Origin of the sequence: Paenibacillus sp. GCM10027627 (assembly GCF_042675505.1) — a bacterium.
GTDB lineage: Bacteria > Bacillota > Bacilli > Paenibacillales > Paenibacillaceae > Pristimantibacillus.
In genome coordinates this window covers 423,535-538,877 of record NZ_JBHTHB010000002.1, presented here as the reverse complement: position 1 = coordinate 538,877, position 115,343 = coordinate 423,535, and the positions used below count along the sequence as shown (strand labels likewise).

The 115,343-nt window shown below is 49.4% G+C and carries 89 protein-coding genes, 1 pseudogene and 1 riboswitch (1 of these 91 running past the window's edge); of the genes and pseudogenes, 61 read left to right on the top strand and 29 right to left on the bottom strand.

The features are described 5' to 3' along the window. The 4 genes in view from ACFQZE_RS10405 to ACFQZE_RS10390 are tightly spaced (at most 3 nt apart) and all read left to right on the top strand, a layout consistent with a single transcriptional unit that may run on beyond the window. On the top strand, positions 1-339 hold the 3' portion of the coding sequence (locus ACFQZE_RS10405; protein WP_379356475.1) for a glycosyltransferase. 858 nt of this gene lie to the left of the window's left edge; the window shows 339 of its 1,197 coding nt (coding positions 859-1,197); the start codon falls outside the window, past its left edge; its stop codon occupies positions 337-339. 3 nt (positions 340-342) lie between these two features. Beyond that, entirely contained in the window at positions 343-1,575 is a 1,233-nt protein-coding gene (locus ACFQZE_RS10400; protein ID WP_379356473.1) for a glycosyltransferase, read from the top strand. Between the two features lies 1 nt (position 1,576). Continuing rightward, complete coding sequence (locus ACFQZE_RS10395; RefSeq protein ID WP_379356471.1) at positions 1,577-2,833, top strand: glycoside hydrolase family 88 protein; 1,257 nt, start codon at positions 1,577-1,579, stop codon at positions 2,831-2,833. Further along, the gene (locus ACFQZE_RS10390; RefSeq protein WP_379356469.1) at positions 2,830-4,392 is read left to right on the top strand and encodes a lipopolysaccharide biosynthesis protein; all 1,563 of its coding nucleotides are present in this window, start codon (positions 2,830-2,832) and stop codon (positions 4,390-4,392) included. Before ACFQZE_RS10395 ends, ACFQZE_RS10390 begins: the two co-directional genes overlap by 4 nt. 54 nt (positions 4,393-4,446) lie before the next feature. Here the strand turns inward: ACFQZE_RS10390 and ACFQZE_RS10385 are convergent, their stop codons facing one another. Continuing rightward, positions 4,447-7,914 carry a right-handed parallel beta-helix repeat-containing protein gene (locus ACFQZE_RS10385; RefSeq protein WP_379356467.1) on the bottom strand — a complete coding sequence of 1,156 codons (3,468 nt, stop codon included), beginning with the start codon at positions 7,912-7,914 and terminating at the stop codon, positions 4,447-4,449. Between the two features lie 197 nt (positions 7,915-8,111). On the opposite strand from ACFQZE_RS10385, the gene galE reads away from it, so the two are divergent. From galE to ACFQZE_RS10370, 3 genes are all read left to right on the top strand, one after another. Continuing rightward, positions 8,112-9,149, top strand: a complete 1,038-nt coding sequence (gene galE, locus ACFQZE_RS10380) for a UDP-glucose 4-epimerase GalE (RefSeq protein ID WP_379356465.1) — start codon at positions 8,112-8,114, stop codon at positions 9,147-9,149. Positions 9,150-9,183: 34 nt separating this feature from the next. Continuing rightward, positions 9,184-10,242: a glycosyltransferase family 2 protein gene (locus ACFQZE_RS10375; RefSeq protein ID WP_379356463.1), complete on the top strand. Its 1,059-nt coding sequence runs from the start codon at positions 9,184-9,186 to the stop codon at positions 10,240-10,242. 101 nt (positions 10,243-10,343) lie between these two features. After that, positions 10,344-10,425: riboswitch (cyclic di-GMP riboswitch) on the top strand. A 16-nt stretch (positions 10,426-10,441) separates the two neighbouring features. Beyond that, positions 10,442-10,603 carry a hypothetical protein gene (locus tag ACFQZE_RS10370; RefSeq protein ID WP_379356461.1) on the top strand — a complete coding sequence of 54 codons (162 nt, stop codon included), beginning with the start codon at positions 10,442-10,444 and terminating at the stop codon, positions 10,601-10,603. 11 nt (positions 10,604-10,614) lie between these two features. Here ACFQZE_RS10370 and ACFQZE_RS10365 read toward each other — a convergent pair whose 3' ends face one another. From ACFQZE_RS10365 to ACFQZE_RS10335, 7 genes are all read right to left on the bottom strand, one after another. After that, the gene (locus ACFQZE_RS10365) at positions 10,615-10,944 is read right to left on the bottom strand and encodes a helix-turn-helix domain-containing protein (protein WP_379356459.1); all 330 of its coding nucleotides are present in this window, start codon (positions 10,942-10,944) and stop codon (positions 10,615-10,617) included. Positions 10,945-11,053: 109 nt separating this feature from the next. Then, on the bottom strand, positions 11,054-12,859 hold the full coding sequence (locus ACFQZE_RS10360; RefSeq protein ID WP_379356457.1) for an ABC transporter ATP-binding protein: 1,806 nt from the start codon (positions 12,857-12,859) through the stop codon (positions 11,054-11,056). A gap of 30 nt (positions 12,860-12,889) precedes the next feature. Continuing rightward, a complete protein-coding gene (locus ACFQZE_RS10355) occupies positions 12,890-13,327 on the bottom strand; it encodes a lasso peptide biosynthesis B2 protein (RefSeq protein WP_379357030.1) in 438 nt (145 codons plus the stop codon). Beyond that, positions 13,305-13,628, bottom strand: coding sequence for a lasso peptide biosynthesis PqqD family chaperone (locus ACFQZE_RS10350; RefSeq protein ID WP_379356454.1), 324 nt, complete (start codon positions 13,626-13,628; stop codon positions 13,305-13,307). Before ACFQZE_RS10350 ends, ACFQZE_RS10355 begins: the two co-directional genes overlap by 23 nt. Continuing rightward, positions 13,622-14,557 carry an aldolase gene (locus tag ACFQZE_RS10345; RefSeq protein ID WP_379357028.1) on the bottom strand — a complete coding sequence of 312 codons (936 nt, stop codon included), beginning with the start codon at positions 14,555-14,557 and terminating at the stop codon, positions 13,622-13,624. Before ACFQZE_RS10345 ends, ACFQZE_RS10350 begins: the two co-directional genes overlap by 7 nt. A gap of 124 nt (positions 14,558-14,681) precedes the next feature. Continuing rightward, on the bottom strand, positions 14,682-14,819 hold the full coding sequence (locus ACFQZE_RS10340; protein WP_379356452.1) for a paeninodin family lasso peptide: 138 nt from the start codon (positions 14,817-14,819) through the stop codon (positions 14,682-14,684). A gap of 16 nt (positions 14,820-14,835) precedes the next feature. After that, on the bottom strand, positions 14,836-16,779 hold the full coding sequence (locus tag ACFQZE_RS10335; RefSeq protein WP_379356450.1) for an asparagine synthase-related protein: 1,944 nt from the start codon (positions 16,777-16,779) through the stop codon (positions 14,836-14,838). Between the two features lie 400 nt (positions 16,780-17,179). Here ACFQZE_RS10335 and ACFQZE_RS10330 point away from each other — a divergent pair, with 400 nt between their 5' ends. The 4 genes from ACFQZE_RS10330 to ACFQZE_RS10315 all read left to right on the top strand — a co-directional run bounded on the left by ACFQZE_RS10330 (position 17,180) and on the right by ACFQZE_RS10315 (position 20,334). Then, entirely contained in the window at positions 17,180-17,572 is a 393-nt protein-coding gene (locus ACFQZE_RS10330; protein ID WP_379356448.1) for a hypothetical protein, read from the top strand. Between the two features lie 18 nt (positions 17,573-17,590). Further along, a complete protein-coding gene (locus ACFQZE_RS10325) occupies positions 17,591-17,917 on the top strand; it encodes a PqqD family peptide modification chaperone (RefSeq protein ID WP_379356446.1) in 327 nt (108 codons plus the stop codon). Between the two features lie 106 nt (positions 17,918-18,023). Next, complete coding sequence (locus tag ACFQZE_RS10320) at positions 18,024-18,803, top strand: metallophosphoesterase (RefSeq protein WP_379356444.1); 780 nt, start codon at positions 18,024-18,026, stop codon at positions 18,801-18,803. Between the two features lie 172 nt (positions 18,804-18,975). Then, on the top strand, positions 18,976-20,334 hold the full coding sequence (locus tag ACFQZE_RS10315) for a dicarboxylate/amino acid:cation symporter (RefSeq protein ID WP_379356442.1): 1,359 nt from the start codon (positions 18,976-18,978) through the stop codon (positions 20,332-20,334). An 80-nt stretch (positions 20,335-20,414) separates the two neighbouring features. Here ACFQZE_RS10315 and ACFQZE_RS10310 read toward each other — a convergent pair whose 3' ends face one another. Together ACFQZE_RS10310 and ACFQZE_RS10305 are read right to left on the bottom strand one after the other, a co-directional pair. Further along, a complete protein-coding gene (locus ACFQZE_RS10310; protein WP_379356440.1) occupies positions 20,415-20,693 on the bottom strand; it encodes a hypothetical protein in 279 nt (92 codons plus the stop codon). A 54-nt stretch (positions 20,694-20,747) separates the two neighbouring features. Then, on the bottom strand, positions 20,748-21,044 hold the full coding sequence (locus tag ACFQZE_RS10305) for a DUF3055 domain-containing protein (protein ID WP_379357026.1): 297 nt from the start codon (positions 21,042-21,044) through the stop codon (positions 20,748-20,750). A gap of 242 nt (positions 21,045-21,286) precedes the next feature. On the opposite strand from ACFQZE_RS10305, the gene ACFQZE_RS10300 reads away from it, so the two are divergent. From ACFQZE_RS10300 to ACFQZE_RS10270, 7 genes are all read left to right on the top strand, one after another. After that, positions 21,287-22,294, top strand: coding sequence for an HRDC domain-containing protein (locus ACFQZE_RS10300; protein ID WP_379356438.1), 1,008 nt, complete (start codon positions 21,287-21,289; stop codon positions 22,292-22,294). A 142-nt stretch (positions 22,295-22,436) separates the two neighbouring features. Next, entirely contained in the window at positions 22,437-22,898 is a 462-nt protein-coding gene (locus ACFQZE_RS10295) for a chemotaxis protein CheX (protein WP_379356436.1), read from the top strand. Positions 22,899-22,999: 101 nt separating this feature from the next. Next, positions 23,000-23,773: an SDR family NAD(P)-dependent oxidoreductase gene (locus ACFQZE_RS10290; RefSeq protein ID WP_379356434.1), complete on the top strand. Its 774-nt coding sequence runs from the start codon at positions 23,000-23,002 to the stop codon at positions 23,771-23,773. Between the two features lie 24 nt (positions 23,774-23,797). Then, positions 23,798-25,693 carry a DEAD/DEAH box helicase gene (locus tag ACFQZE_RS10285; protein WP_379356432.1) on the top strand — a complete coding sequence of 632 codons (1,896 nt, stop codon included), beginning with the start codon at positions 23,798-23,800 and terminating at the stop codon, positions 25,691-25,693. Positions 25,694-25,799: 106 nt separating this feature from the next. Continuing rightward, entirely contained in the window at positions 25,800-27,071 is a 1,272-nt protein-coding gene (locus tag ACFQZE_RS10280; protein WP_379356430.1) for an S-layer homology domain-containing protein, read from the top strand. A gap of 135 nt (positions 27,072-27,206) precedes the next feature. Next, positions 27,207-27,962, top strand: a complete 756-nt coding sequence (locus ACFQZE_RS10275; RefSeq protein WP_379357024.1) for an ABC transporter ATP-binding protein — start codon at positions 27,207-27,209, stop codon at positions 27,960-27,962. After that, positions 27,962-29,203 (top strand): ABC transporter permease, encoded by a 1,242-nt coding sequence (locus ACFQZE_RS10270; RefSeq protein WP_379356428.1) that lies wholly within the window; start codon positions 27,962-27,964, stop codon positions 29,201-29,203. Before ACFQZE_RS10275 ends, ACFQZE_RS10270 begins: the two co-directional genes overlap by 1 nt. Positions 29,204-29,388: 185 nt before the next feature. Here the strand turns inward: ACFQZE_RS10270 and ACFQZE_RS10265 are convergent, their stop codons facing one another. Continuing rightward, the gene (locus ACFQZE_RS10265; protein WP_379356426.1) at positions 29,389-30,696 is read right to left on the bottom strand and encodes an aminotransferase class I/II-fold pyridoxal phosphate-dependent enzyme; all 1,308 of its coding nucleotides are present in this window, start codon (positions 30,694-30,696) and stop codon (positions 29,389-29,391) included. A 248-nt stretch (positions 30,697-30,944) separates the two neighbouring features. On the opposite strand from ACFQZE_RS10265, the gene ACFQZE_RS10260 reads away from it, so the two are divergent. The 14 genes and pseudogenes from ACFQZE_RS10260 to ACFQZE_RS10190 all read left to right on the top strand — a co-directional run bounded on the left by ACFQZE_RS10260 (position 30,945) and on the right by ACFQZE_RS10190 (position 62,877). Next, positions 30,945-31,730, top strand: a complete 786-nt coding sequence (locus tag ACFQZE_RS10260; RefSeq protein WP_379356424.1) for a helix-turn-helix domain-containing protein — start codon at positions 30,945-30,947, stop codon at positions 31,728-31,730. Positions 31,731-32,380: 650 nt separating this feature from the next. Next, complete coding sequence (locus ACFQZE_RS10255) at positions 32,381-39,640, top strand: RCC1 domain-containing protein (RefSeq protein WP_379356421.1); 7,260 nt, start codon at positions 32,381-32,383, stop codon at positions 39,638-39,640. A 39-nt stretch (positions 39,641-39,679) separates the two neighbouring features. Beyond that, the gene (locus ACFQZE_RS10250) at positions 39,680-47,581 is read left to right on the top strand and encodes a S8 family serine peptidase (protein WP_379356419.1); all 7,902 of its coding nucleotides are present in this window, start codon (positions 39,680-39,682) and stop codon (positions 47,579-47,581) included. A 4-nt stretch (positions 47,582-47,585) separates the two neighbouring features. Beyond that, positions 47,586-48,074 carry a hypothetical protein gene (locus ACFQZE_RS10245; RefSeq protein ID WP_379356417.1) on the top strand — a complete coding sequence of 163 codons (489 nt, stop codon included), beginning with the start codon at positions 47,586-47,588 and terminating at the stop codon, positions 48,072-48,074. Between the two features lie 729 nt (positions 48,075-48,803). Then, entirely contained in the window at positions 48,804-49,553 is a 750-nt protein-coding gene (locus tag ACFQZE_RS10235) for an RHS repeat-associated core domain-containing protein (RefSeq protein ID WP_446786230.1), read from the top strand. A 256-nt stretch (positions 49,554-49,809) separates the two neighbouring features. Next, a complete protein-coding gene (locus ACFQZE_RS10230; protein WP_379356415.1) occupies positions 49,810-50,130 on the top strand; it encodes a DUF6572 domain-containing protein in 321 nt (106 codons plus the stop codon). A 439-nt stretch (positions 50,131-50,569) separates the two neighbouring features. After that, a complete protein-coding gene (locus ACFQZE_RS10225) occupies positions 50,570-51,031 on the top strand; it encodes a type IV secretion protein Rhs (RefSeq protein ID WP_379356413.1) in 462 nt (153 codons plus the stop codon). A gap of 4 nt (positions 51,032-51,035) precedes the next feature. After that, positions 51,036-51,524: a hypothetical protein gene (locus tag ACFQZE_RS10220; RefSeq protein ID WP_379356411.1), complete on the top strand. Its 489-nt coding sequence runs from the start codon at positions 51,036-51,038 to the stop codon at positions 51,522-51,524. Between the two features lie 283 nt (positions 51,525-51,807). Continuing rightward, positions 51,808-51,999, top strand: coding sequence for a hypothetical protein (locus ACFQZE_RS10215; protein ID WP_379356409.1), 192 nt, complete (start codon positions 51,808-51,810; stop codon positions 51,997-51,999). Between the two features lie 203 nt (positions 52,000-52,202). Next, entirely contained in the window at positions 52,203-52,757 is a 555-nt protein-coding gene (locus ACFQZE_RS10210) for an rRNA methylase (RefSeq protein ID WP_446786227.1), read from the top strand. A gap of 301 nt (positions 52,758-53,058) precedes the next feature. Then, on the top strand, positions 53,059-53,280 hold the full coding sequence (locus ACFQZE_RS10205; RefSeq protein ID WP_379356407.1) for a hypothetical protein: 222 nt from the start codon (positions 53,059-53,061) through the stop codon (positions 53,278-53,280). A gap of 12 nt (positions 53,281-53,292) precedes the next feature. Next, a pseudogene (locus ACFQZE_RS10200) lies at positions 53,293-54,117 on the top strand (RHS repeat-associated core domain-containing protein); the annotation flags it as partial. Between the two features lie 9 nt (positions 54,118-54,126). Then, positions 54,127-54,381, top strand: coding sequence for a DUF7660 family protein (locus tag ACFQZE_RS10195; protein WP_379356405.1), 255 nt, complete (start codon positions 54,127-54,129; stop codon positions 54,379-54,381). A gap of 1,689 nt (positions 54,382-56,070) precedes the next feature. Next, complete coding sequence (locus tag ACFQZE_RS10190; protein ID WP_379356403.1) at positions 56,071-62,877, top strand: amino acid adenylation domain-containing protein; 6,807 nt, start codon at positions 56,071-56,073, stop codon at positions 62,875-62,877. Between the two features lie 159 nt (positions 62,878-63,036). Here the strand turns inward: ACFQZE_RS10190 and asd are convergent, their stop codons facing one another. Then, positions 63,037-63,831, bottom strand: coding sequence for an archaetidylserine decarboxylase (asd, locus tag ACFQZE_RS10185; protein ID WP_379356401.1), 795 nt, complete (start codon positions 63,829-63,831; stop codon positions 63,037-63,039). A 227-nt stretch (positions 63,832-64,058) separates the two neighbouring features. On the opposite strand from asd, the gene ACFQZE_RS10180 reads away from it, so the two are divergent. From ACFQZE_RS10180 to ACFQZE_RS10170, 3 genes are all read left to right on the top strand, one after another. Next, complete coding sequence (locus ACFQZE_RS10180) at positions 64,059-64,352, top strand: hypothetical protein (protein ID WP_379356399.1); 294 nt, start codon at positions 64,059-64,061, stop codon at positions 64,350-64,352. A gap of 68 nt (positions 64,353-64,420) precedes the next feature. Further along, complete coding sequence (locus tag ACFQZE_RS10175) at positions 64,421-65,098, top strand: HAD family hydrolase (protein WP_379356397.1); 678 nt, start codon at positions 64,421-64,423, stop codon at positions 65,096-65,098. Between the two features lie 295 nt (positions 65,099-65,393). Then, positions 65,394-66,653, top strand: a complete 1,260-nt coding sequence (locus ACFQZE_RS10170; RefSeq protein ID WP_379356395.1) for a chitinase — start codon at positions 65,394-65,396, stop codon at positions 66,651-66,653. Between the two features lie 27 nt (positions 66,654-66,680). Here ACFQZE_RS10170 and ACFQZE_RS10165 read toward each other — a convergent pair whose 3' ends face one another. From ACFQZE_RS10165 to ACFQZE_RS10140, 6 genes are read right to left on the bottom strand one after another with little or no spacing between them, the layout of a single operon-like run. Continuing rightward, positions 66,681-67,835, bottom strand: coding sequence for a YheC/YheD family endospore coat-associated protein (locus ACFQZE_RS10165; RefSeq protein ID WP_379356393.1), 1,155 nt, complete (start codon positions 67,833-67,835; stop codon positions 66,681-66,683). Then, positions 67,792-68,289 carry a GNAT family N-acetyltransferase gene (locus ACFQZE_RS10160; protein WP_379356391.1) on the bottom strand — a complete coding sequence of 166 codons (498 nt, stop codon included), beginning with the start codon at positions 68,287-68,289 and terminating at the stop codon, positions 67,792-67,794. The genes ACFQZE_RS10165 and ACFQZE_RS10160 overlap by 44 nt, the downstream gene beginning before the upstream one ends. A gap of 1 nt (position 68,290) precedes the next feature. Then, on the bottom strand, positions 68,291-69,445 hold the full coding sequence (locus tag ACFQZE_RS10155) for a YheC/YheD family endospore coat-associated protein (protein ID WP_379356389.1): 1,155 nt from the start codon (positions 69,443-69,445) through the stop codon (positions 68,291-68,293). Continuing rightward, the gene (locus ACFQZE_RS10150) at positions 69,442-70,818 is read right to left on the bottom strand and encodes a YheC/YheD family endospore coat-associated protein (protein ID WP_379356387.1); all 1,377 of its coding nucleotides are present in this window, start codon (positions 70,816-70,818) and stop codon (positions 69,442-69,444) included. The genes ACFQZE_RS10155 and ACFQZE_RS10150 overlap by 4 nt, the downstream gene beginning before the upstream one ends. Further along, complete coding sequence (locus ACFQZE_RS10145) at positions 70,815-72,041, bottom strand: YheC/YheD family endospore coat-associated protein (protein WP_379356385.1); 1,227 nt, start codon at positions 72,039-72,041, stop codon at positions 70,815-70,817. The genes ACFQZE_RS10150 and ACFQZE_RS10145 overlap by 4 nt, the downstream gene beginning before the upstream one ends. A gap of 15 nt (positions 72,042-72,056) precedes the next feature. Continuing rightward, positions 72,057-73,439 carry a YheC/YheD family endospore coat-associated protein gene (locus ACFQZE_RS10140; protein ID WP_379356383.1) on the bottom strand — a complete coding sequence of 461 codons (1,383 nt, stop codon included), beginning with the start codon at positions 73,437-73,439 and terminating at the stop codon, positions 72,057-72,059. A gap of 223 nt (positions 73,440-73,662) precedes the next feature. On the opposite strand from ACFQZE_RS10140, the gene ACFQZE_RS10135 reads away from it, so the two are divergent. After that, positions 73,663-73,983, top strand: coding sequence for a hypothetical protein (locus ACFQZE_RS10135; protein WP_379356381.1), 321 nt, complete (start codon positions 73,663-73,665; stop codon positions 73,981-73,983). Between the two features lie 349 nt (positions 73,984-74,332). Here ACFQZE_RS10135 and ACFQZE_RS10130 read toward each other — a convergent pair whose 3' ends face one another. After that, on the bottom strand, positions 74,333-74,686 hold the full coding sequence (locus tag ACFQZE_RS10130; RefSeq protein ID WP_379356379.1) for a helix-turn-helix domain-containing protein: 354 nt from the start codon (positions 74,684-74,686) through the stop codon (positions 74,333-74,335). Between the two features lie 154 nt (positions 74,687-74,840). Here ACFQZE_RS10130 and ACFQZE_RS10125 point away from each other — a divergent pair, with 154 nt between their 5' ends. Together ACFQZE_RS10125 and ACFQZE_RS10120 are read left to right on the top strand one after the other, a co-directional pair. Beyond that, positions 74,841-75,338 (top strand): hypothetical protein, encoded by a 498-nt coding sequence (locus ACFQZE_RS10125; protein WP_379356377.1) that lies wholly within the window; start codon positions 74,841-74,843, stop codon positions 75,336-75,338. Between the two features lie 53 nt (positions 75,339-75,391). Further along, positions 75,392-76,747: a DRTGG domain-containing protein gene (locus ACFQZE_RS10120; protein WP_379356375.1), complete on the top strand. Its 1,356-nt coding sequence runs from the start codon at positions 75,392-75,394 to the stop codon at positions 76,745-76,747. Positions 76,748-76,815: 68 nt separating this feature from the next. Here the strand turns inward: ACFQZE_RS10120 and ACFQZE_RS10115 are convergent, their stop codons facing one another. The 3 genes from ACFQZE_RS10115 to ACFQZE_RS10105 all read right to left on the bottom strand — a co-directional run bounded on the left by ACFQZE_RS10115 (position 76,816) and on the right by ACFQZE_RS10105 (position 78,076). After that, positions 76,816-77,130 (bottom strand): YtpI family protein, encoded by a 315-nt coding sequence (locus tag ACFQZE_RS10115; RefSeq protein ID WP_379356373.1) that lies wholly within the window; start codon positions 77,128-77,130, stop codon positions 76,816-76,818. 100 nt (positions 77,131-77,230) lie between these two features. Further along, the gene (locus ACFQZE_RS10110; RefSeq protein WP_379356371.1) at positions 77,231-77,746 is read right to left on the bottom strand and encodes a sporulation membrane protein YtrI; all 516 of its coding nucleotides are present in this window, start codon (positions 77,744-77,746) and stop codon (positions 77,231-77,233) included. A gap of 3 nt (positions 77,747-77,749) precedes the next feature. Further along, a complete protein-coding gene (locus ACFQZE_RS10105) occupies positions 77,750-78,076 on the bottom strand; it encodes a YtrH family sporulation protein (protein ID WP_379356369.1) in 327 nt (108 codons plus the stop codon). A gap of 120 nt (positions 78,077-78,196) precedes the next feature. On the opposite strand from ACFQZE_RS10105, the gene ACFQZE_RS10100 reads away from it, so the two are divergent. The 9 genes from ACFQZE_RS10100 (at position 78,197) to ACFQZE_RS10060 (ending at position 89,866) form a co-directional block, all read left to right on the top strand. After that, complete coding sequence (locus ACFQZE_RS10100; protein WP_379356367.1) at positions 78,197-81,883, top strand: DNA polymerase III subunit alpha; 3,687 nt, start codon at positions 78,197-78,199, stop codon at positions 81,881-81,883. A 112-nt stretch (positions 81,884-81,995) separates the two neighbouring features. Next, positions 81,996-82,493, top strand: coding sequence for a phosphatidylglycerophosphatase A family protein (locus ACFQZE_RS10095; RefSeq protein ID WP_379357018.1), 498 nt, complete (start codon positions 81,996-81,998; stop codon positions 82,491-82,493). A 136-nt stretch (positions 82,494-82,629) separates the two neighbouring features. After that, a complete protein-coding gene (locus ACFQZE_RS10090) occupies positions 82,630-82,818 on the top strand; it encodes a glutamate decarboxylase (protein ID WP_379357016.1) in 189 nt (62 codons plus the stop codon). Positions 82,819-82,859: 41 nt separating this feature from the next. Continuing rightward, positions 82,860-83,735, top strand: a complete 876-nt coding sequence (accD, locus tag ACFQZE_RS10085; RefSeq protein ID WP_379356365.1) for an acetyl-CoA carboxylase, carboxyltransferase subunit beta — start codon at positions 82,860-82,862, stop codon at positions 83,733-83,735. After that, positions 83,725-84,795 carry an acetyl-CoA carboxylase carboxyltransferase subunit alpha gene (locus tag ACFQZE_RS10080; protein WP_379356363.1) on the top strand — a complete coding sequence of 357 codons (1,071 nt, stop codon included), beginning with the start codon at positions 83,725-83,727 and terminating at the stop codon, positions 84,793-84,795. The genes accD and ACFQZE_RS10080 overlap by 11 nt, the downstream gene beginning before the upstream one ends. 98 nt (positions 84,796-84,893) lie before the next feature. Next, positions 84,894-86,648, top strand: coding sequence for a pyruvate kinase (gene pyk / locus ACFQZE_RS10075; protein ID WP_379356361.1), 1,755 nt, complete (start codon positions 84,894-84,896; stop codon positions 86,646-86,648). Between the two features lie 83 nt (positions 86,649-86,731). After that, positions 86,732-87,199 (top strand): acyl-CoA thioesterase, encoded by a 468-nt coding sequence (locus tag ACFQZE_RS10070; protein WP_379356359.1) that lies wholly within the window; start codon positions 86,732-86,734, stop codon positions 87,197-87,199. 54 nt (positions 87,200-87,253) lie between these two features. Beyond that, positions 87,254-87,649: an FxsA family protein gene (locus ACFQZE_RS10065; RefSeq protein ID WP_379356357.1), complete on the top strand. Its 396-nt coding sequence runs from the start codon at positions 87,254-87,256 to the stop codon at positions 87,647-87,649. A gap of 153 nt (positions 87,650-87,802) precedes the next feature. Further along, the gene (locus ACFQZE_RS10060) at positions 87,803-89,866 is read left to right on the top strand and encodes an RNA degradosome polyphosphate kinase (RefSeq protein WP_379356355.1); all 2,064 of its coding nucleotides are present in this window, start codon (positions 87,803-87,805) and stop codon (positions 89,864-89,866) included. Here the strand turns inward: ACFQZE_RS10060 and ACFQZE_RS10055 are convergent. Continuing rightward, complete coding sequence (locus ACFQZE_RS10055) at positions 89,863-91,395, bottom strand: Ppx/GppA phosphatase family protein (protein WP_379356353.1); 1,533 nt, start codon at positions 91,393-91,395, stop codon at positions 89,863-89,865. The genes ACFQZE_RS10060 and ACFQZE_RS10055 overlap by 4 nt on opposite strands. 306 nt (positions 91,396-91,701) lie before the next feature. Here ACFQZE_RS10055 and citZ point away from each other — a divergent pair, with 306 nt between their 5' ends. The 9 genes from citZ to ACFQZE_RS10010 all read left to right on the top strand — a co-directional run bounded on the left by citZ (position 91,702) and on the right by ACFQZE_RS10010 (position 102,344). Beyond that, positions 91,702-92,814 (top strand): citrate synthase, encoded by a 1,113-nt coding sequence (citZ, locus tag ACFQZE_RS10050; RefSeq protein ID WP_379356351.1) that lies wholly within the window; start codon positions 91,702-91,704, stop codon positions 92,812-92,814. A 172-nt stretch (positions 92,815-92,986) separates the two neighbouring features. Continuing rightward, entirely contained in the window at positions 92,987-94,282 is a 1,296-nt protein-coding gene (gene icd / locus ACFQZE_RS10045) for an NADP-dependent isocitrate dehydrogenase (RefSeq protein ID WP_379356349.1), read from the top strand. A gap of 425 nt (positions 94,283-94,707) precedes the next feature. Further along, the gene (gene mdh / locus ACFQZE_RS10040) at positions 94,708-95,652 is read left to right on the top strand and encodes a malate dehydrogenase (RefSeq protein WP_379356347.1); all 945 of its coding nucleotides are present in this window, start codon (positions 94,708-94,710) and stop codon (positions 95,650-95,652) included. A 99-nt stretch (positions 95,653-95,751) separates the two neighbouring features. Next, positions 95,752-97,914, top strand: coding sequence for a DNA helicase RecQ (gene recQ / locus ACFQZE_RS10035; RefSeq protein WP_379356345.1), 2,163 nt, complete (start codon positions 95,752-95,754; stop codon positions 97,912-97,914). 218 nt (positions 97,915-98,132) lie between these two features. Beyond that, complete coding sequence (locus tag ACFQZE_RS10030) at positions 98,133-99,035, top strand: helix-turn-helix transcriptional regulator (RefSeq protein ID WP_379356343.1); 903 nt, start codon at positions 98,133-98,135, stop codon at positions 99,033-99,035. 12 nt (positions 99,036-99,047) lie between these two features. Continuing rightward, complete coding sequence (locus ACFQZE_RS10025; RefSeq protein WP_379356341.1) at positions 99,048-99,869, top strand: NAD(P)H-binding protein; 822 nt, start codon at positions 99,048-99,050, stop codon at positions 99,867-99,869. A 276-nt stretch (positions 99,870-100,145) separates the two neighbouring features. After that, the gene (locus ACFQZE_RS10020; RefSeq protein ID WP_379356339.1) at positions 100,146-100,571 is read left to right on the top strand and encodes a hypothetical protein; all 426 of its coding nucleotides are present in this window, start codon (positions 100,146-100,148) and stop codon (positions 100,569-100,571) included. 31 nt (positions 100,572-100,602) lie between these two features. Then, positions 100,603-101,559, top strand: a complete 957-nt coding sequence (locus tag ACFQZE_RS10015; protein ID WP_379356337.1) for a sugar kinase — start codon at positions 100,603-100,605, stop codon at positions 101,557-101,559. A gap of 2 nt (positions 101,560-101,561) precedes the next feature. Continuing rightward, a complete protein-coding gene (locus ACFQZE_RS10010) occupies positions 101,562-102,344 on the top strand; it encodes a DeoR/GlpR family DNA-binding transcription regulator (RefSeq protein ID WP_379357014.1) in 783 nt (260 codons plus the stop codon). 377 nt (positions 102,345-102,721) lie between these two features. Here ACFQZE_RS10010 and ACFQZE_RS10005 read toward each other — a convergent pair whose 3' ends face one another. The 3 genes from ACFQZE_RS10005 to nagB form a co-directional block, all read right to left on the bottom strand. Then, complete coding sequence (locus tag ACFQZE_RS10005; protein ID WP_379356335.1) at positions 102,722-103,159, bottom strand: hypothetical protein; 438 nt, start codon at positions 103,157-103,159, stop codon at positions 102,722-102,724. 351 nt (positions 103,160-103,510) lie between these two features. Continuing rightward, positions 103,511-104,704, bottom strand: a complete 1,194-nt coding sequence (gene nagA, locus ACFQZE_RS10000; RefSeq protein ID WP_379356333.1) for an N-acetylglucosamine-6-phosphate deacetylase — start codon at positions 104,702-104,704, stop codon at positions 103,511-103,513. After that, the gene (gene nagB, locus ACFQZE_RS09995; RefSeq protein ID WP_379356330.1) at positions 104,705-105,430 is read right to left on the bottom strand and encodes a glucosamine-6-phosphate deaminase; all 726 of its coding nucleotides are present in this window, start codon (positions 105,428-105,430) and stop codon (positions 104,705-104,707) included. 279 nt (positions 105,431-105,709) lie between these two features. Between nagB and fni the strand changes: the two genes are divergently transcribed. Next, a complete protein-coding gene (fni, locus tag ACFQZE_RS09990; RefSeq protein ID WP_379356328.1) occupies positions 105,710-106,777 on the top strand; it encodes a type 2 isopentenyl-diphosphate Delta-isomerase in 1,068 nt (355 codons plus the stop codon). 108 nt (positions 106,778-106,885) lie between these two features. On the opposite strand, the gene ACFQZE_RS09985 is transcribed toward fni, so the two are convergent. The 3 genes from ACFQZE_RS09985 to ACFQZE_RS09975 are packed head-to-tail and all read right to left on the bottom strand — an operon-like array spanning position 106,886 to position 110,402. Next, positions 106,886-107,977, bottom strand: coding sequence for a Ger(x)C family spore germination protein (locus ACFQZE_RS09985; protein WP_379356326.1), 1,092 nt, complete (start codon positions 107,975-107,977; stop codon positions 106,886-106,888). Next, the gene (locus ACFQZE_RS09980) at positions 107,974-109,074 is read right to left on the bottom strand and encodes a hypothetical protein (RefSeq protein WP_379356324.1); all 1,101 of its coding nucleotides are present in this window, start codon (positions 109,072-109,074) and stop codon (positions 107,974-107,976) included. The genes ACFQZE_RS09985 and ACFQZE_RS09980 overlap by 4 nt, the downstream gene beginning before the upstream one ends. Next, the gene (locus tag ACFQZE_RS09975; protein ID WP_379356322.1) at positions 109,071-110,402 is read right to left on the bottom strand and encodes a spore germination protein; all 1,332 of its coding nucleotides are present in this window, start codon (positions 110,400-110,402) and stop codon (positions 109,071-109,073) included. The genes ACFQZE_RS09980 and ACFQZE_RS09975 overlap by 4 nt, the downstream gene beginning before the upstream one ends. Positions 110,403-110,596: 194 nt before the next feature. Here ACFQZE_RS09975 and ACFQZE_RS09970 point away from each other — a divergent pair, with 194 nt between their 5' ends. The 4 genes from ACFQZE_RS09970 to ACFQZE_RS09955 all read left to right on the top strand — a co-directional run bounded on the left by ACFQZE_RS09970 (position 110,597) and on the right by ACFQZE_RS09955 (position 114,721). Beyond that, on the top strand, positions 110,597-111,334 hold the full coding sequence (locus ACFQZE_RS09970) for a class I SAM-dependent methyltransferase (RefSeq protein WP_379357012.1): 738 nt from the start codon (positions 110,597-110,599) through the stop codon (positions 111,332-111,334). Beyond that, positions 111,331-112,365 (top strand): MBL fold metallo-hydrolase, encoded by a 1,035-nt coding sequence (locus ACFQZE_RS09965; RefSeq protein ID WP_379356320.1) that lies wholly within the window; start codon positions 111,331-111,333, stop codon positions 112,363-112,365. Before ACFQZE_RS09970 ends, ACFQZE_RS09965 begins: the two co-directional genes overlap by 4 nt. 210 nt (positions 112,366-112,575) lie before the next feature. Further along, entirely contained in the window at positions 112,576-113,550 is a 975-nt protein-coding gene (gene glpX, locus ACFQZE_RS09960; RefSeq protein WP_379356318.1) for a class II fructose-bisphosphatase, read from the top strand. Between the two features lie 130 nt (positions 113,551-113,680). Next, positions 113,681-114,721: a serine hydrolase domain-containing protein gene (locus ACFQZE_RS09955; RefSeq protein ID WP_379356316.1), complete on the top strand. Its 1,041-nt coding sequence runs from the start codon at positions 113,681-113,683 to the stop codon at positions 114,719-114,721. Positions 114,722-115,343 lie beyond the last annotated feature (622 nt).

The window sequence follows — 115,343 nt, the reverse complement described above, 5'->3', positions numbered from 1 at the left end:
TTTGAGCTGATTGGCCTAAAGGAGAATCCGTATCCTTATATCGAGCAATGCGATATTTATGTGCAGCCCTCAAAGTTTGAAGGGAAGTCGATCGCTATTGACGAGGCCAAAATATTGGCGAAGCCGATTATTGTCACGAATTTCAGCACGGCCAGAGATCAGATTCGCGATGGAATCAACGGATTGATTGCGCCCATGGATGCCGATTCACTCGCCAAGACGATTGCGGGGCTGATCGACCAGCCTGAGCTTGGTAGCCGCCTAAGCCGCGAGCTGTCGCTGGAGAAGCTCGGGACGGAAGAAGAAATGGACAAGCTGTACGAACTTGTGGGAGGGTGAGTCATGAAGCTGAAATTGTTGTTCGTCATGAATCATCTGGATTGCGGCGGCGCGGAAAAAGCGCTGGTCTCCTTGCTGCAAGTGATTGACTATGAGCGTTATGAAGTGGATTTGCTTCTGTTTAAGCAGGAGGGGTTGTTTCTGGGCCATGTGCCAAAGCAAGTTCGCGTGCTTGTGCCGCCAGCGGATTATCGCTATTACGATATGCCGCTGAAGGAGGCCGCCTTGCAGCTATTGAAAAAGGGAGCTGTCCGGGGGCTGCTTGCCCGCTTGTATTTGGGGCTGGTTATGCGGACGGAAGGCAATGCGGCCAAGCGGGAGCAGCTCGCCTGGAGACATATTGTGCGGACGTTCGAGGGGCTGGAGGGCAGCTACGATGCGGCCGTTGGCTTTTTGGAGAAAACGCCGATTTATTACATTGTCGACAAGGTGGAGGCCAAAACAAAGATCGGCTGGATTCATACCGATTACGTCAGAATGGGGATGGACGCCCGGCTGGATGAGCCGTATTTCCGCCGATTGGACCATATCGTTACCGTGTCGGAGGAATGCGGCGGGACGCTGCGGCGCGAATTTGCGAACTATACCGGCAAAATCAAGGTCATTCAAAATATCGTTTCTCCCGCCGTTATTCGGCGGATGTCGGAAGGGAAGAGCTCCGCTTTGTCCGTTGGTTCGGCTTTGACCGGGGGCTCTATTCGCATCTTGACCATTGCCCGGCTTCATCATGCAAAAGGAATTGATTTGGCGATTGAAGCCGCGAGCCTACTTGTCGACAGAGGTTATCCCATCCACTGGACCGTGCTTGGAGAGGGGGGCGAGGAGGAACGCGCACAGCTGGAGGCGCTCATTCAAAAGCGGGGATTGGAGTCCCGATTTAAGCTGCCGGGAGCGGTAGACAATCCTTATCCTTATTTGAAGGCGGCGGATATCGTCGTGCAGCCGTCCCGCTTCGAGGGCAAGTCGATCGCAATCGATGAGGCGAAAATATTAGGCAAGCCGATTGTGACGACCAATTACAGTACGGTGACGGATCAAATCCATCATGGAAGCAACGGGTGGATTGTGGAAATGCAGCCTCGCGCCATTGCCGAAGGGATCGGCCGGCTAATCGAGGAGCCGGAGCTGAGGGCGGAGCTGGCAAGCCGCTTGGCCGATGAGAGGCTCGGGACGGAGGAAGAAGTGGTCAAGCTGTACGAGCTTGTGCATGAACAAAGGTTAGGGGCGGTGGGATAACATGGGCATCGAAGTTGCGGGAGCTGCCGCGGCGGTTCTATTGATCATTGTTGTGGGGGCCGTACTGCTGCTGGATTTTATGCCGATCGCGGGCACTTGGCTTGGCCGCATCCATATCGGCAGACATCCCGAAGAGGGGAAATGGCATGTTTCCGTTGCCCGGAGGAGCCTGAAATGGTTGAACGACACGCCCATTGCAAAAGTAACCGACAATACCCGGCTTACCGTAATCGACCGGATCAAAGGGCAATATTCGGCGTCGGCCTTGCAGGATTGGCAGCAGGCGGCTTTGCTGCTGGGGCTCGCGGAAGGGCTGGAGCGAGAGGAACAGTCAGCCGTTCGGGCGGAGATCGATGCTTTTTTGGCTTCGAAGTTTGATGCCGGGGGCAACTGGAAAAAAGCGCCTCTTCATGTCGACTCGGCCATTTTGGCCTATGCCGTTATGAAGGTTCCAGGCCTAAAGATTGAAGCCTATAAGCCGGCGATGGATAACATTCATAAGCTGCTTCTCGATCATGTTGGCGACGATGAAACGGTTCGGTACCGGAAGTCGATGAGCCATTATCGTTATGTCGATACGATCGGGTTTGTATGCCCGTTTTTGGTAGCCTATGGGATGAAGTTTGGCGATCCCTCCTCTCTGGAGCTGGCGATGAAGCAAATCCGCGCTTATGTGAGGTTTGGCTTTCATGAGCAGACGGGGCTGCCGTTCCATGCTTATGACGCCAGAAGCCACAGTCCGCTAGGGCTTGTCGGCTGGGGACGCGGGCTCGGCTGGTTTGCGATTGGGCTGATTGACATGTGGGATGAGCTGCCCCGCAATCATGCGTTCAGGGCAGAGCTGCGGCCGATAATCGTCTCCTTTGCGAAAGCCGTCTTGAACGGCCAGCAGCCGCATGGCGCGTGGAACTGGACGGTAACAAGGAGCGAATGCCGGGCGGACTCGTCGGCCACGGCTATGCTGGGCTGGTATTTGGCCAGGGCAGCGGAAATAGCAGAAATAGAAGAATCCGCCGCAAACGGGGCACTCCGCTCGCTGGCGTTTTTGAGGAGCGCGACGCGCAGAGACGGCGCGGTCGACTTTTCGCAAGGGGATACAAAAGATATCGGCGTTTATTCCACACAGTTCGGCTTGCTGCCGTTTGCTCAAGGATTTGCTTCGAGGCTCGGGCAAAGAGCGCTTCGCGAGAGCCATGACCGGGGGCAGGGGCAGGCGGGCTCCGCAAACGGGAAACGCCATGAATGGGCTTCTCCATGAGAATCAAAAATACACTGCTCAACGTCTCGGCCGGTTTGCTGAATCAGCTCATTATTACTGTGCTCAGCTTTGTTTCGCGAACCGTCTTTATTAACAGCCTTGGCGTCGATTACCTTGGCGTCAATGCGTTGTTTACAAGCCTGCTTGCTATGCTGACGCTTACGGAAGCGGGAATCGGGTCCAGCATCGTTTACAATTTGTACAAGCCTGTAGCGGAGCGGAACCGGCTTAAAGTGCTCGCTTTGATGAAGCTGTACCGCAATACGTACCGGATTATTTTTATTGTGGTGATGGCGCTTGGCCTTGCCGCGCTGCCGTTTTTGGATCTCATTGCCGGAGAAGCCGGAGTGGAGCATTTGGAGTGGGTTTATCTTCTTTTTTTGGCCAACACGGCCGTTCCGTATTTGTTTGTGTACAAACATTCTTATTTGAACGTCAACCAAAAAAATTATATCGTGACATTGGCATATTCTTTGGCCTCGATACTGTCCACATCCGTTCGGATCGCGATTCTTTTTTATACGGAAAATTATTTGCTCTATTTGCTGGTGGACACCGTCATTACGATTGCGACCTCCATTGTGCTCGCCCGAATGGTCGACCGGAAATATCCTTATCTCCGGTTTGGCGCAGCCGATACGCTCGATACCGAAACGAAAGCCAGCTTTATTAAAAACATGAAGGCGATCTTTTTGCAAAATGTCGGTGCGTATTTCATTTTCGGCGTCGAAAGCATTCTCATTTCCACGTTTATCAGCATTACCGCAGTCGGCATCTATGCCAATTACAAAATGCTGATCGATATTAGCCGAACCTTCTTGAACCAGGTGTTCAGCAGCATGTATCACAGCGTAGGCAATTTAGTGGCTAAAGAAAGCAAGGATAAAATATTCCAAGTGTACAAAGTGATGCTGCTGTTGAACTTTTGGTTGTACTCCTTGCTCGCCATCGGCATGTATTTGCTCATACAGCCTCTTATTTCGGTATGGCTTGGGCCAAAATTTCTAATGGAACAATGGATTCTCGTTGTGCTGATCGCCATGTTTTATGAACGCGGGATGCGCAATACGATTACGACGGTGAAGACGACAGCGGGCATTTTTCACGAGGACCGGTACGCTCCAATCTTTCAGGCGGTTTTGAATTTGGCGCTCTCCTATTTCTTCTTGCAATCGTACGGGCTGATCGGAGTGTTTATGGGAGGTTTTGCGAGCGCGCTGGCCGTTCCTTTTTGGACGACGCCTATGCTTGTATACAAAAAGGTGTTTCATAAGCCGCTTCGCCTCTATTATATGACTTACTTTTTATATGGCTTGGCGGGACTTGCCGCTTTGTTTGCGTCCAGAGCGCTCATCGGCTTATTGCCGGGCACAAGCTTTTTGACTTTGGCGGCGCAAGGGGTAATGGTTGTTTTGACCGTCAATACGATCTATCTTCTTCTTTTTTTCAGAACGTCCGAGTTTGCCTATTTGCTGTCGATCGCTCTATCGTTTGCGTCCAAGTTTGCGCCTTTGCGGAACCGCTTGCCAGTCCGTCTGCTGCAAACGCTCAAAAAATAAGAGGCCATTCCCGGTGACTTTCGTTCCCGCAGAATGAGCCTCTATTTTATTCGTTTAAGCGATAACGCCGTATGGCCGAAATACGGCCTGGCTCGCGACCTTTTGCCATGTGACGCTTCCGTCCGAGATTAAGGCTCCCATCGCGCTTGGCCATACGGGTGTGGAGGTTCCGGTCTGCCCGTTCAGCATCGCTTCAAAAACAAACCCGCCCGCTTGAATCCGGTCGCCTTTCATTTTGGCGGTGGAAGCGGCCCAAGCCGTTCCGGAGGCAATGCCTGTCGTTACGCAAACCCAGCCGACATACGCCCCGGCAGCGGGAGCCGCATTCCCGTACAGATCGCCTTTAAACCAATGCCCGGAATCGGGAGGAGCAGGTCCTCGTACAGCGGGATCATAGTCGATATAGACGCCGGTTTCCGGCGCGGGTAAATTGATTTGCTTAAATACATTGCGTGCGCTCGCAAACGTTTTGACGGCTTTTTTGTTGACGCTGTTGTAGTACTGGAGCGCGAGCGGCGTAGTTCCGGTGTACGTGAAATGAGAGTTTTTGATCAGCAGACTGATGGTAGCGGTAATGTTGAATACATTGGTCAGCAGGAAAGCGAACCCGGCGTTTTCAATGCGGAATCTGCAGCCATCGGCTTCTATCCAGCCGTAGCCGGTATTAAATTCCCCTTGGAAGCAGTAGGTGCTGGCGGTTGCAATCAAGTCGCAGTCTGCAAGCTTAGTGATAGGCGATTCGCCTGGCGTGTTGATGTTTCCGACTTTGACGACGGAATCGGACAGCTTGCAGCCCGTAAGCAAAGCGATGCGTTGCTTAGCGCCAAAAATGTGGTTGTTCAGCAAGCTTTTTCGAAAGCGGCAATCCGTGTACGAAACCGTCTCTGGAGAGGTCGCTTGATTTCTTGTCTCCATTCGCAAATGAAGGTTTGTAAAGATGGAGCCCACCGTTTTGTTGACCCGGAAATAAACCTCCCTTTGGATGACGGCGCTTTCGAAGGTGCTGTTTTCCACTCGATTGGCCATAATGATCGGCGAGCCCGTAAAATATTCCGTCCATAAAAACCGGTTGTTGCGGCATATAAATTTGTCGTCGTCTTGCAAAGTAAAGTTGGAAGTGTCGATAAGCGTATTGCCGTGATAATAAACGTCGTATCCCGAGCCGCTCAAGCTTGCGTTGGCGGTATTGACAAGCGTATTGCTTTCGATATTGGCATAGGCGTTAGGCAAATGGGCGGTCATAAGCCCGATCCCGTTTTGACAGCGGTACAGGAAGTTTTCTTTCACCTGAGCCACTTGAAGCGAGTACAAATTAATGCCGACGCCGCCAAGGTTGTAGAAATGATTGTTATGAATTTCAATCGACCAGCATCCGATAAGAATGCCGTGGAACAGATTAAAAAATACATTGTTGCGAATGACGCAGTTTTCCCCGTAGGAGTCTTCCTGATTAATGCCATAGCGAGTCGGATCGGTAAAAATAGGCTTGTGGTCGAGCAGCCCGGTGCCGTCGTGAATGACATTGTTTTGGACAGTGTTGTAATTGCCGCCGAGTGTAATGCCGCCTCTGTGCAAGTTATAGATTTCATTGCTTTCAATAAGGATATGATGCGGCGTGAGGCCGTATTTGAGTGTGATTTGCATATTTTTTGTCGTGAGCGTTTCCTGATTGAAGACGAACCTGAACTTTTTGGCATCGGGCGGGATGGAGATGGGGGCGTATATTTTTTTGTTGTCATAGCGGCTTAAATAAGAGTTGTCCGCAGCGTAATAGGCGATATCGACTTCTTTAATGTTGATGGCAGTCTGCCTAGCGTAGCCCGATCCCGCAATGAGGAAAAAGTTGTACGGGTCGGCCGGCAAATTGATCATTTGCGACACGAGCGTTTTTCCCGTTGCGGCGATAACGGCGCCCGTTTGGCGATCCAGTTCGCCCACCGCAAGCCCGAGAGCAAATTCGGCGTAATCGTAAGGGGAGACGTTGTTGATCGACACTCCGTCGCCCATAAAACTGCTGATTTTACAGTTGCGGACAGAGCAGTAGGAGGAGCCTTTTGTAATCAAAATGCCGTAAGTGCCCTCTAGCGTTGCTTCCTGTGGCGAGGCGAAGCTCCGATCAGCTTTGCAGCCAATTAAAACTAAATTTTTGACATGGGAGTTGTAAGCGCCTTGTATTTTGATACAAAAGCCGTTGTTAGCAGCGGTAGGGAAGTTGAAAAAATCAGTAGCGCCTGGCCTTGTGTCAAACGGCGATTTCAGCTCGGAATCGTAGATGACTTTCAGCGTGGAGCCGTTAAAATCAACGGTTAAATTGCTTTGTGTAATCATGATGCTGTTAGGGTAACAAATCGCATATTCGTCCGGCGGCAGCACCAAGTTGTTATATCCGTTTTCCGCCGCCCATTCAATAGCGTTGTTCAGCCCTTGAATATTAGAGTCTGCCTGCACGTAATTTTGAATGGTATAAGGCTTGCTCGGAAGTCCCGGAACGATGCCCCATCTCTCTGTCTCTATAAAATAAGTGATGGCGGCCCCATCGCCATTGGTTCCCGGTACGCCTTGCGGCCCCTGCGGCCCAGTGGCGCCAGTCGGCCCGGCGACGCCTTGTGCTCCGGCAGGTCCTGTTGCTCCCGTAGCCCCTTTTGCCCCGGCAGCGCCCTGTGCTCCAACGAGTCCTTGCGCCCCGGCGACGCCAGTTGGCCCCGTGAAGCCCGTCGGTCCCGTTGCTCCGGTTGCTCCTTTCAAACCAGAAGGCCCTTGCGCCCCTGTCGGACCAATGAGTCCGGCGGTGCCCGTCGTTCCAGTGGCCCCTGTTGGCCCGGTGGAACCTGTCAGTCCAGTGGCCCCTGTTGCCCCGGTGGAGCCCGTCAGACCAGTGGCCCCTGTTGGCCCGGTGGAACCTGTCAGTCCAGTGGCTCCCGTTGGCCCGGTGGAACCCGTCGTTCCAGTAGCGCCAGTTGGCCCGGTGAAACCCGTAAGCCCCGTCGCGCCAGTTGCCCCCGTCGCTCCTTTTGCTCCAGCAGTTCCTTGCGCTCCGGCTGCCCCTTGAGGCCCTGTCGGCCCAGCAGGCCCAACCGCTCCCGTCGCGCCCGCGAGTCCTTGCGCTCCGGCTAGCCCTTGAAGCCCTGTCGGCCCAGCGGGTCCAACCGCTCCCGTCGCGCCCGCGACGCCTTGCGCTCCGGCTGCCCCTTGAGGCCCTATCGGCCCAGCGGGTCCAACCGCTCCCGTCGCGCCCACGAGTCCTTGCGCTCCGGCTGCCCCTTGAGGCCCTGTCGGCCCAGCGGGTCCAACCGCTCCCGTCGCGCCCGCGACGCCTTGCGCTCCGGCCGACCCTTGCGGTCCCGTCGCCCCCGTTGGACCCGTCGGCCCTTGCTGGCCGTATCCGGCTGGAAATGCGGAAGGTTTAAGCTTGCCCGTCGTCGTATCAAGGATAGAGTTCATATCGGCTTGCAATTGCGTATCATCATAAACGAGAAAAGGTTGTCCGTTCACGTCAAGGTAACCGTTTTGATTTGCGGCCATGGGCTCACCTCTCATTTGGGCGGAAAATAGTTGCTCTTGACACTATATGAAAGAAGATAGAGCGGTGTACATTCATATTCGCTATTAGGAAAACTTGCCCAAAGTTGTTCGTTATTAGAGACAAAAACGCAGCTATCTGCTACAATGTTCTTTATAAAGAACGAAAGTTCTTATTACAGAATGCGGAGGAGATCACATTGGCTATACTCGTTACGGGCGGAGCAGGTTATATTGGAAGCCACACATGCGTTGAACTGCTGAACGCGGGCTTTGACATTGTTGTCGTCGATAATTTGTCTAACAGCCATCCAGAAGCATTAAAGCGTGTTGGGGAAATAACAAACCGGTCGTTTCCGTCTTATTTTATCGATTTGAAGGATCGTGAGTCGCTGGACCATGTGTTTAAAGAACATGGAATCGATGCCGTCATTCATTTTGCAGGGCTGAAGGCGGTAGGGGAGTCGGTGCAATCTCCGCTCAAGTATTATCATGACAATTTAATGAGCGCGACAACGCTATGCGAAGTAATGGAAGCAAACGGTGTACGAAAGCTCATATTCAGCTCGTCCGCAACCGTATACGGAGCCCCGGAAACGGTGCCGATCGACGAGAACGCTCCGCTTGGCGCTATTAATCCTTATGGACAAACGAAACAAATGATTGAGCAGATATTAATGGATTTATGCCAAGCGAGACCGGAGTGGAGCGTGGCGATACTGCGCTATTTTAATCCGGTTGGAGCGCATAGCAGCGGGAGAATCGGGGAAGATCCAAGCGGCATCCCCAACAATTTGGTCCCTTACATCGCGCAAGTGGCCGTCGGCAAGCTGGCCGAGGTGGCCGTTTACGGAGATGACTATGAGACGGTGGACGGCACAGGTATAAGAGACTACATTCATGTGACGGATTTGGCGATTGGACATCTTAAGGCACTTTTGAAAATTGAACAAGGCTCTGGCTTATACACTTACAATTTGGGAACAGGCAGAGGCTATAGCGTTCTGGAGATGATTGCCGCGTTTCAGAGAGCGTCCGGACGTCCTATTCCGTATCGCGTGACGGCAAGAAGGTCTGGCGATATAGCCGCTTGTTATGCAAGCACGCAAAAGGCGAACGAGGAGCTGGGCTGGCGGGCGGAGCGGGATTTGGAAGCTATGTGCGCTGACACGTGGCGCTGGCAGTCGATGAATCCCGGCGGCTATAAGGAGCTGGTCTCGCTAGCACAGAAGGGATAAGAGCTACTAATTCCGCAAGGTCGAGGTGCTGTCCGTGAGCGAAGTTTGTATTATCGTACCGGTTTACAACGCCGGGCAAAAGCTGCATCGCTGCATTCGCTCCATTTTAAGCCAAAGCTTCGTATTCTGGACCTTGCTGCTCATCGATGACGGCTCCAGTGACGACAGCTCCCGCATATGCCAGGATTACGAAAGGCTGGACATTCGGATTCGGCATTATTCCCAAAGCCATTCCGGCAGCGTAGCCGCCAGACGCAGAGGGCTTGAACTGTCGGCATCGCCCTATATTATGTTTGTTGATGCGGACGACTGGATTGATGCCGCGATGCTGGACAAATTGGTGTCGGCAGCCAGACGCGACAACGCGGACATCGCGGTATGCAATACGTACAAGGTGCTCTCCGAAACGGCCTGGCCCAAAAGGATGAATAGAAGCTCTTACTTTCAAACGGAGAAGCTGTATGGGGAACAGGAGGTTCGGAGCGAGCTTGTGCCCGCTTTTTTGCATGGACATCCCTTCCCGCCGCAGCTTCACGGCAAGCTGTACAAACGGGATTTGCTTGCCGCAAGCGGCAATTACGCATCCCGCATCGCTTTTTTCGGAGATGACTTGTTTTTTAATTTGGAAACGTTCCTTCATGCCAAATCCGTAAAGGTCATTCCGGACGCCCTCTATTACTACAGAGCGGGAGGGCTGACGAGCCGCTACATGCCGGATCTTTTTCAAGATATCGTCAGCGGCTATGGGATTCAGAAGGAAGTGGTGGAAGCCTTTTACCCCGACCGTTTGCACGACTACTATACCGGTATTCGCCTCATGTTGCTCAATACGCTGCTTGCCTGCCTGCAAAACTTGTTTCAAGGGAGCTTGTCGGGACAAGAGCGGTTGTCTGCCATTTCGGGCTATTGCGCCCACCCCGTTGTAAAAGAATGCGTGAGCGACGATTCCGCCGCCCGCCGGTGCCCGCCGGATTATATTCGCGCTATTCGATTCCAGGACAGCACCTATTTGTATAAGCTCGGAAGAGGCCACTACCGAACGGGACTTCCGAAAAAATGGATGATGAATGCGATTTCGAAAATGACTTTCTAACATTTTCGACAAATTGAGAAACAATCTATCAAATTTTGGAGACACGAACCGACAGTATATGCAAGACGAATCAGTTATGATGGATATCGTGGACCAATCTTAAGGAGATGGGAGACGGAGAAATGCGTTTAGTATCTGGGCACCTTAAACGCATGGAGTCAGTGGTGCAACCGGCCCCGACGAAATGGGGGATATGAGGATGATACGATTTAAGTCGGACAACCAGCAGGAACTGGATGCGGAGTGGGTAGAGCTGATGTTATATGCCCGCGCAAAAGGGCTCACTGTCGAAGAAGTGAGCAAAGTTCTGCGTATCCTTCAAGAGGAAGGGCATTCCTTTATACAAGAAAGCGCTGTATAAAATATACAGCGCTATTCGCGTGCGGATTTCCATTTATTAAATTCCAAAAATTCTTTGAACTGCTCCTTGCTGACTCCGGAGGCCATCGCTTCCCGGACCAGCTCTTCCCAGTCCCGATCGAGCGAAGCGCCGGCTCGTTCGGGTTGTTCGCTGTTCACGAACTCCTCTACAGGCACATGCAGTACCTCGCCTATCTTCTCCAAAAATTGTATCGAAGGATTTTGCTGGAGGCCCCGCTCTATAGAGCTTAAGTACGACTTGGCAACTCCTGCACGCTGGGACAGCTCCGTTAATGAGAGGCCCTTGCGTTTCCGTAGCGTTTGAATGCGTTGTCCGATCATACAGACCCCTCCGTTATTGCTCGTTGCGTTATTTTTTCTATTATAACGAATTTATAATAAATACGAAAGTCAAAATGACGCAATTAAGCCTTTCTGAAAACGGGGCCTGTCAAAAAGAGACAACGCCTGACTCGGTTTGCAATTGAAGCGACCGCCCGAAGTAGCTGTTTTGATCCCTCGCCAGTGTGGCAAAGCCGCCTTCTTCCACGATCCGTCCGTTTTGAAGAACAAAAACGCGATCCGCCGCGCGCAGCGTTGACAGCCGATGAGCGACGATAATAATCGTCATGGAACCTTTAAGCCGTTCAATGGCTTCTTGAATATTGCGTTCGTTTTCCGCGTCGAGAGAGCTTGTTGCCTCATCCAGCACAAGAATGGACGGTTTGCGAATAATCGCTCTGGCGAGCACGAGCCTCTGTCTTTCCCCGCCTGAAAGTCTTACCCCTCTATCTCCAATGACCGTATGAATTCCGTCAGGCAATCCGCGGACAAATTTCTCGCATGAGGCGAAAGCGAGCGCTTCCCAAATGTCCTCTTCGCTTACTCCGGGAGCGATAAGCTCCATATTTTCTTTAATCGACGCATGAAATAAGAACGGATCTTGCGGAACGTAACTGATCGATTCGCGATAAGCTCTCAAATTTTCCGTCGTAATCGGGCTGCCGTCCACTAAGATTTGTCCTGCGTCAGGAGCTATCAAGCCCATGATAATATCGATCAAGGTGCTTTTTCCGGCGCCGGAAGCTCCGGCAATTGCGGTCGTCGTATGAACGTTCAGCCGCAAATTAATATTTTTCAATTGATAGTCGGACTCGGATTTGTTGTATTTGAAGCCGATGTTCAGGCATTCGATCTGGCGGTTAATGTTCATCCGCTCATGCGGCGCAAGCGTTCCCGCGAGTTGTTCTGCGGCTTTCCTGCATTCCGTTTGCAGAGTCAGCAGCGTCGTGCATGCCGGCACAAGCGAGGAGAGAGCTTCCACATTCGATTGAATCGCCGTAAATCTTGGCCAAAGCCTCGCAAAGATGATCGTAATCGTCAGCAGCTGCATTCCTTGCGCTTGAAACAGTATAAAGCATACCAAAATAAAAACCGCGATAAGCAGCGTTGAGACCGTTTTGTAAAGGAATTGCGAGTTCATCCGCAGCTTAATGTAGGCCGATTGCTCCCGGAACATCTTTGTCGTGACTCCATCCAACCAGTCCAGCCGGGCACGCTCCATCCCATTGCTTTTGATATCCTTCATTCCGTTGATTTGATCCGTAATGCCAGCCAAGTAGTCCTGCGCATTTTGCGAGGTTTGGCCCCCGAGCTGCTTGGCGCTTTTGATGAAACGTCTGGAAGCCAGTGCAAGCAGCGCGCCGCTGATTAGTACAAACAGGGTAAGCATCGGCGACAGCCAAAAGGCGATGGCGATTTGAATGATGGTAAAAATGACCGATGCCAATAGCTGCAAAAAGGTATGCGTAGCTCCCAGCACGCGGGCCAGCTCCGTCGTCAGCACATTGACGAGATCGGAGCCCCTTTTGTCCAGAAAAAAAGGCCAGTTCGCCTGCAGCAGCTCGCGGTATGTTTCCATCCGGAGATATTTGGCGAATTGGCCCTGCAGCTCAACATTTCGAATCATGACGTAGCGATGGATAAGGTTGTGGAGAGTGGTCGCGGCCGCATATATGCCAAGCACGATGCAAAGTCCGGTTACAGGCGAAAATCCGCTTAGAAGCTCCGATATCCATAAAAAATAGCCTCCGCCCATATCCAGGCTGACGAGCCCGATGAGGCCGAGGAGAGGAACGAGCAGCAGCACGCCTACGCTTTCGAGAAAGCTGCTGGCTACCATGCCGAAAACATTGCGATAAAGTGCGGCCCCCGAATAATCATGCAGTCTTTTAATATAATGAAGGACAACTTTCATAAAGCCAGCTCCTCTTTGGTTCAGTAGAGTTCAAACGGCCCGGTTGGCAAAAGTTTCGACGACAACAAAGTTTTTCATCTCGCTGGCGCCGCTTAAATAAATGGGCCCGCTTCTCAGCCAGGCGTGAGCGATTAGCTTGCCTTGCTTGTCTTTGCCTGTGCCTAAATAAAGCGTGCTCGAAATGCCGCGTTTCTCCAGCATTTTCATGCCCGCGATCGCGCGAACCAAACATTTGCTTTCCCAAAACGTATATCGGCTCATCACATCAAGCGCAGTCGAAATCGCCTTCAGCTCACGGCGCAGAACAGTGTCTTCGCAATGCTCTCCCGTCACGTCCGCCCGAATGCCGAGCGAGGGGGCGAGTTTCGCAAAAGGGCGAAGCAGCTTCAGTCTAGCTGCTCCCAGATAAAGGAACGCCTCCAGATACAAATAGACGGCGCGCCGGTTAAGCCCGAGCAGCGCTCTCATTTTGCTCAACAACAAGGATCAACCCTTCTTTCTTCAGGTTGGTTAAAAAGGAGAATACATGACTCTCGCATTCCTCGCGGCCGACCTCAAACTGCTCCAGTAGCGATTCAATCAGTTCCTCAATGGACACCGGCTCAGCAATGGCATCCCAAATTTGTCCGCCAACTTGACCCAAGTTGTAATAGTTTCCGTTTTTTACGCTTAGCATCACTTTTTCCCCGCCCATATCGCTAACGATATTTTCTTTGCAGGATGTGACAATGTCGGTTTTGACAAGCCCTTCCGAATGCGCCATTACCATGACGATCGCTCCTTTTGAATAGTTTGAAGCATCAGTTCGTGCAAACGATGGAGACTGTTGCCTCCTTGCGGCCTATGGAGCCTATGCATGTCAATCCGGTTCGCAAATTGCGCGAGCGTGCTGAAATGCCATTCCATTAGTCCAAGCCGCTTGAGGAGAAAGCCGCGGAATGTATGTTGAAGCAGCGTATGAAAGCGTTCCAGCCCGTCGATAGGGGAAATCGCAGCTGCGTCGTGGTCGCTTTTTACAAGTTCAATAATGCCTGCTAGGGGCAAAGGTTCGCTGCAAAAACGGGCCTGAACGGGGACGGCAAACTTCGTTTCCCGCTCGAATAGAGGTTTAAGCTCCGCAGCGTCCATGCCGAGCATATCGATCGTCTCTTGCCAAATTTTTTGTTGGGGATAGGCAGGCAAAACAAATGGCGTACCCCTCTTATCCAGCGTAAGGGCAATTAAATCGTCGCTTAACAAAGCATAGTTTTGGTTCAGCAATGAAGAAGTTAATGTAGATTTGCCGGCTCCGGAATGGCCGACGATGGCGTAAGCTTTGCCGTCAATGGCGACGGCGCTGCCGTGAAGCGGCAATAGACGGTTTTGCATCAAAATGACGCCCATGCATGTGCCAAGCACATAAAGCCTAATTTTATCCAAGTTTCCTTCCTTAGAAGGGGAGATGAGAATGTCATTGCCTTGTCTCATGGCGAAGATCGCAGTATCCGGTACCCGGATATAGACCGTTTCTCCATCGAGCGCAATGTAATCGCTGATCGGGGAAGCGGCGCTCCAAGCGGGCCCGAGATCGCAGAAGGATACGTTTAATGCGGGGGAGGGCAGAGGTTCCTCCGGCTCCATGAGCGGCAGCTCCGGCAGCGGAAGCTCGCTTTCGATTCGAAGGCCAAACGAGCGGTACACAACTTTGCGGCCAACCATTGGCACTGGGATCACCTCGTAATTGATGTCAAATGCTAGTTTTTGGGGGAGATGCCCCTGTACGATGTCATACAAAGGCATCCGGTCATGATAAAATGCGAGGAGACGATTGCTGTGGAATAAATTAGCTGTAGTTAACGACATCGTGCTCAGTCGCGTCCGGATCCGGTTGGTACGCGTCCGGTCTAGCTATGCCAGGACCCGCCATAGTCAGGTTGACGTTCAGTACTTCCAGTTGAGGCTGTTGCCATTCTTTTTTCATTCGAAATCACCTCCCTTCATGCGTGTTTTTGAATAAATCGGCGGAAAATGAGACTGCGCATCAACATCCGAAATTCGGTGTCAAAGACGATTTCGGGTTTTGGCGAATGTTCAATCGCCGACAGCGCCCTCGTAAGCTCCGGCACATTCAAATAGCCGGCAATGGCGGGATCCCCAATAACTCCCCGCAGCTCGCTCAAAAGCTCGTTCCAAGCAGGCATCATCCGGTAAAGGCCGTCCGCGCCTTGGATGCCCCGTACTTTTTGGTTAAGCCGGATGCTGTCGGGCAAGTAGCCGCTTGTTGAACGGCGGATCAATGAACGCCCGTAGCCGTCCTGGACAAATTGATCATGCGGCAGCGACAAGCAAAAACGGACGACGCGCAGGTCGTTTGTTGCATCGCGCTCCCAAAGCTTATGGCGCAAGGACTGCTTGCATCCAACGGTGCCCGTGATGGTCCAATAATAGAGCTGCTCGAACTGCTTTTGCCTAACGTCGAACACATCATGCGAAGCTTGGCCCCAAAAGTCGTAGCCATGCGATTCCAGACGGTCATACACCTTTGTCCGCTTCGCGAATTCGGGGTTGATTAGGTCAAAAGACGGCTGCTTCGGCTCCGGTCCCTTTTTAAGCAGTCGGACGAGTCCGGGAAAAGCTTTTTTGCCCACTATAGGGTACAGGCGCGATTTTGGAACGCTCAAGTTGCCGCTGTATAAAGTCATTTCCCGATAAAGCTTAAACAGCTTCATGCGGCGCAGCAGCGATGCTTGATAATCGAGGACGGTTCCCCAAGAAATCGTCCAGTTTCCGCGGCTTCCCGTCAGCAGCACGCCAGCATTTGCACTTTGGGCCTGCTCGTAAATGCCTTTGGTCCAAAATGAATTTTCATAAAATTTATAGGGCGTTTCCATCAGTTCCAGCCAGTCGTCCACTTCGGTCAGCGGATTTTTTTGCGGAAAATCGAAATATTGATCGTGAATGTTGCCGACATGGTTTACCGTTTGCCGTATATTGTCGCGTTCGTTGGCGACCCGGCTTCTCGGCGTCCAATCGTTGAAATGGTCAAGCGGCACATAACTGAACGTGTGCAGCTTTTTGTTCTGCTCCCGCAGCTCCCGCGCGGCAAAGCTGACAACGGAGCCTGAATCGAGGCCGCCGCTTAAGTTGGCGCCCACTTCCCGGAAGGTGCGGAGCTTGGAAGATACGGCCGTTTGAAAAACGTCCCGGAATGCTTCCTCATACTCCTCATTGGAGCGAAGCTTAAGCGGTTTTTGCGGCGTGATCGTACAATATCGCTGAAAGGACAGCTTCTGCCCCCGTAAAACAAAGCTATGGGAAGGGGGGAGCTGTTCGACTTGCTTGTAAACGGTGGCGAATAAATCGACCGCTTCCGTCGTGATCGGAATGGCAAGAAACTCCGAAATCCAGCTTTCGCTTAAGGACCGCTCTACGCCGGGCAGCTCGAAGAGCGGCCGAATGGTGGTGCTGAAGGCGATTAACCCTTCGCTTTTGGCAAAATACAGCGTTCGCGTGCCTGAAAAATCGCGGGCGCCGAATAGCGACGAATCGCTGCCGTCCCATATGATGAAGGCAAAGTCACCAACCAAATGAGCGGGGGCTTCCTGTCCCCATTTTTTGTACGCCAGCAAAATAAGCAAACTGTCAGTCATCGCGCTCCGCTCGGCGGCTGGAATATGCAGCTTGTCGAACAATTCGGCGCGATTGTCCAATATAGCGTCTGCCGTTATAGCCAAATTGAGATCCGAACGGTAATAAGGTAGAGCGTCCATACGGGATTCCGGCGTAATCCACTGGCTGTGGCAGCCTAAAAAGATACCGTCGCCCTGCCAAAAATCGACGGCGTCCGCCGGATACTGATTGAAATGCCTCATGAGCAGGGGACCCAGCTCAGGCGATAGGGATTGACGGTCAAGATGATAAATGCAGCTGATGGCGCTCATGGGTTCCTCCTGGATGATGGTTGCTTAAATGACGTCGAAGCGACTGCCTGGCTGTGCAATCATTCCGTTTTGTTCTTGGTATAGAACAATTTTGGATGGACGGGCTTTCCTCTGAAAAAGGTATAGGGATGCGGCAAACGGCCGCCTTTATTTTGTTCTAGAGAATTCTTCATTCGTTTTTGTTCTTTATTAAGAACTAGTTCTAAGGTTACCATCTCATATAGCCCTTGTCAACAAAATAATGCGCCTAAAATCAAGCTTTACCGTTTCGAAATATTGGAAAAATATGGAGAGAAGCAGAGTTGCTTCAACGAACGTTGACAGTCATTTAATAGAAGTGATAGAATCCGATTATGTTCTTTATAAAGAACGATTATCAATCAATATCCGAGGTGAAAGCATGAACCCGCAATCATGTATTTGGTATAGAGTCAACGGCTTCATTATTGCCAGCGAACTGCCTCTGCCCGTTTCCTTGAGAGCGGCGATGGGCAGCGATGAGCCGGATATTTTTATTGCTATAGATCCCTTTTTGAAAAATGGAGTCGACACCGGATCGTTTAGTATGGAGCCGGAGCCGCAGCAAACGACGATTTGCTTGCCGGAAGCCGGAGTGCTGCGCATTGTACGAGGGTCCCGAATTGTAGTGTCCCCTTATGCGGGTGCAGACGAAGAACGGTTGCAAAACTACATTTTATATTACGGAATGGATGAGATTTTGCGGCAGAGGGGCGACCTGTCCTGGAGCGATAGCCGATTGTCGCTCATTAGCGCGGCTATGACCGCCACTTAAATGGAGGGAATTTGGAGCATGAATCTCAATGCGGAGCTTTTTATGCCGACCGAAGTTACGGTTTCTTTATCCGCGTATTTGCGCGTAGAGATCAGCCGGGATTTGATCGTAGACTCGGAGTATGCGGGTGGAACTACCTTGCTAAGTCCTTCCAGCGGTAAATATTATTTGCTTGGTGAAACGGCTTCCCGCATTTGGGAGCTGCTTGTTCATTCCCTCTCGGTAGGATGCGTTGTCGACGCGCTGCTGGAGGAATACAACGTAGATCGGATGACCTGCGAAGCCGACGTGTTTTCCTTTTTGGCGACGCTGTCGGAAGAGCGCCTTATTCGTTTCAGCATGTAAGCCAATCGGAAGCCTTCATCGGTTTGGCTTTTTGTTCCACTCTCCTCTATACTAAATTGAAGCAGTTCGAAGCTTCAGTTTGCAAAAGAGAGGGGTGCTGCGACGGATGGACATAGCGCTGCTTGTTATGGCAATAGGGGCGATTGGGGCGCTCATTTATGCGGCTTTCATTTTTCCGACGCAGTGGCTGAAGGTGGAGCATGTCCGTTATTCGGCGGGCATCGGGGCGCGCATTTTGCAAATCAGCGATCTGCATGTCGAAATGAACAGAATTTCCGCTCGCAGGCTGCAGGCTGAAATAAACCGTATCCGGCCCGATTATATTTTTTTGACGGGGGATTTTACATCGAGGCCGAGGCATTTGCCTAAGCTTGAGCATTATTTAAGCCCGATTGCGGCAAGCGGAGTCCCCCTATTTGCGGTGCTTGGCAACCATGACCATAAGTTTTCCCGTCCTTCGCTTGGGAGAATGATAGCGATGATGAACCGCCTTGGCATTGTCGTTCTGCGCAACGAATCGGTTTCCTTGCCCGGCTTTGATTTGGTTGGCATAGACAATTACAGCACAGGGCATAGCCGCATCGGGAAAGCGTTTCGGGATGTGACAGGGGCCAAGCCTATACTCGTCATCACTCACGATCCCAATCTGGTGCTTGATTTGCGGAGGCCGTTTACTTATTTAATGGCTGGACATCTTCATGGCAAGCAGTTGAACATTCCATATTTCTATGCGCTTAGGCCAAAAGGGCCTCTGCCCGCTAGCGGCGTGTACAAAGGTTTTCATCAAAGCGCAAACGGCGCTTTTTATATATCCAAAGGAATCGGGCAAGTCGGTCTGAATGCAAGATTTATGGTAAGAAGCGAAATAACGGTTCACGAGCTTTAACAATAGCGAGCACGCCCCCTCTTTAAATTGAGCGCAAGTCCGTTCAATTTAGTCGTTGACAAACGGAGGGGGCGTTGCTATTATCGTTTTATATCCGAGTAAACATATATGATATATTGGTATTCATTCCCATTTATAGGATGGGTCAAAGTAGAAGGGGTGTTCAATCATCATGGAAAACAACTTAGTGTCGGCGTTTGAAACGAATGGAATTTCGCTGCTCGTTTCGCTGGTCCTGTTAGGCGTTCTTTATTTTCTAGCCAAAAAACGCGTCGGCTTCGGAACCCGCGTACTTATTGCGCTAGGTCTTGGGCTTGGAGCGGGCTTGCTGTTCAATTACTTCAAGCTGGAGACGGAAGGGGTCGGCACAATCGGCTCCATCTATATCAACTTTATTCGCATGATCGTTATTCCGCTAGTGTTCGTTCTTGTCATCAACAGTATCATTTCCATTACCAATCTAAGTTATCTTCGTAAGCTTAGCGTGAAGACGATCGGCTGGTTTCTAGGCACAACAGGCGTTGCAGCCATTATCGGCTTGCTTGTGGCAACGGCGCTGAATCCGGGTGCGGGCTTCTCCGCGGCTCCTCCGGCAGATTTCGAGGCGAGAGAAGTTCCGAGCTTTTTCCAAGTCATTTTGGAACAAATTCCGTCCAATCCCATCAATGACGCCGCTCAAGGAAAAGTAGTGCCTGTCCTTATTTTTGCGCTCTTTATTGCCGTCGCTATCGTCAAAGTAGGGAGCAAAAAGCCGGATGCGGTTCAGCCGGTCAAAGCGTTTATTGGGTCCGCTACCGAAATTTTGCACCAAGTCGTCAAATATGTGCTTCGTTTTACGCCGTATGGCGTCTATGCTCTAATCGCGGTTATGGCCGCCCGCTACGGATGGGAGACGCTTGAGCCGCTCGCTATGCTGATTTTGGTCAGCTACGTAGCCCTTTTATTGCATTTTGTGTTTGTATTCGGCGGACTGGTTGCGTTTGTTGCAAGGGTTAATCCGTTCAAGTTTTTCAAAAAGGCATATCCTACCGTTGCAGTTGCCTTTACGACCCGCAGCAGCTTTGCAACATTGCCTGTGAATCTTGAAGTGATTACGAAGCGACTGCGCGTTTCCCCTAAAATCGCCAGCTTCGTCGCTCCACTCGGTTCATCCATGAACTTCAACGGATGCGGAGGCGTATGGCCGGCTGTCGTAGCGGTATTTGTCGCGGAAGCGTTCAATGTATCTTTAAGCCTTACCGATTATGTATTGATCGTGCTTGTCAGCGTCATTTCGTCGATCGGCGTCGCGGGAGTGCCGGGACCGGCCTCCATCTCGACGACAGTTGTTTTGACTGCAGTTGGCCTGCCGCTTGAAGGGATTGCGCTAGTCGTAGCGGTAGAGGCTCTAATCGATATGGGCCGTACCGCAGTAAATGCGACAGGCACGACCGTTACGGCGCTTCTTGTTGCCGATTCCGAAGGCGAATTCGACCGTGAGGCGTTTAATCGCGGCGAGGAAGACGAACTGGAGCTTAACCCGGCTTCATAAAGGCATAGTATTCATCAAAAAAACGCCCTCGCGCGCCGCATCCATTGCATGATGCAGCCGTCCGGGCGTTTTTCTTTTGGTTAGGGTTCGTCCTGCACTTCCGGTATGGAAGACGGCTCATCATCTTCGCCGGGATAATTCCGAGGAAGGCCGGCGTGAAGGGAGTGGTTTTCATAACTGAACGGCTTCGCAGCTTTAGCGTCTATGCGCCAAGGGGAGCTTTTGCCGAGCGACTCGCTGGGGAGATCGGATCCGTATGATCCTTCGGGAAATTCCTCGGAAGCAAGGTCGTTTCGCTGCGATTGTACAGTCGATACATCCGTATAGCGCTGCCGATCTTCATCTGCAATCCGGTTCAAGGGCAAGCTCCTTCCGTTTCACTCTAGTTAGCTGCCCTCTTAGGTTTGCCGACTTCAATCTGTAAAATTCACTGTTCCTACCACAAAATAAAGAAATTGGGCGAGCTCCGCCGCTTCTTCTTCCGATAATTTGAACGTATGCTCCAAATAGCCTTCTTCCTCCAGATCATCCGATCCGATAATCGCCGTTTTGCCGGCTTGCAAATCCGTAACGAGCTTTTTCCCGTAGAAGCGGCTGGTCGAGGTGACGGCAAGATCGAAACGTTTCATGCTGGGGCTTATAAAAGTAACAAATCTCGTTGACGTTTCTTCGGTTGTGTCTGACATAAAGTCATAATCGGGCAGATGCATCCGGCTCGCCTCCTGTATCATTTTGTTGGTTTTCATTATACCGCATTCCTTGCCGGGAGGCGACTTAATTGGTGCTTGTCAACGCTCCTTTGTTATGATAGCATGTAGTCAATCGAATCAATGAACGTATGGGGAAGCACCTCTTTCGCGCAAGCGGAAGGGGTGCTTTTTTTTTGTTGCAGCCAAGAGGAATCGTTCATCGACTTCGAACATTTAACTAGGGAGAGGCGAGTGAAGAAGAGATGCAAATCGTATTTTTAAACACGTTCGAGAAAGCGGCCGAGATCGGAGGGATAGAAGGGGCTCAGTTGTCCATTTGCGAAGAGAGCGGGTTGTGGTCCGTGCTTTGGCTGGAAGATAGGGACGGTCAGAAAGGCAAGGCGTCTCCCGAACGTTGGTTCGAAGGCACATCCTGGGAGGAGATGATGGCGGCTTTCCGGCATGGCATCGCCCGTATGATGGGCAAGGGCTATTTCCCAGTCGTCGACGGCATGCTGGAGAGAGAACGAAATGCCGGCGGCAGCTTCTATTCCATGCTCCAATGTTATGGCGAGCAGCACGCGAACGAGGAACTATTCCAAGCTTTGAGAGAATGGCGCCGTAAGGTGGCCGCTGCGGAGAAGAAATCCGCTTACTTGATCGCCACTAACCGCATGTTATGGATGATCAGCGCATTTGTCCCATGGAACGAGGAGGAGCTGCGGCAAATTCCCGGCTGGGGCGCCGCCAGACACGAAGCTTACGGGAGCGACATCTTAACTGTTACGCAAGGAGTGGAGAGAGCCGCCGCTTTTCCGCTCGATTGGGTGCCGGAGAAGCTGGACCCGAGCTTCTATAGAGCTTGGCTGTATAAGCAGAAGGAAAACAAATATAAGAGTTTAATGGAAAGCCAGCAGGAGAAGAAGAAAATTTTGTCCATCTTGCATGAGGAAGGGGGGCTTGACCGGATTCAAGCGGAGCTTTCCCTCTCGCGTAGGGAGCTGTTGCTGCGCATTGAGCAGTTGGAGCAGGAGGGCTATGATCTGGACCCTCTAATAGAAAGGGAGCTTAGCGCCGTTCCCGATGAGGAGCGCAAACAAATTTGGACAGCGCTGGAGGCGGTAGGCGACCGCTATTTGAAACCAGTGTTGCAACAGGTATATGGGGAGGCGGCATTGGACGAGGCTGACCGCTCTGTGGAGCAGTTGTATGAGCGTTTGCGCTTGATGAGAATGAGCTACCGCAGAAGCGGTCAAGGAAAAGCAGTTTAATCAAGGAATGGATATATCATCCACATAGGTCTAAAGATCGATATCCTTTATTTCTAGTATACTTGTCCTATCTATTCGAGTATAATAGTTGCAAAATAGACAAATTGCGAATTTTGTCGAAAAAAGGAGCGCATCCCTCTTTATGAAGGCAGAATATATAAACCCGTTTCTTGAATCAGCAAAAATCGTAATCGAGCAAGTCGTGCAAATTAAGCCATCTGCGGGGCAGCTCGGAGTCAAGGACATTCAGTTTGTTGAAAACCATATTTGGATCCAAATCGGAATCAACGGACAAATGAACGGTGATATAGTATTCGGACTAAGTGAACAGGTCGCGCTCAAAATGGTCTCGGCGATGATGGGCGGCTATGCTCTATCCGAGATAGACGAAATTGTTCGAAGCGCCATTTCCGAATTGGGCAATATGATAAGCGGCAATGCAAGCACCATTCTTTTTAATCAAGGCATCAAGGTAGATATTACGCCGCCTAAGATCATTCATTCGGAGCAAGCGGCAAGCTTTAACGCTACGCGGGCTTTAACGATTCCGCTTATGCTGGAAGGGATCGGAGAACTGGATATTCAAGTGCTGGTTGCATCATAAGGCGAAGAAGCTCCTACACGGAGCTTTTTTTGCTGAAAGATGGAGCTTTTTTTTGCTTAAAGGGCTTGTCATGGAGTACACTTGTGAGTGGGTGATGTAGAATGCTGAGCGGGAAAATTGTACTCATTTCCGGCGCTTCCAGCGGGATCGGTGCGCTGACCGCGTCGATGCTGGCGGAGCGCGGCGCCATACCGATTTTGACGGGGCGCAATGAGGATAGGTTGAAGAAACAGGCGTCGGCTATAAAGAGCGAATGCGCCTACTATGTAATGGATGTAACGAATATGGATGACGTGCAGAAGACGGTAGATTCTATTATCGCGAAGTACGGCCGCATTGATATTTTGCTGAACAATGCCGGATACGGCCAGTTCGAAACGATTGACAACATGCCTGTCGGCGGCTACGAGGCCATGATGGATACGAACTATTTGGGAATTGTGCGCTGTGTAAAAGCGGTGCTGCCATATATGAAAAGGCAAGGAGACGGTCAGATCGTCAATATTGCGTCAATGGCCGGTAAGATCGGATCGGCGAAGTCAACCAGCTATACGGCAACCAAACATGCGGTGCTCGGCTTTACGAATGCGCTCCGAATGGAGCTTAGGCCGGAAGGCATCGACGTTTCGGCGGTTAATCCAGGCCCGATCGATACAGAGTTTTTTGCAATTGCGGATCCTGCGGGAACCTACGTCAAAAATGTGCGCTGGTTTATGATGAAGCCGGAGTATGTGGCAAAAAAGATCATTCGGGTGATGGAAAAGCGCAAGTCGGAGCTTGATTTGCCGTATGCCGCTTCTGCGGGCATTAAGCTGTACGGGTTGTTTCCGCGGTGGATTGACCGGATGTTCGGCGGTTTGTTTAATCGAAAATAGTGAAAGACAAGAGAGGGAATGGCAATGAGTAAGTTGACATGGAATGATTTAGGGATAGACGGCAGGCTGATCGACGTTTTAAAAGAGAACGGCATCATCGAACCGACCTCCGTGCAGGCGGAAACGATTCCGCTTTTGCTTGCGGGCAATGACGTATCGGCACGCTCGCAGACGGGAACGGGCAAGACGCTTGCCTTTTTGCTGCCGCTTCTTCAGCGCATACTAGTAAAATCCGATGCGATCCAGGCCGTTATTGTTGCTCCGACGCAGGAGCTCGCTATGCAAATTGTGCGCGTCGCGCAAATTTATGCGGAGCCGCTAGGTGTACGCGTGCAGCAGTTGATAGGCGGCGCCGCTTTGAAGCGGCAGGTCGAGAAGCTGAAGCTGCGTCCGCATCTCGTTATTGGTACGCCGGGACGTTTGCATGAGCTGCTTAAGCTGCGGAAGCTTAAGCTTCACGATGTAAGATATGCGGTCATTGACGAGGCGGATCAAGTGTTTCAGCTTGGCTCGACCAAGGAAGTGGAAGCGGTGCTGTTCGCAATGGGCAAAGAGAGGCAAATGGCCTTTTTCTCCGCCACATATCCCGATCAGATGGCTCGGTTTGAAGGACGCTGGATGAGATCGACCAACCGGGTGCAACTGCGACCGGAGCAGCGGGTTTCTTCGACGATTACAAACTATTATATTTTGAGCGACAAAAGGGACAAGACGGATACGGCAAGACGGATCATCCGGCTGCTGGAACCGAAGTCCGCTTTGTTGTTCCTGAACGATACAAATGAAATAGCAAATTGGCAATACAAGCTGGCTTATGAAGGCTTTACCGTGGAAATGCTGTACGGCGATTCCGACAAGCAGCGCAGAGCCGCCACGCTGGAAAGATTCCGCGACGGCCGCTGCCAATTGCTTCTGGCCACGGATGTAGCCGCGCGCGGGCTTGATATTGAAGGACTGCCGCTCGTGCTGCAGCTCGATCCGGCCGTTGACGCGGATCATTATGTGCATCGCGCCGGCAGAACGGGCCGTATGGGACGCCCCGGCACGGTCATTACGATTGTGACCCCTCAAGAGCTGTTCATTATGGAGAAATTCCGTAAACAGCTAGGCATCGACCTAAGCGAGAGGGCGATGTACCGGGGAGAGCTTCTATCGGAGGAGCAATTGCGCGAGGCGACTAGACCGAAGATGGAGCGAATTGCCCGCGAGAAGGGGTTAAGTACCAGCGCTTCGCCAACCGGAAGGAAGGTTTCGCCGGGAACGGATCGAAACGCGGCTTCGTCAACGGGAAGAGAGGCTTCGCCGAGAGCGGACAGAAGCGGATCCCCATCAGCAGGAAGAGAGGCTTCGCCGAGAGCGGATAGAAGCGGATCCCCATCAGCGGGAAGAGAGGCTTCGCCGAGAGCGGATAGAAGCGGATCCCCATCAGCGGGAAGAGAGACTTCGCCGAGAGCGGATAGAAGCGGATCTCCATCAGCGGGAAGAGAAGCTTCGCCGAGAGTGGATAGAAGCTCATCTTCGTTCGTGAACAGGAATGCTTCACAAGGAAGAGATGTTTCTTCATCAGAAGGCAGAAAAGCATCGTCTGGAACTGGTAGAGGAGCATCCCAGACTGCAAGCAGAGGTTCCGCTCATGGAACTGGCAGCCGAGTGTCCGCAGAGAGAAGCGCAGGTTCCGGCGCAAGAGTATCTTCTGCAGGTCCAGGCGGAAAAACTTCCACAAGCCGTGGAGGAGCAGGCTTTGCAGAGTCGCGCTCGGCCAGCTCGAAGCCGCAAGCGAAAAAGGCGTCCGCCGCGGACAAAAAAGGACGGGACAAGTCCTCCGTCAAGCCTAAAGTAGAAAAGAAAAAAGAAGGAAAAAACAAGGGCGCTCCTAAATGGCTCAAGGAAAAACGAGCTTCCAACAAACCTAAAGTTTAAAAAATTTTAAGCCACCCCCCCTTAAAACGGTTCCTTGCCCTCGAAAGTTATTGGCGAAGGTAAAAAGCGGAATATCCGCAATCGTAAATAAGGGAGAGTGGCTTTTTTGACTAAACAAACGTTGTGGAAAAAAACAGCAATCTCGGCTATGGCTTTGATTATGCTGGCAACAGGAGCAACATCCGCATTTGCGGACGGCAAGAGCTATCATAAAGGTGAATATAAAGGCGATCATGGCAAAGGCAAGGACTGGAAGGACAAGAAAGACAAAGACGATGATGACGACGATGATGATGAAGACGACGATGACGATGATGGTAAAATCGTTTGGAAGTTTGAAGACGAGGAAGATTTGGAGTGGGCGCTGGAATACATTATGCGTCTGGCTGCCAAAGGCGTGTTTACCGGATATGAGGACGGCACGTTTAAGCCTAAAGATAAAATTACCCGGATTGAAACGTTAACGGCTGCCGTTCGTTTGATGGGCCTGCGCGACCAAGCGGAATCCGCTGCGGAAATGGGCACGGAGCTTCATTTCAAAGATGCGGACAAGCTTAAGAAAAAATATCCGTGGGCGGTCGGTTATGTAGCGGTAGCGCTTGAAAACGACTTGTTCTCCGAAACGGATACGGAAATTAAGCCGGAGCAGCACGCTACTCGCCTTTGGTCGACGATTTTGCTAATCAAATCGCTGAAGCTGGAAGACGAAGCCAAAAAGCTGAACAATACGAAGCTGGACTTTAAGGATGCTAAAGATATTCCTGCGGGTGCCGTTGGTTATGTCGCATTGGCTCTGCAAAAAGGAATTATTACCGGTTATGAAGACAAACACGGCAACAAAACGTTCCGTCCGTACCAGCCGGTTACACGCGCCGAGCTTGCCGCGCTTCTCGACCGCACGGACAGCGAAACTCCGGATCATGACAACCGCGCCATTTACGGCCAGTTGAAAGCAGCTCCGGCAAATGGAAAGCTGACAGTTGTGCAAGAGGGCAATAAAGAATTGACGCTTGATATCGATCCTTCCGTCTTTATTTTCAAAGATGACAAAAAGGCTTCGGTTAGCGCGCTGCAAGCGGGAGACAAGCTGTTCCTACGGACTTATAAGAACAAAGTTGTCTTTATCGAAGTGACAGAAAAAGCGCCTGTATCCACTGCATTCACGGAGCTGGGCATCGTCAACACGCTGAACTTCAATTCTCAGGCTAAGCTGTCGACGATTTCTATTAACCGTATCTCAAATGGACAAACAACAGTTGCGATCTACAATGTTGATCCGAATGTTGCGATTATCGGCGACGCTTCCAAGCTAAAAGCCGGTCAAGTGGTTGAGGTAAAAGGCGACAACGCGATCGTCAAATCGATTGAAATAAAATAAGAATGGTGGGAACCATGATGGAAGGAAGCGTCTTGAAGCTGCATTAGCGGCGTCAAGATGCTTCTTTTTTTGATATTGCGGCCCGAATTCGGTATGCTGGAGGTAGCAAGGTTATTTTTGGCAGGCAGAAGGTGAATCGAAGTGGAATCGATATTGCAAGTGGATGGATTAACCGGGGGCTACAGTCCCCGCAGACCGGTGCTGCACGATCTTAATTTTGAGCTGAAAGCTGGAGAGATGGTCGGTCTCATTGGACTCAACGGCGCAGGAAAAAGCACGACGATCAAACATATTCTTGGCTTAATGAGCCCTCATCAAGGAGAGGTCAAAGTGGCGGGGGCTACGCTGCAAGAAGGGACGCAGGCTTACCGATCGGCTTTTGCATATGTGCCTGAAACTCCGGTGCTATTCGATGAGCTGACGGTGGAGGATCATTTGCGGCTAAGCGGCATGGCTTACGGCGTACCCGAGGCCGATTATGAGCGGAAAGTGGCGGGGCTGCTGGATCGGTATCAAATGACGCCGAAACGAAAAGCGTTTGCTTCCCATCTTTCTAAAGGGATGAAGCAGAAAGTAATGATTATGAGCGCGCTGCTCGCTTCGCCTTCCCTCTACATTATTGACGAGCCTTTTCTAGGACTTGATCCGCTCGGCATTCGCTCTTTGCTGGATCAATTGGTAGAAGTGAAAAAAGAAGGCGCGGCTATTTTAATGAGCTCGCATATTTTGTCCACAGTCGAGGCGTATTGCGATCGGTTTATCGTGATGCATCAAGGCCGCATCAGTGCGCAAGGGAATTTGGACGCGATTCGTGAGGCCGCAGGGATGGAGTCAAGAAACGGCACATTGGAGGATGCTTTCTATCGGCTGGTTGCCGGAGGGGAAAGCTGATGGGTACGGGGCTGGATGTTTTGTGGGGCGACCGGGCGAAGGCGTTCCGCAAGGAAACGATGCCTTATTTTCGCTATATGTTCCAAAGCGGCTTTCCGTCCTTTTTATCGCTGATCGTCATTGCGTCAGTCATTGGTTATTTTAAGCTCATTCACAATCTTCCTCCCGATTTTCCTATTGTTTGGACGGGCATATTGGCGCTTACGCCTCTCATTTGCTGGAGCCCGCTGCGTACCTATCTGTCTCCCGCAGATGTTGTCTATTTGATGCCCCGAGAATATGACATGGGACCCTATTTGAAACGGGCTTATTGGAGTATCGTTCCAAAGAACGTAGTGCTTGGCTCGATTGTTTTTTTGCTGTATATGCCTATTTATGTCCAAGGGGAAGCGATGAGCGGTCCATGGTTATTGGCGTTTGCTGCCGCAGCGCTGAAAGTCGGCAATAAAGGGGCAGCATGGCAGGAAAGAAGGATGGCCTGGCCCGGTATTAGGCGGCTATTTCGAACAGCCCGCTGGGTGATGACGGGGGCGGCTTTAGCAAGCTGGCTGACCGTACCGGTTTGGCAGGCAGCGGTATTCACCGTTCTATGCGGACTTCTGCTCTGGATAGGGTATCGATTGCCGAAGCGCCATCGTTTGCCTTGGGAGAGGTTAATTGAAGAGGAAGGTACGACGAGGAAGAGGTATTACGCCTTTTTCAGCTTGTTTATCGACGTTCCGATTTTATCCATTAAAGTGGTTCGCAGACCCTACTTAAGCTGGGTGCTGCCGCGTATCCCATTTGCGCACCGACATACTTTTGTATTTTTATTTTCCGCTTCCTTGACTCGTACCGAAATTGGAGGCATACTCGTCCGTTTGCTTCTACTCGGCGGACTCGTCGGTTATTGGACGGCGGATGCCGCCGGACTTGCGGGATGGGGAGCGTTTATGGTCTATTTGCTCTTTGTCGTCATCTACGGTTTGCAGCTAGGTGCGCTTAGAAGCGTTCACCGCCATTCCGTATGGAAGCATGTTTATCCGCTCCCGGACGACGAGCAGACGGAGCAGCTTCTTAAAGTGGACAAGACGGCTTTTACCGCAGGTTTGCTGCTGCTTTGGCTGCCAAGCGCGATTCCGCTGTTGATCGGCGGCATTGTCGTCCCGCCGCTTGCAGCGTTAGCCCTCGCAGCCGCTTATGCTTTTATAAGGCCGGCTCGACTCCGTAAAAAGATTTTGAAAGAAGCCGAGGACGAATAGTTGAACGATAGGAAAAGAGGCTGTCCGCGCATGAGCGGTTTCCTTTTTTGCAGTGGGATGGCGGGCAAAGCCCGCTTCTGCAGGGGAAACGTTTCATAGGAGGACAGCCTCTTTTTTATCGTGGTGGGTGATTAGCCGTTATGGGATCGAGTTACTTATTGAATAGATCTACTTATTAGATCTATCTATTTGTTGGAAACCGCAACCACTTCATTGACGGCTTTGTAGATCGTATCAAACAATTCTTCCAAATAGGGCTCTTCAATGCACGAGAAGGCGACGCGCAGGTCGGTCTCCCCAAGTGCGATGGTGCCGATGCCGTATTGGTTCAGCAAGTGCTGGCGGACAGCTTCCGCAGTTACTCTTGTAATCTTAAGGCACATAAAGTAACCGGAGTTGAACGGGTAGTATTCCCAAGTATCGCCGTAGCGCCCGCTGTCGAGCAGCGATTTGACTTTATTGGCGCGGCGCTTCATAATTTCGAACTTCTCGGCCTTCTGTGTTTCGAAGTCCGGCGATTGCAGCGCGTGCAGCACGAAGGTTTGCGACGGATGCGGTCCGCTGGAAATCGTGGCGCGAATAATGCCGAGCGTCTTTTGCTCCAGAGCGGCAAGCGTTTCTTGCGACTGCGAGGCATAGGTGATAAAACCAACGCGGAAGCCCCATACGTATTCTTCTTTCGTCGCTCCGTCTACTTTAACGGCCAGAACGCGCGGATGAAGCTGCGCAAATTTGGAGAAAAGCGATTCCTGAAGCGAATTTTCGAAAAATAAGCCGAAGTAAGCGTCGTCCGTCACCACGACAACGTTGATGCCCGCTTCTGCGGCGTCGCGGACGGCGGCTAAAATTTCTTCGCCTTCTTCATGGCTTGGCGTGTAGCCGGTCGGGTTGTTCGGGAAATTAAGCACAACGATCGCTTTTCCTTTGTCCTTCTGTGCGAGCAAAGCTTCGCGGAAGGCAGAGCTGTTGAAGCGAAGGCTATCGTTGTAAAGCGGATATTCTACCATCTCGGCGCCGCGGCGGACGCCAAAGGTTAATTCGTAGTTTTCCCAGTTTTTGTCCGGTATGACAACGGCGTCTCCCGCATCCGCAAACAGGTCGGCTACGATGCTCAAGCCGTGCGTGAGCGCGTTTGTGACGATGGGATTGCCGAAGCTTACGCCTTCGAGGGAAGGGTTGTCTTTTATCATTTTTGCGCGCCATGCGGTGCGAAGCTCGGGCTTGCCCGCAGGCGGCGCATATTCATATATATCTTTTGGCTGATAAGCGCTTAGCGTATCCTGAATGAGCTTGAGGTGCATCGGCTGACCGCCTTCGGTTGCGATGCCGATTGTAGCGTTAAATTTGGAAGCCTTTGTTTTCGCTTCGGCAGACTGGCTGAGAATGCCTACTTTCGGGAAATAAATCGCTTTTCCTAGGTTTGACAACATGGCGTAGACGTTTGGGTTTTCCCGTTGTAACGTCTCGTTTAATTGCTGTGCCAGTGGGTTCATGGACTTCATTCCATCCTTCCGAAAATCATTCATTTGAATACAATTAATGTCCGTGATAGTATAACATTTTTAGGGGATTCAAACCATTCTCATTTTGAGTTTTTTTCAATGATTTTCATTCTCGTGCAAGCGTGATGTACGCTGTTGAATGCTCGTCGGAATGCACTATAATAAAGGTAACAAAAGGCAGGGACAGGCATAGCGCCAAATGATGCCGCACAACGCAAAAATGCGAAGGAGGATTTATTATGCTTCATATTTCGCCCGATTCGCTTGGCCTTCTTCCGGCATTTGCTAAAATCGTGTGCGAACCCGGCTGGAGATGGGCTAGACGCGAGCTGCCGATGGCGAATTTCGACCTCTTCTATGTATGGAGCGGCGAAGGTGAGGTCGAGGTCAACGGGCAGGTTTACCAGGTGGGCACAGGAAGCTGCTTCTTATTCCGACCTGGAGATTATACAAGCGCGACCCATAATCCGCAGCGGCCGCTGGTGCTGACGTACATCCATTTTGCCGTGAACGAAGAGGCAGAGGCGATCCCGGAAAGATACCGCATGCTGACCGATACGGTTGATTTTGAATATATGCTTACCCGTTACGTAAGGCTTTTCCTTGTTCAAACGTACGCTGCGGAGGAAGAGGCCAGACTGGTGCTGAAGTCGCTGCTTATTCAGCTGCTCAGATCCGACAATCAAGCGCCGGTGGAGAAGAAGGGGAGCAATCAGCTTACGGAAGCGATCCATGAGGTCGCCAACTACATCCGGCAAAATCCGAGCATCCCGCATCGCGTAGAAGATTTGGCGACAAGGGCGCAGCTCTCTCCGCGCTACTTTTCTATGAAGTTTAAGGAAATGATCGGGATGTCTGTGCAGACGTATATGATTCGGACAAGGATTGATCGAGCTCAGCATCTTCTGATGCAGGCGGGGATGAACGTGACTGAGGTGGCCGATGCGCTGGGGTATCGGGATATTTTCTTTTTTAGCCGGCAGTTTAAGCAGTATACGGGGCGGAGCCCTTCGGAGATGCGGTAGCGGGTTTTGGTTTTGTAAGAAGTGTTGATAAGAAGTTTTGAGTTATTCTCAGTGTAATGCACTCTTGAATAGACATTGATATGACATTAACTACAGGGTCATTCAATGGAATTCTAAGGGTGCATTTTTATTTTGGCAAAGAGCAAAAAATAGAAAATAAATTGAAAGATAGGAACTAGAGTGGAATGGGCTACAAACTGCTAATCATTTGAAGTTTATAAAGGAATATAGGATCTTTGGATAGAAGAAATCATCTATTTTTATTTATTAAATTGCGATCTGAACGTCTACAGCTTAAAGAAGGTTTCCATCTAGAAATTATTTTTGTGTTTTGTTTTTTGAATTTTTATACTCAATAAATTAATTAAACGTAGTATGCTATTATATTTTTATATATTTTGTAATTACATATAATTCAATAAACGAAATTGGTTTGAAATGAGATATCAATGAAATTGACTGAAAAAGCGCTAAATATATCTCTATATAAGCATCTTTTGATCTAAAAGTAAATAATTATAAGATTTCGAAAAACATTTATTTATATATTAAACGACATTATTCGACAAAATATCTTATGGAAATTTATATCTCCCCATATTATGATCTATGCATTCGTGCAAATTTTCAGAGTAGGGGAGTTAAAAAGAATGAGAGGTCGAATGACCAAGATTGTAAAGCTTGTCCTGTTGTTCTCGCTTACGATTCAACTGTTTTTTACAGGCTGGGGACCTAAGTCTGAGATGATCTCGGCAAATAGTGGGCCGGGCATTGTACCGAACCGCATTGCGAGTACAAGTTTGTTTACCGTATTCCTGCAAACGAATGGAACGGTTAAGGTTGCGGGGGTCGGGGCTCATGTGTTGGGCCTTGGACATATTAGCCAGGCTACGTATTCTACTGCAAAGGATATACCTGGCTTAACAAATGTAAAAGAAGTTACAGCGAACAGTTCTAGCGTGTTTGCTCTATTGCATGACGGTACAGTTAAAGGATGGGGATCCAGTGCTGCTAATCTGCCACAGTTTGGCTCGTCTGCGACGCCTGCGTCCATTCCTTTCTTATCCAATATTGCTAAAATTGCTGCAGGCGATAATTTCGTTGCGGCATTAAGCGCGGACGGCTTGGTATACACATGGGGAGACAACACCAATTACCAGCTTGGCCGCTTCAATACCGCAACACCAATTCAAGCCATTCCCGGTCTTACGAATGTGAAGGACATAGCAGTTGGTTCCTCATTTATGTTAGCGCTTATGGAGGATGGCACAGTGAAGTCATGGGGCAACAACGCTTCCGGGCAACTGGGAATTGGTCATACAACGAGCCAATTAACACCTGTAACAATCCCGACTCTTTCTAATGTCACGGCACTTGCGGCTGGGGCGAACTCTGCCCTCGCTCTGCTAGGCAATGGTAATGTCATGAGTTGGGGACTTAATGAAAACGGCCAGCTTGGAATCGGGGATAATTCCCCTAAGTATGTTCCGACGACGATTTCTGGCCTTAGCAGCATTACGCACATTGAGGCTGGTTCCAATCATTTCTGGGCGTCTGCAAGGGATGGCAAGGTCTATGGGTGGGGCTATAACAGTCGCTACCAACTAGGGAACAAATCAACTACGGCACAATTTACTCCGATGCTTTACAAGCCCTTTGAATACGTCACCACAGTTTATGCTGGCCACAGTACCAGTTACTTTATCGATGTAAACAATCAGGTATGGGCGCTGGGCTTCAATGGGAATTTTCAACTAGGGTTGGGCGACAGCACTGACCGTGACAAGGCTACCCAAGTGGCCGGAATTAACATTTCAAGCACTCCGCTGATGCTGGAGATTGAAAAGCAGTCTTATTCCTTTGAATCCAATCCATTTTCGTCTAACACTGTAATGTGGGACAATGGCAAGCTGCATGTAACGGGAAAAAACAGCGTTCCGAAACTGGATCCAGACCTTACAGAAAGAGACTTGCAGGGAATGCGCTATGTTCCTCATTTAGAAGAATTTAAGCAGTTGTCGATCAGCGCCGGTCATGCACTCGGCCTTACTGCTGACGGCAGAGTTAAAGCTTGGGGGTATAGCAGCAGCGGTCAGTTAGGGCTTGGAGACGGGGGTTCAGATCCCGTGACAGAGCCGACCTTAATTCCTTCCCTGCAAGGTGTACAAAAAGTGTTCGCAGCGAATGGATTCAGTATGGCGCTGCTTCAGAGCGGCAAGGTTGCTGTGTGGGGAACGAACTCTTTATCCCAACTAGGCTTAAATGACAAAACAAAGAGAACGGTACCGGTCGAAATCCCCAATCTTCAGGATGTCCGGGATATTCAGGCGGGTTCTGATTTCATGGTTGCACTACTGAACAACGGTAAGCTTAAGGTTTGGGGGGCGAATACTTATGGCCAGCTCGCCACTGGGGATACCACTTCCAAAACAACCCCTCATGATGTGGCGGGCATTGAAAACGTAAAAGAAATCGCCGTCGGTTACTCTTATGTGCTTGCGCTTCATAATGACGGAACGATAAAAAGCTGGGGCCATAATGGTAAAGGTCAGCTCGGAACTGGGAACACAACGGATTCACGGCTTCCTGTTTCATTAAACGCGTTAACTAAAGTGAAAAAAATCGCGGCGGGAAGCAACTCTTCATACGCTATCGATGAAGCGGGAGCTTTTTTCTCATGGGGGGATAACGCTACTGGCGAGCTTGGATTGGGTGACAACTCCAATCGGACAATTCCAACGCAAGTTAATCCAACGGATACTTTTTCGAATGTTTGGGCGGGCGAAAACCATGTTGTCGCCATTACGAAGGATAATACGGTTAAAGTTTCCGGTTATAACATTTATGGTCAGCTAGGGCTAGGAGACACCACAGACCGAAATAAAATGACCGTGCTTTACGGCAATACCAGAAAGGTTCTGGATGTCGTTTCCAACGATTCAAACACTTACGTCTTGCTTGAAGACGGAACTGTCTGGACTGCCGGAAATAACGGTAGCATGATGGGTCTGGGGGATACGGCTCCCGGTGGCACATTCACAAGGATATCCGACTTGAGCGGAGTGAAAAAAATTGCCGTGGGTGGGGATTATGTACTAGCTCTGCTTACAAACGGGACGGTCATGTCTTGGGGGACGAACACCTACGGTCAATTGGGCAATGGCACGACGAGCAGCCGTAACCGCCCGGCTGTTATTGCCGGTCTCAATAACGTCAAAGAAATTTTTGCACAAATCAATTTTGCGTTTGCTTTGTCAAATGATGGGACGTTAAAAGCGTGGGGGTTCAACGGGGGCGGACATCTTGGATTAGGTGATACGGCGAACCGTCTTTCCCCAGTTCAAATTCCGTCGCTCACCGGTGTAAGCAGCCTGGCCGCCGCTAATAATCATGTGCTGGTGTTAACAACAGGCGGTACCGTTAAGTCTTGGGGAGCTAACGAAGCTGGCCAATTGGGATTGGGCAATACAACCTCCAGGACTGTTCCGACGGATATACCAGGTTTGACTGGCGTAAGCGCTGTGTATGCGAAAGGGCAATCCAGCTACGCGCTTCTTTCAAACGGAACTGTAAGCGTGTGGGGGAATAATCTGTACGGAAAATTGGGGACAGGTGATACTTCTACCAGACTTTCCCCAGCCTCAATTTCAACGGTGAGTTTGCCTCCTGTAAAGTCGCTTGTAATACAAGACTATACGGTAATTGCAATTTTGAGGGACGGTATGTTAAGGGCATGGGGCAATAATAGCACCGGTCAGTTAGGTAATGGCACAGCTTCTGACAGCAGCAATGCGTTTCCGCCGACGACCATTACGGGCTTAAGCGGCATTGTGGGGGCTTCTATTTCCGGCACGCATGTACTGGCATGGAATAAGCAAGGTTCTATTTTCGCTTGGGGGTCCAACGTAAACGGCAGCCTAGGCCTAGGCCATAATACGAATACGTATATCCCTACTAGGATTAACGGCATCATGGCAACCAATGCTGTTACGGGCTCTAACCAATCTTTTGCAATCAGTGACGGTCGCCTAGCCGTGTGGGGGCTCTATTCTAACAATCAAGGACTTGCATCCAGCGGCTCTACCGCCAACCGATCCTTTCCAGAAACGATCAGTTACCTGGACGAATTCAAAGCATTTCCGCAGGAAGAATACCAGCTTAAAGTACAGTACAAACAAGGTCTGCCTGTTACGGTTCGCTATTACATCGACAATGAAACGAAGCCGGCTGAGTCGACTACATTCGAGATGCCGGCAGATGTGCATACGGTCACATTGCCTGTTAACCTGAAAAATTTGGCAAACGGCGAGCATTCGCTTCGTTTTGAGGTAACGGATGGTCTCTCGACCTGGCAGCGCATTGTGAAAATTAATATACAGGCCCGGACGCTTCCGCCAGAACTAATCACGGAAACGACGTCGGGTTCCATTAAAACATCTATAAAATTAGAGGGCAATAACAGGGATCTTGGAGCAAATCCGATTCGATTCACTGCTACTGCGAGTTGGGGTACCAGTTGGTCAAGCAATTGGATATCCGGCCGTTCAGTATTGACCGATAGGACAGTTCTATCTTCCAACGTGGCTGATTTGGGCGGTGCAGGTACACGGAAAATTACGGTGACCGCGAATGGGAAGTGGATTATTCCGGTCTACACGACCGGTACGAATATCATTCAGTTTATGGTTTCTGATGATCAAGGCTATACCTGGGCCGTATTGTGCACGCTCATTGGTCCAGGTATTTCATCTAATGCAGCGATTACGGCTGTTGGGAACACAATCTTTGGAGTTGTCCGCAATGGTCCCAAAGATATCTCTGGCTTCGTGTTTGACAGCGCAAAGCAGACTAATGAGAATATCGCTTCATTGCTGAAACCTGTAGATACGAATCAGACGGATATACCGACGTCCGGTAATGTCGCGATTACGTCGGCAGACAACAGTGTGCAAGCCGTCTGGGTTAGTAAAAACGCTCAATATCCTTCCACCTACAACATTCGTTATGCCAGTATTGCAGAAGATGGATCGGCTCTGAGCGTACCTGAGCAAGTTACGGCAAATAACGGCCTAAATCATACTAATCCGATTATTGTACTAGATAGATACAGGAATCCGAGGGTGTTATTCGAACAAAAGCAAACCATATATCCTCCTAGCTCGTTCAGAATTGCATATGCGGTCAAAACAAATGGAACATGGCAGAAGACGGAGTTCGATAGCTCAGGTTTAGTTGCTGCTGATCCTGCCGCAGTAATAGATAAAAATAATACTATGCATGTTGCATGGTCGCATATTGGTCCGGATGGATACAATAAAATTTACTATAAACGCCTACCAGAAACGGGCAGTTGGTCAAATACGGAAATTTTGACCGCTAGTAATTTTAACTATAATCAGATTCAACCAGCATTGACTGTTGGTCAGAGCAATGATGTCCATTTGTATTATTCCGGTATTGATCCGCTCGTCAGCGCTACTAAGTATAATCTGCGAACTCAAACGCTGGTGGACGGCAAATGGTCAAACGCGAAGACCTTGACTAACGCAACAACCAGCGACATTACAACCCCTGCGCTTGCCGTGGGAGGTGCTTTGACTTATCAAGACAATCCTTTGGTGGCATACAGAGATTCTAGCAAAGGGATTGTAGTAACCGGCAGCGTTCAGAACGAGGTTTCCTATACGTTTACCGGGTTTTCTCCGAACACCAAGTTCAAAGTGAAGATGGACATTAAACATACGGACGGTCAAGTGACGACAGTATCTAAGGATGTCTATACATTGGCGGAAACGCCTCGCCTAATATTGGAAAATCAGAAAAATGGTATCTATGAATTTTATGTAGCAACCAATAATAGAGAGGGCACAAGATATCAACTCAAGGCAGGCAACCGATTTGTGAATGCCGAAGGCAACCTGACAGCTAACCCTTCATGGATAATGCCAAAAAACGGGTTGCTTAAAGTAAAAGGATTGACAGCAGGCAAATCGTACAGCTTCCAGATTCGGGCCGTCAATGAAGAAGGGGTGGAGACGCCATTTTCGAGCGTCCTTCAAATTGGGCCTCCTCCAAAAGCGCCAAATGCGCCTACTGGCTTGAAGGTGCTGCCATCCAGCACGGAAGCGACTATTAGCTGGAATGCCGTATCGGGAGCAACTGGCTACCAAGTCGAAGTCAACGGCGAGACGATCGCAGCGGGCAATGTTCTGCGGTATACAAAGCAGTCACTCGTGCCGAATACGGTGTATACGTTCCGCGTCCGCGCAGAAAAGGACGGTCTGCTTGGAGCATGGAGCTCTGTGCTTAGCGTCCGTACGCTTATGGTCGCACCGAGTCAGCCAGCATCGCCGAGCGCCGTTGCGACGAGTAAGACGGTCACTGTGTCGTGGGGAGCCGTTAGCAGCGTTATCCAATATGAACTGTTGTGGGATGGTCAACTCATCGCCGTTGGGAAGCAAACTAATTACCAAATAACGGAGCTAATACCGGGTACCCAGCATACGTATCAAGTGCGTGCAGTCAGCACGGGCGGCACGAGCGGCTGGACCCCTATGCAGCGGATAACCACTTCACTGACCGTACCTAATGATGCACTGACGTTAACAGTTTCGGCGCAAGCTCGTTCGGTACAGTTGAATTGGGGAGCTTCGCTGGATGCAAGCGGTTATGAGATTGAAGCGGACGGTCTGATCTTGAGCGCCAGGGAGTTGAACTACCTAGAGATCAAGGGGCTGACTCCTTCATCCAATCATACCTATAAAGTGAGAGCGTTTAACGAAATGGGCTACGGTAGTTGGAGCGCTCCAGTAACGGTACAAACCTTCTTGCTTGAGACGCCGGTCAATATTCAAGAAAAAATAACAGAATCAGAGATTGAGTTGACGTGGGATTCGGTACCGGATGCAACGGGATATCAGGTAGAAGCCGATCAAGTCGTGCAAGCGGCTGTGAATGGGAAATACATCCATAACGAACTTGCTGCAGAATCCAACCATCTGTATCGGGTGCGGGCTACAAATGCTTCTGGTACAAGCGCGTGGTCGGAGCCGCTGAGCATTCAGACACTGCCAGTGCGCCCGGCTATACCGTCGAACATCAGCGTTGTTCCGGGTAAAAACGAAGTCTATATTACATGGGGATCGGTACAAGGCAGCATGGGCTACGACATTGAAATTGACGGCAAAGTTGTCGTTGATGCGTTTAACGAAACGAAATATACCGATACGGATCTGGATACGTTCAGCGATCACTCCTATCGTATTCGAGCTCGCAATGCATCTATTGCAGGCGAGTGGAGCCCGCTTGTGAAAGTGCGGACACTTCCGGACAAGCCTGGGCTAGTACAGGGCATCAACATTACATCAACGAATACGATGGCAAATGTAGCCTGGAAGGCAGATCCGACGGCGATCGGTTATGACATCGAGGTGAACGGGCAAATCGTGGACGCGGGTCTGAAGACGGCATACACTCATCGCAAAGTTATGGCGGGTACAGAACATAAGTATCGTCTGCGCATGCGCAATTTGGCTGGTGTAGGCGAGTGGTCGGATCTAATCGTCAACAATACGTTAACGGCGCGTTTGAACAAAGGTGTTGCCGTTGACCTTGGACTAACGGCCTCGAATGTAACGGACTTCAGCAAATATACGCTTGTGGTGAACTATGATCCAAATGCGATAGAGGTACTGGATCTCTCGACGTTGACCGGCAAAGCGGAGCTTACCGCAGGTCCTATCGAAGGTACAGACATTTCGATCGTTCAGTTTACGCCGGGTACGATTACATTCGTTTGCGGCAAATCGGTACTCCCTGGCCAGGCGTGGAGCGGAGTTATCAACAGCATCAAAATGAAGGCGAAGGTTAACGGAGGATCATCCGTAACCTATACGGTTTTTGTGAAATAGACATTGCAATCATTGCTATTAATCGAGCGGGAGGTTCCTATGAACCGTTTAAATCGTGTTATCAGCTATATGCTGTTGTTGGCTTTAGCCTTCTCCAGCTTATTCTATGACTTTGGCACCAGTTATGCGGCCGGCTTGCAAGCCGGCCCGCAACCGGAAGAGCAAGTGGCTTTCCTGGTCAAATACAAAAACAAGAACATCGAAGCGCTTGAGCATTCGATATCGCGAGTCAAAAGCGAACTTGAGCTGAATAAGCTGCAATCTTTTAGAGACTTGAACCGGTCTAATGTCGCGATAGTCGCGGCCGCTTCCAAGAAAGAACAAAAGAAAGCGATGACTGCTTTAAAGCAGGACCCCGCTGTAGACTTTGTTCAGCCCGACTTTACGCTTCAGCCATTGGCGGTAGTGGAAGTAAAAGGGACAAATCAAGGAAATCATTCTCCATCCGGTCCAACCGGTTCCGATGCTTTTGCGAAGGCATCGCTTATGCAAGAGTGGCAGACAACCAAGGGAGAAGGCGTTGTCATCGGGGTGATCGATACCGGAATCGATATCGTTCATCCGGCTCTTCAACCCAGTATCTTTGTCAACTCCAATGAAATACCGGGAAATGGAATCGACGATGACGGCAACGGCTATATCGATGACATTAACGGATGGGATTTTGCCAATCACGATGCAACAGTATACGACGATCCGAAATCGGATCAGCACGGCACTCATGTAGCGGGGATCATCGCTGCGCAGACGCAAGCCAAAGAAAACAGCGGTATTGCGCCTAAAGCAAAGCTTTTGCCGCTGAAAGTGGTACAAAACGGCGACGGCTATACGTCCAGCATTATTGAAGCTATTGAATACGCTTCTGCGCTCGGCGTGAAAATCATTAATATGAGCCTTGGAAGCAAGGATTATAATCCCGCGCTAGAAGAGGCCATGCGCGCAAGCGGAATGTTGTTTGTCACAAGTGCAGGCAATAACGGTGAGGATCTAGCGGAAGCTCCGATCTATCCGGCAGCCTTTGCATTGAGCAACAATGTGGCCGTTACGGCGCTAAACCAAGAAGGATCCTTGCTGCGAGGTTCCAATTATGGTCTTACGACGGGACTTGCTGCGCCTGGCGAAGCCATCCTCAGTACAATGCCAGGGAATAAATACAAAGCAAAATCCGGTACCTCCGCAGCAGCGGCTTATGTAACGGGAGTTGCGGCACTCATTCAATCCTCTTTCCCGGATTTAGGCATAGATGAACTTGTCGCCCGTTTGAAAGCAAGCGGTGTGATGACAGAAACGTTGCAAGGAAAGGTAGCCTTCGGAGCTGTCGACGCCAGCCGAGCGTTGGTGAAAGAATACGAGCAGCCGAAAGAAACGCCGGTCCTTACGGAACGAACAATTGTTCCAAGCATAGAGGCTGGCAGCTACAAGACGATGGCGGCAGTCATCAGTCCGCAACTGCAGGAAATGATTCATTATGGCGAAGAAGGAGTCAGCCCTTCAACGGGCAACTACTCCAAAACGTTTGTGGATTTGAGCTACAAATTTGCTGGTTTTGAGGTTAACTTTAGCCGGACGTATAACTCCAAGGAGCAGGCTGGCGGACGCTTCGGTTCCGGCTGGACATTTGGCTTTGAGGGCAGCATCACAGATAACGGCTCTGTCCTAGTCGTCAAGCTGCCAAACGGCGGCGCTCAAATGTTTCAAAAGAACGGTGACGGCACTTTTGAGGCAAACGACTCGTACAGCACGCTTGTTAAACAAGCGGATGGAACTTACATCCTGACGACCAAAGATCAGTACACGTATGGCTTCAACAAAAACAATTGGATTTCTTGGATGGCGGATGAGGACGGCAATAAAATTACGATCGATGTTGACGGCTTAGGGCGTGTCCGCAAAGTAACCGATGCGGTCGGTCGGGCCACAACGATTGCCTACAATGCGAATGATCGAATCGTATCTATTACTGACCCGATGAATCGGATCGTCCGATATGAATACAATTCGTTGCACCAACTGTCCAAAGTTATTGACCCCTCCGGTCATGTCATTGGCTCTTATCAATATGATCTGAACAGCTTGCTAGTCAAGATAAGCAACAGCAAGCAGGAGCAATTGGAATCCATCGCTTATGACCCGAATAAAAAGGTTATCCGTTATGTGAACGCATTTGGAAATATTTACAACTATGTCTACGAGCCTTCCAAAACGACGATTACGGATACGGAGGGCAATGTAACGGAGAAATGGTTCGATAACGCCTTCTACGTTACGAAATCGAAGGACCCTGAAGGTGGAATCACAACCGTTACCTATCAATTAAATGAGTCCGGCTTCAACCAGTTCGGTCAAGAGAGTACGGTTACTGACCGGTTTGGAAACAAGTGGACCTATACCCGCGATGAGCGAGGAAATATTACAGTTATTGAGAACCCGGACGGCTCCAAATCGGAGTATACCTACAACGAGAAAAACAACCTCGTTTCGGAGAAAGACGAATCCGGCGATTTGACGATGTACGTTTATGACAGCAGCGACAATAAACTTATAAGAAAAATGCAGGCGCTGGATAGCGAGAAAGCTGCTTCACCGGGCGATTTTGCCATCACGCAATATCTCTACTATGGATCGGGCGAGCTTGCTGCACTCGGATACAAAGTAAAGGGGCTGCTTAAGTCCGAGATTAACCCGGAAGGAAATGCAGTCACATATACGTACGACAAAAACGGGTATCAGTCGTCTATCACAGATGCCGAAGGCAACAAAACAGTCAAAACCAATAACCTGCTAGGCTGGAATGTGACCACCATTTCCCCGCAGGGACATCGAACCGACCATGATTACGATATTAACGGCCGTCTGATCCGCACGACTGGTGCGCTAGAGGATACGACGCGTTATGTGTACGACGGCGATGGCCGTAAGGTGCAGGAAATTTCTCCAGTTCTTTATACCAGTGAAAGCGATGGATTAAACGACGCCACGCCATCGAATGTTTACCGAGATGGTCAAAGCGGTATGCGTTTCACATATGAGCCGGATGGCAAAGTGAAGACCGAAACCGACGCAGAAGGCTATACGACTACGTATACTTACGACAGCAGCGGTAATGTTCTAACTAAAACGATGCCAAGCGGCGCGGTTTACAGCTATACGTATGATGGTCTGAAGCGCGTGTTAAGCGAATCATTTAGTGCGAACAAAGACGGGGTTTCCGTTACTCTGAAAACGCACAGCTATCCAAATGCGGTCAATGGCAAGCGGGTCGAAGTGCTTACGGAATTTTTGAACGAAAAGGACAAAGCGGTCACGACGACGACTTCGGATTATGACGACCGGGAAATAGAGAAAGTAGAGCCGGACGGCGGGATTACGACTACGGAATATTATCCGGATGGTCAAATCGAATCGGTGACGGACCCTATGGGCTTCATCACTTATCACCAATATGACGGATTGGGCCGTGAAACGGGCAAATGGCAGGCTGTCGAAGCCGGAAAATATATGTATACAGGCAAATCCTACGATTTGGCTGGACGCCTTATCGAGGAGCGTATCGGCAAAGATCAGGTCAGCCAGTACAAGATTCCGGCGGATGATCGGCTAGCTAAGAAGAAATATGGATATGACGGCAACGGCAAGCTGGTTTTGGAAACCGACAGCAGTGGTCTTAAGAAAGTGACCACGTACAATAAGGACGGCTTTAAAGCTTCGGAAAGTATTTACACTTCAGACAAAAGTGCCGATTTGACGGAATACTTCAACAATCCAAGCGGCAAAGTGTTAAAACAATCCGTTAGCGTTCAAGCGTCTGATTTGCAAGGCTACTCGCCTACAGACATGCGCAAAATCAAGCTGGTAACTGTCTACGACTATGATCTGAACGGAAACCTCATTGAAGAGGTGACCGCTGACGGCCGACTAACGCAGTATCAGTACGATCGGATGAATCGTCAAACGAAGACGACCGAACAAGGCATCGACGAGACGGGCCAGCCGATTATGATTACTACCTCCAAGCAGTACAATTGGGAGGGGGATGTCGTATCGGCTACCGATGAGCGAGGCGGTATCTCGACTAACACGTATAACGAACGGGGCTTTTTGGTTAAGGAAGTTGATCCGGCGGGATATGCGCAACTGTTCGACTACGACCGGGGCGGTCGAATGATCACAAAGGTTTTGCCGAATAATGTGGTGGCCAATCGGAACATCTCAGAGATGGCGAGAACCGAGTTTGTATACGATCATGCCGATCGCGTTAAGCTTCAAATCGAGATTTTCCCGGAGAAGGCATTGAAACGCGGCGGCGCGATTATCACCGAATCCGTGACGCGCGTCGTTAAAGCATTCCTTTATGACTTGAACGGTCAAGTCATAAAGGAACTGAAAGCAGACGGATACGCTGCTGGTGTTGGTACTTCGCCAGATGAGAAAATCCGCAATGGCTACGGAACTCTTTACAAATACAATGGCCTGGACAAAAAAAGCTGGATACTGGATCCAGTCGGGCAGTTAAACAACAATAAATACACAACTAAATATGAGTATGACGGAATGGGCCGGCTGATTCGTGAGTCGGATGTTGACGGTATTATCCATTCGACTTATTACGATGACGGAGGTCGCGCTACATCCAAGACGGTTCGTAAAGCGGTCGACGATCTGGAACAGTTAATAGAGTCCCATACGTACGACAAAGCAGGCCGTGTGTCCTCCAAGACGGATGGCAATGGCAACGTTGAGCGGTATACGTACAATGCTTTTGATAAAGTTCGTCAGATTATCTATCCGTCCGATAGCACGGTTGGCGAATGGAAAGTCGATCATCAGTATGATGTCATGGAAAATCTGGTCAAAAAGTCGGACAATGCAGGACGCATTGATCTGTATACTTACGACCAAGAAGGGCGCGAATTGACTCGTACGACAAAGTCCAGCACGACGGGCGTTTCAATTACAACAAGCACCGCCTATGACGTGGCCGGTAACAAACGTTTTGAGAAGGATGCCAACGGGAAGCTTACCGAGAATACGTATGACGAGCTCGAGCGACTTCTCACTGTTAGCTTCACAGTATCCTCTTTGAAGAAGACGACCCGTTACGCCTATGACAAAAATGATAATAAAATTCAGGAAACGGATTGGCTCGGGAACAGCACTTATTTCGATTATGACGCAATCAATCGTTTGTACCAGAAACGAGATGCTTATGGTCATGTAATTGAGAAATTAGGCTACAATGCAGACAGCTTGCAAGTCTTGTCGATGGATGCCTTGGATCAGGAGATCCAATTTGAGTATGATCGCAATCATCGTAAAATTGCTACAATCGATGAAGAAGGATCAACGGATCAAGAAGAGTTTAACGATGCGGGGCTCTTGATCGCCAAAATTGACGGCAAAGGCAATCGAACGGAATACGAATATGATGCATTCGATCGACTTACCCAGGTGACCAACTCCCTTGGCGAAACGACTGTGTACACGTATGACCTGGCCGGCAATATGATCACGCAGACGGATGGTCTCGGCAATGTATCTACGTTTGAGTACAATGTCCGAAACAAGATGTCTCGCCGCATTGATCCGGGCGGTGTGAAGCAGGATGACAAAGGTGTCCTTGTCTACACCGAGGACAAGTTGGAGAGATACACCTATGGTCCTAATGGTCTTATGAAGACGAAGAAGGATCGTAGTGGAAATACGACGCATTACGAACATGATTATCGCGGCTTGCTCCTGTCGGAGAAGATTTTGAGACCGAGCGAGCAGAAACCTGCCAAAGAAAATGCGATTACGTACACATATGACGGCAACGGCAACGAGCTGTCGATGGTGGACGTCTCTGGACGCACCTCCTGTACCTATGACGAGCAAGGTCGGGTTACAAGTAAATTTGTATTGGGCCTTGGTACTTCGGTCTATACGTATGACAATGTGACGGGACTCACTGCGGGACATATGGCCGAGACGACAACCGACGTCAAAGGAAATGTAACGGAACGGCAATTTGACCGTGTCGGACGTCTGGTGAATGTACTCTCGAACGGATCGAGCGTTGTACAATATACGTATCTCAAAAACGGAAGCCGCAGCCAACTGACCAGCCCGGGAGGGTTGACGACACAGTATACCTACTTCAAGAACAACTTGCTCAAAAAGCTGGTGAACTTGAAGGGCGGCATCATCCAGGACAGCTTCGATTATACGTATGACGAAGCAAAAAATCAGACGAGCAAAACCGAAACGCTGCATGGCGCTCTGAAAGGCGTCACGCAATTCAGCTACGATCCGTTGAATCGCTTAAGCAAAGTGCAAGAGCCGAACGGACAAACGACGGATTATACGTTTGATGAATCCGGCAATCGGAAGACCGAAACCGTAGTCCGTGGTAGCGTACGCTCTGTAACTACCTATAAGTATGATGAACAGAACCTTCTGACGAGCACGAACATGGCTCACGACTCAGGCAAGGTGGACATTGTCCGTTATAGCCATGACAGCAATGGCAATATGGTGAAGAAGTCAACGGAATCTCTGACGTTAGTTGATCCGGCTAATCCCCAAGATCCAACGTTTGGCATCTTTATCCCTGGACAAGAGAATCCGAATGAGCGAATCGATGAAATTGTTGCGGGTACATCCAGCTTTGTTTTTAACGATTGGAATCAGCTTGTCACGTCTTTAGGTAAAGAAACCGTTAAATACAAGTACAACGGCGATGGCTACCGCGTAGAGAAGACGACGAGCAGCGGCACAACCCGTTATCTCTACGAAGGAGATAAGGTCGTTCTGGAGCTGAACGAGCGCTCCGAGGCCAAAGCGCAAAATATTTACGGCAAACAATTGGTTACTCGCAAGAACGGAGCCGATCAAGTATACTATGCGTATAACGGTCACGGCGACGTCATTAGCTTGCGCGATTCCAGTGGACAACTCCGTACGACTTATGATTATGATGCTTTCGGCAACCCGATTGACACGGCGACGAAGTTCTATAATGCATCAGGCCAATTGACGACGGGTACAGGCAAGATTGACAGCCCTATTCGTTATGCAGGCTATCAGTATGACAACGAAACGGGCTTGTACTACTTGAATGCCCGTTACTATGACGCTGACATCGCTCGCTTTATCAGCGAGGACACTTACCGTGGCGATCCGAAAGATCCGCTCAGCTTGAACTTGTACACATACGTGAACAACGAGCCGATGATGTACGACGATCCGACGGGGCATATGCCTAAGTGGCTCAAAAAGGCAGCTAAAGTTACTTTCAAAGTGGCAAAATTTGCCGTTCTAGATGATATTATGACGTTGGCTAATCCGAAAGCTACCCTTGGCCAAAAAATAATGGCAGGCGTTAGTTTGTTGCCAGCAGGTAAAATCATAAAAGTAGCCCAAGTCGCGATAAAGGTAACGAAGACGGTCAAAGCAACGAATGCCGTTAGCAAAAATGTTAGCCTGGTCAGATTGACTTCGAGCAAGTCGGGACCTACTTTTGCTAGTCGGAAGTCAACTAAAAATGTCGTAGATGAATACGGTACGCTAAGTAAAAATAAAAATATCCCAGGTCAGGCTCACCATCTAAATCAAGATGCCGCATATAAGAAAGTGATTCCAACTAAGAAAGGTGTTTCCTCAAAATTAAAAGGGAATGCTTTTAAAGAGATAGACTCGCCTCATTATAACGCTCATGAGAATATGGAGTCGTTCTGGAACCAGTACAGAAAAGGCGGAGATAAATTTAATGACTTCCCAACTAACCTACAGTATTCTAAAGCTCTGGTAACTTCTCTGAAAGCGGCAGGTAAAACTAAAGATGAAGCTATGCAATTGGCTAGAGCTGCGAGTAAGCAGAGAATCCAGTACGGACTATTAGGTGGAGCAAAAGTTCCGAGGGTACCTGGAAAAGTTAATCAAGTAAAACGATCGAAGGAATGATTAAATGAAAATAAATAAGCCTACTTTAGAAAGAATTGAAAAGATACCTTGGTTTGTTAATTGCGGAAAGCCTTTAGACATACAGATTAATCTGCCTGTAAAATATGTTGGATCTTGGGTGGAAGCGAAAAAAAAATATAACTTATTGATTTGGGAGAATACAAGCTTAGAGGCCAGGAATGAGTTGACGGATTATTTACAGGAAAAAGCCTATAAACAGTTTGACTGTTGGAATGATCTGATGAAAGAAATTAGACCATTCATTGAAATTCATGTTGAGCCACATCTTCAAGAACCAAAAGAAAGGTTTAATTTAGATAAGGGATTTATTGATAATGTCAAATGGGATATTGCAAATGCAATTATGGAAGATACCTATTCCCGCTTTTACAAGAAAAAATTTTTTCTTGATTTACTTTCCATTTACGAAGCAGGTAGTTTTCCCTGTGGATGGGAAGGAAAATGGCCTAAGGGAACATTGTTGGTTTATTAATCAACTTAATAATCAATATATTCTTCGAAGCAGTACTGTGCGGGGAGCATGAACTGTGACCCAAAAGAAGGACACTTGAAAAAGTGACCCTCTTTTGGGTCATTTGTGTTCTAATCAAGGTATAGTTTGGGGGCGGACCGAATGGTACAGTTGTAGCGAGTACCTTACACTAGATAATATTTGGACGTTGAGCAGTTCGAAGACATCATGAGGGCAAAAGGAAATTGTATCCACTAGTTGATTGCAAGTGGGTAAATTATTAATTAAGACCACTAGCGTTGACGTAACTGCGGCAAAAAAAATAGCTTATAGTACAAGGAATTCTACGAGTATTGTTAAATAAATGCTGTTTCTAAGAAAGCTGTTCCTCTCAGTCTGAATTGCAATTGTTTGATGACAGGACGGTTACTAAGAAGCCGATGGTAACTATAACAGAGAAACGAAGAAAATGTAACAAAATCTCGTGCTTAAATCAATTCTTGTTGGTGTGTTCCAGTACGTTAATATCATCATCCAAAAAAAGGTGGAAAAATGATTGCATTAACATTTAGGGATTGTATTTTTAAAATTTTAATGGTTACCGGGAACAGAACTGAGAGTGTTTTATGGTTCAGGTGATGAACGGAATTTTAAAGAAATATTAATTAGTTTTAAACACTAGGTATTAAAAAAATAAATGATTCTGGATGAAGCCACTATGCGTATAACGGTCACGGCGACGTTATTAGCTTGCGCGATTCGAGTGGACAACTCCGGACGACTTATGATTATGATGCATTCGGCAACCCGATTGACACGGCGACGAAGTTCTATAATGCATCAGGCCAATTGACGACGGGTACAGGCAAGATTGATAGTCCTATTCGTTATGCAGGTTATCAGTACGATAACGAAACGGGCTTGTACTACTTGAATGCTCGTTACTATGACGCTGACATCGCTCGCTTTATCAGCGAGGACACTTACCGTGGCGATCCGAAAGATCCGCTCAGCTTGAACTTGTACACCTATGTGAACAACGAGCCGATGATGTACGACGATCCGACGGGGCACATGCCTAAGTGGCTCAAAAAGGCAGCGAAAGTTACTTTCAAAGTGGCGAAGTTTGCCGTTCTAGATGACATAATGACGTTGGCTAACCCGAAAGCTACCCTTGGCCAGAAAATATTGGCAGGCGTTAGCTTGTTGCCAGTAGGTAAAATCATAAAAGTAGCCCAAGTCGCGATAAAGGTAACGAAGACGGTCAAAGCAACGAATGCCGTCAGTAAAAATGTTAGCCTGGTCAGATTGTCTTCGAGCAAATCGGGACCTACTATGGCTAGTCGGGTGTCCACTAAGAAACAATCGAGTGTAACAAGTTCAAATAAGGGCAAGGGTAGTTTTCAATTAAAAAAGAATAAAGATGATGGTGAAGCATACGAAAGACAGGAACTAAGCAATATGCAATACTCACATAGCGCGAAGTTAGACAACAAATAACTCTTAAAACGCAAAGTGGAACAAGAACGAGGATCGATATCATTGGTAAGAATAATAAAACAGGAAAGTTAGAATGTGTCGAATGTAAGGCTTCACCTTCTGCACCATTAACCAAAAATCAAAAGAAAGCATTTCCTGAATTAGAACAATCAGGGGCTACGGTTGTAGGTAAAGGAAAAGCGCCATATAAGGGTGGTACAAAAATCCCACCTACTAAAATTGAAATTCGACGTAAACAATAGATTTGGGGTGCTAAATGGCATTACAAAAAACTAATGAACTTGACGCAATAGGTGTAGATAATATTACAGGATTTGTTACTCTGGCAATATTTGATAGCTTAGAGTGGGCTAATGAAGAAGAGCACTTATTTTTGATACAAGAAAAAATAAATGCATATTTGGAGTTTTTAGAGAGTGGGGAGATATATTCTGTATATGAACATGCTGAGGGAAGAAACATTGAAATTAAAATTTATTTTAAATATGATATCCCTCAAAACTGTATGGAATTTCTAGAAAAAGCCGCCGAAATTGTTGCTGTGGCGGGTTTTAGATTGAATTACAAGGTCGGTTAACCACTGATAGCGGTAAGAAGTTTTATTGGTATTTACATTGGTTGGTTTTATGCCATTCAAGGTTTCTTTTTTAGTCAGTATCAGTGCAACGTTAACGGTTACCGTTGTACTGGTAGTGACAAGGTAGCATTGAAAAGGATTGAATACTCCGAGGCTACGGGCAATTCAAACTATACGTAAACAACGAGCTGATGATGTACGACGATCCGACGGGGCATATGCCTAAGTGGCTCAAAAAGGCAGCGAAAGTTACTTTCAAAGTGGCGAAGTTTGCCGTTCTAGATGATATTATGACGTTGGCTAACCCGAAAGCGTCTCTTGGCCAGAAAATATTGGCAGGCGTTAGCTTGTTGCCAGCTAGTAAAATCATAAAAGTAGCCCAAGTCGCGATAAAGGTAACGAAGACGGTCAAAGCAACGAATGCCGTAGCCTGGTCAGATTGTCTTCGAGCAAGTCGGGACCTACTTTTGCTAGTCGGAAGTCAACTAAAAATGTTGTAGATGAATACGGTGCGCTAAGTAAAAATAAAAATATCCCAGGTCAGGCTCACCATCTAAATCAAGATGCCGCATATAAGAAAGTGATTCCAACTAAGAAAGGTGTTTCCTCAAAATTAAAAGGGAATGCTTTTAAAGAGATAGACTCGCCTCATTATAACGCTCATGAGAATATGGAGTCGTTCTGGAACCAGTACAGACGAGGTGGATCCAACTTTGGTAAAACTCCAACAAATTTACAGTATTCAAAAGCACTGGTGACCTCTCTGAAGGCGGCAGGAAAATCAAAAGACGAGGCAATGGTTTTGGCACGTGCGGCCTCAAAGCAAAGAATAAAATATGGTTTACTTGGTGGTCAGGAAGTGCCTAGAATACCTGGTAGAGTAAATCAAAGTAAGAGGTGATTAGGTGAAGCTTAACGAAAACTTATTGAATAGAATAAAAGAGATCCGCTGGTTTGAGAACTGCGGTCATTCTTTCTTGACTGAAGAGGGCTCAACCATTAAATTTGTTGATTCTTGGGAATTGGCAATGAAAAATTGCTCTCATATTAATTGGGAAAATACATCTCTAGATGCAAGAGGGGAGTTAACGGTTTTCTTGCATAATAAATACCAAACTCAATATATGCAGTGGAATAATTTGGTTGACTTAGCTAAATGTTTCATGGAACTGGAAGTTTACCCGTATATTGAAAAAACGAAGGAGAGTTTTGGTTTAGACGAGGGATTCTGTCATTCAGTTAAATGGGATATTTTGCATGTAATTTTAGAAGATGCATACTCAAAGTACTATCGTAAAACCTTTTTTAGGGATTTGCTTGAGGTATATGAAAAAGGCAATTTTCCTTGCGGTTGGGAGGGCAAATGGCCTAAAGGAAATCTAATAGTTTATTAATTATTAGTCAGCAGTCTTATTATTTGATAATGAAGCTTCAAGGAATAAGCTCAGAAAGAAATCAAGGCATACTTGAGTTAGATTGAATAGGTTTTAGATTAATAAAATTTCCTAATTTGGTTTAGTTGGCTAATTACAAAGTGGATTCGGGATTATATTGTCCGGATCCATTTTGTTTTTTGATTGTCTTTATAGCAATTTGCATTTCAAAAGCCGATGATGTGGCCGTTGTGAAATTCATCGAGTTATCTGTTGTCCTCTTAGTAATGAAGATATTTCTTACGTGTATGATGGAGGATTAGCCATTTATTTTGACTACAATGATTTCAATCAATTATTGCATGAGGTAGCCGAGTGCATCGGAAAATCAATTGCTGGTTTGGGGGATATATCAAAAAGTGGCTGGTATCCAGATTTGATTCAAAATATTAATTCTAACAAAGGGGGAAAAAAGCTAATGCGACCTAATAAATAAAACATTCCATTGCCTACCGTTTCGGTAAAACATGAAATTACTGGATGATATTAAAAATATTTAATAGATGGTACGATAAGCATTTAAAAATTAAGCGATTTTTTTCGAAATGATATCGGAAATAGATCGTCTTTTTGTTGTTTTTACTTATGGTCTTCTATGCGATTACGTACACATATGACGGCAACGGCAACGAGCTGTCGATGGTGGACGTCTCTGGACGCACCTCCCGTACCTATGACGAGCAAGGTCGGGTTACAAGTAAATTTGTATTGGGCCTTGGTACTTCGGTCTATACGTATGACAATGTGACGGGACTCACTGCGGGTCAAGTGTTTAAACTTGATACGGCATCTAATACAGTGACAATTGTAAAGCAGTTTGATAAGGAACATTGGATTCTTGAAGAAGAAGATAGATTTCCTTATCCGCTACCTTTATCTACTATGACTTTACAAGAATTAAAGAATTTCGATACTCCAATTAATGAAAATGATAATGACCGTGCTTTTGCGGCCTTTGGTTCAGAGTACGTGTGTAGAATTCTAGGCAATCCACTTTTTGCTTTAAAAACTATTGATAAAAAATGTGAATGTTGTAGTCAAGAAATGAAGTATCTTGCTACTATTTGTAGTGAAGACTACGACTCAACTAGTTTAATTCATGAGAACTTCTCATTTTTCTTCGGAGAATCATATATCTATTTTCATTTTTGTAGTAGTTGTGATTTGTTGGAAACAGAGTCGCAAAGTACATGATCAGTTTTAATCTGAACCTTGATTGGCCTACCGCCTTTCAAGGTTTCTTCGTATTATTTGATTAATCAGGATTTAATATTGGTTTTTATTAGTACGGTTTACTTGGTCGTCAGAAAGTTCCAAGGCTTGTTACTTCTTTGGGCAAGGAACCATTAAATATAAATACAACGGCGGCGAAGGCTGCCGCGTCGAGAAGACGACGAGCAGCGGCACAACCCGTTATCTCTACGAAGGAGATAAGGTCGTTCTGGAGCTGAATGAGCGTTCCGAGGCCAAAGCTCCCAATATTTACGGCAAGCAATTGGTTACTCGCAAGCACGGAGCCGACCAAGTATACTATGCGTATAACGGTCACGGCGATGTCATTAGCTTGCGCGATTCCAGTGGACAACTCCGTACGACTTATGATTATGATGCTTTCGGCAACCCGATTCACACGGCGACGAAGTTCTATAATGCATCAGGCCAATTGACGACGGGTACAGGCAAGATTGACAGTCCTATTCGTTACGCGGGTTATTAGTATGATAACGAAACGGGCTTGTACTACTTGAATGCCCGTTACTATGACGCTGACATCGCTCGCTTTATCAGCGAAGACACGTACCGTGGCGACCCGAAAGATCCGTTCAGCTTGAACTTGTACACCTATGTGAACAACGAGCCGATGATGTACGACGATCCGACGGGGCATATGCCTAAGTGGCTCAAAAAGGCAGCGAAAGTTACTTTCAAAGTGGCGAAGTTTGCCGTTCTAGATGACATTATGACATTGGCTAATCCGAAAGCTACCCTTGGCCAAAGAATAATGGCAGGCGTTAGTTTGTTGCCAGCAGGTAAAATCATAAAAGTAGCCCAAGTCGCGATAAAGGTAACGAAGACGGTCAAAGCAACGAATGCCGTCAGCAAAAATGTTAGCCTGGTCAGGTTGACTTCGAGCAAATCGGGACCTACTATGGCTAGCCGGGTGTCCACTAAGAAATCACCGAGTTTTGTAAAAAGTTCTAATAGGGGTACGGGTAATTCTTTGAACCCGAAGAACATTCATTTTATGCAAAGTTCTATAAAAAACAAAACTGGTGACCACACTGTATTAGGAAATGCTGACGCACTTAAATCAGGAAAACTTTCACCACGTGATTTAAAACCTATTAATGTTTGGAAAGATGATGCAGGAAAGACTTGGACGTTGGATCATCGAAGACTAGCCGCATTTAGAATTGCAGGTACTGAAAAGATTCCAGTACAATGGGCTACTAAACAAATGGTTAATAGTCAAATGTGGAAAATGACAACGAAAAATGGTGGAAATTCAATTAAATTAAAACTAGGGGATGGAAACAATCTCACGATAAAGTAGGAGGAGAACATGGAATTATATAAAGAAATAAAAAAAGTCAGTGAAAAAGATCAATTTACAGAATTTATTGGTTTGTTAGTTAAGGATTTTAAATCAAACCCTGATGATTGGGAAAATAGAGACATTGAGAGTTTTCTTGAAGGAATAAAGTCTTGGGTTGAGGATATGGAAGGTTATTATGAAAATAACAATGTACCAATACCTCAAAATATAGATTGGAACTTTCTTGCGAATTTATTTTATGTTGGGAAGTTGTATGAATAATAAATGATCCTTTTAACCTTGATTGGCACATAGCCTTTCAAGGTTTCTTTTTTTGGTGGGGGCTACCCAGTGCCGAATAAACCGATCATTCAAACAATGTCATACTTAACCCAAGTAATACCGCTACAAGAATTTTTTGATTTCCTTTGTACGCACGTAAATGTTTGATGAGTATAACTTAATTAACACTAAAGCGTTACATGAAACAGGTCAATTATGGTCAAATACCACCATGATTAACCTGTTTTTTGTTATCTTCGCTTTCTTGCGTTTTTTCAAATAAATATATTATGAATTTCACCTATTTATAAAAGGACATTAGTGGCTTGCTATTTGTTGGGAGCAAATTTAATTTCGGGCTATGTATTGATAGACAGGAGTAAAACAGCCTTTTTGTTCGCTGGAACGAGCCTGATTAATAAATAGTACATCCTATTTTCTAAAGCAAACCCAGGAGGATGCAAAATGAGTATTTCCCCTAGAAGTTTAGTGAGTAAAGACGAATTAAAATAAATATTGAAGGAGTTACTGAAACAAATTAATCTTTTGACATTGAGCTATGGGGAAATATAAAAAATTGGCCACGAGTGGATAATCAACTATACAAAACGGATGTGTTTTCATCTGAAAAGGAGTACTACTTATTTTATAAGCATCCAATGTATGACTACAAAGATAAGTTGTTTTTAACGAATAAGGGGGATGTAATTGTATCTCTTAAAGAGGGGCAGTCCGGAAAGAGAGGAAGGATTGGATTTAACAGTTGCAACTCAAAACTACTAAAGAGTTATTGTTTGTAACCTTGATAGCCAGATTTTTTTGGTAAAGTAATCGTATAAGCGAATAAAAGCGGCTGGTATCCAGTATTAATTCAAGATATTAATATTAACGATTCGGAAGATAGGCTAAAATGATATCTAATAAATAAAACACTTTCATTGCCTAGGGCTGAAACATTCGAAGTTCCTGGAGGAGGATAATGAAAAGACTTAATGGGTAAAGCGATAAATATTTAATAATGAATCGATTTTCACCGAAATCTTTTTGGAAGAGGTCAGCTTTTTGTTGTTTTTACTTATTGTTGACTATCCGTCATAAGCTCCTCAAGCCGTTCACCCATCCTCACGTCGTCCTTAATTTAGCCCACCCTAGCAAAAGGTGAAAAATGTAACGCTTATAATAAGAGAAATTCCTCCCTAAACCCCCTTAACTCCTATATATTTTTAGACATAAATCAGCACAAAACCACATTTCTTGCGACGATTTTAAAATTAATCCTTAAATTATATGCTATAAACTTTCTCTATATTAAATGTTGTTAAATAGGGAAATATGTGGTACTTTATGCATGTCATAACCATACGAATTGTAGAAGGGGTGTAAATAATGTTACTGGCCCAGAAGATTTTTGTTATCTGAGGATCGAGAGAATAAGAAGTCCTCAGGAATCTATTTTATATTCATCACTCAGATGTTCCTTCGAAATTCATCTCTTATGTGCCGCAGGAAATGATGAATTCTTTTGCGATACGCGCTATTCCTCATGTCTACCATTCCAATCTCGCTGCAATAGAGTTCCTCTAAGAGGGAAAACGAATCATATCCCTAAAAGATAACCGCAAATGAATGGTTCATCCTTGTCCTTCTCAGCAATCCCATTTTGTCTATTATCGAAAAAGGAGAAATGAAATGCCAAGTCACGCCAATTTAGTTGAACTTTTTAAACAAATTGCGTCCAAAGACTCCAGAGGCATTACTTTTATTACGGATGACAACACGGAAGACTTTATGTCTTACGGTGAGCTTTATGATCAAGCAATATCTTTATTAGGCCAACTTCAGGCTGCCGGAATCGAACCGGGCGCTGTACTCGTTTTTCAAATCGAGCGAAACGAACACTTTGTTCCTTTATTTTGGGCTTGCATTCTCGGTGGGGTTGTTCCCGTACCTATTGCCGTCGGAAGCAACGATGAGCACCGATTGAAGTTGCTTCAAATCTGGAAATTGCTTCGCTCTCCTTATTTGGCCATTGACCGCCAAACGTGGAGTGTATTGACTCAAGGAATCGACAATGGGGCCAGATTCCATTCCGTTGCCGAAGAAATGCAGAAAAAAACGGTTTTTACAGACGATCTAATATGGAACAATCATTCCATTTCAGGCGTTGTCCATAATCCAGATATAGATGATCTTGCGCTTATCCAATTCTCCTCAAGTTCTACAGGCGATCCTAAAGGCATTATGCTCTCCCATCGCAATCTGATAGCGAACATCGATCGTTTAGTTAGTCTAGAGCAGTATAGCTCCGAACAGGATTCCTGCATCAGTTGGCTTCCATTAACCCATCATTTCGGAAACATTGCTTTTCATATGGTTCCTTTGGCTGCCGCTGTAAACCTCTATTTAATGCCTACTCCTTTGTTTATTCGCTCCCCGATCCTCTGGATGAAAAAAGCGAGCGAACACAAGATCACATACTTGTCGTCACCCAATTTTGGCTTTAAGCATTTCCTTGATTTTTACAGGCCTGAATTTGCAAAAGGCTGGGATTTGTCCCATGTCCGCAAGGTGAGCAATGGCGCTGAGCCGACTTCTTCGCTCCCATGTCTGCGATTTATGATAGAGCTGGAAAAGCATGGGCTGCGTTTCGAAACGATGAAACCTACTTACGGTATGGCTGAGGCATGCGTGGGAACAACGGCACCGCTCGATGTGTACGAGCCGTTCTCCGCTTTTACACTGGATCAGAGAGATTTGAAATCTAGCAGCAGCTTACAATCCATCGAAAACGAAGATAAGGTATGTGTTATACCGGCGGACTTTAACGCCACGGAAGCGAGCTATCCGCAGGAGAAGACGGTGCACGCCTTGTTCGAGGAGCAGGCGGAGCGAACGCCAGAACGCGAAGCGCTTGCCAGTGCCAAGGAGAGCTGGACGTACCGCGAGCTCAATGAACGGGCCAACAGGCTGGCGCATCAGTTGAGGGACATAGGCGTAGGCCGAGGCCAGCCAGTCGGCATCATGGCGGAACGATCAGTGGAGATGGTGGCCGGCATTTTCGCGATTTTGAAGGCGGGAGGCGCGTATGTGCCGCTAGACCCGTCGTACCCGTCAGAACGACTGGCTTATATGGCGGCAGACAGCGGAATGTCCGTCCTGTTGACCCAGCGTCATCTGGGGGAGAAGCTGGCATTCGGCGGGCTCGTAGTGGATTTGGAAGACGAAGCGCTGAAGCATGGCGGTCGAACGAATAATCCAGAACCTCTAAGCGAAGCGACGGATTTGGCCTATATGATCTACACATCCGGGACAACGGGAAACCCGAAAGGGGTCATGATCCAGCATCGGAGCGTCGTGAACCGGCTGTGGTGGATGCAGGAGAAGTATCCTCTAGAGGAAAGCGATGTCATTATGCAAAAGACGCCGGTCAGCTTTGACGTATCGGTGTGGGAACTGTTCTGGTGGTCCTGGTTTGGAGGTAAGCTGTTTCTGCTTGGACCGGGTGAAGAGAAGGACCCGCGGGCCATCGCGGAAACGGTTCAGCGGGAGCGGGTGACGGTCATGCATTTTGTCCCGTCGATGCTAAGCGCATTTACCGGTTATTTGAATTCTGCGGGGGAACGCTTCAAGCTGACGAGTCTTAAGCAGGTTTTTACGAGCGGAGAAGCGCTGAAGACAGAGCAGGTGTCGGCGTTCTACCGCCATGTTCCAGAGGCAAAGCTTAGCAATTTGTATGGACCGACTGAAGCGACGGTAGACGTCACTTTTTATGATTGCCGTCCAGGAGAAGAGCGAACAGCCGTACCGATTGGCAAGCCGATTGCCAATACGGGGATGTATGTGGTGGACGCAGAGCGGAGAATGCAGCCGATCGGGGTTGCAGGAGAGCTGTGCATAAGCGGAGTCGGTCTTGCGAGAGGGTATTACAACCGTGAGGAGCTAACGGCGGAGAAGTTTGTAGATTGTCCGTTTATTCTAGAGGGGAAAATGTACCGAACGGGGGATCTCGCCAGATGGCTGCCGGATGGGAACCTTGAATACCTGGGCAGGATGGACCAGCAAGTGAAAATCCGGGGCTTTCGAATCGAGCTTGGAGAAATCGAGTCGGCGATGCTGCGGCACGCTGGGGTTAAGGAAGCGGCAGCGGCGGTAGTCGGAGATGATGATCAAACGTTGTGCGGCTACTACACGTCGGATCACCCAATTCGCCCGGAAGAGCTCAAAGAACTGCTCGCTCTAACGTTGCCGGAGCATATGATTCCGCCTTATTTTATGCGACTTGAACAAATGCCATTGTCGCCTAGCGGCAAGCTGAATCGAAAAGCGCTGCCGGAGCCGGCGGGGGACATCAGGTCGACTGGCGAAGGCGAGGTTTCGTCTACTCCGCAAAGTGAAATTGAACGCAAACTAGCTTCCATTTGGGAAGAAGTCTTGCGCGTGGAGAAGGTAGGGCTTGACGACAACTTCTTCGAGCTTGGGGGCCATTCGCTGAAAGCGGTTGCGGTCGTATCGCGGATATACAAGGAGCTGCAAGTGGAACTGGAGCTGAACGCGGTGTTCCGCTATCCGACCGTGCGTGGGCTGGCGGAGCTGGCGGCGGGAGCCAATCGGTCGGTGTATGCGAATATACAGCCGGTAGCAAAACGAGCGTATTATCCGGTGTCATCGGCGCAGAAGCGGCTCCTTATTTTGCAGCAATTGGAGGAGGGAAGCACGAGCTACAACATGCCGGGAGTCATCCGGATTGAAGGAGAGCTTGAGGCGGAGTGGCTGGAGACGGCATTCCAGCGATTAATTGAGCGGCATGAATCGCTGCGTACTTCTTTTGCTTGGAAAGAGGGAGAGCCGATACAGCGGGTCGAGGATTCGGTCGCATTTCAATTGGAACGGGCAGAGACGGCAGATGCGCAAGTACAAGTGGAGCTGGGCAAATTTGTGAAGCCCTTTAACATCGGCCGGGCTCCGCTCATTCGGGCAAAGCTGGTGAAGAGCGGAGAGCAAAGCTACCTGCTGCTCTACGATATGCATCATTTGATCAGCGACGGCATGTCCATGCTTTTGCTGGAGCGGGAGTTTCTAGCTCTGTACGAAGGAAATGCGCTGCCGCCGCTGCGCATCCATTATAAAGATTATTCGGCGTGGCAGCAGGAGTTGTTCGCATCGGAGGCGATGAAGCGTCAGGGAAATTATTGGCGGGAACGCTTTGCCGAAGAAGTCCCGGTGCTTGCGCTGCCGACGGATTATCCGAGGCCCCCGGTGTTCGACCGGCAGGGCGACTGGGTTCGGTTTACAGCCGGAGAACAATTGACCGAGCGATTAAATCGTCTGGCGGGCGAGCAGGGCGCGACGATGTTTATGGTATTGCTGGCGGGGTATCATGTGCTGCTGTCTAAGTATACGGGGCAGCAGGACATCGTCATCGGAAGCCCGACGGCGGGTCGCCGGCATGATGATCTCGAACGGTTAATCGGGATGTTTGTCCATACGCTGGCACTGCGGAACCGAACGGAGCCGTGGCACAGCTTTGCCGATATTGTGGGTATCGTGAAGGAAAACGCTTTGCAGGCGTTTGAGAATCAGGATTATCCGTTTGAAGAGCTGGTGGATCAGGTGGAAGTGAAGCGGGACTTCAGCCGGAATCCTCTGTTTGACACGATGTTTGTGCTGCAAAGCATGATGCTGGAAGAGCCAATTGCGAAGCAGGAGTCCGCGGCGGAGAAGTCGGCAGAGAAATGGCCCTCATCTGATGTCTCGTTCCATCCGGAGCAGCTTGAAGGGACGTCGGCGAAGTTCGATCTGCTATTGGCGGCCACGGAAAGTGGGGGCAAGATTCACTTCCAGTTGAACTACTGGACTCGGTTGTTTACGAGAGCAAGCGTGGAGCGGATGGGCCAGCATCTGCTGCGCATTTTGGAGCAGGCGGTGATGTACCCCGAGAGGAAATTTTCCGAGATGACGCTGCTGGATGAAAGAGAGCGGCTAGCGGTAACGGATATTCATTCGACTGAAGCGAGTTATCCGCGGGAGAAGACGGTGCACGTCCTGTTTGAAGAGCAGGCGGAGCGAACGCCGGAGAGCGAAGCGCTGGTCAGCGCCAAGGAGAGCTTGACGTACCGCAAGCTCAATGAACGGGCTAACAGGCTAGCGCATCAGTTGAGGGAGATGGGCGTAGGCCGTGGTCAGCCAGTCGGCATCATGGCGGAGCGGTCAACGGAGATGGTGGCCGGCATTATCGCTATTTTGAAGGCCGGAGGCGCGTACGTGCCGCTTGATCCGTCGTATCCGGCAGAGCGTCTGGCCTACATGGCGGGTGACAGCGGGATGTCTATCCTGTTGACCCAGCGTCATCTTAGGGAGAAGCTGGCATTCGGCGGGCTCGTAGTGGAACTGGAACTGGAACTGGAACTGGAAGACGAAGCGCTGCAGCATGGCGGCAGAACGGATAACCCAGAACCTCTAAGCGAAGCGACGGATTTAGCCTACATCATCTACACATCCGGGACAACGGGAAATCCGAAAGGGGTCATGATTGAGCATCGGAGCGTCGTTAATTTAGTCCATGGCTTGTATGGTTCGGTATACGCAGCTAACGAATCGAAATTGAATATCGCGCTTTTGGCTCCTATATCGTTTGACGCTTCTGTCCAGCAGTTGTTCCCGGCTCTGCTAGGGGGGCATGCGCTCCATATCGTGCCGGATGATACTCGAAGAGACGGCATAGCACTCCTCCGCTTTTATAATCAATACCAGATAGATGTGTCTGACGGAACGCCGTCTCATTTGAAATTGCTCGTTGCCAGTCACCAGCCTGGACTTGTTTTAAGAGCCAGACAGTTCATCATCGGCGGTGAGGCGCTGACCACCAGCACCTATGAGCAGTTTAAAAGCTGTTATCCAAATGCGTCCGTTACCAATGTATATGGGCCTACAGAATGTTGCGTCGATGCAACCTTTTACCCCGTTCATGATCATGGTTTTTCATCGAGCACGATACCCATTGGCCGGCCTTTAGCGAATACCCGCATATTTATTGTAGACGCGAATGGAGCGCTTCTTCCTCCACATCTGCCGGGAGAGCTATGCATAAGCGGTGACGGCGTTGCGAGAGGGTATTACAACCGCGAAGAGCTGACGGCGGAGAAGTTTGTGGACTGCTCATTTATTCCTGAAGGAAAAATGTACCGAACGGGGGATCTGGCCAGATGGCTGCCGGATGGAAACCTCGAATACTTGGGCAGGATGGACCAGCAAGTGAAAATCCGGGGCTTTCGAATCGAGCTTGGAGAAATCGAGTCAGCGATGCTGTGGCACGATGAGGTCAAGGAAGCGGCAGCGGCGGTAGTCGGAGGGGAAGATGGGGCGCTGTGCGGCTATTATACGTCGGAGCAGCCGATTCGTTCGGAAGAGCTAAAGGAACTGCTCGCTCGAAAGCTGCCGGAGCATATGATCCCGCCCTATTTTGTGCAGCTCGAAAAAATGCCATTGACGCCAAACGGCAAGCTGGATCGCAAAGCATTAGAGAAAGAAGAAATAAAACTCATCAGAGCCGCAGTTCCGCCAAGCAATGAGGAAGAAGCGCTTATGGCTGACATTTGGATGGAAGTGCTTAATCTTCATGAGATCGGCGTAACGGATGATTTCTTTGAGCTTGGCGGTCAATCAATTAAAGCGATGTCCATCATTGCTAAAATTCAACAGGAGTATGGAATTATGCTTCCGATATCCTTCGTGTTTCAGTATAAGACGATTAAGGAACTGGTCGCCAAAATGAAGGGGTTCGAGCAATATCGGATGCAGCACGAGGATGGGACTCCAATTCTATTGAATGAAGATCAAGGTTCTGCAGTGTTTTGTTTTCCTTCCATCTTCGGTTTCGGGTTTGAGTTTAAAGGGTTATCCCGCATGTTGAACGGTTATTCTGTTTATGCATTTGATTTTATAGAAGACGAAATGCGAATTCAGCGTTATGCAAACCATATCATGCGAATCCAGCCGAATAGTCCGTACGTTTTGATAGGTTATTCTGCAGGAGGCAATTTGGCGTTTGAGACGGCTAAAGAGCTTGAACGGAGAGGCGCAGCCGTCTCCAACATCATCCTCCTTGATTCCTATCGAAAAGAGGAAATCCATTTCATGGATCCAAACGAAGCTGCTGCGCAGGTAGAGGAGTGGTCGCAAAAAATAGAGGGTGAACGATATTCGGAATATATGAACGTTCCTCTTTTAAAACATGATATTTTTAAAAAAGTGACCAGTTATCTAATGTATTATAATGAGCTCATCAATGAAGGAACCGTTTCCTGCACCATTCATCATATTAGGGCGATTCGCAAGCACTATGAGGAAACATGGAGCGAAGCGACAAGCGGCAGGCTGATCGAATATCAAGGATCGGGCTTTCATTTGGAGATGCTGCAAGGAGAAGGGTCCGCGCAAAATTCAGTTCTGGTTCAACACATTTTGGAACAGATTATTCCAGTCGCTTCATTGCGTTGATGTTACATTGGACAGACCTCAAAGAAACCTTGATGGGCCTAAGCCTATCAAGGTTTTTTTACCGGGGCTTTTCAAATGGATCCCCTAAGCTGTTCTCCAAAATAAAGCGACCGCTCTTCGATTCAAGTTCGAAAAGGGCCGCCGCTTAAGTTTTTATTTCTAATCCTTGATTGCCGCAAGCTCCCCAAGCCGCTCGCCCATTTTTACCTTCAGGCCGGGCTGCAAATCCTCACGCGGCACAAACGTGTCATCTTCCAGCAGCAAAACGACGGTGGAGCCAAATTCGAAATAGGCCAGCTCATCGCCCTTCACCACATTTTTTTGCAGCGGCAACACATACTGAATGCTGCTCACATTCATAGCGCCGACTTTGACGACAGCGGCTTCTCCGCCGGAATGGCTGATGTACGTAATGAGCCGCTCGTTTCGGCTAAGCACCCGTTTCATATGCTTAAGTCCAAAATCGTTGACGGGATACACTTTCCCCCTCAAATGTTCCCGTTCGACGATTTGGCCGGAGACGGGCACATGAATCCGGTGGTAGTCTGTCGGACTTAAATAGAGCACCATGTAATAGCCGTTTAAATAGTTGGCTGTTCGTGGCGATCCATTAAGCAGCTCCGTAATAGTATAATCTTGCCCTTTTACATTTACGATCGTGCCGGACTGGATCGTTCCTGCGCCCGTTACAAGCGCATCCACGGGACTAACGAGAGATTGATGGCCGATATGTATGTCTCTCATGCCAGGCTTCAGCCGCCTGGTGAAAAATTCGTTTAACGTTTTGTACTCCCGCAGCTCTTTTTCCGCCTCGTGCACGGCGATGCCATACATTTTCGCGAAGCGGGGAATGATAGGACGGCTTGCGGAAGATTGAGCGAACTTGCCTGTTAGTTGTGAAATCCATTTGCGTGAGCTTAGCTCGGTCATGGCGCGCAGCAGCCAGTTGGTCATAGCGACACCGTCACGTCCTTTCTTTCTGTAAGCGGAGGCAGTGCCTCTTATCCATCAAACAGTTTGACATATTCAACTTATTTTATCAATAGCGGGCTCTAAACGTTTGCCGGACAAGATAGCATGATTACGTATATGAACGAATGGAATAACCTATGCTGACGAGTAGTAGCAAATATGATTTTACGAGTATAAATGAAAGTCACCTTAAGGGAGAAATGATGATCATGTTATTGAAGCTTGGAATCGGATGCGGCTTGTTGCTGACCTCTTTGCTTGCGGTTGTTGCCATTCGGCGGTCCAAAACGGCTGAACGGCTTTTCGCCTGGCTGTCCTCCGCAGCTTTGTTTCTGTTTTTGATTTTGGCGGGAGATGCAGTAACGGGGACACTGCTTCACGGCACCGTTTTTATGACGGAAGTGCATCGCGTATTGCTTAACCCTTTATTTCAGCTCAGCGCCGTCTATGTCGCTATTTATGCTATGGCCCTGTCGATCCTGCATGCATGGGGGGAGAAATAAGGCGGGGTTGCGGCTCGGAGCACCATTCGATATGATAGGTACATCTTCTTGAAAGGGATGACCGCAACATGACTACGGGGAAGATCGGACGGCCGAAGGCTGTTATTTTCGACATGGACGGTACTTTGTTCGAGACGGACACTTTGTTGGTAAACGTTCATGAAAGAGTGTTCAAGACGCTGAGGGAAGAAGGGCTCTACTTGGCGGAAACTCCGCCGGTAGATAAGATGCTTGCAAGTTTAGGCATGATTTTGGATGATCTTTGGAAACAAGTGATGCCGGGCGCTTCCGAAGCAGCTCGCCAGCGGGCGGACGTGCTGCTTCTGCAATACGAACTGGAAGGTTTGGTGGCGGGAGAAGGCCAACTATACCCGCATGTAAAAGAGACGCTAGAAGCTCTCCACGCGGACGGAATTAAGCTGTTTGTAGCAAGCAACGGGCTTGAAGATTACGTTAAAGGCGTTGCTCTGCATAAAGAGATAGCTCCACTGTTTGAAGGCTTGTACAGTGCAGGGGAATTTGAAACGGCAAGCAAAGTAGATTTGGTTGCAAAGCTGATGAACGATCACGGCTTGCAAGCCGGAGACGCTTGGATGGTCGGTGACCGCTCATCCGATGTGGAAGCGGGCAAATCGAACGGGCTTAAAGCCATTGCTTGCGCATATGCCCAATACGGACGGGACTCGGAGCTTGAAGGCGCGGATGTTCACATTCACGATTTCAAGTCTTTGCTGAACTTGTACTAAAAATAATTTGAATATAACTGTCGAGAACGGTTCGACAGTTATTTTTTTTGCCCCGAATGTGGAAAAGTGGATGAAGAAGCTTTAGTTCCTTCGAAAGGGGGGAATTCGGCGAAAGGCCATCGATTCGACAGCACCGCCCAAAAAGGAGGCCATTAAGGCTTAGTACACCGTTTGAAAAATAAATCGGTTCGAAGCGGCTAATTCCTTTTGAGCAGGGAATTCGTTCTATATACAAAGGAAAATTGTATACATATATTGGTGAGGTAATCCAAATCGGTACAAAGGAGAATGGTTCATGACAGAATGGAATAAGCTGTTATCCCGCAAGATGCTGTATCGCGCCGTTAGCGTTTCGCTAGGTGCGGCGCTGCTTATTACGCCGCTTAGCGCGTCGGCGGGCAATGCGGCAAGTGTTGGCGCGGGTGGAAATGCAAGCGCTTCCGCGGTTAAGGAAAGCAAAGCGACGCCTGTGTATGAAGGAAGCAAGCTGACGGTCGGGGAAAATCGGTTTCTGACCCGGAAGGAAATAGGGCGGGAGTGGGATGGCATCGACCCGGAATACAAGCCGGACAAAGCGGTTGAAGCGGTGAAGAGCCTGCTCACCGAAAAGGATTTTGCAGAGCTGTTCCCGTATCGCCTTGGTTCCCCCCAGTGGTATGCGGTAGCCAAAGGAAAAGAGTATTTCAAAGAAAATCAAAAGGACTATTTCTCGTATCAAAATTTGATCGATGCCGTTACGGAAGCGGCCAACATCAAGCTTAAAGTAAGCTCTCGCAAAGGCAGTCCCAACGTGCAAGAGGTGTACAGACTGGATAAAGACGCCAGAATTGAAACGCTTGTGAGCCGCACGGATGATTTTAATTCGGCAGAAAATAAGAAAAAGGAAATTGTAAACGTTATCATTGATTTCGGCACCTTCTTGAAAGAAGGTTTTAAAAAGGATCGCAAGCGTGAGCTGGCGGCATTTCTGGCGAATCTGGCGCATGAAACCGGCGGAGGCTGGTCAACCGCACCGGGCGGCGAGCTGAAATGGGGATTGTTCTGGAACGAAAACATAGCAGGCCGAACCGGAGCCAACAAATCGACTTTTGTGGACGAGAACAGCGCGGCGCTTTATCCGGGAGTAGAGGGCAAGCGGTATTACGGCAGAGGCCCCATTATGATGAGCTGGAATTTCAACTACGGCTTGTTCAGCTCCATTATTTACGGGGACAAAAGCGTGCTGCTCGCCAAACCGGAAATATTGGCCGAAGACGGAAAGATCGGATACATGACCGCTATTTTGTTCTGGATGACGCCGCAAAATCCGAAACCGTCCGCCCACGACGTTATGATCAACAAATGGAAGCCGACTAAAGAGCAAATCGGTAAAGGTCTCCGTAAGCCAGGATTTGGCGTTTCTATTCTCGTGCTTAATGGTCTTGAGGCGAATCTGGGCTTTGTTGACGGCAGTCCCGTCAAGCGTCGCGCCGGCCATTACCTCGACATTACCCAAAGAATGGGTGTAGATGTAACGGGAGAAAAAATAGATACGCTCGCCATGGATCCGTTTTAAGTCGTCCATAAAAAAGGGGAGCGGATATCAATCCGTTCCCCTTCTTCCTTTTACTTTTTTAAGCGGCGGCTTCTGAACCTTTTTTTGCAGTTGCTCCTTATAGGTCCAAAGCGCATATTCCAGCGGTCTTACGATCGCATTGCGGTACACAGCCGGCTCGCCGGCCCGGTTAAACACTTCTCTTGCAGGCTTCGGATTCACTTCAATCATCCATATTTTTCCCTTTTTATCGATGGCGATATCGATGGCAAGCTCGCATAAGGCGTCATAACAAAGCTCTAAATATCGCGCGACATTGACGCCGAACCGTTCGACGTCTTCTTTAATATACGCGATTTTGTCCTCATCGCCGATCCATTCCCTCAGCAGCGCATCCATTTTCACGGCGCGCCCGCCCCCGTGCAAATTGGCTGTAATGCTTTTTGGCGCGCCTATTCTTCCGGCACATCCCGTCACTTGCCACTGGCCGCTCCCGTCCTTTTGCACCAGAAGCCGATAATCATGGACTCTTCCGCTGCGCAGCTTAAGCTGAATGCCTTGCTGGGCGATATATCGTTTTTCCTTCAAAGCCCAACTGGACAAATAAACGCCTAGCCGCTGCTCGCTGATCCGTTTTGGCTTCACGATTCGCCGCAATTGGTCCCGCCCTTCGACAAGCAGCGTTCCGTCCTCATTTCTTTCAATACGCAAAATGCCGCGGCCCCCTGTGCCGTTAATCGGCTTCAAATAAAGCAGAGAGTGAGAGCGGAGCATCTCCTTGATGTCGTCCGTACTTTCGATATACCGCGTTTTGGGCAAATAGGGGCTAAATCTATCGTCTTTTGACAAAATGGAGTGGATGGCCCATTTGTTGCGGAGCGGGCGGTTTAAGTAGGTTTGGTCGCTATAGCGGGATCTGAATTTCAGCAGTTGTTCGTACCGTCTGGACTGCTGGATTCGGCATCGATCGAAAATGAGATGGGGAAACGACGTCCACTTGCGTTTCCATTGTCTGGATTCGGCATCGTAATAAAGCGCATATATCCGATTTTGTTTATAGTTGACGTCTTGAGGTGTAAAAACGATGACGTTCAGCCCCAGCTTTTCGCCTTCCTCCGTCATTCTTCTATAGTAATCCCGCTCTTCGAGCAGGCCGGCGTCATTGAGATAAAGCGTCAAGATGCCCAGCACGGGCTGCGTCATGCTGAATTCCCCTTTCAAAACGGAGCGTCGACTTGCCCGTTGGCCCTTTATGAATCGACACGGCTTTCATCCCAAGGCCGAAGCAAAGCGCCATGCTTGGAATGTTGTCGGCTGCGACATGGCATGCGAGCTTGCCGAGCGCATTCATCATCGCTTTCATAATGGCGCTGCCCGTTCCGTTCCGTCTCTCGCCGGGATGCACGACGATCAGGCAGCCCCCGTCGCCGCCGTCGGCGGCAAAGCCAAGTCCGACGACTCGGCCGCCCCGTTTTGCAATGACGACGGTCGCTTTGCTAAAGCCGCTTTCATCTACAGCCAGCCATGCCGGGTCCAGCGTGCGAAGCGCATGGAGGGAGGCTATCGTAATTCGCTTTTCCCCGAACCGGATTACAAAGCCGAGAAGCCTCCGTCGCTCCTTCAACCATATTTCAGGTGTATGCAGCAGCAGCTCCACATTAAGCGCCTCCCGCCTGATTCATTTTTTTTCTTGCCAGATACGCGCCGTAATGGAAAATTCGCTCCAAAGATTTTTGACGGATATGAGGCTCATCAAATTTCATCGGTTTGGAATTAGCTTCAAAAAACCACAGATTCCCATTATGATCAACGCCAAGATCCATGGACATTTCACCGAGCCGCTGGCGGGACGCCCGCTCGATTTGTTTGGCGATCAGCACGGCGGTCAGCCTCGCTTTTTGCAGCAATTTCCCCGCTTGATCGGGGCCGAAGGAGTAGGTCAGCAGCTTCTCTGGGTCCTCGATACGGCCGCCTCGCGGCACATGGGTCGTAATGCTGGTAGCTCCAGCCAGGCGCGCCCCAAGTCCCGTTACTTCCCAGACGCCTCTTTTGTTTTTTTGCACAAGCGCCCTCAGATCGAAACGTCTTTCGTTAATGGCTGCGAGCTGAATGCCTTGTTGCGCGATATATGCAGCTCCGCCGCTTTGCTTCTGGATGCGGGTCCACAGCTTTTGCAAGGAAGCGCAGCTATAAGTGGAGCTCGTTTTTTTTTCTTGAATTTTTAGCCGGTAGGGGAGCGTTTTTTCTCCATGCACTTTGACGGTCATAATGCCTTTCCCGGCTTTTCCGCTTTCCGGCTTTAAATAGAGATAGGTGTGCTTGCGCATAAGTCGTTCAAGCCCGCTCACCGTCATAAGCTTTCTGGTCGTCGGAATAAAAGGTCTTGTCGTACTGGAGCTTCTGAGCCACTCAAACAGATTCCATTTGTTGAAGAAGGAAGGGTTGAACAAAGTGACGCGCGGATTTTTACGGCAAGCGTTAATTTTTTGCCGCACATGCGGTTGTATTTCGTCTTCGCGCAGCGGAATCCGGTTGTAAATAATGTCGGGAAAGGGGAACAGCTCTTGCTGCCAGCTGCTCGTTTCCTTCTGGTAGACATATCCTTTAAGCCTTTTGCGAGAGATCTGCAAATGGTTGACGGTCAGCACATAGACGAGAAACCCCATCGATTGCCCCGTGCGGATCAGGTCCGCAAAATTGGTTCGGTTGCCGCGGAAGTCGCCGCCGGGATCGTCGACGGTCAATATGGCCAGCACCGTCTTTGCCGAAGTCGACGTCGTTGCCCGAGGCTTCTCATCAGGAACAAGGCTCATATGCTGTTCCCCTCCTTAAAGCGGCTTAAATATAAGCAATGTTCGAAAATATACGAAACGGACGCTTTGCCTTCAGACCGGAGCGATGGATGTTTAAAGATGGAGCGCCCAGGTTTGGCGTTGGCCTCGAACATCCAAATATCCCCGGATGTATCGATGCCGATATCGAGACCCAGCTCTCCGAGCCGATGGGGATAGTTTCTTTCGATCGCTTCGGACAGCTTGACGGCCACCCGCTTCGCCTTCTCCAATATGGCGCCGGCTTCGCTTCCAAACGTGCGGCTAAGCGCTTGCTCCGGCGTCATGAGGGAACCGCCGCTTTTGACATGGGTCGTGACGCTGCCTTTTCCTGCTTTTTTGGCTCCGATGCCAGCCGCAATCCATTGGTTGCTGCCGTTTTTGTGCATATGGAAGCGGAAGTCAAGCTGGCATTTGTCGATTTCGACGAGCCGAATGCCTTGTTGAATGACATATTGGCTTAGACGGCTGCCGTGTCTAGCTTGCAGCATTCTCATCATGTTTTGGAAATTGCTATAACGGACGAGTACGTTTTGGTTGCCTTTGCGGTACCGAACGAAGTAGCCTCGGCTCGGATGATGGGTAAGGCGGTAAATGCCGATGCCAAGACTTCCTCCGCCTGGCTTGAAATAAACGAATTTATGCTTTTCCAGCATTTCCTTTATTTTGGCCGGGGACGGATTTGGGACGGATTCGGGCAGATGCGCCAGCGCCTCGGGATCGTTGTCGAGCAGCTTGTAGACATCGGCTTTGTTTAAGAAGCTCCAGTTGAACAGCGGAATATGCTTTTTGACAAAACGTTCTCTGACTGAGCTGATAAACGGGGACGTTTCCGCTTTGCGGTTGGGGAGCCGGTTGTATACGACGTCTGGTAGCGGTACGACTTTCCGGTACCAAGCGCCTTGAGCGTTCAAAAAGTAGCCGTTGACCGTTTCCTGCTGCCAATTGATGTCGGTTGGGGTAAATCCAAACATATACGCCTTCCGGTCGCCCGTTCGGATCACTTGTTTGATAAAGCCGGATCTGGAGCCAAAAGGATAGCTCTCGGCGGGACGAATCGTATCGGTCAAAATGCCGACCAGCGGACCCAGCTTAAATTCGTTTTCCCCGGTGCTAAGCAAATAGACGTTGCCCGATTTCGGCACTTTAATTAAATGGCGAATGCCTGCGGACAAATACAGATGGTTGCCGGTGCGTCTCAGCGGCCTAACGGCTGCGGTAATGGCTTCGTTGCCCAGCTTGAGGTGAATCGACCTTTTGCCGGAAAGCTTGAGCTGCTTGTAGAGCGGTCTGGACAAATATACGATTTTATCGGACTGCTGTGAGAAGTGTACGTTACAAGTTGTCAAACTCATCGATGAACCTCCTGAACGTTTAAAGACCTCGGCCGATTCGGGATCGTTTCCCTTTTCGGCCCTTTGGGGCCTGTTGCAGAATCTCGGGCGATAAAGGTCGGTAATATTCGGTTCGTTAAATAAACGGAGTAGCGCAGTGGCCTCTCAATGGAAAGAAGCTGTGCATGATGATCGCAGGTTAGCCGGAACACCTCTCTGCCCGGCTTGGCGTTTGCTTCCAGCAGCCAGAATCGGCCATCCGGCTCAACGCCGAAGTCGAATGCCAGCTCGCCGAATCGGCCAAAGCCTTGTTCAAGCCGTACGGCGGCACGTTCGCTTACGGCATAAATGTGTTCAAGCAAGCGACCCGCTTCCGTTTTGCCAAAATGATTGGCGAGCAGCTCATTAGCCCTAAGCGCGCTGCCGCCGCCGTGAAGATTGGAAGTGAGCGATCCGCTCGGACCGATGCGTGCGGCGCTTCCTGTACGCTGCCATTTGCCGCTGTCGTCTTTTTGCAGCAAAACTCGTATATCGTAAGGCCGATGATCGGCCGTACCTAAATCTAGATAAGGCTGGAGGAGGAAGGGCGAGCCGTTTATAAAGGCGCTAAGCCATGCTTGCAGCTCCGATTCGGACTCCAGATTGCGGGCGAAGCAGCGATTTTGCCTGGTGCGGCCTTTAACGGAAACGGAGCGGTCCCAAGGACTTCTCTCGATTTGAACAATGCCTCTCCCCTGCATGCCGGAAGCTGGCTTGAGAATCCATTTGGCGCTAGACTCCCGTAGCTTCTTCTTCAACGTTTCAAACGTGTAACGGGATGTGGGCGGCAAAAACGGCGATAGAGCATGGTCTTCCAAAAGATGCTCGTAAACGGCGATTTTGGAGGGGAGCGTGCTATTTAAAAATTGATGTGCTTTGCGTGCATAAATGGAAGATAGAGTGGCGGCTGCTTCTCTTCGGTCGCTAATGGTATGAAAAAAGCACCGATTGTACACCACATCCGGCAGCGGCACCGCTTGCCGATGCCAGTGTCCAAGATGGAGACGCCAGCCTAGCAGCTCGCCGCTTTGCGGATTATAGTCTTTTGGCGTGAACACATAGGCGTCAACGGCTAACGACTCCGCTTTTTGAAGAAGACTGCGGCACAAGCGGGGCTCCGGAGGGATAGCCGCACCGCCCTCGCCTGTAGCGGGCAAGCGGAGAGGGCCGGTCATGATTCCGAATTTGGCGGCATATAACGGCATCGCTCACCCTCCTTTTTAGAAGCCCGACAGAAAGCGGGCATATTGAATCATCATGCGGACGGACGGCCTAATTTTCCCTTCATTTAAAGGAGTGTTGTCGTTCTTGGATGGCTTGGAATTGACTTCAAGCAGCCATACTTTTCCGCTTGTATCCAGCGCAAGATCAATGCCAAGCTCGCCAAAGTGGGCGGGAATATGCGTGTCTATGCCTTTAGCAATATTCAGTGCGGCGTTGCGGAGGCGTCCGGCAGTGTCTAGCCTGCTTATGCCGCCGCTCATGTTGCTTTTGGCGACGGCCGCGCTAACCGTACTGAGCGTGCCGCCCCTTGCCAAATTGGATACAAAATGCTGGCTGCCCGCCGTACGGGCGACAATGGAGGTGATCACCCATTCCCCTGCTCCGTTTTTTTGAACAAGCGCCCGGAAATCGACGGGCCTTTTTTGAATTTCGATGAGCTGAAGCCCTTGCTGAATTTGGTAGCGGACGGATTTCATTTTGACAGAAAGCGTAGTGTAGAGCCTCGTTAGATTGGGATACGTCTGCTTTCTCGTTCCGGCTGGCGTCGCATACAGCGCTTGATAGCTCTCGCCCTCCAAATTGGAGATGCGGATAATGCCTTTGCCAAGGCTGCCTCTGATTGGCTTTAAAAACACGTTGCTGTACCTGGTGCACATGTTTCGAAGCGTCGCGAAGTTGCGCAAGGAATGAGATTCCGGCAAATAACGCTCAAGGCTGGCATCTTTTTTTAGAGCTTCAAACACTTCCGCCTTATCCAAAAACTTTTCGTTAAAGGCGATGGTGGCGTACTTTAGCTTCGTTTCTTTCAAAAAGTGCTGGACTCTCGGGCTGTTTTCCAACTTTCGCGTCGTCAGCCGATTGTTCACGATATCCGGTGCGGGCATCAAGCTTTGTTTCCATCCTTCGGCATAAGTCCAAGCGAGCACTTCATCCGTATTTCCATCCAGAGCGCCTGGCGTGAAAAAGTAGACAAAAGCGCCTTGCACTTTGCAGGCTTCCACGAGCTCGCGGCAAAACATGGTGATGGAGCCAAACGGCTTATCCGGCGTACCCGGGTAGTCGCGGCTGACCAGAACGCCGATTAGCGGTCCCAGCGCAAGTGTTCCGGTGCTTGCTTTGAAGTGAAGGCGGAGCTGCATAGGCAGCCGTCCTTCCGCTGGCAGTCCCATTCTTGCCGCAAGCGTTTCGCTGATGCGCATGCCGTCCACTTTAGGGGAGGGGATAATTTTCAAATGCCGGCGGTAAGCGCCAAACTTAAGAAGCACATGCTGGCCCCTTGGAATTTTCCATTGGCGCACGTAAGCTTCGCCGAGCATAATCGTATCCTCCGGCAGCGTTTCGGGGCTGATCACCTTTATGGCGACTTTCGTTCTGAGCATGGATATTCTCCTTCCAAACTAGAGGAGGAATTGCAGTCGAATGTATGAGGCCTATAGGTGTTTTACACGAATTAATTCATCATATGAGGGGGCCTATCGGATTGTGATTGCCCCTTTCACTGCGGGGACTTTAGCCTTTTATGATGGCTAGTCATATAGAACCTATTGTTTTCATAGGATGATAGCAAAGGGACAAGTCTTTCAGATGAAGGGGTTGAGGTGAGTGGCGAGAAACAATAAGCCGGCAGGAAAAGCGCGTCATGTGCTCTATTTGATACTGGCTTCGGGGATGCTGTTTTATGCGCTGACGAGGTTGGAAGAGGGAGGTTCGGTGCCTGGCTCCGACCTGTTCTGGTATGTATGGCTCGCTTTTACGGCCATTATAATTGCCGCCAATGTAAACATTCTGTTGTTTATGAGCGAATCCAAACGGAATGAGCTTGCACGGATAAAAAAAGAAAAAGCGCGGCAATGGGAGCGCGCGCTTGAAGCCCGTTTGGCGAAACGGGAGGAACGTGATAGACGGAAAAAGGAAAGAGCGTAATATAGTAAAGATTTGAAGCGAAACACCAATGATTACAGTGATTAATTTGGAATAAACTGTATTTTTGTTCAGGGACGATTTAAAAAGGGTTTTGAGATTCATATGGATAAGGAATTTGATGATTTAAATTCCATAATTTGAAGGAAAAGGAAGGTCGATCTGGCCTTCTTTTTTTGCCGAAAATCCCGTTAACGAACACCGTTTTTAGACGCTGATAATGAGAGAAGTCGGGGGTAACGTATGCGGAATCGGGGTATAGCTGCGGGTGCCGAGCGGCTCGAAAGCGAAATTGCATGTCACTCTGATGACTTCCCGCAGAATATTAGGGGACGCGCCGGGATGGAGCGCCCTACTCCAGTTCTTTGAACTGTACGAGCTGCTTAACGAATTTGTAGACCGCTTCTTGCTCCTTGATGCTCAGCCCCGTCATTTGGCTGGCGATTTTGTCCGCGTAGCGGGCAGCCTCCTCGGCGCCCACGGAAGATGTCTCGCCTTGCACGTTTACGATTTTCTCCAGCGGCGTTTGCAGCGCGGCGGCTATTTTGCTCAGAACGTCGATCGTTGGATTTTTCTCTCCTCGTTCGACTTGTCCCATATAGGATGCATTAATGTCGGCCCGCAGCGCCAGCTGTTCTTGGCTAAGACCCTTTGATTTTCGCAGCGCGCGGATATTTTCTCCGATTAAACGACCAATGTCTCTCACGAAAGTCACCTCAGCCTAACGATAGAGTTTTGCAGGCGGTGCAACAACGTTATATAGGATGTATATGAAATAACGACTATAGTCATTTACTAATAGGTGGATGTTTTATTATAATTAACATAATTATTACAATTGTGTTAGAATGGTGGAATAAATGATGAAGGAGCAGGGAGAGGTAAGGATGCTTGTGGAGGAGTTTGAATTTTATAGAAAGGTCCGTGCGTATTATTGCAATGTGTCATTCTTGATATCCTTTACTTATCGCTACTCTCACCGACATAACAAGACCGCAACGGCAAGAGGGTCGTTCAGTTGCGGCGTCAATGCGCACACCCAGACGGTAGAATATTTAATGCAGCTGAAATCGGACCCCATAGAACGACCTTACAGTGAGAGCGGATCGTTTTTATTTTCAACTATTGTGAAGGCCATCCCCGCACAAGTCATAGAATTTCACAACTATCCCATTCTCAAACAGCGTTATCGCGTTCCGATCGATTATGATTGGCAGCAATTTATTATCGATGGAGCGTCCAGCGCTATGAATACGAGCACGATTGGCAGCCTGTTCAAAAAGTGGAAGCTGAAGGGCGAAGACGGCGAGCCGGTCGATGCCAACCTGAAGGTCGTACAAGTGGAGTTGAACTGGTAGTGTTATTTAATTGCCAATCTCCTATAATGTATGGATACAGGGAGTGATAACGATTGGCTACCACACGCGATTCGGGCAACGAAACAAGTACGAAGCATGAACAAATTTTACAGCATATCAAAAGCTTGAAAATAGGAACTAAAATATCGGTTAGAGCGATTGCGAAGGCGCTTAGCGTCAGTGAGGGAACGGTCTACAAGGCGTTTAAGGAAGCCGAGGCGTCAGGGCTTGTCAGCACGAAAGAGCGAATCGGAACGGTTCGGATCGACCGGAAACGGCGGGATGCGCTGGATCAGCTTTCGTTCGGAGAAGTGGCGCAAATTGTAGATGGGCGGCTTTTTGGCGGGGAAGAGGGGCTCGAAAAGTTTCTTCACAAATTTGTCATTGGCGCTATGGAGCTAGACGCAATGCTCCGGTATATCGATCAAGGAAGCTTGCTCATCGTAGGCAACAGAGTAAGCGCACATCGGTGCGCGCTGGAGCAAGGTGCGGGTGTCCTTATAACGGGCGGGTTTGAGCCGAGTGCGGAAGTCATTCAGCTCGCGGACGAGCTTTCTTTGCCGCTCTTGTCTTCCAGGCACGATACGTTTACCGTTGCATCGATGATCAATCGAGCGATGTACGACCGTCTCATCAAGCGGAAAATTATGCTAATCGAAGATATTGTGACGTTCAGCCGTCCGGCGGATGTGCTGCGCAACGGTTCTACGGTTGCCGATTACAACAAGCTGTCGCAGGAAACGGGCTATTCCCGATTTCCCGTCGTGGACGACAGAAGAAGAGTCATCGGCATGATGACCGCGAAGGATGCCATTGGATCGGTAGAGGACATTTCGGTTGACAGGGTCATGTCGAGACAGCCGATTACGGCAGCTCCTAACATTACCGTTACTTCCGCGGCTCATACGATGGCTGCCGAAGGAATCGACCTGCTTCCTATTGTCGACCGGCACAGGAAGCTGCTTGGAGTCGTAACCCGGCAGGAAGTGCTCGATGCGATGAGATTTGCCGGCAAGCAGCCGGAATCTGGCGAAACGTTTGAGGATTTGATGTGGACGGGTTTCATGCAATCCGAAGAAAACGGCACGGATGACGCGGGAATCAGCTACAAGGGCACCATTACCCCGCAAATGTCAGGGGCGCTTGGAATGGCGTCGGAAGGTTTGCTTACGACGCTTATGGCGCAGGCCGCTAGAAGGATGATTAGAGATACGGGGAAACGCGATTTTCTGCTGGAAAGCATGACCTCTTATTACGTGAGGCCTGTCCAGATCGACAGCGAAATTACGATAAAGCCCAAAGCGCTGGAGCTGAGCCGGAAGTTTTCGAAGCTGGAGATCGAGGTGCTCGACGGCCAAGGACTGGCCGCCAAGGCGATGTTGACGGCCCAAATGATCGATCCCTATTAATAAAGCTGCGGCCTTTTGGGCTGCGGCTTTTTCTATTGAGTAACGTATCAACAATAAAAGCCGCGGCCCTAAGGGCGACGGCTTTCTGTTTGCTGCCAGTTGCGGTAGGCGCTAAGGTTTCGTAAGCCTGCGAACAGGTTGAACACGCCGAGTACCAAGAAGACAGCGCCAATGACGATGCGCAAAGTCGATTCATTCGATAAAAAAAGCTGCACAGCGGCGATAAACATAAGCATGACTCCCATGCTCATATTCATGCGCGCCGTCGACATCCCTCTTTGCCGAGGGTCGGCGACCCGGCGCGATTTGAAGCTGAAATAAGCTGACAGCGCCAGCGTAATCATAATGCCGGGGTACAGCACCCATTGCATAAGCTGTTCCATTTGGGGTTAGCATCTCCTTTAGTTCTGACGGAATCGTTTTCTACAGAACCGTTCTCTACTGAATCGTCCTCTATTGTAACAGATTCCGCAACATTATGCTTCAAGAAGCCGGGGGTTTCGCCAGCAAGCGGGCAGACATCCAAATTTGCAAAACATTGTCGGCTAGCAGCACCGTTTTCAGCTCGATGGAATAGTCTTTGCCGTTCACGTCCGAATACACCTTTTTTTCCAGCAGCCTGCGGGCGAATTTGGCGTTGGCATCGATTTCATAAATACTTTGCCCGAGAAAAATCGACAAGTCTTCTTTTACTCGTTTGAGCAACTCGGCTTCCGTTACTTTGTCGAGAACGGGGCGGTTTCCCGTTTTGCCGTCGTCGGCCAGTTTGAGCTTGATGCTTTTGATGACCGTATGCTGATTGCGGTACTGGTTTAGGCCGCGAATATCTTGCTCGTATTGCTCAAGCTTCACCTCAAGCTCGTTTTTGGTATGGTACACCGCCTCAAATTGTGCGATGAACAACGTATTCAGCGCAATCGCGCCTACGATGGCCCCCAGCAAAAACGAGCCCAGCATCGCAAGTCCTCTCATATATCTGTCAAACGGCGGCAAACGCATAGGCTACAGGGCTCCTTTGCAAATAAGCTTGATCAGCTCCGTAGCGACATGCGCTCCCAAAAAGGCAAACATAATAAAACAGAGTTGCTGGGCAACCGGCGAGAGCTGTCCTGCCGTTATGTTGCTTTCAATGACTTTTACGGGATCGATCGATCCGCCAATCGCCGCGACAATCGCCCATATTTTCAGCCGGAGTGCCGTATCGACCATAACGGTGGCAGGCGGCATGAGCATAAACACGCCCCCGACTCCCGCAAGCATGGAACCGCCCATAACGACGCCAAACGCAATAAAAAAATCAAGTCCCGCTTTTGTTAAAAAATAGGTCATGCCAGATGCCTCCATTTCGAAACGCGAATGCTTACTCCCATTCTATGGGCGTGTCCAATCCGATTATGATAAAATAGGCATAACTTTAAGAGGCAAACGATAACAGGAGGAAAAGGGGGAATGACGATGATTGCCACTGGAGGTACCCAAACGGCGTTTGTGCATTTGCATGCCCATAGCGAATACAGCTTGCTAGACGGCGCAGCCCGCATCAAAGATTTAACGGCAAGGGCGGCGGAGCTGGGGATGGAAGCGCTGGCGCTGACGGACCATGGCGTCATGTACGGAGCCATTCCTTTTTACCGGGCGTGCAAGGCGCAAGGCATTAAGCCGATAATTGGCTGCGAGCTTTATTTGACGGCAGGCTCGCGATTTGAAAAAGGGACGCGCAAAGAAAATCCGACCTATCATTTGATCGTGCTCGCCAAAAATGAGACCGGTTACCGCAATTTGATGAAGCTATGCTCGATTGCTCATTTGGAGGGGTTCCATTATAAGCCCCGTGTCGATATGGAGTCTCTCGCGGCCTATTCGGAGGGGCTGATTTGTTTAAGCTCGTGCTTAAAAGGCGAGGTATCCCAGCATTTGCTGCATGATCGAAGAGAGGAAGCGAGGGAAGCCGCACTTAGGTACCGCGACATTTTCGGAGACGATTTTTATTTGGAGCTTCAAGACCATGGCATGCTGGATCAAAAGAAAGTGGCTGCGGCGATGATAGAGCTGGCGCAGGAAACCGGCATTAAGCTCGCCGCGACCAACGATGTCCACTATGTGCAAGCGGAAGATGCGGCGGTTCAAGAAGTGCTTATTTGCATCGGAACGGGCAAATCGCTCCAGGATGAGGACCGAATGCGGATCATGACGGATCAGCTCTATTTGAAGAGCGGGGAAGAAATGACCGGATTGTTCCGGCATGTGCCGGATGCCATTGCAAATACGGTTGAAATTGCGAACAAATGCAACCTGGAGCTGGTACTGGGACGCGCGGCGCTGCCGACCTTCCGTCCGGTTCCGGCCGGCGTAACGTCGTCCAGCTATTTGGCCGAATTATGCAGGGAAGGACTTGTTGCCCGCTATGCGGGGATGCCGGAGTGGAACGACGGCTCCGATTTTCGAAGCAAAGCGGAGAGCCGGCTCGCCTATGAGCTTTCCGTCATTGAAAATATGGGCTTCAGCGATTACTTTTTAATCGTCTGGGATTTTATTCGCTTCGCTCACGAGCAAGGCATCCGTACCGGGCCCGGAAGGGGCTCTTCTGCGGGCAGCCTCGTTGCCTATGCGCTGCGGATTACGGATGTGGACCCGCTGAAATATAAGCTGTTGTTCGAACGGTTTCTCAATCCCGAAAGAATTTCGATGCCGGATATCGATATCGACTTTAACGACGAGCGCAGGGATGAGGTCATCGCTTACGTTTCCGCCAAATATGGCGAAGAGCATGTCGCGCAAATCATTACGTTCGGCACAATGGCGGCCAAAGCGGCGGTTCGCGACGTCGGCAGGGCGCAAAATGTGCCATTTCAAGAGGTAGACCGGGCGGCCAAGCTCATTCCGCATCAGCTCGGCATTACGCTTGAACATGCGCTGCAAAGCAGCGAGGAGCTCAGGCAAGCGGCAGAGCGCAGTCCGAAAACCGATGAAATGCTGAGAATGGCGATAAAAGTCGAAGGTATGCCGAGACATGCCTCCACGCATGCTGCCGGCGTCGTCATTTCGCAAGAGCCGCTCACCCATTACGTCCCTCTTCAGGGAGGAAGCGAAGGAATTCCGCTTACGCAATATTCTATGGAGCATTTGGAAGCCGTAGGCTTGCTCAAAATGGACTTTCTAGGCCTTCGAACGCTTTCGATTTTGGAGAGGACGCTAGGATGGGTGAAGGAGTTGTTCGGCAACGAAATTGATTTCCGCCAAATAAGCGACTCCGATCCGGGTACGTATGCGATGCTTGGCAAAGGAGATACGACGGGCATTTTTCAATTGGAGTCGGCGGGCGTGCGCAAAGTGCTGAAGGATATGAAGCCTTCCTCGTTTGAAGATATCGTATCGGTGCTTGCGCTGTATCGTCCGGGTCCGATGGAGTTTATTCCGAAATATATCGGAGGCAAACACGGCACGATTCCTGTGCAGTATCCGCATTCCTCCTTGGAGCCGATCTTGGCCGATACGTATGGGATCATTGTGTACCAAGAGCAAATTATGCAAATTGCGTCGCTGATGGCCGGTTTTTCGCTTGGCGAAGCGGATTTGCTGCGAAGAGCCGTTTCCAAAAAGAAGCGCGAGGTGCTGGATGAGGAACGGGCCCATTTTGTAAAAGGAAGCTTGGCGCAAGGGTACGGAGCGGAGGATGCGAACCGAGTTTACGATATGATCGTCAGGTTTGCGGATTACGGCTTTCCGCGCGCTCATGCGGCCGCCTACGGCGTGCTTGCGTTTCAGACGGCTTGGCTGAAGGCCCATTATCCCGTTCCTTTTATGGCATCGATGCTGGCTTCGGTAACGGGCAATATGCGAAAAACGGCGGAATATGCCGACGAGTGCCGCAGAATGGGGATTCAGGTTTTGCCGCCCGACGTCAATGAAAGCAGCGTCTCGTTTACACCGGTGGAGGGTGCGGTCCGCTTTGGACTCGCCTCTATTAAAAACGTGGGCTCGCAAGCGATCGAGGCTATTTTGAAAGAGCGGGGCGAGCGGCCTTTTGACAGCTTGCTCGATCTGTGCAAGCGCGTTGACCTTCGCGTTGCCAACAAGCGGGTGCTGGAGTCTTTAATTCAGTCGGGAGCATGCGATTCCTTGCAAGGACATCGCTCGCAGCAGCTCGCGGCGCTGGAGGAAACGGTTGATACGGCTGTCAAATGGAAGAAGGAGCGCGAAGAGCTGCAGATTGAGATGTTTGGTTTTGAAGAGGTGCAAAACTGGGATGTGGCGCTCCCCGACGTTGCCCCTTATACGACGGGCCAAATGTTGGAATTCGAGAGGGAGCTGCTCGGGATGTATTTGTCCGGGCACCCGCTTGATACGGTCGCGCCGCTTTTGGATGAGCTGGAGCTTGACCGGCTGGTCGACTTGCTTGGAGCGGAGGATGGCACGGCGGCGATCGTCAGCGTCATGATTGCGGGTCTTAAGCCGTTTACGAATAAAAAAGGAAATGCGATGGGCTTTATAGAAGTGGAAGATAGGATCATGAGGGTGGAGGGCGTCGTGTTCCCCGCTGTCTGGAAGCGAATCGGCTCGAAGCTCGCGAAAGATGGGATCGTCATGATGTTGGCTACAGTTCAGCAGCAGGAGGACGATTACAAGCTCATTGTGGAGGATGTGATTCCGCTTGACGGGGTATCGCCTGAGCAATTAACGGCCCAGGCAAGGCGGCTGCGGCAAAGTGCAAAATCGCGTGCAGCGCGGTTTGGCGGGGGCAAGCCCGCTGTGGCGGAGCCTGCCCCTGCTCCCGCGGCTCGTGGAAACGCTGATGCTAGGCCCCAGACGATGAGCGGTTTGGACCCATCCGCAGAGCGGGGGGCTGCCAGCCGGATCGGTTCTCCTTCTTCTCCGAAGACGGGAGGGACGGGAGAGCGGGCCGTCAAGAAGCAGAGGCTGTATATGAAAATTACGGAAGCGAATGAAACCGCCGAAGTGCTGAACGCTTTAAAAAGGCTTCTTCTCTCTTATCCGGGACAGCTAGAGTCGGCATTGTTTTACGAGAGGGAGGGCAAGATGATGGCGCTTAGCGGCGACTATCTGGTCTCTCCAAACCGGGAATTAATGGGGGCGGTCGAGGGTTTGCTTGGCCCCGGTACGGCTGTCATCCGTTAAGACCAGCATTCCTTTTTCCCATTCGCTCTCCGCTCATTGGGGGTTTGATTTTTATGCACATAATGGCTTGTTCGAGCATATGCATAGAGATACAAGCAGCCCGAGAGGAATGATGGCCGTGAACGGAATAGAGAATTTGCTGGCGAAGCGTGGGGTAACGGTCGAAGAAGTTGCGGAAATTGTTTTTTCGTTGCAGCGGCCTTATAATGATGAGCTGAAGATCGAAGAATGTTTGGAAAGCGTCAGAACGGTGCTGGGGAAACGCGAAGTGCAATACGCTTTTTATACGGGCATAGCGCTCGACGAGCTGGCGGAGAAAAAGCTGCTGCCGGAGCCGCTGCAATCCATTATGGAAACGGATGAATCGCTGTACGGTGTCGACGAAACGCTGGCGCTTGGCATTACGAACGTATACGGAACAATTGGCATGACCAGCTTTGGCTATTTGGATAAAATGAAGCCGGGAATAATCCGGCAGCTTAACGTAAAAGGCGAAAAGATTCATGTGTTTTTAGACGATCTGGTAGCCGGTCTCGCCGCCGCCGCATCTGCGCGCATCGCCCATGGCGACCCGAAGGCTGTCCAATATCATTTGCCGGAAACGCCATAACTATGTTATCATTGTGACATCATATGGCCTTTTTGCGGGATTGACCGCGAAACGGGGGCTGCGCCTTAAGCAGGACGCAGCCGTTTAAGCTTGACAGGTTAGCTTTGCTAACGCGAGGTTTTCAGGAGGTACCATGATGTGGACGGTAATCTATATCGCACCAACAGCAAAAATGGCAGAAAACATCAAGAAACGGCTTACGGAAGAAGGTTTTCTCATTAAGATCCGGCCCGTCAATCTGTCTAAACAGCAATATGAGATTCTGGTTCCGTCAGGTGAATTGGAGGAAGTGCAGGAAGTATTCAACTCCATGTTCCGCTCTTGACGACTGGCTCTTATTATTGCGCCTTGAGAGGTGTCACATACGTGCAAATAAAGGACCTATTTTCGAAAAAAAAATACGCCACAATTCCTTCGGCATCGGAGCGCCCTAAGCGCGACATCCCGGAAGGCTTGATGAATAAGTGCTCCAAGTGCGGCACCATTCAGTACAGCAAAGAATTGGAGAAAAATTTGAAGGTATGCTCGTCTTGTGGGCATCATTGCCGGTTAAATGCGTGGGAACGCATCGCAATGACGCTTGATGACGGGCGTTTGACTGAATACGACGCCGCAATGGAATCGGTCGATCCGCTTTCCTTCCCAGGCTACGCCAAAAAGCTGGAAGCTCAGAAAGCAAAGTCGAATATGCGTGATTCCGTTGTGACGGGCGAAGGCAAAATCGGCGGATTTCCCGTAGTCGTAGCGTTCATGAGCTTCGATTTTTTTACGGGAAGTATGGGTTCCGTTGCAGGAGAGAAAATAACGAGGGCGATTGAAGCGGCTCACGAGAAACAGCTTCCGCTCATTATATTTTCAACATCCAGCGGAGCGCGTATGCAGGAGAGTATTCTTAGCTTGATGCAAATGGCGAAAACAAGCGCGGCGCTTGCTAAGTTTCAAGGCGCTGGCGGCCTTTACATCTCGGTCTTTACAGACCCGACGACTGGCGGCGTTTCCGCCAGTTTCGCGAGTCTTGGCGACTACAATTTGGCCGAGCCCGGTGCGCTTATCGGTTTTGCCGGACGTATCGTAATCGAACAGACCATTCGCCAGAAGCTTCCAGACAATTTCCAAACGGCTGAGTTCAACTTGCAGCACGGACAACTGGATAAAGTCGTTCACCGCAAGGATATGAAGACGACATTGACCAAGCTGCTTGACATGCACTGCGTGAAGGAGGAATCGTTCGATGCCGAATGAACTGCCTTTTGAGAAGCCGATTAACGAATTGCGCCAAAAGATTAAGGAGCTGAAGAGCCTTAGCGTTGGCAAAGGCATCGATTTTTCCGAAGAAATTTTGCGGCTGGAAGAGCGTTGCAAGCAACTTGAGGAAGAGCTGTACAGCGAGCTGACGCCAGCACAGAAGATGCATTTGGCAAGACATCACCAGCGCCCGACTTCTCTTGATTTTATCGGCGAAGTATTTACCGATTTTATGGAGCTGCACGGGGATCGGCTGTTTGCCGACGACTTGGCGATTGTAGGCGGTCTAGCCAAGCTGAATGGAGTGCCGGTAACGGTAATCGGCCATCAGCGCGGCAAAGATACGCGCGACAACATCGCCCGTTTTTTCGGCAGCCCTCATCCGGAAGGTTTCCGAAAAGCGCTGCGGTTCATGCAGCAGGCAAACAAGTTTAACCGTCCCATTATTACGTTTATTGATACAAAGGGCGCTTATCCGGGCAATACTGCTGAGGAGCGCGGCCAATCGGAAGCGATTGCGCGCAACCTGCGGGAGATGGCCGGTTTCGGCGTGCCTATCATATGCGTAGTAATCGGGGAAGGCGGCAGCGGCGGAGCGCTTGCGCTTGGCGTTGGCAACCGCGTCCTTATGCTGGAGAACGCCATTTATTCCGCGATTTCGCCAAACGGCGCGGCTTCCATCCTGTGGAAGGATGCTTCAAGAGCCGATCAGGCGGCGGAAGCGATGAAAATTACGGCCAAAGATTTGCTGGAATTCGGCATTATCGAAGACATTATCGAGGAGCCGCAAGGCGGCGCTCATCGCGACCTTGAGTTCCAATCGGAGCGCATCAAAGAAAGCTTGTGGAAGCATCTTCAGCAGCTGCGGGGAATGAGCGCAAGCGAATTGATTGAAGACCGCTACCAAAAATTCCGCAAAGTGGGCTATTTCCAAATGGCCGAGCTGGAAGCGGCAGAGAACAGCGAAGCAGCTGAACAAGCTAGCCTAGCTGCTGATAAGGCAGCGGCGCAAAATGTTCCGAACGTTGGTCAAGAAACGGCTTCTACTTTGCAGTAACGAAGTATACAATCGTAATCTTGCGGGGCAAGCTGCAAGATTACGTGTATTTATATTCTAAATAGACATTAAGTGCACTAAACGGAGGAAACAATAACATGCGTAAAACTAAGATCGTTTGTACAATCGGACCTTCCAGCGAATCTCTGGAAAACACTAAAAAGCTTATCCAAGCCGGCATGAACGTCGGCCGTCTGAACTTCTCGCACGGCGACTTCGAGGAGCACGGCAACCGGATCAAAAACATCAGGCTGGCTAACACCGAGCTTGGAACATCTGTAGCCATCCTGCTTGATACGAAAGGTCCTGAGATTCGCTTAGGAAAACTGAAGGAAGAGCCGATTGAGCTGGTTCAGGGCGATGCGATTACGCTGACAACCGAAGAAATTTTGGGCGATCGCAGCCGCATCCCAGTTACGTACAACAATCTTCCGAACGATTTGTCGGTGGGCTCCACTGTACTGATCGACGACGGTTTGATCGGACTTACTGTTGAAGCGATCGAAGGAACGGAAGTACATTGCCGCATCGTGAACAGCGGACCGATCAAAAGCAAAAAAGGCGTTAACGTGCCGGGCGTCAAAATTTCTTTGCCGGGCATCACGGAAAAAGACGCTAACGACATTGTTTTCGGCATCGAGCAAGGCGTTGATTTCATCGCTGCTTCTTTCGTACGTAAAGCAAGCGACGTGCTTGAAATTCGCGAGCTGCTTGAGAAACACAATGCAGGCCATATCCAAATCATCTCCAAAATTGAAAACCAAGAAGGCGTTGACAACTTGGATGAAATTTTGGAAGTGTCCGACGGTCTTATGGTTGCCCGTGGCGACCTTGGCGTAGAAATTCCGGCGGAGGAAGTTCCGCTCGTTCAAAAAATGATGATCAAAAAGTGTAACCGCGCAGGCAAGCCGGTTATTACAGCTACACAAATGCTGGATTCCATGCAGCGCAACCCGCGTCCTACACGCGCGGAAGCGAGCGACGTAGCCAACGCGATTTTTGACGGCACGGATGCGATCATGCTTTCCGGCGAAACGGCTGCCGGCAAATATCCGGTTGAATCCGTTCAAACGATGTCCCGTATTGCAGAGCGTGCGGAAAGCGCGCTTGAATACCGTGAAATTTTCACAAAACAAGCCAATGCTCAGCAAACATCCGTGACGGAAGCGATCAGCCAAGCGGTTGCCAACTCTGCGCTTGATCTGAATGCAAAAGCAATCGTCACAGCAACGCAAAGCGGATTTACGGCTCGTATGGTATCTAAATACCGTCCTAAAGCTACAATCATCGCTGTAACGACTGACGAAAGAGTGATGAGACGTCTGGCACTTGGCTGGGGCGTTATCCCGGTTAAAGGCGAAGACGCTGACACAACGGACCAAATGTTTGAAAATGCGGTAAAAGGCGCAATGGGAACAGGCCTTCTAAGCCTTGGCGACACGGTTGTCATTACAGCAGGCGTTCCAGTTGGCTTTGCCGGCACAACAAACCTGATGAAGATTCACCACATTGGCGAACTGCTGGCCAAAGGACAAGGCATCGGCAGCCAAACGGTTACTGGCAAGCTGGTTGTTGCCCGTACTCCTGAAGAGGCGATTGCCAAAGTTCAAAAAGGCGATATTCTTGTTGCGATCTCTACTGACAAAGAATATATGCCAGCATTTGAAAAAGCTGGAGCGGTTATTACAGAGCAAGGCGGCATTACAAGCCATGCGGCTGTTTGCGGCCTGAACCTCAGCATCCCTGTTATCCTTGGAGTGAGCGGCGCGACCGATTCCTTGAAGGATGGAATGGAAGTTACCATTTATGCGGAAACCGGATTTATTTATTCCGGCCAATCCAAAGTGTTTTAATAAAAAACAATGAACAAGTCAAAAAGCGATGGTGAATTCACCGTCGCTTTTTGTTACATCTGCATAAAGGATGGGGAGACGGGATGCCGGTGGATCATGTATGGCGGCTGCACCCGATTCGGGTAAGATATCAGGAAACGGATCAAATGGGTGTTGTTTTTCATGGAAACTATGTAACTTGGTTCGAAATTGGACGTACAGAATGGATTAGAGCCGCCGGCTACGATTATAAATCGATTGAGGAAAAGGGAATGCTCCTTCCCGTTGTCGATTTGCAATGCCGATTTGTAGCTCCAGCCAAATATGATGATTTAGTCCTTGTCTGTACTCGTATTTCGGATAGCTCGCCACTGCGCGTTTCGTTTCAATCGCAAGTTCGCAAGGTGAACGAAGCGGAATTTGCGGGAGCGGAAATTGCTTATGGCGAATTATTGCCTGGTGAGCTGCTTGTAGAGGGCGGCACAAGTCACGTTTGGGTCAATCAAGATTGGCAGCCTGCCAGGCTCAGCAAATCGATGCCGGATCTCTATTCCATTATTAAAGGGAAATAAATGATGGGGTTTTGCCGGTTTTAAGGTTCATTCAACCTGATAGGGGGGAATAAGATGTATAAATGGCTGCTTGCTCTGTTTTTGATTGTTCCTGTTGTGGAGCTTTGGGGTATTTTGCAAATGGGGGATTGGATTGGCGGCTGGAATACGTTTTTTATTTTAATCGGCACAGGTTTTGCCGGAGCTTATTTTGCTCGCTTGGAAGGACGCAAGGTGTGGCTCGAAGCCCAGCGGCAAATGCAGGTCGGTCAAATGCCGGGACGAGCGCTTATTGATGGATTATGCGTGCTGCTAGGCGGGCTGCTGCTGCTTATACCGGGATTTTTTAGCGATTTGCTTGGCCTAGCCTTGCTTCTGCCTATCACCAGACCCATCTTCCGTCATATCGTGTTACAGTGGCTGGAAAAAAAGATGAAAAGCGGCGATGGATTTACGATCAGACGATTTTAAATTTACCGTAGCTTTACATTTCGTTAATATGTAAATAATAGTCATCTGTCATGATGAGAGTAGCGAATGCTTACGAAGTGGGTTTGTTCACAAACCCTAAGTGAATGCTTACGAAGTGGGTTTGTTCACAAACCCTGGAGGAGAAACCAACCAATGAAACATCTGTCCCATTATGTAAATCGAGATTTAAGCTGGATTGAGTTTAACCGAAGGGTACTGGAAGAAGCGCAGGATGTGCGCAACCCGCTTTTGGAGAGAACTAAGTTTTTGTCTATTGTATCGAGCAATCTGGATGAGTTTATGAGTGTCCGTGTAGCCGGCATCCAGGATCAGATGAGAGCCGGACTAACGAAAACGGATTTTACGGGATATACGCCAGCCGGTTTATGGAAACGGCTTATTAAGAGAACGACCGCGATGGTCGCTGAGCAGTACAAAACGTACCGGGAAATTATTCGGTCGATCGGTAAAGAAGGCATTTGCATTCGGACGATTGATGAGCTGAACGCTGCGCAAACGAAAGCCGTTTCGGATTATTTCCACGAAATTGTGTTTCCTGTACTCACGCCGATGGCGGTCGACCAAAGCCGCCCGTTTCCGCTCGTGCATACAAAAGAGCTTTATTTGGCTGTGTTGCTTAAACGTGAGCATGCCTCCGAGGAAGATGAGCCCCTGTTTGCGATCGTTCAGGTTCCTTCTATATTAAGCCGCTACGTTCCCGTACCGGGCCGAGTCAACAGCAAGAAACAAGAATTTGTTCTTTTGGAAGATATCATTGAGCAATTTATTCAAACCTTGTTTAACGGATATGTGCCGTTTTCAGTTCACCCTTTCCGTTTGACGCGGAATGCGGATTTGACGCTTAACGAAGAGGGCGCGGAAGACTTGCTGGAAGAGATCGAAAAGGAGCTGCGCAGACGCCGCTGGGGCATTCCAGTTCGTTTGGAAGTGGCAAAAGGGATGCATCCGTACGCACTGGAAACGTTAAGGGAAGAGCTTGAGATCGAAGACAATTTGTTTGAAATCGATGGTCCGCTTGATCTAAGCTTCCTTCTTCGTTTTTCCAATGGATTAACCGGTTATGACAATTTAAGATATGAGAAGCTTGAGCCCGTTTATCCGCGAGAGCTGGATGAAAATGACGATATGTTCGAGGTCATCAGGCAAAGAGACGTACTTATGTATCATCCCTATGAATCGTTTGAAGCGGTTAACGACTTTTTGCTGCAAGCCGCATACGATCCCGATGTTTTGGCGATCAAAATGACGCTTTATCGGGTCAGCGGACAATCTGCGCTTGTTCAAGCTTTGGCCAAAGCGGCGGAATCCGGCAAACAAGTAACGGTTGTTGTTGAGCTGAAGGCCAGGTTTGACGAGGAGCGCAACATTGCCTGGGCCAGACAGCTGGAAAAAGCGGGCTGCCATGTCGTTTACGGTTTGGTGGGCCTTAAAACGCATGCCAAAATTTTGCTGGTCGTAAGGCGGGAGCAAGGCACCCTTAGAAGATATGTTCATGTAGGAACGGGCAATTACAACGACAATACGGCAACTTTGTATACGGATATTGGCCTGTTTACTTCCCATCCCGTCATTGGCGGCGACGCTTCCGCTCTTTTTAATGAAGTGACCGGTTATTCGTCTCCCTATGAATGGAAAGCATTTGGAGTAGCGCCGACCGATCTGAAAGAGAAGCTGTACCGGCTTATTGACCGGGAGCGGGACAATGCTTTGGCCGGGCGCAAAGCGCATATTATAGCCAAGATGAACTCTTTGTCCAACCAAGAGATGATTGATAAGCTTTATGAAGCTTCGCAGGCGGGAGTAAAAATTCAGCTCATTGTACGGGGAGTTTGCTGTTTGAGGCCAGGGGTGCCCGGTCGCAGCGAAAATATTTCCGTTATCAGCATCGTAGACCGGTATTTGGAGCATGCAAGGGTCGTTTATTTCTATAATAATGGGGATGAAGAGGTTTATCTTTCCAGCGCGGATTGGATGACTCGCAACCTGATGAAGCGGATCGAGCTGATGTGTCCGGTCTTCGACCCGGAGCTTCGCGTTATGCTCATTAATATGCTGAGGCTGAATTTGGAGGACAACGTAAAGGCTCGCGAGCTGAAGCCGAACGGACTTTATGAAACTTTGTCCGGCAAAAGCGACAAGCCTTTACGCAGTCAATTTGAAGCCAATTCCATTTCACTGTGGAAGGGCCACGCTTAGCGCTGCATCCCGAAGTGTTCGAGCACTGGAACGAGGTTCCAGTGCTTTTTGAAATCCGCTGCAATTTCCTCCACTTCACGGTGCTCAACAGCCAAAGAGCTTCTAGGATGAAGCGGAATAATAAGGAGCTTTTTTTCGGTTTTCCGAATGGAAAGTTGTCCGATAGATTGGTTTTCACTTCTGTCCAGCGCTGCTGCAAGCTGCAACACGGAGCCGAGCCTGCATATGAGCTCAAGATCCGATTCGCTAATAAGCGAGCGATATTCGGCGAGCTGGGCTCTCGCGCGTCCTTTTCCTTTAAAAGAAGCGATAGCGGCCGTCATGATGATTTGCCGATGCGACAATCCGTTTAAATGAGAATGTACGATTAAATAAAAAGAATGTCTGGCATAGTCGTAATAGTCGATAGACGCGCCAATTCGATACAATTGAGAAGCGGCATTTAGCAGCAGCGCCGATTCCGTATGGATATCGGTTTTCTGATGCAGCGCTTCAAACAGCTCCATGGCGATTCGGTTGACTTGCATCATATGCTGCCTAGGAGCTTCGGTATGCAAGGAGCTAATATTGCTCAGGCTGAATGCAAGCGGATCGTCCAGCTTTGGCCGGTTCGGAAACCGTGTGGCATGAAACAGCCCGTCCCGCAGTCCAGCGCCGCAAATTTGGTAATGGGAAGCGCGTGTAGCCCGGAACAGAGCTCGCATGACGGCTGCGCCAGGGACGATAACATCGGCGCGGTCCTTGGACAAGCCCGGCAGTTTCCGCCTGCGGTCTAGAGGAAGCTTCCTCATGTTATGAAAAAGGTCGTCGACTCCCGATTCTGACATTTCATAATTATGCGTCTGGGCAAAAGGATAGTGGTGCGCTCCTTGATGCACCTTGCCAAAGGCCCGTACCGTACCGCCTACTCCTACGAGGGGAAGGCCTGGCATTTTTCGAATCCAGGGATGTTCCTTGACGGCATCGGCTACAAGTCCTTCGATTGCTTTTACCGCCTCGTCGGAAAAAAGTTCTTTGGAGTCGTACAATTTATTCAAACTGACGCATCCGAACGGAAACGAGACGGAATGGATGAGGTTGCGGTTTTGAAAGAGCGACACTTCTGTGCTTCCGCCCCCGATATCGATTAAATAGCCTTCGGTGACGTTCAGTGAATTGATCATGCCGAGAAAGCCGTATGACGCCTCTTCTTCGCCGGACAGAAGCTCGATGGTTAGTCCGATCTCGCTTTTAATACGGGCCAAAATATCGCTCTGATTAGCCGCATTGCGAATGGCGGCAGTGGCCACCGCGCGCGTTTGCGCGATCCCGTGAAGCGAGCAGATCCGAAGGAAATGGCGCAGCGTATCAGCCAGCTCCACAATTGCTTCTTCCGGCAAAGCGCCGCTTGCGTCTACTTTTCCGCTTAGTCTCGCCGATCTTTTGCTGGCGTCAACAACCCGATGGGCACCGCTGTCGGTTCTTTCGTAAATGACGAGCCTTATGGAGTTGGAGCCGATATCGATGATTCCAATGCGTTGACCTGTCATAATTGCCTCCGGTTCGGCATGCCTAGCATGCCGGTAGTTTACTGGACATTTTATCATACCCGCAGCATCATTTCTAAGTATAATCCCGATTTGGAAGAGGAATAATTAGCTGTCGGGCACCTTGAAAATCGTATAACAAGGTATTCGTACATAACCGATTCAAAATATCAATGAAGCCGATAAAGCAATTTTATGTCCGATTTTGTTGGCTTCCCCAAAAAAATCATTTATGATTAAATACAGTGCTACAAAAACGTTTCCATTTCAAAATGTTCATTCTATTTCGAGTATAAAGGAGAGAGAACGATGACAGCAACAAAAGGTCTGGAAGGAATCGTCGCGGCAACGTCGTCCATCAGTTCTATTATTGACGGAGTACTGACGTATCGCGGCATTGACATTGACGATCTTGCAGAAAACGCTTCTTTCGAAGAAGTTGCCTATCTGCTTTGGTACGGAAAGCTGCCTAACCGTTCTGAACTGAGCGAGCTGCAAAAGAAGCTCGATCAATACGCTGAGGTTCCAAACGCTGTCCTGGAAGGACTTAAGCTGTATCCGAAGGATGCCAATTCCATGGCTGCGCTTCGTACCGCAGTATCGAGCCTGGCTCTTTACGATGAGTCTGCAAATGACATGAGCCCTGAGGCTAATCAGTTGAAAGCGATTAAATTGCAAGCTCAGCTGCCTACAGTAGTCGCTGCATTTGCCCGTATTCGTGAAGGCAAAGAGCCGATTGCGCCTAAACAAGGCGTTTCCGTTGCGCACAACTTCCTCTACATGCTGACTGGCAAAGAACCGGCAGACGTTGCAGTGAAGGCGCTTGACCAAGCGCTCGTACTCCATGCCGACCACGAGCTGAACGCTTCCACGTTCGCCGCTCGCGTAACGGTTGCTACGTTGTCCGACATCTACTCCGGCGTTACTTCCGCTATCGGCGCCCTCAAGGGACCGTTGCATGGCGGAGCTAACGAAGCTGTTATGGTTACTCTTGAGGAAATCGGATCTTCCGCGAATGTGGAGAGCTACATCAATAACGCGCTTGCCAACAAAGTGAAAATTATGGGCTTTGGACACCGCGTTTACAAAAACGGCGACCCGCGCGCGAAGCATTTGCAAAAGATGTCCCGCGAGCTGGGCAAGCTGACTGGCAACATGGAACTGTACGAAATGTCCATTAAAATCGAAGAGCTTGTAACAGGCCAAAAAGGGTTGAAGCCAAACGTAGACTTCTACTCGGCATCCGTATACACCGCTCTTGAAATTCCGCGCGACCTGTTTACGCCGATCTTCGCAATTAGCCGCGTATCCGGCTGGAGCGCTCATATTCTTGAGCAATACCAAGACAACCGCTTGATCCGTCCTCGTGCGGATTATGTAGGTCCTGTCAACGCAAAGTACGTTCCAATTGACGAGCGCTAATTATTAATTCAAGGAAAAAGAAGAGGCGGGTGCAAGCTTGTTCTCTTCTGTTTCCTTGCTTAAGCTATTTAAGTTCATATTGTTTACGAAACCGAAATGAATTTATTGCGTAAACCACTTTCGTAGAAAACGTTTACAACAGCAATTAAACTTTTTTAGGAGGAATTTATTCATGTCCAAGTTCGAAAAATTCGCCCTGCCGACAGAAGGCGAGCAAATCACAATTGATAACGGTGTTCTTCAAGTTCCTAACAATCCGATTATTCCTTTTATCGAGGGCGACGGAACGGGCCGCGACATTTGGCGCGCTTCCAAACGCGTTCTAGACGCGGCTGTTGAGAAAGCATATAGCGGCTCCAAAAAAATCGCTTGGTACGAAGTATTCGCCGGCGAAAAAGCGTTCAACGAATATGGCGAGTGGCTGCCTGCCGACACGCTGACAGCAATCCGCGAATACATCGTTGCGATTAAAGGACCATTGACTACGCCAATCGGCGGCGGCATCCGTTCCCTGAACGTTGCGCTTCGTCAAGAGCTTGACCTGTACACTTGCTTGCGTCCAGTTCGCTATTTCAACGGCGTACCTTCCCCGGTTAAACGCCCTGAGCTGGTTGACATGGTTATTTTCCGTGAAAACACAGAAGATATCTATGCGGGCATCGAGTACCAAGCAGGTTCTGAAGCGGTTAAAAAAGTAATCGCGTTCTTGCAAGAAGAAATGGGCGCAAACAAAATTCGTTTCCCTGAAACATCCGGCATCGGCATTAAGCCAGTTTCTTCCGAAGGTTCGAAACGTCTTGCTCGCGCAGCGATCGAATACGCAATCAAACACGGCAAAAAATCCGTTACGCTTGTACACAAAGGCAACATCATGAAATTTACAGAAGGCGCGTTCAAAAACTGGGGCTACGAAGTGGCTGAGCAGGAGTTCGCTGAGCAAACTTTCACTTGGGGCGAATATGACCGCATTAAAGAAGCAGAAGGCACTGACGCTGCTAACAAAGCGCAAGCAGACGCTGAAGCAGCTGGCAAAATCATCGTGAAGGACGCTATTGCGGACATCGCGTTGCAACAAGTATTGACTCGTCCAACTGACTTCGACGTTATCGCTACGTTGAACCTGAACGGCGACTACCTGTCCGACGCTCTGGCTGCTCAAGTAGGCGGCATCGGCATCGCTCCGGGCGCTAACATCAACTACTTGACTGGACATGCTATCTTCGAAGCAACTCACGGCACAGCTCCTAAATATGCGGACAAAGACGTTGTAAACCCTGGTTCCGTTATTTTGTCCGGCGTTATGATGCTTGAGCACTTGGGCTGGCAAGAAGCGGCTGACCTGATCTATAAAGGCATGGAAACATCCATCAACAACAAAACGGTAACATACGACTTCGCACGTCTGATGGAAGGCGCTACTGAAGTGAAATGTTCTGCTTTTGCTGACGAAATCATTAAGAATATGTAGGAGGGGTTCCTACGGCCCTTTTTCGAATTCTTTTCGAACCCTCCCAAACCCTCCCTTCCAAGGGAGGGCCCCAAGGCGCTGCGCCCTCTGGACTCCCGCATGAATAACGTCGGTGGGAAAGAGGAGCGCGTATGTGCGGTGGGGAGAGGCTGATGTCCTTTAGGACATCTTGGCCGAGAGAGGTTGAGATGAGTGGACAACCATTGTGATAGTGATTGATTAATGAGAAGACCATTGATTAATGACAACATCATGGATTAATGAGAAGACCATTGATTAATGACAGAGGCTACTGGTCAACCAGAGTTGAATTGGGTTGTTTACTGCAAACTATATGGGATAAGTACAGAAAATTTAGATCAAATGCGGGAGAGCCTATGGCTCTCTTTGCGCTTAAGACAAACTATTTTTGGGAGGCGTTTGGAATGGCTATTACTCGCAAGAAGATTACGGTTGTAGGCGCTGGTTTCACAGGCGCAACGACGGCGCTCATGCTGGCTCAAAAAGAACTCGGTAACATCGTTTTGGTCGATATCGCTCCATTGGAAAATCCGACTAAAGGCAAAGCGCTGGACATGCTGGAAGCAACCCCCGTTATCGGAGTCGACGCAAACATCGTCGGTACATCCAATTATGAAGACACCCGGGATTCGGATGTCGTCATCATTACGGCCGGTGTAGCGCGCAAGCCAGGCATGAGCCGAGACGATCTTGTGAACACGAATGCCGGTATCGTGAAATCTGTTTGCGAAAATGTAAAAGCTACTAGCCCAAATGCCTACATCATCATTTTAAGCAATCCGGTCGACGCCATGACCTACGTGGCTTACGAAGCACTCGGGTTCCCAAAAAATCGAGTGATCGGCCAGTCCGGCGTCCTCGATACTGCCCGTTACTGTACCTTTATTGCACAAGAACTGAACGTGTCGGTTGAAGACGTTCGTGGCTTCGTTCTTGGCGGTCACGGCGATGACATGGTTCCACTCGTACGTTATTCCAATGTGGCAGGCATCCCGATCGAAAAGCTTATTCCTGCCGATCGGATCGAGGCAATCGTTCAAAGAGCCCGCGTCGGCGGCGGCGAAATCGTAGGTCTGCTCGGCAACGGCAGCGCTTATTACGCTCCAGCCGCAGCGCTTGTGCAAATGACGGAAGCCGTTCTAAAGGATAAGAAACGAATTATTCCGGTTATCGCTTATTTGGAAGGCGAATACGGCTACAATAACCTGTTTATGGGCGTTCCTGCCATCATCGGCGGAGACGGCATCGAAAAGGTCATTGAGCTGGAGCTGACAGCAGATGAGAAGGCCGCGCTTGATAAATCCGCAGAATCCGTTCGCAACGTGATTGGGATCGTACAAGGCGGATAATGAATGGATTCATTAAGATTTGGATTGTAAGGTACGGGAGGACCCTGACATTTTTGGATGCCAGGGTTTTTTCCATTCTAAAGGAAGGGAGGCATTGTCATGGGAAAAGCTCGCCAGCTGTTGAAGGACATTTATGGATACGATTCTTTCCGCAAAGGACAGGATGAAATTATCGACGGTATCGTTCAAGGTTTCGATACGCTCGCTATTTTGCCGACAGGGGGCGGTAAGTCCATCTGCTACCAAATTCCGGCGCTTCTGCTGCCGGGTACGACGTTAGTGATTTCGCCGCTCATTTCCCTCATGAAGGACCAAGTCGACAGCTTGCAGCGCGTAGGCGTTGCGGCCGCCTTTTTGAACAGCTCGCTGGGGGCGGCTGAATATCGGGATGTGCTTCGGGCGGCCATGAACGGGGAATATAAGCTGCTGTATGTCGCTCCCGAGCGGTTAGATGCCCCCATGTTTCAAACGCTGTCGGAACAGATGCAAATTCCGCTCATCGCAATCGATGAAGCGCATTGCGTTTCCCAGTGGGGGCACGATTTCCGTCCGAGCTATCGACAGCTTGCAGGCTGGATTGGCAAAATGCCGAATCGGCCGCTTGTTGCCGCGTTTACGGCGACGGCGACCGAAGAGGTCGCGGATGATATTTGCCATATGCTGAAGCTGAATAACCCGCGCAAATATGTAACAGGTTTTGCAAGACCGAATTTGTCCCTTTCCGTTGTGAGCGGTGTGGACAAAAAGAGGTTTTTGAAACAGTTTGCAGCGGAAAGAGAGCATCAATCCGGAATCGTATATACCGCCACGCGCAAGGAAGCGGAAGAGGTTTGCTCTGCGCTGCAAGGTTTTGGCATCGTTGCGGGCAAATATCACGGCGGCTTGTCAGATGCTGAAAGAGCGGAGACGCAGGAGAAATTCCGGTTTGACGAGGTGCGCGTCATGGTCGCGACCAATGCGTTCGGCATGGGAATCGATAAGCCAAACGTCCGTTATGTGCTCCACTGGCAAATGCCGGGAGACGTGGAGTCGTACTATCAGGAAGCGGGAAGAGCGGGGCGAGACGGAGAGGAGAGCGAATGTATTCTCTTGTTTGAGCCTGCCGATATGCAAGTGCAACGCTTTTTGATTGAGCAAGGGATGGGTGATCAGGATCGCAAGTCGATCCAGTTATCGAAGCTGCATACGATGATGAATTACAGCCGTACCCAGCGCTGCTTGCAACAGTTTATCGTCGATTATTTCGGAGAAAGCGATGTGCCAAACTGCGGGAAATGCAGCAATTGCCTCGACAAGAGCGAGCCGGTAAACCGGACGGAGGATGCCAAGATGGCCCTTTCTTGCGTCGGCCGAATGAAAGGCCGGTTTGGGGTAATGATGGCTGCGAAGGTGCTGAAAGGCTCGCGTGACAAAAGGTTGCTGGAGTTCGGACTGGATCGGCTGACGACTTACGGTTTAATGCGCCATTTGCCGGAGAAGGAAATTGCGGACTGGCTGTATTGGCTTGTAGCGGAAGGATATATGCGGCTTAGCGAAGGCCAATATCCGACGGTTTCCCTGACGGCGAATGCGCTGCCCGTACTAGAGGGCAAAGAAGCGATTACGCAGCGAGTGCGAGCTACTGTGCGCCAAGCAAACCTCGATCCGTCGGCAGCTTCGTCGCCGCTGTTTGAAGCGCTCAAACAATGGAGACGGCTGGAGGCCGCGAAGGAAGGCGTGCCTCCGTTTATGATCTTTTTTGATGCGACGCTCCGGGATATTGCAAACGCCAGGCCAGCTTCAATTGACGATCTTATGGACGTCAAAGGGATCGGCGCTGCCAAGGCGGGCAAATACGGAGAGGGGCTTCTGGCGGTTATTGCCCCGTTTGCAGAGGAAGAGGGCGGCAGGAGTCAATCGGCTAACGTTGCTCGACCCCGAACGGCTGCAACATCCAGAGGGGCTTCTGGCGGCGATGCGCCAAGCCACGTTCAATCTCTCCAGCTGTTCAACAGCGGTTTAACGCCCAAAGAGGTAGCCGCAAGCAGAGGATTCAGCCAAGTCACCGTCGAAGGCCATATTATACGGGCCGCAAGCGAAGGGCATGAGGTGGATTGGGATAGAATCGTGCCTCCACATCAAGAAGGCATCATTTTGGAAGTAATCGAGCGTGTAGGATCGGAACGGCTTAAGCCTATTAAAGATGAGCTGCCCGGCGATGTAGCTTATTTTGCGATACACGGTGTGCTGTGCAAACATGGCATTCCTTCCGGCTCCAATTAAAGGACGAGATATAAGGGACACAAATACGAGGCCAGAAACAGCCTCCGTGGATTCAAAAGGTCATGAAAAAAGATGAGGCGAAGCTTATTGCTTCGTCTTTTTTTTATGCAAAAAGTTTAAAAAGCGATTTAAATACTGACACACTAGCTGTCATAGTTTGGGCCTTAATATGGTCGTATGGGAGATAGGAAAAAAGGCTGCGGAAGGGAGGGGGAACGTTGAAATGGGATCGTCTGCTCGGCATTACGATGGAACTGATGACCAATAAGCGTGTATCGGCGACAGAACTGGCTGCGAGATTCCAAGTATCGGTACGCACCATCTATCGGGATATTGACGCGATTAACGAAGCGGGCATTCCCGTCGCTTCTTATTCGGGGACAGTCGGCGGGTTCGAGCTTATGGACGGTTTTTATTTATCGAAACAGCATTTCTCTATCGAAGATTTTATAGTTATGTACCAGCTTTTGAGAGGGGGGGATAACACCGGCGGAAGCCAAGTTGTTTCGCTGATTCATAAGCTGGGCAGCTTGCAGCCGAGCCTCTTGCAAGGGTTGGGGCAACCTTCTTACTTGCTGGACATTAGCGCGGCAGAGGAAGAAAAGGATGATATCGGGCCCCTGTATGAAGCCGTTCAGCAAAAACGGATCGTTTCGTTTTCATATGCCAATTCGGCAGGGGAGGAGACGGAGCGGCAAGTGGAACCTTCCCGGCTCTATTGGGAGCGGGGGTGGTGGTATTTGGAGGGCTATTGCTTGCTTCGGCAAGCGAAGCGGTGTTTTCGAGTTTCCAGAATCGAAGGGCTCGTTTCCTTAGAGGAACATTTTGCAGAGCGGGAAAAGGAACATCGTCCTCATGTTTGGGAAGAAAGAGGAGGCCTTGCATTCCAGGCGCATTTGAGGTTCGAAGATACGAGCCAGCCGCGAGTTATTGCTTGTTTTCCGGGGCAGTGCATGCATCATGGAACCTATATCGATGTTCATACCGTTTTTTATTCCATGGCTTATGCGGTATCGGTGGTTTTAAGCTTTGGCTCGGCCGTTTCTATACTAGCACCGGAGGATTTGAAAGAACGATTGGTTAAGGAAGTTGAGCACATTCAACTGAAATATAAAAACTAGGAGGAAATTGAAATGACGATTTTAGTGACAGGCGCAACGGGAACCGTTGGCAAACATGTCGTGAGTCAGCTTTTGGACAGAGGGGTGAAAGTGAGGGCGGTTACCCGCAGTCCGGAGAAGGCGCAGTTTCCGGCGGGCGTAGAGGTGGTCAGAGGCGATCTTACACAGGCAGAGACGCTGCAAGAAGCGTTGCAAGGGGTGACGGGCATTCACCTCATTGCGGCCAGCATCGACGGCTATGAATCTTGGAAAACAGATCCCAATCTGATCGGACTCGCGGCGAAAGCGGGGGTGGAGCGGGTATCGGTGCTTGTTTCTTACGAAGAAGGCGCGCTTGAAACGACGTTGATGGAAAGCGCAATGCAATGGACGCTGCTTAAGCCCGTCGAGTTTATGGCGAATTCAATCGTCGACTGGCAGCAATCGATCAGCAAGGAAGGAATCGTTCGCGAGCCCTTTGCTTCCGTCCGCAGCTCCAGAGTTCATGAGGGGGACATTGCCAGCGTGTCGATCACCGCGTTGCTCGAAGACGGTCATCATGGGCAAAGCTACTATTTAACGGGTTCTGAAGCTCTGTCGCGCAAGGAAGCGGTGCAGGTTATCGCTAATGCGATTGGACAGCCGATCGAGTTCCAAGAGTTGAGCGAGACGGAAGCCCGATTGAGATGGCAAGAGCAGGGCTATGACGAGGAGTCGATCGAGTTTTTTGTTCAAATGGGCAAAAATCCGCCGGAAATCGGGTATACCATACTTCCTACGGTGGAGCAGGTAACGGGACGCCCAGCGAAAACGTATGCGGAATGGGCGGAAGAGCATAAAACGTTGTTTATGTAAAAAATTAATCTTCCTGTAAGGTTGCTCTCAGGTTTTATTAATAATTTGTCCCTATACTATGAATTAACAACCCCACTCTTTAAATACAAACCACTTGAGCCCGCATTGATTGCGGGCAATTTTTTTTGAGTTCCTTTAATAATCAAGGGCGCCAGCTTATTCTTTTGCCCAAAAAAACACTCGAAAACAACGGATGTTGGTTTTTGTTCATTTGAAAAATATGCGGATTCTGATAAACTATTTAGTATAGGTAAAAATGAAACAGGAGGAATAGAAATGTTTGGAGCTATGATGTTATTGCATGTTCTTGGAGCTGTCGGAATGGGATTTTATATTGTATTGCCCATTATGCTTGGCGGGGCTTCCAAGGCGGAAGGAAACGGACAAGCGGGTCTGGCGGGAGGACTTCTCTCCGCAAACCGGATTGCGCAATATTTTTTGATCATTCAATTGCTTACAGGCGGTTATTTGATGGCGCAAGGCGAATACGCTGTCATTTGGATGATTATTGTAACGGCATTGTTCCTTGGCATCGCTGCTGTCGGGGGCATAGTGACGAAGCCGCTTAAGCTGGTGGTGTCCTCGATTCAAAACGGGCAAAGCGCTTCGGCTCATATCAACAAAGCAAAAGTGCTTAGCCTTGTTGTCCTTGTTCTTTATGTGGCTATGATCTTTTTTATGGTAAATCCGATTTTTAAATAAGAATAGAACGGGTAATTGGGAGGATTAAGTCGTGCATGAAGCTTCACCTCAAATTGTAACGTTCGGGGAATCCATGGCGCTGTTTATGCCCGAGGAGCACAAGTCCATCGAACGTGCCGCAACGCTGGAGCAAAGCTTCGGCGGAGCGGAAAGCAACGTGGCGATCGGTCTTGCCCGATTAGGTTCGTCCGTCGGCTGGTTCGGTGCGCTAGGCAACGATCCGTTTGGCAAGCTTATTTTGAAAGCGCTGCGCGGAGAAGGCGTCGATGTTTCCCGCGCCAAACTAAGCGGAGATGCGCCTACGGGCATGATGTTCCGCGAGCATGTGGCGGGCAGGCTGGCCGTCCATTATTTCCGGAAGGGTTCCGCCGCCAGCAAGATGGTGCCGGAGAACCTTGATGAAAAGTACATTCAAGGAGCTAAGCTGCTCCATGTAACAGGCATTACTTGCGCGATTAGCGAAGAAGGCCGCAAAACCGTTCGCCGTGCCGTCGACATCGCCAAAGAAGCAGGTGTGAAGGTCAGTTTTGACCCGAATTTGCGTCTGAAGCTTTGGTCGATTGAGGATGCGCGCGAGACGCTGTTGCCGCTCGCTGCGGACGCGGACTATTTTCTGCCCGGCTGGGACGAGCTGAAATTGCTGTACGATACGGATCATTACACCGAAATCAAAAGCCGTTTGGACGAGCTTAAAGCGATCAGCATCGTAAAAGGGATGGGAGACGCCACCGTTGTGCTGGACAAAGGAACGGAAGTTTCCGTCCCCTTTTACCCGGCGGATCAGGTGGTCGATACGGTTGGTGCGGGCGACGGCTTTTGCGCCGGTTTTTTGGCGGGCATCATGAAGGGCATGAGCCCCGTTGAAGCGGTCCGTCTGGCTAGCATTAACGGCTCGCTTGTCGTGCAAATGCGCGGCGATTGGGAAGCGCTGCCGGAATGGGATATCGTAGAGCAGCGGATGTCGTCCAAAGCGTGGGTGGAACGTTAATGATGGCGGATGCGAACGGATCCAAAGGGCAACGCCGCCGGGATGCGATTTTGCAATTGCTGAAGCAGCAAGGGCGGATCACGATCACGGAGATGGTCGAACGCTTTGGCTGCTCGGAAGCAACGGCTCGGCGGGATTTGGAGCAGATGGAGGGCGTTTATCCCGTCATTCGCACGATAGGCGGAGCGATGTACGACGGGATGGGCACGATGAGAGAGCTTCATTTTGCGGAAAAAGAAGGTTTGTCCATTCTGGAGAAGGAAAAGATCGCCGCGCTTGCGGCTTCTTTGATCGTCGAAGGCGATGTCATCGGCTTGTCCGGTGGGACAACCAATTTTTTGTTGGCTAAGCTGCTTAAGCCGCGCAAAGGGATTACGGTCGTGACCAATGCCGTCAATATTGCGATGGAGCTGGCTGGCAGCCAAATTCAAGTAGTTGTCACTGGCGGAATTATGCGGCACAACAGCTTTGAGCTATGTGGTCCGCTTGGCGAAGGAATGATCGCTCAGCTGCATATCGGCAAGATGTTTATTGGCATTGACGGGATTTCGGCTACGGGTGGCATTTCCAGCTACTCGGAAGCGGAAGCGCAAAGCGCCAAAGCTTTAATTAAACGCTCGCAAGAAACGTACGCTGTATTCGATCATACAAAAGCGAATCGAACTTCTCTGTTTTCGCTGGCTGCCATTTCGGAGCTGAAGGCCGTTATTACGGACTCATCGCTTACCGGTGAGCTTGGGGCTGAATTGAAGCGTCATCATGTTTCGATTTATGTAACGGATTAGAATAAAGACTATACAACAAGCAAAGCGGTGACCGGAGGGGAAAACACTTTAAAAAAGTGGCTCCTTTCCGGTTTTTTTGCGTTTTTTTTAAAGGGTTAAATGACGTAATTTAGAGGGGCTAGATTGAAAAATAAGGGACTGTCACTCTCGTAAGTAGGTTTGCTTGATGAGACCGCTCGCATGTTTAAAACATAAAAACCCGCAAGAGGGGCACTTTTTTAAGTGTCTATCTTGCGGTTCGCAGTTGCTCTCATTCATCCCTGCATTGCCATTCCTGTTTTTGGTCTATAGCTATCTTCTTGAGCAGATGGTTAGCAAGCGAAAGCTATTGACCTTCAAGGCTTGCTTTCGCAACCCAATATCCAGAAGGGGCTTCGTTAGGCGAGCGCTCTAGTGGTTTCTCGCACAACTAAATGTTCAAAAGGGGGCGTCGCGAGCGCTCTAGTGGTTTCTAGCACAACTAAATGCTCAAAAGGGGGAGCTGCGAGCGCTCTAGTGGTTTCTGGCACAACTAAATGTTCAAAAGGGGGAGCCGCGAGCGCTCTAGTGGTTTCTGGCACAACTAAATGTCCAAAAGGGGGCGTCGTGACCGCTCTAGTGGTTTCTGGCACAACTAAATGCTCAAAAGGGTGCGTCGCGAGCGCTCCAGTGGTTTCTCGCACAACTAAATGCTCAAAAGGGGGAGCCGCGAGCGCTCTAGTGGTTTCTCGCACAACTAAATGTCCAAAAGGGGGAGCCGCGAGCGCTCTAGTGGTTTCTCGCACAACTAAATGTCCAAAAGGGGGCGTCGCGAGCGCTCTAGTGGTTTCTCGCACAACTAAATGTCCAAAAGGGGAGCAGCGAGCGCTCTAGTGGTTTCTGGCACAACTAAATGTTCAAAAGGGTGCGTCGCGAGCGCTCTAGTGGTTTCTGGCACAACTAGGCGGACTTCTCAGTCATGTTTGTGCATGGGTACATTTTTCACCAAAAAGGAATTTCCCAAAGACACCGAAGGATAAGCCTGTCCCACATTTGGAGCCAAAAAAGCCTTCAACCCCAGCGCTACAGCGGGTTTGAAGGCTTCTTTAAATAGGACACGAGGGGATAGAAAAGTCAAAAATGACTTTTGGGACAGTCCCTTTCGTTAAAATCAATTAAACGACTCCCAATCGATGAGCAGTCTCTCACTAATTTGCGCTGAATACCGATCGTCCTTGCACCCAAGTACGTTCAACGTTCAACTGCGCATCCGCCCATACGAGGTCGGCCTGCTTGCCGACTGCAATGGAGCCGGTCTCTTCGAAAAGGCCAAGCTCTCTGGCTGGGTTGCCGCTTGCGAACCGACTTACGTCGACGATAGACAGCTTGGTGTTGTTCAGCATAAAACGAACCGCGCTAATCATCGTTAAGCTGCTGCCTGCCAAAGCGTTGCCTTCGCGCAAACGCGCCGTGCCGTTTTTGACGACGACAGCCAATCCGCCCAGCTCATAATCGCCGTCCGGCATACCCGCCGCTTCGATGGCATCGGTCACAAGGACGACGCGGTCAAGCGGCTTGGCTGCAAGCAGCAAAGCGATGGCAGCAGGATGCACATGCTCGCCGTCCGCAATAATTTCCGCATAAATCCGGTCGTCCGTCAATACGGCGCCGAGTGTGCCGGGCTCGCGGTGATGCAATCCCTTCATCGCATTGTACGTGTGAACGGCATGAGAGAGCCCCGCGTCGGCCGCTGACTTTACTTGCTCGTACAAAGCATCCGTATGTCCGGCTGCGGCGACGATGCCGTTTGCAGCCATCCAAGAGATGCTCTCAATAGCGCCCTCTTTCTCCGGGGCTAGAGTAAGCAGCTTAACGAGTCCAGGATGGCGCTCGTTCCATTCCTTCAGCCAGTCGAGCTGAGGAGTGCGGATAAAGGCCGGATTTTGCGCGCCGGGCCACTTTTCGCTAATGAACGGGCCTTCCAAATGAACGCCAAGCAGCGGCGCATAAGGCATTTCCTTTTCCCGATAGGCGGATACGGCATTCAGAACGTCGTCAATCGCCTCTTTTGAAGCGGTCATCGTCGTCGCCAGCATACCTGTCGTGCCATTCGAGGCATGGAACTTAGTTATGCGATCATATTTGTCGCCGTTTGCGTTCATAAAATCTCCGCCGAAGCCTCCATGAACATGAACGTCGATAAAGCCAGGGAGCAGCCAGCCGCCATTGCCGTCAATGCTGTCGCCCGACTGGTTTCTATCCAGTATAGCGTCCTGGCTTAGCTGCTCTGCAAAAATAGAATCGATGCGTCCGTTTACGACGCGTACGCTGCCTCTGACAACCTCATTCTCAAGAACAATGTTAACGTTATGAATGTTCCAGGACGAAGCGTTGTTTGACATCTACTCCAGCATCCTTCCGGCTTCGCGATCAAGCAGAACGATAACCCGCGGATGTGTCTGCAGCAAAGAAGCAGGCACTTGAGTCGTAATCGGTCCGGTCAAAGCCTCTTTTACAATTCGGGCCTTATCGGAACCGCGCACAACAAGCAGAATCGTATTGGCTTTCAAAATGGAGCCAACACCCATCGTATACGCCTGAGTCGGCACTTCGTCCATCGAAGCGAAGAAGCGGGCATTCGCCTCGCGCGTTTCTTCCTTCAGCTTCACGACATGCGTACCTGCCGACAGATGATCATCAGGCTCGTTAAAGGCAATATGTCCGTTATGCCCAAGGCCGAGCAATTGAATATCGGCCGGACTCGCATCAAGAAGAGCATTGTAGCGAGCGCATTCCGCTTTCGGATCATCAGCCATTCCGTCCGGCAAATGAGTGCTTCCGGCAGGGATGTCGATATGAGAGAACAAGTGCTGATTCATATAATAGGCGTAGCTTTGATCGTTGTCCGGCGTCAATCCGGCATATTCATCCAAGTTATAGGTAGTGACGCCGCTGAAGCTCACTTTTTTATTTTTATAGTTCTCTACTATTTTGGCATAAATCCCGATAGGTGTCGATCCTGTCGCAAGGCCAAGCACCGCGTTAGGTTTTTCGTTGATTAGTGTAGTATAAAGCTCCGCTGCGTATTGATCGAGCTCTGCCGATGTTTCAAAAATTTTAATTTCCATTGGTTCTGCCTCCCATATAGTGTGTTGAAAGTCCAGATTAATCGCTTATCCGTTATGATTTAAGTGTATATGAAAACCGTTCATTTCACAATAATTTTGATTGATCTTTTCAAATATTTGATCGAAAAAATCATGTGACTAGATGAAGACGTTGAAGCGAAATGCGGGCGTTTATGCTATGCTAGTCCATAGTGATTAGAAGTAGTTTGGGTGCAAAAGACGGGTGGATGAGGATCAGCCTGTACCTACCATCGGCTCAGCGCAACAGGAGGTAAAGAAATGGGGCACAACTTTGAAAATAGAGGGTTTCCAGATACGTCGAAGCGCAAGGAAGAGCATATTCGTATTTGCCTTCAGGAAGAGGTAAACGGAATCGGCATTTCGACGGGGCTGGATTCCTATCGATTTAAACATAACGCGTTGCCGGAGCTTTCGTTTGCAGAAGTAAGCCTAGAAACGGAATGGTTTGGAAAGCCGCTGCGGGCGCCGTTTCTTGTCAGCTCTATGACGGGCGGCACGGATGAGGCCGGTGCCATAAATCGCCGCTTGGCCGCTGCCGCAGAGGAAAGAGGCTGGGCCATTGCCCTTGGCTCGATGCGCGCAGCGATTGAAAAGGAAGAGCTGGCCGGCACATTCAACATTCGCGGCGTTGCGCCGACTGCCCCCGTCATCGCCAACATTGGCGCCGTTCAATTAAATTATGGTTTTGGCGTCGAGGAATGCGCAAAGGCAGTGGATTTGGCGGAGGCCGATTGTCTGGTCCTTCATTTGAATGCGATGCAGGAAGTGTTCCAGCCTGAGGGGGATACCGATTTTGGCTCATTGCTGGGCCGAATTGAAGAGGTTTGCAAGGCGCTTTCCGTCCCCGTTGGCGTTAAAGAAGTAGGCTGGGGCATCGATGGAGATACGGCCGTTCGGTTAAACGAGGCGGGAGTCGCATTTATTGATGTTGCCGGAGCCGGCGGCACGTCTTGGAGCCAAGTGGAGAAATTCCGCGTTTCCGATCCGCTCAGAAGGACGGCGGCGGAAGCTTTTGCCGATTGGGGCATTCCCACGTCCGACAGTTTGCTGGAGGTGCGGGACCGCTTGCCAGGCGCCAAGCTCATCGCCAGCGGCGGATTGCTTACCGGCGTAGACGCAGCCAAAGCGATAGCGCTCGGAGCCCACCTTGCAGGGTTTGGACGGACGCTGCTTCCCGGGGCGGCTCAAGGAAACCTTGATTGGTCGGTTCAGCAGTTGCTCCTTCAATTCGAGAGAATGGAGTTTGAGCTGAAGGCGGCCATGTTTGGAATCGGTGCGGGAACGATATCGGATTTGCGGGGAACGAAGCGGATTATTCGAAAATAAAGCTAAATCCAAAAGGCAAGCCTCTGTTCGCAGTGTACAGAAGGCTTGCCTTTTTTTAACGCTGCTTACTTTGTATATTGCATATCCTTATTTGTATATTGCACGTCCTTATTTGATTAACCCCGTCCCTTCAATTTTCACTTTGGTGTCGACTTCAAATTTGACATGAGGGTAAATTTCCTTCCATGCTTCCATGCTGTTTTCGCTGTGATGGCTGGCCCGATAGCGAAGCCCGAAGCCAAAAGGATCAATTCCGGCCTTCTGTATCTTCTTGAGCAGCTTAAGGGAGGCCTCCTCGTATTCTTTTCCAAGCTGCTCTTGTATCGGCCCCCAAGGCTTGTCAAAAAGACCATCCGGGGCTTCCTCAAATACAACTTCCATGTTTATGTTCATGACAACCTTTGTTTCGTTCCCTTGCGATTTGATGCGAAAGCCCGAATGCAGCCGATTGATGGCGATGACAAGCGGAGTTCCTTTAAACATCCCGTGCATGGACGCTTTCGTAAAATGATCCGACATCTGATTGAATAACTGGGTTTCCGCAGGCGAAAGCACAAGCTTAATTTTGGACTCGTCGAACAGGGCGACCTGATTGATAATGTAGCTGTCTTTTCTATGGTTGGTAATGATCGCGAGGGCGGGGTCGAGCCCTTCTTCGGAAACCCTTCGCGCAAGTCCCGAAAGCGTCTCCGCATAGTTGTAGGAAGACTCTGTGCCGTCGGCGCCGAACGAAAGCAGGAGCGCATTTCCGGGATAGCGTTCGGAGACGGGCTGCACATGGAGAATGGCTTCCGCGTCGGGCTTGCCTACGGCAACGGTCGCTACATTTTGAATGTCTCTTCGGCGCAGCATCCAGTCGATCAAAGCGGTTATATCCTTTTGAGCCAAATCCTCGCCCAGAACGAACATTTTGCAATGGCCGAAATCCAGCTCTTTGTCGACGTACGCTTTGAGCATACGGATTCCTTCGGCGATGCTTGGAGCGTCTATCGTTTCATATTGAATTTTGGAAGCGCCGGGTTCAATTTTGGGGGACGGGATGGCGAGCTGCAGCGTAATGCGGTACGGTTTGTTTTTGTTGCCGGACAAATCTACACCCGTGCCGACAACGAAAAAACGTTTGTCGATGTCTTTAAAGCCGCAGCCTCCTACCATAAGGACCACCAGCAACCAGGCTGCCCAGCGAACCGTTATTTTCATTCCGGGCGCAGCCTCCTTCGGCTAAGGATAAAGATCATTACAACGGTTACGATTTCGGCGAACAAGCGGACAATGAGCCAATAGGTCGTAATGATGTAATTGATTTTTTCATTCGTTACGATGTAGTAAATGACGCAGGCCGCCGCAAAAATACCCATAATGACGTAATTGGATATGGGAGCTTTCGGACTGTCTATCTCTGGTTTGTATTTGGGAGAGCAGTTTTTGACGTATTCCATCGCATGATGCCAGCCTGACATCGTATAAACAAGGGTAATATTCAAAAAGATGAGGAGAAACAGGAACATGACCCTTTCAATAAAGCCATATTGCATTGATAGCGAATCCGAAGTTACTGCCCATAAGTAAATGTAGCGGTCCACCCCTTCTGTTCCATGAAAGCCAATGGGTACAAAAAAGGTGACAAGCAAAATAATAAAGCCGAGTATCGGATAAACCCAGCGAAACTTAAAGCGGAAATTGGGCGGAAAAAGCCGGTTGACTAGCGCCAAATTAATATATCCCGTAAAGATAAACGTCGCTGCGGCAATCGTAGAGACGACAGGCATTTCGGTCACATAGTTGGCCACGACGCGTATCGCGTCGAAATTGAGCTGAGGGCTCCGCACCATTTTGAACAAAACAAAAAAGGTAAGCGGGGCATTGACAATGACGCCAATTTCGAGAATGAGAGTAACGGTTAGCGTCGAACGAGTTGCCGCATAGCCGCTTGCGAGAACAAGAATGATCAATATGACCGTTGTGCTGGCATCAGGGTTGAAAAAGCGGTTGATCAGCACGGCATATGCGACCGCTACGATAGTGGAGGAAAACCACCACATGACCACATAAAAAAGGAGAAACGCCGACACGACCCCGCTTGGAAAATGAAGCTTCAAAATGTCCGGCACGGCCATTCCGGGATATCTGGCCATTGCGCTTGTGAACATATAAATCAAAACGCCTCCGATAATCGGGGCGATTAGAAGTGAAGCGACCGCGCCGTCAAACCGGTATTCCACTAAATGATGCGGAACATAAAGCATCAAGTTAATGATGCTGACGATAATAAAGTTGTAGAAAAAGTAACGGTTCATTTGACTCTCACCTGCCCGATATCGCCTTCGGCGGGATTGATCTTGCCGTGAAGACGGAAGTAAGGCTTACCGAAGCTTCTAAGATTGCATAAATAAGCGACGTATACGAAGAGGCCGAAAGCCACTCCCGAGATGCCAAAAAAGACGGAAGCCAATATAAGCGGATATTTCAAAAAGCGGATGGCAAATGAAAGCGAATTGACTGGAATGACAAAGTTGGAAATCGCAACGACGGACGTGACGATAATCATAATACTGCTCACGAGTCCAGCTTGTTGAGCGGCTTGACCTAAAATTAAACCGCCGACCGTAGTTGCGGTCGAGCCGATATAGCGGGGCAGGCGGGTACTCGCCTCAATCAGCGTTTCAATCATAAACAGCATAATGAGCACTTCCACGAAGGAAGGGTAAGGAACGGCGGAACGGCTTGCCGCTATCGAGAAGGCGAGCTGGACGCGGAACAGCTCCGGGTTGTACGACACGACCGCAATGTAAAGGGCGGGCAGCGTTACGGTGAGGATGATAGCGGTATAGCGGATAAAAATAAGAAAGCGCGTCATCCAATAAGCCTCGTAATTATCTTCGATCGCATGCATGAAATCGAAAAAAGTAACGGGCATAATGAGGCCGAACATGCTTCCTTTAATTAAAATAATGACTTTTCCTTTGCCAATCGCTCTCGCGAGTCGGTCCGGCCTTTCTGTAATCAGAATGGTCGGAAACAGATGCCGGCGCTTGCCGTTCAGAAGCTTCTCCAGCTCGCCTGCGGCATGAACGATATCGACACTGATGGAGCTGAGCTTTGACCTTACATTGTCCAGCACCATAGGATCGACATGGCGCTGATCGTACATGACGATCAGTTGTGTCCTCGAGGTGTAGCCGACTGTAAACTCCTCAAGGCCAAGCTCCGGTGACGGATACATGGTCCGCACTAGATTAATGGACTTGTTGAGATCCTCGCTAAGCGCTAGCTGCGGGCCTTGTATGGCGCTTTCTACTTGCGTTTGAGGGCTTGGGTTGCAAATGACGTTTCCGGTAAAGAAGGAGTAAATGCGATCATCCGATTTAATAAGCACGTTGCCCCGCAGCAGCAGATCCTGCCATCTGGCAGGGTCTTGCACTTCCAAATATTCCGGAATTCTTTTTATCTGATCGCGATAGGACGTCTCTTCTTTCATAAATGGAACGGTAATAAAATCGCCGATCATTCTTTCGTCGCATAGCGGCGCTATAAAAGCGATCTCGATCGTCATTTCACTATTTTGCAGCGTATAGGTTTTTAAATCGGATGCTTCGGCAAACAGCAATTTGATTCTCTCGTTCACGCTATCGCACCTCCTGCTCATTTATTTTGTTATCCCGGTTTATACCGCACATCATTTTCCATAGTTTGCGCCAAGAGGCAAGGAATATGCTAAGATAAGTAATTAGATGAAATGCATCCGAACAATGGGAAATGAAAGGAAGCCGGCTCGAAGTGATTAAACCTTGGTATGAACAAAGCTTTGGAAAAGACTATATGGTCGTTTACAGACATAGGGACCTGGAGCAGGCAAGCCGCGAGGTGCGCCAAATGACAGACTTGCTCGCACTGCCGACGGGCGCCTCCGTGCTGGATATCGGCTGCGGCATGGGCAGGCATGCCCTTGCGCTTGCGGAGGCTGGATTTCAAGTGACCGGCGTTGATTTGTCGCGCGCATTATTGGAAGAGGCGCGAGCTCATGACAGCTGCGGCAAAGTAGAGTGGCGGCAGGGCGATATGAGGGAGCTTCCTTTCCCGGACGGCTCATTCGACGCAACGGTCAATTTATTTACTTCCTTTGGATATTTTTCGTCTGAGGGAGACAATGTGAACGTGCTCCGTCATATTCGCAGAGTGCTTCGCCCGGGAGGGGCCTATCTTATCGATTTTTTAAATCCGCTTTATGTAGAACGTCACCTGGTTCCAAAATCGCAGAGAGTAGACGAGGAAAGCGGATTGCACATTTTGGAGGAGCGTACCATTTTGGACGGCTGGGTGCAGAAGGCCATTACCGTTCAGGAGGAGGCGGCTCTGCCAGAAGCAGCCTTGTGCGAGGCTGATCCCATGCTGATTAGAAAATATTTGGAGCGTGTGAAGCTTTATCCGCTTGATTGGTTTCAGGAGCAACTGCTGAATGCGGGTCTTGACCTCAATAAAGTGTACGGAAATTATGATGGCAGCCCTTATGACCGTGAGTGCTCACCAAGAATGATTATGGCGGGCAAGGCGCAATGACGGCGCAGGTCGTTGCACTGCCGGGCGGCTGGCTGCAAGTCAAAGTGCCGCTTCCATTTTCGTTGAAATGGGTCAACAGCTATATCGTTCCGGAGCGCGGCAGGGTTACGGTCATTGATCCCGGTCTTGGAACGGATGAAGCTAGGTCATTATGGGACGAAGTGCTGTCTTCTTGTCATTTGAAATGGCCGGATATAAAAAGAGTGCTGTTAACTCATCAGCATCCCGATCATTACGGGCTTGCCGGTTATATGCAGCAAAAAAGCGGCTGTCCCGTTTATATGACATCGCGGGCGCATCGTTACGCGCTTAGGTTATGGGAGGAGGACAGTACGTTTGCCGATGACCTGCGAGAGCTGTATGTGCCGCACGGCATGCCGGAGCATTTGATGGACGCCATCGAAAACAACTTATCGGGATTCGTTAGTCTTGTATCTCCACAGCCGAAAGTAGACTACTTTGAGCCGGGAGGCATATTGGAGCTGGGCGGCGCGTCATGGGAAATCATTGATGCTCCAGGCCATGCGTTTGGCGGTGTTTGCTTATACCAAAGGGAGACTCGCTGGATGGTGTGCGGAGACCAAGTGTTGCCGCGCATTACGCCGAATGTAAGCGTCGTACCGGGTGAGGAAGCGGATCCTCTCGATTATTTTTTGAATAGCCTTGCGGAACTGAGATCATATGAGGTCCATTATGCCCTACCCGGCCATCGAGATCCTTTCGATCGCTTCAAAGAGCGGATTGAAGAGCTTTTGGATCATCACGCCCGGCGATTAAAAGAGATGGGGGAGCGGCTGGCAGAGCAGTCCCAAACGGCGTTTGCGCTATGCGAAGAACAGTTTGGGAAACATTTAAGAGAAAATCCGCATAATTTAAGATTTGCCATGTCGGAGACGCTCGCTCATCTTTATTTTTTGGAGCAGCGGGGCATAATCGTATCCGATCGTCAGGATGGTTGTATCGTTTATCGGAAACCGACGGGTAGTGCCCACGCAACGGGATCGGCAGGCAATTGGAATTCAATAGATTGAGCGTAAAATGGGAAGAGAGACAGCGGTCTTTTCGCTGAAAGGGGATAACCTTTCATGCGGGAGGCCGCTTTTTATGCTTTAAGTAGTCTTTTTTTCGCTATAGACAATTATTTATTGCATCATATATAAATATATGATACATATTTAATTGAATAGAACGTACTAATAGACATTTTGAAAGCAGCTTACATGAAAAAGGGGAGTTTGTGCATGGAGAGAGAACTGGCTTTGGAAATTGTTCGAGTAACGGAGCTTGCCGCACTTGCCTCTGCGCCTTGGATGGGTCGCGGCGATAAAAACAGTGCGGACGGAGCGGCGACTTCTGCGATGCGCGCCATGTTCGACTCCGTGTCGATACGCGGAACGGTTGTAATTGGAGAAGGGGAGATGGATGAGGCCCCTATGCTTTATATTGGCGAGCAGGTAGGGAGCATGCAAGGGCCGGAAGTGGATGTTGCGGTTGATCCTTTGGAAGGGACGGAAATAGTCGCCAAAGGGCTTAACAATGCGCTTTCCGTCATTGCGGTAGCTGGCAAAGGGCAGCTTCTTCACGCTCCTGATATGTATATGGAGAAGCTGGCTTACGGGCCTGCGCTTGTAGGAAAGCTGAAAATAACCGACTCGATGGAAACGACACTTACGAAAGCGGCAGAAGCGCTGAACAAAAAGGTGTCCGATTTAACCGTCATGATTTTGGACCGCACTCGTCATGAATCGATTGTGAAGGTTTTGCGCAAAGTCGGTGTCCGGATCAAATTTTTGTCCGACGGGGATGTCGCAGGAGCTATGGCGCCGGCGTTCCCGGAAGCGGGCATTGATTTGTACGTTGGCTCTGGAGGGGCGCCGGAAGGGGTGCTCGCTGCCGCCGCTTTGAAATGTATGGGCGGAGAATTGCAGGGCCGGCTTATGCCGTCCGATTATTTGGAGTATGAGCGATGTATGGCCATGGGCATCGAAGACCCTTACAAAGTGTTGACGATGGACGATATGGTCGGGACAGAAGATGTTATTTTTGCAGCAACTGGGGTTACGCCTGGCGAATTTCTTGGCGGTGTGCGCTATTTTCCCGACGAGCGGGCGGAGACGCATTCCATTGTAATGAGGGCAAAAACGAAGACGATTCGGTTCATCCGAACGGTACATTATTTGCCCAATAAGCCGATGCTGCGTCAGAATGAAGGTTAGAGCGGTTTCGATTATGCATAGCATAAAGCAGCTATTGTGCTCATTTTAAAAGGATAAACTCCCACTTCCTATAAGGGAACATACGTTCTATAATGGAGCATGTGTCTTTTCATAAATGGGAGAGTGCGAGATGGATAGGCTAAAAACTAACGCTTTAGAGGGAATGAAAAAGCATAACGTTGTCGGATTCAGCATGACGCTGTGGGATGAATTTGGAACGGCTGCCACGAGGAGCTATGGCTTTCTTGACGCGGAGGGGAGGGAGCCGGTTCAGGCGGAATCCCGGTTTAATGCTTGCTCTATTAGTAAAATGGCTGCCGCTTTGCTTGCTATGAAGCTTACAGCAGAGGGGAGAATCGGACTTGACGACCCTGTCAACGAAAGGCTTCAAGGATGGAAATGTCAGGTCGGCCATGCCGGAGATGAAGGCAGAATTACGCTTAGGCAGCTACTGAGCCATCATTCAGGCATTAGGGATGGAGAGGACAGCTTCGATATTGGGAGGGATGATGCGCCCCCTCCAAGCATGACCGATATATTGCGGGGGAAGACCGTTTATATGTCACAGCCGATTGTGGTCGGTGCGGAGCCGGGAGGTGCTTTTCATTATTCAGATGCGGGATATTGCGTTGCGCAAAAGTATATGGAGGATTGCTGCGGCAAGCCGTTTGACGTGTTAATGTCCGAAAAAGTGCTGGAGCCGCTCGGCATGTCGCTCAGTTCATACGAAAGCTCCCTGTCCATTGCTGCCAAGTCTGGATATGCGTCCGGGCATGACCGAACGGGCACACGTACGGAGCCGCGCTATCCCTGTTATCCTTTTGCAGCCGCTGCGGGGCTTTGGTCGACGCCTTCTGATTTGGCCAAGCTTGCTATGGAAGTGATTCAATCGCTTAGAGGAACAGGGAAGCTTGGGCTGTCCAAGTCACTTGTGGAGGAGATGCTGACTCCACAGGGCCAAACGGATTTTGCCGGATTAGGGTTGTTTTTGAGCGGGCAAGAGGGCAGGCGTATCGTGTCTTCTTATGGCTGGGGAGTCGGCTTTCAAAGCATGATGGTGTTTTCTCCCGAATTGGGCAAAGGAGCGGCCTTGATGCAAAATACGGATACGGGCCGCCACCAGAGAGAAGGTTTAATTGGCGAAATGCTTGAAGGTTTGGGCTGGACATAAGGTAGGGGAACCTCAACTTCATAGATGTACGGAAAAAGAAGACACTCTCGTCATTGACGGAAGTGTCTTCTTTGCTGTTTTATTTAATGAGTTTTACTGCTCCAAAAAAGTGGAGGAAGTAGAAATTCCATGGACGATTGGATCGGATCCGATCAGGATCGGCCAGAATGACTTTGGGCTTAGAAGGCTCTGGGTTTGCTCCCCTTCAATTGCAGGATATATATCACAGTAATGATTTGTACAACGATTTGTACAATTTTTAAAATGATGAGCATCAAGACGGTATTGACGATTATCATATACGTGTAAGTGATAGACGTTGTAAAGCCGCAGGCAAATTTATATAGGAGCTTTATTTTTTCGTGCTCAAACAGGCGTGCGGAGTGAAATAGTGTTGCCAGAAACAACTAAACACGCTCAAACAGGCGTGCGGAGTGAAATAGTGCTGCCAGAAACAACTAAATGTGCTGAAACGGGTGTGCGGAGCAAAATAGTGGTGCCAAAAACAACTAAACACTCTCAAAAGGTGTACGGAGCAAAATAGTGGTGCCAAAAACAACTAAACGTGCTCAAACAGGTGTACGGAGCAAAATAGTGGTGCCAAAAACAACTAAACGTGCTC

Bases quoted from the DNA above. Each gene is read 5' to 3' on its own strand.
- ACFQZE_RS10400 (WP_379356473.1), top strand. From the start codon at position 343: ATGAAGCTGAAATTGTTGTTCGTCATGAATCATCTGGATTGCGGCGGC.
- ACFQZE_RS10395 (WP_379356471.1), top strand. From the start codon at position 1,577: ATGGGCATCGAAGTTGCGGGAGCTGCCGCGGCGGTTCTATTGATCATT.
- ACFQZE_RS10390 (WP_379356469.1), top strand. From the start codon at position 2,830: ATGAGAATCAAAAATACACTGCTCAACGTCTCGGCCGGTTTGCTGAAT.
- ACFQZE_RS10385 (WP_379356467.1), bottom strand. From the start codon at position 7,914: ATGGCCGCAAATCAAAACGGTTACCTTGACGTGAACGGACAACCTTTT.
- ACFQZE_RS10370 (WP_379356461.1), top strand. From the start codon at position 10,442: ATGATACGATTTAAGTCGGACAACCAGCAGGAACTGGATGCGGAGTGG.
- ACFQZE_RS10365 (WP_379356459.1), bottom strand. From the start codon at position 10,944: ATGATCGGACAACGCATTCAAACGCTACGGAAACGCAAGGGCCTCTCA.
- ACFQZE_RS10360 (WP_379356457.1), bottom strand. From the start codon at position 12,859: ATGAAAGTTGTCCTTCATTATATTAAAAGACTGCATGATTATTCGGGG.
- ACFQZE_RS10355 (WP_379357030.1), bottom strand. From the start codon at position 13,327: ATGAGAGCGCTGCTCGGGCTTAACCGGCGCGCCGTCTATTTGTATCTG.
- ACFQZE_RS10350 (WP_379356454.1), bottom strand. From the start codon at position 13,628: ATGGTAATGGCGCATTCGGAAGGGCTTGTCAAAACCGACATTGTCACA.
- ACFQZE_RS10345 (WP_379357028.1), bottom strand. From the start codon at position 14,557: ATGGTTGGCCGCAAAGTTGTGTACCGCTCGTTTGGCCTTCGAATCGAA.
- ACFQZE_RS10340 (WP_379356452.1), bottom strand. From the start codon at position 14,819: ATGAAAAAAGAATGGCAACAGCCTCAACTGGAAGTACTGAACGTCAAC.
- ACFQZE_RS10335 (WP_379356450.1), bottom strand. From the start codon at position 16,779: ATGAGCGCCATCAGCTGCATTTATCATCTTGACCGTCAATCCCTATCG.
- ACFQZE_RS10330 (WP_379356448.1), top strand. From the start codon at position 17,180: ATGAACCCGCAATCATGTATTTGGTATAGAGTCAACGGCTTCATTATT.
- ACFQZE_RS10325 (WP_379356446.1), top strand. From the start codon at position 17,591: ATGAATCTCAATGCGGAGCTTTTTATGCCGACCGAAGTTACGGTTTCT.
- ACFQZE_RS10320 (WP_379356444.1), top strand. From the start codon at position 18,024: ATGGACATAGCGCTGCTTGTTATGGCAATAGGGGCGATTGGGGCGCTC.
- ACFQZE_RS10315 (WP_379356442.1), top strand. From the start codon at position 18,976: ATGGAAAACAACTTAGTGTCGGCGTTTGAAACGAATGGAATTTCGCTG.
- ACFQZE_RS10305 (WP_379357026.1), bottom strand. From the start codon at position 21,044: ATGCATCTGCCCGATTATGACTTTATGTCAGACACAACCGAAGAAACG.
- ACFQZE_RS10300 (WP_379356438.1), top strand. From the start codon at position 21,287: ATGCAAATCGTATTTTTAAACACGTTCGAGAAAGCGGCCGAGATCGGA.
- ACFQZE_RS10295 (WP_379356436.1), top strand. From the start codon at position 22,437: ATGAAGGCAGAATATATAAACCCGTTTCTTGAATCAGCAAAAATCGTA.
- ACFQZE_RS10290 (WP_379356434.1), top strand. From the start codon at position 23,000: ATGCTGAGCGGGAAAATTGTACTCATTTCCGGCGCTTCCAGCGGGATC.
- ACFQZE_RS10285 (WP_379356432.1), top strand. From the start codon at position 23,798: ATGAGTAAGTTGACATGGAATGATTTAGGGATAGACGGCAGGCTGATC.
- ACFQZE_RS10270 (WP_379356428.1), top strand. From the start codon at position 27,962: ATGGGTACGGGGCTGGATGTTTTGTGGGGCGACCGGGCGAAGGCGTTC.
- ACFQZE_RS10265 (WP_379356426.1), bottom strand. From the start codon at position 30,696: ATGAACCCACTGGCACAGCAATTAAACGAGACGTTACAACGGGAAAAC.
- ACFQZE_RS10260 (WP_379356424.1), top strand. From the start codon at position 30,945: ATGCTTCATATTTCGCCCGATTCGCTTGGCCTTCTTCCGGCATTTGCT.
- ACFQZE_RS10255 (WP_379356421.1), top strand. From the start codon at position 32,381: ATGAGAGGTCGAATGACCAAGATTGTAAAGCTTGTCCTGTTGTTCTCG.
- ACFQZE_RS10250 (WP_379356419.1), top strand. From the start codon at position 39,680: ATGAACCGTTTAAATCGTGTTATCAGCTATATGCTGTTGTTGGCTTTA.
- ACFQZE_RS10245 (WP_379356417.1), top strand. From the start codon at position 47,586: ATGAAAATAAATAAGCCTACTTTAGAAAGAATTGAAAAGATACCTTGG.
- ACFQZE_RS10230 (WP_379356415.1), top strand. From the start codon at position 49,810: ATGGCATTACAAAAAACTAATGAACTTGACGCAATAGGTGTAGATAAT.
- ACFQZE_RS10210 (WP_446786227.1), top strand. From the start codon at position 52,203: ATGGTGGACGTCTCTGGACGCACCTCCCGTACCTATGACGAGCAAGGT.
- ACFQZE_RS10195 (WP_379356405.1), top strand. From the start codon at position 54,127: ATGGAATTATATAAAGAAATAAAAAAAGTCAGTGAAAAAGATCAATTT.
- ACFQZE_RS10190 (WP_379356403.1), top strand. From the start codon at position 56,071: ATGCCAAGTCACGCCAATTTAGTTGAACTTTTTAAACAAATTGCGTCC.
- asd (WP_379356401.1), bottom strand. From the start codon at position 63,831: ATGACCAACTGGCTGCTGCGCGCCATGACCGAGCTAAGCTCACGCAAA.
- ACFQZE_RS10180 (WP_379356399.1), top strand. From the start codon at position 64,059: ATGTTATTGAAGCTTGGAATCGGATGCGGCTTGTTGCTGACCTCTTTG.
- ACFQZE_RS10175 (WP_379356397.1), top strand. From the start codon at position 64,421: ATGACTACGGGGAAGATCGGACGGCCGAAGGCTGTTATTTTCGACATG.
- ACFQZE_RS10170 (WP_379356395.1), top strand. From the start codon at position 65,394: ATGACAGAATGGAATAAGCTGTTATCCCGCAAGATGCTGTATCGCGCC.
- ACFQZE_RS10165 (WP_379356393.1), bottom strand. From the start codon at position 67,835: ATGACGCAGCCCGTGCTGGGCATCTTGACGCTTTATCTCAATGACGCC.
- ACFQZE_RS10155 (WP_379356389.1), bottom strand. From the start codon at position 69,445: ATGAGCCTTGTTCCTGATGAGAAGCCTCGGGCAACGACGTCGACTTCG.
- ACFQZE_RS10150 (WP_379356387.1), bottom strand. From the start codon at position 70,818: ATGAGTTTGACAACTTGTAACGTACACTTCTCACAGCAGTCCGATAAA.
- ACFQZE_RS10145 (WP_379356385.1), bottom strand. From the start codon at position 72,041: ATGCCGTTATATGCCGCCAAATTCGGAATCATGACCGGCCCTCTCCGC.
- ACFQZE_RS10140 (WP_379356383.1), bottom strand. From the start codon at position 73,439: ATGCTCAGAACGAAAGTCGCCATAAAGGTGATCAGCCCCGAAACGCTG.
- ACFQZE_RS10125 (WP_379356377.1), top strand. From the start codon at position 74,841: ATGATGAAGGAGCAGGGAGAGGTAAGGATGCTTGTGGAGGAGTTTGAA.
- ACFQZE_RS10115 (WP_379356373.1), bottom strand. From the start codon at position 77,130: ATGGAACAGCTTATGCAATGGGTGCTGTACCCCGGCATTATGATTACG.
- ACFQZE_RS10110 (WP_379356371.1), bottom strand. From the start codon at position 77,746: ATGCGTTTGCCGCCGTTTGACAGATATATGAGAGGACTTGCGATGCTG.
- ACFQZE_RS10105 (WP_379356369.1), bottom strand. From the start codon at position 78,076: ATGACCTATTTTTTAACAAAAGCGGGACTTGATTTTTTTATTGCGTTT.
- ACFQZE_RS10100 (WP_379356367.1), top strand. From the start codon at position 78,197: ATGACGATGATTGCCACTGGAGGTACCCAAACGGCGTTTGTGCATTTG.
- ACFQZE_RS10095 (WP_379357018.1), top strand. From the start codon at position 81,996: ATGGCCGTGAACGGAATAGAGAATTTGCTGGCGAAGCGTGGGGTAACG.
- ACFQZE_RS10090 (WP_379357016.1), top strand. From the start codon at position 82,630: ATGTGGACGGTAATCTATATCGCACCAACAGCAAAAATGGCAGAAAAC.
- ACFQZE_RS10080 (WP_379356363.1), top strand. From the start codon at position 83,725: ATGCCGAATGAACTGCCTTTTGAGAAGCCGATTAACGAATTGCGCCAA.
- pyk (WP_379356361.1), top strand. From the start codon at position 84,894: ATGCGTAAAACTAAGATCGTTTGTACAATCGGACCTTCCAGCGAATCT.
- ACFQZE_RS10070 (WP_379356359.1), top strand. From the start codon at position 86,732: ATGCCGGTGGATCATGTATGGCGGCTGCACCCGATTCGGGTAAGATAT.
- ACFQZE_RS10065 (WP_379356357.1), top strand. From the start codon at position 87,254: ATGTATAAATGGCTGCTTGCTCTGTTTTTGATTGTTCCTGTTGTGGAG.
- ACFQZE_RS10060 (WP_379356355.1), top strand. From the start codon at position 87,803: ATGAAACATCTGTCCCATTATGTAAATCGAGATTTAAGCTGGATTGAG.
- ACFQZE_RS10055 (WP_379356353.1), bottom strand. From the start codon at position 91,395: ATGACAGGTCAACGCATTGGAATCATCGATATCGGCTCCAACTCCATA.
- citZ (WP_379356351.1), top strand. From the start codon at position 91,702: ATGACAGCAACAAAAGGTCTGGAAGGAATCGTCGCGGCAACGTCGTCC.
- icd (WP_379356349.1), top strand. From the start codon at position 92,987: ATGTCCAAGTTCGAAAAATTCGCCCTGCCGACAGAAGGCGAGCAAATC.
- mdh (WP_379356347.1), top strand. From the start codon at position 94,708: ATGGCTATTACTCGCAAGAAGATTACGGTTGTAGGCGCTGGTTTCACA.
- recQ (WP_379356345.1), top strand. From the start codon at position 95,752: ATGGGAAAAGCTCGCCAGCTGTTGAAGGACATTTATGGATACGATTCT.
- ACFQZE_RS10025 (WP_379356341.1), top strand. From the start codon at position 99,048: ATGACGATTTTAGTGACAGGCGCAACGGGAACCGTTGGCAAACATGTC.
- ACFQZE_RS10020 (WP_379356339.1), top strand. From the start codon at position 100,146: ATGTTTGGAGCTATGATGTTATTGCATGTTCTTGGAGCTGTCGGAATG.
- ACFQZE_RS10010 (WP_379357014.1), top strand. From the start codon at position 101,562: ATGGCGGATGCGAACGGATCCAAAGGGCAACGCCGCCGGGATGCGATT.
- nagA (WP_379356333.1), bottom strand. From the start codon at position 104,704: ATGTCAAACAACGCTTCGTCCTGGAACATTCATAACGTTAACATTGTT.
- nagB (WP_379356330.1), bottom strand. From the start codon at position 105,430: ATGGAAATTAAAATTTTTGAAACATCGGCAGAGCTCGATCAATACGCA.
- fni (WP_379356328.1), top strand. From the start codon at position 105,710: ATGGGGCACAACTTTGAAAATAGAGGGTTTCCAGATACGTCGAAGCGC.
- ACFQZE_RS09985 (WP_379356326.1), bottom strand. From the start codon at position 107,977: ATGAAAATAACGGTTCGCTGGGCAGCCTGGTTGCTGGTGGTCCTTATG.
- ACFQZE_RS09980 (WP_379356324.1), bottom strand. From the start codon at position 109,074: ATGAACCGTTACTTTTTCTACAACTTTATTATCGTCAGCATCATTAAC.
- ACFQZE_RS09970 (WP_379357012.1), top strand. From the start codon at position 110,597: ATGGTCGTTTACAGACATAGGGACCTGGAGCAGGCAAGCCGCGAGGTG.
- ACFQZE_RS09965 (WP_379356320.1), top strand. From the start codon at position 111,331: ATGACGGCGCAGGTCGTTGCACTGCCGGGCGGCTGGCTGCAAGTCAAA.
- glpX (WP_379356318.1), top strand. From the start codon at position 112,576: ATGGAGAGAGAACTGGCTTTGGAAATTGTTCGAGTAACGGAGCTTGCC.
- ACFQZE_RS09955 (WP_379356316.1), top strand. From the start codon at position 113,681: ATGGATAGGCTAAAAACTAACGCTTTAGAGGGAATGAAAAAGCATAAC.